A 115,343-nucleotide genomic window follows, 5' to 3' on the forward strand; every position below is an offset into this window, starting at 1 on the left:
CTGTATGCCGCTGAGCGTGGGTTCCTGACCGACGTTGAAATCGCCAAAGTCGGCAGCTTCGAACAAGCGCTGATTGCTTACTTCAACCGCGATCACGCCGATTTGATGGCCAAGATCAACGTGAAGGGTGACTTCAATGACGAAATCGATTCTGGCCTGAAAGCCGGTATCGAGAAGTTCAAGGCCACCCAAACCTGGTAAGCCGCAGCGGGAGCCGCGAGGCTCCCGCTTGCTAACCTGATAGGTGTTACATGGCAGGCGCAAAAGAGATTCGCAGCAAGATTGCGAGCATCAAAAGCACGCAAAAGATCACCAGCGCCATGGAAAAAGTGGCGGTCAGCAAAATGCGCAAGGCTCAAATGCGCATGGCTGCTAGCCGTCCTTACGCGGAGCGCATCCGCCAGGTGATTGGTCATCTTGCCAACGCTAACCCGGAATACCGCCACCCGTTCATGATCGACCGTGAAGTCAAGCGCGTCGGTTATATCGTGGTAAGCAGTGACCGTGGTCTGTGTGGTGGCTTGAATACCAACCTGTTCAAGGCTTTGGTCAAGGACATGGCGAAGAACCGTGAAAACGGCGTAGAGATCGATCTGTGCGTGGTCGGCAGCAAAGGTGCGGCGTTTTTCCGCAACTTCGGCGGTAACGTCGTCGCTGCGATCAGCCACTTGGGCGAAGAGCCGTCGATCAACGACTTGATCGGCAGCGTCAAGGTGATGCTGGATGCCTACCTGGAGGGCCGTATTGACCGCCTGTCCGTGGTATCCAACAAGTTCATCAACACCATGACTCAGCAACCAACGGTCGAGCAGTTGATTCCGTTGGTCGCCACCCAGGATCAAGAACTCAAGCACCACTGGGATTACCTGTACGAACCCGACGCCAAAGAGCTGCTGGACGGCTTGATGGTCCGTTACGTGGAGTCGCAGGTTTACCAGGCGGTGGTCGAGAACAACGCAGCTGAACAAGCCGCGCGGATGATCGCGATGAAGAACGCTACTGACAACGCCGGCGACCTGATCAGCGATTTGCAGCTGATCTACAACAAGGCGCGTCAGGCAGCGATCACCCAAGAGATCTCGGAAATCGTCGGCGGCGCTGCCGCGGTTTAACGGTTCAAATATTCAGAGGATCCAGCTAATGAGTAGCGGACGTATCGTTCAAATCATCGGCGCCGTGATCGACGTGGAATTTCCACGCGACAGCGTACCGAGCATCTACAACGCGCTGAAAGTACAAGGCGCGGAAACCACTCTGGAAGTTCAGCAGCAGCTGGGCGACGGCGTGGTTCGTACCATTGCGATGGGTTCTACCGAAGGCTTGAAGCGCGGTCTGGACGTTATCGACAGCGGCGCAGCCATCTCCGTACCGGTTGGTAAAGGTACCCTGGGCCGTATCATGGACGTCCTGGGTAACCCGATCGACGAAGCGGGCCCGATCGAAGCCGACGAGCGTTGGGGCATTCACCGTCCAGCGCCTTCGTTCGCTGATCAGGCAGGCGGCAACGACCTGTTGGAAACCGGCATCAAGGTTATCGACCTGGTTTGCCCGTTCGCCAAGGGCGGTAAAGTCGGTCTGTTCGGTGGTGCCGGTGTCGGCAAGACCGTAAACATGATGGAACTGATCCGTAACATCGCCATCGAGCACAGCGGTTATTCCGTGTTCGCTGGTGTGGGTGAGCGTACTCGTGAGGGTAACGACTTCTACCACGAGATGAAGGACTCCAACGTTCTGGACAAAGTAGCCCTGGTATACGGCCAGATGAACGAGCCGCCGGGAAACCGTCTGCGCGTTGCTCTGACCGGCCTGACCATGGCCGAGAAGTTCCGTGACGAAGGTAACGACGTTCTGCTGTTCGTCGACAACATCTACCGTTACACACTGGCCGGTACCGAAGTATCCGCACTGCTGGGCCGTATGCCTTCCGCAGTAGGTTACCAACCGACCCTGGCTGAAGAGATGGGCGTGCTGCAAGAGCGCATCACTTCGACCAAAGAGGGTTCGATCACCTCGATCCAGGCGGTATACGTACCAGCGGACGACTTGACCGACCCGTCGCCAGCGACCACCTTCGCCCACTTGGACGCCACCGTCGTTCTGTCCCGTGACATCGCTTCCCTGGGTATCTACCCTGCGGTTGACCCACTGGACTCGACTTCGCGCCAGCTGGACCCGAACGTTATCGGCCAGGACCACTACGACACCGCTCGCGGCGTCCAGTATGTTCTGCAGCGTTACAAAGAGCTGAAAGACATCATCGCGATCCTGGGTATGGACGAGCTGTCGGAAACCGACAAGCAGTTGGTATCCCGCGCTCGTAAGATTCAGCGCTTCCTGTCGCAGCCGTTCTTCGTGGCTGAAGTCTTCACCGGTGCTTCGGGTAAATACGTTTCCCTGAAAGACACCATTGCTGGCTTCAAAGGCATCCTCGCCGGTGAGTACGACCATCTGCCAGAACAAGCGTTCTACATGGTCGGCGGCATCGAAGAAGCGATCGAGAAAGCCAAGAAACTGTAACCCAGGCGCCCGGCAACGGGCGCTAATCAGGTTGAGGCAAGCAAATGGCTATGACAGTCCATTGCGATATCGTCAGCGCGGAAGGAGAGATTTTCTCCGGTCTGGTCGAGATGGTGATTGCACACGGTAACCTGGGTGATATCGGTATTGCTCCAGGTCACGCGCCGCTGATCACTGATCTGAAGCCGGGTCCTATCCGTCTGATCAAGCAGGGTGGAGAAGCCGAGGTGTTTTACATCTCCGGTGGTTTCCTTGAGGTTCAACCGAACATGGTCAAAGTGCTTGCCGATACCGTGCAACGCGCTGCCGACCTGGACGAAGCCTCTGCTCAGGAAGCCGTCAAGGCTGCCGAGAAAGCCCTGAATGAAAAAGGCGCAGATTTCGACTACGGATCTGCTGCTGCACGTCTGGCGGAAGCCGCAGCCCAGCTGCGTACCGTTCAGCAAATTCGCAAGAAGTTCGGCGGCTAAGGTCGGCGGCTCTCATGCGCGATTGAGTAAAAGGGTAGCCTCGGCTACCCTTTTTCTTTTTTTGGCTCTTTCTCCTGAACCACCTGCCCGGCCAAGGCTGAGGCTAGTCCGTCTGGAAACCCTTCATGTCTCTCGATATCGTCATTCTCGCCGCAGGTCAGGGCACCCGCATGCGTTCGGCGCTGCCCAAGGTGCTGCACCCGGTCGCCGGCAACTCCATGCTTGGCCATGTTATCCACAGCGCCCGCCAGCTTTCTCCGCAAAGGATTCAAGTCGTGATTGGCCATGGCGCGGATCTGGTACGGGAGCGTCTTGCCGCTGACGACCTGAGCTTTGTGCTGCAGGACAAGCAACTGGGCACCGGCCATGCCGTAGCGCAGGCCGTACCTGTCCTGAGTGCCGATACCGTGCTGATCCTCTACGGAGATGTGCCGTTGATCGAGGTCGAAACACTGCAACGCCTCTTGACGCTTGTGAATGACCAACAGCTCGGCCTGCTGACAGTCAATCTGAATGACCCGACCGGCTACGGCCGCATCGTCCGCGACGCAGATAACCGTGTCAGCGCCATCGTCGAGCACAAAGACGCCACCGATGCACAGAAGGTGATCAAGGAAGGGAACACCGGCATTCTGGCGGTGCCGGGCAAACGTCTCGCCGACTGGCTCGGTCGTCTGTCGAACAATAATGCTCAGGGCGAGTACTACCTCACCGACGTTATCGCCATGGCGGTGAACGATGGTCTGACCGTGGCCACGGCGCAGCCGCTGGACGCGATGGAAGTGCAAGGCGCCAACGACCGCAAACAGCTCGCGGAGCTGGAACGCCACTATCAGATGCGTGAAGGCCGCCGACTGATGGCCCTCGGCGTGACGCTGCGTGATCCTGCGCGATTCGACGTGCGCGGTGATGTGACCGTGGGCCGCGACGTGATGATCGACGTGAACGTGATCCTCGAAGGCCGTGTCGTGATTGAGGACGATGTGTCCATTGGGCCGAACTGCGTGATCAAGGACAGCACCCTGCGCAAAGGCGCCATCATCAAGGCCAACAGCCACCTTGAAGGCGCCATCGTGGGTGAAGCGGCCGACGCAGGCCCGTTCGCGCGTCTGCGTCCGGGCAGCGTGCTGGGTGCTCGCGCCCATGTGGGTAACTTTGTCGAGTTGAAGAATGCCGAGATGGGTGAAGGCGCCAAGGCGGGTCATCTGACTTATCTGGGTGACGCTATTATCGGCGCGCGCACCAATATTGGCGCCGGGACGATCACCTGCAACTACGACGGCGCCAACAAGCACAAGACGGTGCTGGGCGAAGACGTGTTCATTGGTTCCAACAACTCACTGGTCGCGCCTGTGGATATCTCATCCGGCGCCACGACGGCTGCCGGTTCCACCATCAATCAGAACGTGGCTGCCGAGCAATTGGCAGTGGCGCGTTCGCGTCAGCGCAATATCGATGGGTGGAAGCGTCCAGTAAAAACTAAAAAAAGCTGAGTTATCCACAATCGAAACCGGTCTGAGCATCATCGACGATGTTCAGGCCGGATTCAGTCCCCATGTGCCACCCTGCTTGCGATTCGTACGCACCAGCTGCGAATTGAGCCGCCCATTTCACAGCCACCTCTTGACGAGAATCTTTCGATAGGTTTCTATTGCGATCGTTATCTTTCGAAACGAAACTTAAGGTCAATGATGTCGAAGCGTAATACACCTCAACGCCGCCACAACATTCTTGCGCTGCTTAACGAGCAGGGTGAGGTCAGTGTCGATGCGTTGGCAAAGCGTTTCGAAACCTCTGAAGTTACGGTTCGGAAGGACCTGGCCGCGCTTGAAAGCAATGGGTTGCTGCTTCGTCGATATGGCGGGGCAGTGCCGATGCCACAGGAACTGATCGGTGAACCTGGCCAGCCAGTGTCGCGCTACAAGCAGGCCATCGCTCGTGCCGCCGTCGCGCGTATTCGTGAGCACGCGCGCATTATCATCGACAGCGGCAGCACCACTGCCGCGATGATTCCTGAACTCGGCCAGCAACCCGGCCTGGTGGTCATGACCAACTCCTTGCATGTTGCCAATGCTTTGGGTGAGTTGGAGCATGAGCCGGTGCTGTTGATGACCGGTGGCACCTGGGACCCTCACTCCGAGTCCTTTCAGGGGCAAGTCGCCGAGCAAGTGCTGCGTTCCTACGATTTCGATCAACTGTTTATCGGTGCCGATGGCATCGATCTGCAACGAGGCACCACGACATTCAACGAACTGCTGGGCTTGAGCCGCGTCATGGCGGAAGTCGCTCGGGAAGTGATCGTGATGGTCGAGGCCGACAAAGTCGGTCGCAAGATTCCCAATCTGGAGCTGCCATGGAGCAGCGTCCATACCCTCATTACCGATGATCGCCTGTCCCAAGAGACTCGCGACCAAATTCAGGCTCGCGGCGTGACATTGATCTGCGCCGCTGTTTCCTAGGAGAAGACCATGTGTGGAATCGTCGGCGCCGTCGCTGAACGTAATGTCACAGCCATCCTGCTGGAGGGCCTCAAGCGCCTTGAATACCGCGGCTACGACAGCGCCGGTGTCGCGCTGTTCAGCAACGCCGGCGTGCTGGAGCGCCGCCGCCGTGTGGGCAAGGTCAACGAGTTGGAGCAATCGCTGGCGGGCGAACCGCTGGTAGGCCGTCTGGGCATTGCCCACACCCGTTGGGCCACCCACGGCGCGCCACTCGAGCACAACGCGCACCCTCACTTCTCCAGTGGCGAGCTGGCTGTCGTCCACAACGGCATCATCGAAAACCACGAGCCGCTGCGCGAACGCCTGAAAGGCTTGGGCTATCTATTTACGTCCGACACTGACACCGAAGTCATCGTCCACCTGCTGCACCACAAGCTGCAGGACACGCCGGACCTGGCCGCAGCCTTGAAAGCCACCGTTAAAGAACTGCACGGTGCATACGGACTGGCCGTGATCAGCGCCAAGCAACCGGATCGTTTGATCGCTGCCCGCAGTGGTAGCCCGCTGGTGGTGGGCCTGGGCCTTGGGGAAAACTTCCTGGCATCGGACCAACTGGCGCTGCGCCAGGTCACCGACCGCTTCATGTACCTGGAAGAAGGCGACATCGCTGAAATCCGCCGTGACAGCGTCCAGATCTGGACCGCCGACGGCCAGCCGGTCGAGCGCGAAGTGGTGCAGTACCGTGAAGGCGCAGAAGCGGCGGACAAGGGCGAGTTCCGCCACTTCATGCTCAAGGAAATCCACGAGCAGCCAAAAGTCGTGCAGCGCACCCTGGAAAACCGCCTCGGCCACGGCCAGGTGCTGGTCCAGGCCTTCGGTCCACAAGCTGCCGAGCTGTTCGCCAAGGTACGCAACGTGCAAATCGTTGCCTGCGGCACGAGCTATCACGCGGGGATGGTCGCACGTTACTGGCTCGAAGGGCTGGCGGGCATTCCGTGTCAGGTCGAAGTGGCCAGCGAATTCCGCTACCGCAAAGTCGTGGTTCAACCGGACACGCTGTTCGTCTCGATCTCGCAATCAGGCGAGACCGCTGACACGCTTGCTGCACTGCGCAACGCCAAAGAGCTGGGCTTTCTCGCCAGCCTGGCCATCTGCAACGTCAGCATCAGCTCGCTGGTGCGCGAATCCGACCTGACCCTGCTGACCCAGGCGGGTCCGGAAATCGGCGTGGCGTCGACCAAGGCCTTCACCACGCAACTGGTGGCGCTGATGCTGTTGACCCTCTCGTTGGGTCAGATCAAAGGCACGCTGGAAGAGGGCGTTGAAGCCGAATTGGTCGAAGAACTGCGTCGCTTGCCCACCCGTTTGGGCGAAGCATTGGCCATGGACAGCACCGTTGAGAAAGTCGCCGAACTGTTCGCCGAGAAGAACCACACCCTGTTCCTGGGCCGTGGCGCACAATTCCCGGTGGCGATGGAAGGTGCGCTGAAACTCAAAGAGATTTCCTACATCCACGCCGAAGCCTATCCCGCAGGCGAGCTGAAACACGGCCCGCTGGCCCTGGTCGACAGCGACATGCCCGTTGTCACGGTCGCCCCGAACAACGAGCTGCTGGAAAAGCTGAAATCCAACCTCCAGGAAGTCCGCGCCCGTGGCGGCGAGCTGATCGTCTTCGCCGACGAACAAGCCGGTCTGAACAACGGCGAAGGTACCCATGTCATCTCGATGCCGCACATCGTCGATGCCCTGGCCCCGATCCTCTACACCATCCCGCTGCAACTGCTGTCGTACTACGTCGCGGTGTTGAAGGGCACGGATGTGGATCAACCGCGGAATTTGGCGAAGTCGGTGACTGTCGAGTAAGTCACGCGTCAGCTCAAAAAAAGAGGCCGCTATCACGCGGCCTCTTCTCTGAAAAAATTCAAACCTTCGCCAGCGGTTCATAAGCCTGTTCCGGTATTTCGGACAGTCTGGACGCATGCACCTGTCCGCTCAGGCCATAGAACTTCTGAAAGCTCATGATCAATGGCGTCCATTTGTCCGGATCGATCCGATTGGCGTGGCCGTCCATGAGCACATCCGGGTGGACGTGCACGCGGTTGATCCTGACTTCGATGAGGCTGATGAAGCCGCGCAGGGCCTCGCTGTCATCGCCTATTCCGTGAGCCGCCGCGACGACTGCCTCAAGCTGTATGGGGCATTCCAGCGCCCGAGCGGCCTCGACGGTGTCAGATGCCACTCGCGTCATACCAGCGCGTCCAAATTTGTCGGGCTCGTACACGTAGCCCATCGCTTCTCGAAACGCTGGAAGCGGGTACACGCCTGTCGTTTTGGCGATGCGGTCGACGGCGCTCACTTCGTTGACGGAAGGAAGGTTCAGCACGCATTCACCGGTGCGCAACAGGTTACGCGCGGTCTGCGAGCCGGACGCAATACCCAGCACGCCGCGCCACCCCAGCCAGAAAGCAGAGGAAATGGGGGCAAGGTTGTCCGTACCGTCTTCATTGACGGTACTTACCAGAACAACGGGTGTGCCGAGGTAAAGGATGTGGGGTTCGGCAACAACGTGGGGCGCATTCATCAGCTGGGTGCTCCATGGTCAGATGACTCATGGTGCGTCCCGGTGGTGATCAATACGCTCCGATTCTTGCGGCGCCAATGCCGCCTATCAGGGGGCGGATGTGCGTTTGATGAAATCAGTCAAGTAAGTGGATAACGTGTCGTAATCATCGTTGAAGTGGTGATTCCCTGGAATTCCGAGGGTCTTTCCGACGACGGTGGTATCCGTACACCCGCTCTTGCGCGCTTCATCCGTGCCGTACACACAGAACACCTTACTCGCAGGCAGTCGCGCCATTTCCGGGCCTGTCGGGTATTTGCCCGTGTCTTTCCCCATCATGCCTTCAATGCGAATTTCAAAGTTGGCTCCGCGAGCGAACGACAGCAGCACAATGCTCTGAACATCGTCCTGATCGGTAACAGGCAAGCGATTGTAGAGCGCGGGAAGTACATCAGCGCCAAACGAATAGCCGGTGAGAATGAAGTGTTTGATACCCCATTTCTGACGGTAGTGTTCCATCATTTGGGACAACTCTTGGGCGCTTTTTTCCGGGCTTTTGAAGTCCCAGTAATACTCCAGCGCATCGACGCCGACGACGGCGATATCAGCGTCGGACAGATGTTCCGAAACACGCTTGTCCAGTCCCCGCCAACCGCCATCACCTGAATAAAAGAGCGTCAGTGTGTCGCTGGGGCTGGCGGCAGGCAGTTCAATCAACGGCAGTTTGTTGAGCATGTTCAGTTCGGGGATGTTGAGAATCGTATGACGCAGATACGTTTCCAGTTCCTCGGAAATCAGCTTTTTCGGCGTCATCGGGGTGGTAACGTGAGTGGCGACGCCGTTTTCCCAAACAGTCAACTTGTTCGACGTCAGGTTGTGCCATGTCCCTTTTGACGGGAGCACGGTGGCGGGGTCTGCGCAGACTTCCTTGCTGGCCTCCCCAATGCCATCGGTCGTCAGCGAAACGGCGACCGCCCGTTCATTTGTTTGCAGGGAGAGCCAACGCTGCGCCAGCATGGCCTCTTCATCGAGCCCTACGACAATATCGGCAGTTGGCGCGAAGCGTCGCAAGGACTCGTCGAATTTGCGAAGGGCCTGCAGGCAATCGGAAGGTGAAAGTTCGATCTTCACAACGGTGGCGGAGGCATCGAAACTCAGTTTGCGCAGGCGCTTGGTCTCCAGATCGTTGTCCACAGGCACAGCGATGACGATGGTTTTTTTCGACACATTGGGCACGAACAGCGTCAGCGTCGACGAGCCGCCGAGGTCGTGAGTCTGCACGGTGGGCAAGACGCGCGGCAGCATGGCCCTTCGGGCCTTTCGTTCAACGACCGAGTGAGAGTGGACCGCCCATCCTGCGGCCAATGCGACGAGGACAGCGATGGCGACTAGCAGGTATTTTTTTTGTTTGAAGCGCCGACTGAGGGCTTTGATCGTTTGCATTCTGATTATTCTAAAAGCCTTTCTGCCTCAGGTATCGCGAGGAAGTCTCTGACGGTCACAGGGCGAAAACGTGGGTATGGGATTGGGCGCAAAAGGCACCCGAGCGCAGGCGCCGCATCATACGTGAAGACTTGAATGCCATTCACTGTATCCCGCTCCGCCTGTCTGGAGGCTGACGGACTATCGTTCACAGGAATGAATGGAGGAAAAAAACCACTCGTAAGTGGTTTAAAAAGAGGGTGTAAATAAGACGCCGGTCAAACCTCGCAGGCGTTTGAATTCACGCGACCTTGTGCACACTCGCTGCTTCACAAACATGCCCCTTTACCGTCTTGCCTGCCTGCTGCACCGCCCATTTCATGAACTCGACAATCGCCCATTCCTCACGCCGCTCTTTGGCGCAGTACACGAAGTAATCGAATTTAAGTTCCGACGTAGCGTTGGTCACTTGCACCAGGCGCTTGGAGCGCAGGGCTTCGGACGCAAACACGTTGTTCACTAAAGCAATCCCTTGACCCGCACAAGCGGCACTTATCAATAGGGATTCGTCGCCATAACTCGATCCCTGGATCATTTTGCGGTTGTTCACACCGAACGCATTCATCCACACCTTCCAGTAGTTGCGTTCGGTGTCTTGCAGCAGTGGATAAGTCAGGCAGTCTTGTGGACTGTCGATGGTCCGTTGCTTGGTGAGCAAGTTTGGACTGCACACGGGGATCAAATAAGACGACCAGAGGCGGGTGGCATGGTTGTCCGGGCTGCTGGTCATTTCTCGCTGAATAGAGATATCCACATGGCCATGCTTGAGGTCCGAGAGGCCATTACAAATCTGTATCGAGATTTCGATGGTCGGGCACCGCTCTTTGAAATCCCCCAGCGCGGGGATCAGCCAGGAGCTGGCGATGGTGGACGTGGTGCTGATGACCAGGCGGGTCTGGCGAGGCTGTTTGAGGGCCGCGCCAGACCAGGCTTTTTCGATCACGTCGAAGGTGTCGGACAGCTCATCGAACAGGCTGCGGCCACTGGTGGTGAGCTGAATGCCTTTGGCGTCGCGTTCGAACAGGCGTTTTCCAATCTGATCTTCCAGCCCTTTGATCTGCTGGCTGATGGCGGCGGGGGAGACGCACAGGTGATCGGCGGCGCGTTTCATACTGCCCACCTTGCACACCTCGACGAAGGTGCGAAGGGCAATCAAGGGAATCGCTCTGCTCATCGTACTGACTCCGCCCGAATGCCACAGCCCGAGAGCTGAAGGGTGAACGCGTGTGTGAGTGATGCCATGTCAGTCATTCCAGAACGTGTCGTTATCTCCGGTCCGGCAGCTCCATGAGTAAATGCCGGGCGAAGAAAGGCCGAGTCTGGCGGTCGCCACCAGACAGTCTCGTTACGGATTCAGCTGTGGATAAGTGCGTGAATCAGGTAGTGGCGGGGTTGTCCCGTGATTCGGGTAACGGTTTGGGCCTGCTCTTGCTGAGCACGAACCACACGGCCAGACAAATCAGCCCGCCACCGTAAAGATGACCCGCCGACAAGTGTTCATCCAGGAACATCACGCCCCAGAGCACCCCGAATGGCGGGATCAAAAAGGTGACGGTCAGTGAGCGGACCGGGCCGATGTCAGCAATCAGCCGGAAATACAGAATGTAGGCGCAGGCCGTACACACAAAACCCACCGCGAGAAGGGACAACCAGACCGTTGAATCTCCCCAACTGGCGGGCGGGTTGACGGTGGCCGAGATGCCGAAAAACGGCGCGAGAAACAGCGTAGCGCCGATTTGACTGCCAAACGCGACGAGTTTGGCGTCGAGACCGCCTTTGTCAGCAATCCACTGGCGGGTGAGAAACCCTGCCACACCGTAGCAAGTGGTTGCGACCAAACAGGCCAGAGCACCCATCACCACCGTGCTGGTGAAGGTCATCGGGCCGGTGGTGGTCAACAAGGTGATCCCCAACAAGCCCACCAATACACCCGCTGCTTTTTTCGGAGTCAGCGTGTCATTGAAAAACATGGACCCGATCAAGACGCCCATTAACGGCGTGGTGGCATTGAGAATGGCGGAGTAACCGGCGGGTAATAGCAACGCCGCCATGCTGTACATCAAAAACGGAATACCCGAGTTGATGATACCCAGCACCATGGTCGCTTTGAGTTTGCCCTGGAAATCGTGGCGGGTTTTGAACATCGCCAGGATTACGAATAAACCGATGGCGGCGATTGATACCCGGAAGAATGCGGTAGGCAGTGCGCCTAATACCGGGGCGGCCACGCGCATGAACAGAAAACTTGCTCCCCAGATCGCAGCGAGGAGAAGCAGTCGAACATAATCAGATGGACGCATGGCACTTCCTTCCCAAATCCAATGCTTGAAACGGACGGCGCGAAAGTAGTGGATTGACGCTTGTCGAGCCGGGGTGTGATGATTTGAGCAGTCTCTCCAGTCGTGCTCAAGCGAGCTTTTCTAACGCACATTAGATTTTCTTAACTGATTTTCTTAACTAAGGACCGGCATGAAATTCCCGCCCTTGTACGCGTTGCTTTGCTTTGAAGCGACGGGGCGTCACGCCAGCATGAAGAGCGCGGCGGGCGAGCTTTTCGTCACCCCGGCGGCGATCAGCCAACAGATCGCCAAGTTGGAAAAAGCCGTGGGCGTCACGCTGTTCATCCGCAACACCAAGCGTCTGGAGCTGACCCCCGAAGGTAAGATTTACTTACGTGCGATCCGCCCCGCATTGGGCCAGATCTCAGACGCGACTCAGCGGCTGATGAGCGACAACGGCCCTAATACCATCACGGTCAGTTGCACCAGCGGTTTTGCGATGCAATGGCTGTTGCCGCGCCTGCCGGATTTTCAGGCGATCTGCCCTGGCATCGAAGTGTTGATCAGCACGACCAATCGATTGGTTGACCTGTTGGGCGACGGGGTGGACTTCGCCGTGCGCCACGGGCTTGGACGCTATCCGGGTCTGGAGGTCGAGATGCTGATCAACGACCGTTTGCAGCCGGTATGCGCGCCGAGCCTGCTGCCGGAGTCGCGCTTTCTGTCATCGCCCATCGACCTCAAGAATTACAACCTGCTGCACGACGAACACCGCGAAGACTGGGCGCTGTGGCTACGGGCGGTGGGTATCGAGGACGCTGAAGCTGCGGTACACAGAGGCTCGGTATTTGTGGACTCCAACGGGGTGATCGAGGCCGCGTTGGCGGGCATGGGCATCGCACTGGTGCGCCGGTCGCTGGTCCGCGAGGAGCTGGCGTCAGGGCGGCTGGTGGTGCCGTTTCGCGCGACGATCGACACACCCATTGCGTATTACCTGGTCTACGACGAGACCGCCATCCTGCCTAAATCCAGCCGTCAGTTCCGGGATTGGCTGGTGTCCCAGGCGATAGCCAGCCAACGGGAATTCACGACGCGCTAAGGAGTGGGGTGCCTATTTACGGCGGCTATACCGTTCACATGCTACCTGCTAGAGAATCGCGGCCCCCCCTATGGGAGCAAATTCATTCGCGAAAAGTCAGTTCAGACGATGCATTATAGCGACTGATCCATTTTTCGCGGATACATTCGCTCCCACAGGTTTCATACATCCGCCCCTTTTTATCGCGAGAGTTAAGCCCTGCTTTAGCGTCAATTGAGCAAACATTTCGCGCCAAATAATCTGTTAACCACTTGATAAACATGATGATTAAGCAAAGTTGAGTTAAGTCAAACTTAACCACTGATTGCATATTTCTTGTTTGCTCCCATTCCCGAATTTCTTCAGCTTATCCCTCAACTCAACGGCGTCGTTAAGTCTTGGCTAGCGCCGGCAAAACAACGAGCAAGGATGCTCCGGGTTGAAGGAGACACTTCATGACAGACTTTCAAATTTTCCGTCCCATGGCGTGGGACAAACTGGTTCATGAATACGATCTGGACGGGTCCCGGCTGTTGCCGTGGGACGGTTATCCAACCCCGATTGGCGGCGGTTGGTGCGTTGTTCGTCCCGGCGCCAAGTCCCTGTCCCACACTCAGATCGATCAAGAGTTCTTCATCGGCATAAAAGGCACGGCCAAGCTGGTCGTTGGCGATCAGACCTACCCCTTCACCATGGGCGATATCGCCGCGATTCCGAAACACACCGACCATTACGTCCTTAACGACACCGACGAAGATTTTCACTTCTACGTGGTCTGGTGGGACCGCGATTCGGCCAACCGTTTCCTCGACGAGGACGCCCAACAGGCCGTCGCCCTGAACGAGTTCGCGCTGCAAAAAGCGACGATCCATGACGTGTCCGATCAGAGGGCTTCGTAATGGGCAAGCTCTTGGTCACCATTACACCGCCCACCCCGAACGGCGACCTGCACATCGGTCATATGGCCGGGCCGTTTCTGGCTGCGGATATCTACACCCGCGCACAACGCCAGCGCGGGCATGACTGCACGCTGGTTTCTTATTCCGATGACTATCAGTCCTACATGCTGCGCCGTGGCATCGAGCTGGACCGATCGCCCCAGGAGCTGGCGCTGGAAAATACCGACAAGATCAACGACACCCTGAAAAAAATGGGGATCGAGGTCGATTTCTGGATGCGCCCTTATCGCAATAACTATTTCAAGAAGGCGGTCGAAGAAACTTACGAATCGGCGATGAAGGCGGGGGCCATTTACAGAAAAGTCAGCCAGGAACCTTACTGCGAACAGTGCGAAAAATGGGGCTATGAGGCGTTTGGGCGGGGCAATTGCGATCATTGCGGTTCTGACTCCGACGCCAGTCAGTGCGAGGAATGTGCCCACACGCCCAATGCGTCGAAGATGACCGAGTTTCGCTGCAAATTGTGTTCGTCCCAGATGATCTGGCGACCGGTCGAGCGTGAGTTTCTGGCGCTGTCCAACTTCCGCAGCCATCTACAAAGCACTTTCGAACACGCTCCGCTGCGCCCCTTCATTCGGCGCTTCCTCAACGAAGAGTTCGAAATCGGGCCGATTGATTGGGGCATCACACGTCCTCACGACGGCGGCTTAGACCTCAAGCCCGACGGCAGCCGACGCATTCACACGTGGGTGATGGGCCTGTCGGGTTATCTCGGCGCCTTCCGCGAATACCTCAACGAACACAAGCACGCGCCTTGGGAATACGACGAGTACTGCCGCTCGGGCAAAGGCCGATTGGTGCATTTCCTGGGCTACGACTGCGCGTTCAGCCACATGATGGTTTACCCCGCGCTGCTGCAAACCATGCACAGCTACCGCATGCGTCAGACCTTCTATACCAATCAATTCCTGACGCTGAACGGCAAAAACCTCTCCACCAGCCGCAATTACGCGATCTGGGCCCGGGACCTGGTGGCCGACGCTTGCACCGATAGCGCGCGATTCTATCTGGCGTTGATTGCGCCGGAACAAGACACCGATGACTTCGACGTCGAAAAATTCGCCGCCTGGCGCGAGCAAACCTTCAACGAGGTGCTGGTGAAACTGGCCGCGCAGGCCGAGCGGGAGCGCGTGGAGGGCGACAGCCTGAAGGTCACGTCGGCTGATGCTGCGGCGATCAAGCTGCTGGTGGCCCGCTGGTTCGAAGTGACTTCGGTGGATCACTTCAGCATGAAAGGCCTGGCCGTCTTGCTTAGCGACGTGATCAACGCGGCCCGTGATCGCCAATTGCTGGGCAAACGCATCCTGCCTTACATGGCGTTGATCGGGGCGATTGGTGCGCCAGTGTTTCCGGATTTGGCCAAGCAGATTCTGCGCTACTGCCGTTTCACGGAGAACGAAGTATTTCATCAGCTGGTGTACGTCAGCGCCGTTGAGTACGAGATCTGATCAGGAGACGCTGATGAAAACGTCATTCGATGTGATCGTGATCGGCGCGGGTGTCATGGGCGCGTCGATTGCCGCAGCGCTCGTCGAAAGCGGCCTCGACGTTGCCCTTATGGAAAAGGGTATCGGCGGCGGCCAAGGGGCAACGCGTGATACCGGCGGCATCGTTCGAGCGCTGGAACTGGACCCCGCTTTGCGCCCGCTGACCCGTCGCGGCGCGCATCACGGCACGACGGGGATCGTTCATGCCGTGTTCGAACAGGCCCTGAAACGCACCGGCGTCGCGTACATTGCCAATTCTGAAATCTGCGGCCGTTATCTCGATGCCGTGGGCACGCAAAACGTCGAGCTGCATGCGTCGGTCAGCGCGCTGGACAACGGTCGCTTCAGCGCCTTCTGCAATGACGAATGCCTACTCATCGAACGTGACGGTGGCATGGTCGATGCCTTGTCGGCGGTCTCGAACCTGTGCCGTTACGTCAGTGAGAAGGCAACGTTTCTCGATCATCTCGCGGTGGATCATTGCGTCGAACACGAAGGCTCAGTTCAAGTGCACGCGGGCAAATTGCGTCTGGAAGCGACCTGGGTCGTCGACGCCTGCGGTGCTGATGGTCCGCTGCCGAGGCCGCCTGGCGCGGTGCACGCCCGCACCATTCCGTTTACTCGGGTGAGTTGCGACGAAGCCCCGAGCATGCCGGTCATCGCGCATCATCTGAACACCTATTTGCTGCCGCTTGGACGCACCTTGATGCAAGTGGGCGGGCAGCGTCGTCATCGCGCGGACCACGCAAGCCACTTGAACCTGTCTGTGATGGATAACGAACAGGACGTGATGGCGCGCATCGCCAAGCTGGGCTTTGACACGCAGCACAGCCTTCCGGTTGTCACCCAAGTTGCTTGGGATGCCTACACCGATGACGGTCGGCCGTTGATGGGTCGTTCCAGCGCCAACAGCCACATCTATCTGGCCACAGGCTTTTGTGGCATCGGCTTCAAGATGGCGCCTAGCGTCGCAGAGTTGCTGTCTTTCGAACTCCGCGGTTTGACGGCGGGCGTGTCGATGGATGCTGACCATCGCTCGATCATGAAGGCGTTCAACCCCAGCCGGTTCACCGAGGTCGCCTTGTCATGATGCGCCTGGGTATCTGCGCCGCGCTGGACGTCGGCACCACGCTGCATGCCCGCAGCTTTCTGCGTGGTGTTTACCTCTCAAGCCATTTATTCAGCCACGTCCGACGTGCGCAGCATCTCTACTTCGACGATCGTGCCACGGCTGCTGGCGGTCGTGCGGCGGCCGAGCGTTTTATCGACGCGCGGGTGGACGCGGTGATCGGTCACTTTGCGTCCGAGTCTGCTGCCGCCGTGGTGGAGAGTTATGCACAGGCGGGCATTCCGCTGATCCTCCCAGCCTCGACCGCTGCGGCCCTGACCGAACAGGGCTGCACCACGTTCAGGGTATGTGCCTCGGACAAGGTGTTGGCAAAACGGCTGCTGGCGTTTGCCGAAACTCAAGGCCTGCTCAATCTTGCGCTGTTCGCCGATCAAAGCCTGCACGGTCAGCGCCAGTTAAAAGAGCTTGAGAACGCTGCTAAGTTATCCACAGTGCAGATTGTTCAAGACACCGTTCAAGCCGACGCGCTGGTGTTTTGTGGACGATTGAAAGCCAGCCGCCAGTTCCTTGTGGAGAACCGCCTTTCCGGTTGTGGATTACCGCTGTTTTTCACCGACGATGCTGCATCACCTGCGTTGGTGAGCGGATTACCGCAGACCGGCACCGTGTACGTGGTCAGCTTTCCCATCGCCAGCGATCTGCCCGAGGCCCAATCAGTGGAGCGGGCGTACCAACGGATTTACGGCGAACCGGCGCCGGTCTACGCCATCGAGACGTTGGCCGCGTTCTCTCTGATAGACCTCGCCGTTCGCCAGCACCGCAGCCTGCTAACGGCGCTGCGTTCCGATGAGTTTTCCACACCCGCAGGCCCCATCCGTTTCAGCCATGGGGAGAACGATCACGCCCGGGTTTCGCTTTGGGTCTACGCCGACAAGCGCGTCCATGAAAGACGGCTGCTGTGTTGAATCGGGCCGCTCCCGGCTCGCCAAGTCTTTGAACCTTTCAGGAAGAACCACCATGAATCAGTTTGAAATCGAGGGTTTGCGTCAGGAGCTGGACGTCGTGTCGGTCGGCTTCGGTCCCGCCGGTATCGCACTGGCCTGTGCGCTGGAAGACGAAGCGGAAGATAACGGCAAGAAGCCGTTTCAGCGCGTCCGTTTTTTTGAGAAAGGGCGCGATTCGACTTGGCACGGCGCCTTCCTGCTGGCGGGCACTGACATCAATCATCACGTTTTTCGTGACCTGGTGACGCCGCGCAATCCCCGCAGCCGTTTCTCCTTCGCGATGTACCTCAAGGAGAAAGGGCGGCTGTACAAGTTCGGTCTGCTGGGACGTCCCGCAAGCCGCGTTGAATGGTCCGACTACATCGGGTGGGTCGCCGCGCAATTAAAAGACTACGTCTCCTACGATGAAGGCGTGCTGGATGTGTTGCCCGTTGCGGAAAAAGGCATCCTGCGCGCAGTGGATGTGGTCACCGCTCAAGGGACCTATCGTACCAAGCGGCTGGTGCTTTCCCACGGCAGTTTGCCCAACATTCCCGAAGCGTTCAGCCCTCACTTGGGCGGGCGGGTTTTCCACACCTCGCAGTATTTGAAGAACATCCACCTCGGCGGCGGGCCGATTGCCCAGCGCTGGCTGGTGCTGGGGTCGGGCCAAAGCGCAGGCGAGGCAGTGGCGCATCTGCTCGGTGCCGCGCCGACCACGCAAGTGCATTCTGTCCACAGGGGCGTGGGTTTCCGGGTCGGGCAACTGGGGCAGTTTCCGAACATGGCGTTCTTGCCAGAGCAGGTCGATTACTTCCACCAACTGGACCCATCCCGTCGCAGCAAGGTGTTCGACGAGATCCGTTCGACCAACTACGCAGGCATCGACGCTGATGAAAGTCAGGCGTTGTACTCCTTCATGTACGAAGGCGAGGTCAGCGGGCATCAGCGCTTGAACCTGCACACGTGGTCCAACGTCATCTCCGTCGAGAAGGTGGGCGACGCGTATTCCGTCGTCCTGCGCGACAGCAACACGGGGCTTGAAACCACGCTTTATGTCGATGGCATCGTCCTCGGCACTGGTTATGAGCAGCTCGCGGTGCCGCCGTTGCTCACCTTGCTGCAACCTTGGTTGCTGCGCGAAGAAGACGGCCATCTGGCCGTGGACCGGCACTACCGCGTGGGCCTTCAACACAGCGAGGGCGTGCAGATTCTGGCCAACGGCACGTCAGAAAAAACCCACGGCATCAGCGACGCGCAGTCGTTTTCCATGGTCGCACTGCGCGCCCAGCAACTGACCGACGCCTTGCTCGCCACGCAACCTCGGCAACTGGCGCCGGTGGTGGCACATCCCAAGCGCTCAATGGCCGCACGGGCTGAGGCACGGCCATGAACTTCATCTCGCATATCGTGGGCGATTCGAACTTCGTCCGGCTCAAGGGTTTGGGGTTCGAGAATCTGCACCTCAAGCTCGAATCCTGCAACCCGGCCGGTTCGATCAAGATGAAAACCGCCATCGGCCTGATCGACTCCTACGCCGAGCGCCGACTTATCCACAGAGACACGGTGTTGATCGAGTCATCTTCGGGCAATCTTGGCGTGGCACTGGCAATGATCTGCGCCGAACGCGGCTACAAGTTTTGCTGCGTGGTCGATCCCAACACCAACCTGCACAACATCAAGATGATGGAAGCCTTCGGCGCGCAGATCGTCATCGTCACCGAGCGCGACGATAACGACGGCTACCTCGGCACTCGCATTCGCTACATCCGCGACACCGTGGCGCGCGATCCGCGCTATCTGTGGCTCAACCAGTACAGCAACCCGGCCAACGCCCGCACCCATGAGCAAACCACGGCGCGCTCGATTCACATCGCATTTCCGGCGCTGGATTACCTGGTGGTTGGCGCAGGCACCACGGGCACGTTGATGGGCTGCGTGCAGTATTTTCGCAAGCATTCGCCACGCACCAGGATCATCGCCGTGGACAGCACAGGGTCGGTCACTTTCGGCCAGGCGCCGGGGAAGCGCTTCATTCCGGGATTGGGTTCGAGCCAGATGCCGCCGATTTTCCGCGCCAACCATCTGCACAAACAGCAAGTGGTGGATGAGCGCGCCACCGTCGCCATGTGTCGCTGGCTGGCCAAGTCCAACGGCGTCTTGGCGGGGGGATCGACCGGCACGGTGGTCGCGGGGCTGGCGGCGCCCTCGCTGGGGATTCCCAAAGATGCGGTGGTGGTGGCGATCTCCCCCGACGCTGGCGAGCGCTACCTCGAAACGATCTACAACGATGAATGGGTCATGCAGAAATTCGGGCGAGCCGAGCTGACCGCGCTGTCGTCGCAGCCCATTAGCCGCTACCTGAACACCTACGTCCACACCTTCGAGGGGGAAGCGTTGAATGTCTGAATTCCATGTCATCCCGGGCGCCGTGATCAAGGACATCCTCGACAGCCAGGCGCACACCATGGTCGCGCGCGTCGAACAGGTTTATCTGCAACATCACGACGGTCAGACCCTCAACCCGGACAGCTACTTCCTGCGTTTTCCACAGCAACCCGCCAACCGCATCATCGCGCTACCCGCATCGCTGGAGGGTGACGACGCCGTCGCGGGCATCAAATGGATCTCCAGCTTTCCCGGTAACGTCGCCCAGCAAAAACCTCGCGCCTCGGCGGTGGTGATCCTCAATGATCGCGAAACGGGCTACCCCTATGCCTGCCTTGAAGGCGCTCAGATCAGCGCGGTCAGAACAGCGGCGTCAGCGGTGTCAGGCGCTTACTGGCTCAATGGTCAGTCGCGTCAGGCGAAGTCTGTGGGATTCATCGGCGCAGGCGTTATCGCCCGCAACATTGCTCGGATGCTGGCGGTGGAAAGTTGGGAGATCGAACAAGCGGTGGTGCACGACTTTGACGACGCGTCGGCCTTGGCGTTGAAGGGATTCATTGAGCAGACCGACTTATGCACAGCCCGCACGGGCTTATTGGAAGACGCGCTGGCGGCAGATCTCGTGATCTTCGCCACCACGGCGGGTGAGCCGTATGTGAAGCCGCCGATGGCGTTCCGCGCCGGTCAGGTGGTGCTGAACATATCGCTGCGCGACGTTGCCCCTCAACTGCTGCTGACGGCTAACAATCTGTGCGATGACGTCGAGCATTGTATGAAGGCCAATACCTCGCCGCATTTGGCGGAGCAAGTGACCGGCAACCGTGAATTCATGAACGGTACTCTGGCCGGGTTGATTCGCGGCGAGGTGAGGCTTGATCCGGGCAAACCCTCGATCTTCTCGCCTTTCGGGCTGGGTGTGCTGGACCTCGCGTTGAGCAAATTCGTCGTAGACACGGCGCTAGCGGATGGCCGCGCCGTCGCCATCGACTCGTTCTTCGGAGAAACACTGAGATGGAATTGAGTGCCGATCTGCGCCTTGATAGGTCCTTCGTAGAAACGACCCCTGTGGATAAAGTCGGGCAAAAACCGGCAATCAAAATTGGCATTGTCGGCTGTGGGTCACGTGGGCTGACCGTGCTGGAGCGTCTTTGCGCGTTGGCGGGCGAGGGTGAGCGGCGGGTGGAGATCAATGTGTTCGATCCCCATCGGCCGGGGCCGGGCCTGCATTCGGTTGAGCAGCCAGAGTATTTGATGCTCAACACTGTGGCGTCGCAGATTTCCATGTTCCCTGATCAGGCTGCTCTGGGCGGGTTGACGGGCCGACAAGGGCCGAATTTCTACGAGTGGTGTCTGCGTTTCAAATCCGCCGAGCGTGTGGTGAAGCCCAATGAGTTTCTGCCCCGTTCCTGGCTAGGCGAATACCTCGCGTGGACTTATGACGAGGTGATTCGGACGCTGCCCGAGCAGGTTCAGGTGATTCATCATGCGCGTACTGTGGATAACGTCAACTACACCGATCAGGGCCGTTTTGAATTGTCCACAGGGGTTAAAAAACACCGCGTCGACTGGCTTTTGATCACGGTCGGCCATGCTGAAAATTGGAATTCAGCGCCGCCGATCACTCAGAGGACGACGCGTCTAAAGGCTTATCCACAACCGTATTCGCTGCAAACGATTTCATCCACAGATGCGGTGGGCGTTGAGGGGCTCGGCCTGGCTGCAATGGACGTTGTCGCCGGGTTGACCATTGGCAGAGGCGGGCGCTTTGTGCAAGAACCCGATGGACTGCGCTATCAGGCATCAGGTCAGGAACCGCAGGTATTCATGTACTCCCGCAGCGGTCTGCCTTACCGCACACGCCCCGACATCACGCCCCATCGTGTGGGAGCACCCGCGCTGATCTTCACGCTGTCTGCGGTGGCCAATCTTCGCGCCCGGCACCCGGACGGGCTGGACTTCGAAGCGCAGGTGCTGCCGCTGCTCAAGGCCGAGATGCTTGCGGAGTACTTCGGCATGGTCGCAGCGCAGCAAGGCGACTCGGCCCTTCGCATCAAAACGGAGGTCGCAACTGCGTTTTACCAGGGCGAGATCGAAGCCAAACATCGCGAGCTTGCCGAGCTTTTTGAGGTGCCGCTTCTGGTTGACAGCGTGTACAACCCTCGCAGCATGGCTGCCCTTGTGGATAAATATCAGGGGTGGGTCGAAGCGTTCATCCGCGATGATCTACAAGAAAGCATTCTTGATCTGGACCACAGCCCGATAAAGGCAGCCGTTGAGGTGTGGAGAAGTTGCCGCGAACAGCTCAGGCGAGTTGTGGATAACCGAGGCCTGACGCCGACGTCACACACGGTTTTTTTCAACAAATACGCTCCACTGGTCAACCGCATGGTCGCTGGACCGCAAAAAGAGCGGCATCAAGAGTTGCTGGCCCTGGCCGAAGCAGGCGTCATTCAGTGGGTTCATAGCACACATGTTATTTACAACCCTGAAAATGGCGCCGTTTCAGTCGCATTGGGAGACGGACGCACCTTGGTGCTGGACGCCAGCGTGCACGCCCATGGCAGTGACGCCCGAAAAGCCGATGGCCACCCCGCGATCATCCGCCAATTACGCGCCGCCGGAATTATCCACAGCGCGGCTGAAGATGTAGAGGGTGTGTATGTGGACAGCCACGGCAAGGCGCAGCACCACCTGTGGATAACCGGCCCCATCGTTGAGGGAGCGACGTACTACAACCACTACGTGCCGTCGTCCGGCAGCTATTCGCGAGCGTTCGTGGATGCGGATCGTATCGCGCGGGAGATGTTGGGGATGACTGTCACGATTTGAATCAAATCGACTGTGGGGCCGGTTTGCTAGCGAACGCGGTGCATCAGACGGCAAATCGTCAACTGATCCGACGCTTTCGCCAGCAAGCCGGCGCCTACAAGTCAGCGCTATTTCTGAGACCTGTCTAACACCTCGTTCCCGTGGCTGCGCACGCCACCGCAGTGTTCCCTGGCAGATAGCGCCGTCTGATGCCATCCAGCTCTCCAGTGCGGCGCAGGGTATCGATGGCGTGGTTGATTTGCCCGAGCCATTTCGCGTGTGCCGGTTGGAGTTTGATTACCAGCGGCGCTTCGCTGAGCTTGGCGCCCTGGCGGAACTGGGTAGGATCAAGGTGGGTGGTGTTGATCAAACCTTCGAAAATATCGTCCACCATGGCAATCGCATCGACGCGTCGGCTTTGCAGCAGCTTGATCAGGGCGTCGTCCTGAGAGGTCTCAAGCCGGCCGAGACGGTGAGTTTCAAGGGCCGGTTCCAACGCCGCGTAGGTGTAGCCGCGTACTGTGCCGATGGTGAGGTGATCCATCTGCTCGATGGGTTGTCCGAGCGCGGGATGGTCTGCGAGGAAATACAGGTGCTCGCTGACGATGGCGTAGGGTTTGGAGAACACATAATGCTGTCGTTCTTCAGGGGTGTTCCAGATCACCGCGTCGGCGTAGTTGAGGTCGATTTCGTTCTTTTGCAGCATCGATTGCAGACGGTTGACGGGGTACGTGACGAAGGTGACGTCCACGTTCGCGAGTTGCATCACTCGGCGGGTGATGTCCACGGCCAAGCCGCGCAGGCGACCGTTATCGTCCTCGAACGCATAGGGCTTCCACTGCGCAGTGCCTGCCACGAAGGCTTCCGCAGCAACGGGCAGCGCGATCAAACAGAGCAAGCACACAGCGAGCAGTCTGCAACGTAACCCCATACCTTCCCCCGATCATGGGCATCCATGAAGGAGCCCAAGCCTAGCAGCGGAAAATGTCGAGCACGTGTCGTAATGCCACTATTTGCAGGTCGTTTCACGAAAAACCACGAAAAAAGCCCGCGCAGACGAGGTCAGGCGGGCTTTTCAGGGTGGTTGAGTCAGGCGCCGGGGCTTAGCCGGATGATTTTTGGAAACTCGGTAAGACTGACAGACGCCGTGCAACGGTCGCCGGTGCAGCTCCAGCGTTGCTCGCTGTTTACCATCCCCTTGCTCGCCATTTGAGTATCGAGCACCCGCAACGGCGCGTTGTTCATCGCGTGGCTGACGACCTGGTCTTCCCGGGTGCGTCCCGTGGCCCAGGCCACGACGATCCGTTCGCGTCCATCGCTGAACACCAGTTTGTAGAGGCCGTCAGACTGCAAACTGGCGCTGGCGTCGTACTCGAAGTCTTTCAAGTAGGGGCTGATCGCTTTGAGCACCGAGTAGGCCGGTTTGGGGCTCAGGTCCACGTTCAGCAAGCCAAAGTTGTGTTCCTGATCGTCGCGCTTGTTGCCATCGTTGATCAGGTCGTACCACCAGATGCCCTTGATCGAAGGCACGGTGCGAGCGAGAAACCAGGCGCGGGCCAGGTAAGCGGCCTGACGCGTAGTGTCGATGCCGCAATTGCCCTCATGACTTGGCCAGCTCATTTCGGTCAAGTACAGAGGCACAGGCTCATGGGCCAGGCCCGTGAAGCGCCGGTCAAGATCGCGCATCCAGTTAATCCAGCTTTCCGGTGTGTTGTGGTCGCGTCCCTCGCAGTGCACGTAAGGATGGAGCGAAATGCCATCTGCGTAATTCATGATGCCCGCCGTCAGCAGGCGATCCACGAAACCACCCTTGATGCCCGCAGACGTCACCGCACCCGCCAGCACTTTGGCCTGTGGATTGTTTTTGCGAATGATCGGTGCCGCTTCCTTCACGATGGCGACGTAATCCCGGCTCAGGCGCGAGTCGGTTGGCCCCTCGATGTCCCACTCGTTCCAAACCTCGTAGTACTTCACCGGATTGCCCAACTGGCGGGTGAGGTAATCGACGTATTTCAGGTACGGAATCTTCACCTCGGGCGTGCGCGGCTTGGCGTTGCCATTGAAGGACGTGCCGTAACCGAGGATGACGATCGGTGCTTGGTTCAACGCGTTGGCCTTGGCGAGCCACGCCCGCCATGGAGGGATGATTTGCAGCTGATTGGGCGCCGGTTCAGCGGTGGACCAGAACCCGTCATCACGCACCGAGGTGACGCCCGCCAGGCTGGCCAGCTCCAGACTACGCAGCGGCTGGTTAACGTTGTTCATCGAGTGGGTGGCGACACCGACGATGAATGAATCGGCAGCCGTGACGTAAGTAGAGATCAGGCACGACAGCAGCAACAGGCCTCCACGGCCAATACGCGATAGGCTCATGCGCACGCATTCCTTTGTGGGATCAGCTCAGGCCGGGGAGACCGGCCCAGGGTGCCGCTTCAACCGGCTTTGGGGCGACGGCCTTCACGTGCGACCTCGCCGCCATTGCATGCCCGATGGCCATGCCGAGGAACAGGTTCGCCAGCGTTACTTCAAGTGTGTCAGTCGTCCAACTGACGATGCAGATGCAGAAGCTGGTGGCGAGCATCGCCCGGCCATAGCGGGTCGTGATGTCAGCCAGAGTGATGAACAGCGGGATGTGCAGCGCGTAGAGGAACAACCCCGCCACACCAAAGGCCGCCCAGAGGTAAACGACGGTGCTGTCGGACACCATGAACAGGTCGGCACCCACCACCGGGAAGGCCGCCACCGAACTGCCCACCAGTCCGAATCCGGCGCCGGTGTAGGCACGGTCTTCGCTGACCAGTTCGCGGATCACGTTAGGCCAGGTGTTGACCAGTCGGTCGTAGATCGATGACAGCGAGCTGCCAGTCGAAATCTTGTTGGGGTCGAAGTCGTACATCATCGCCACGAACGGCAACGCCATCCCGAGCAACACCGCCACCACGATGGCACCGCGGGTGGTCCATCGAAAGCGGGTGATCAACAGCAGGCCAACGGCGCCCGCGAAGGCCAGGACCGGCGCTTTACTGGTGGTCAGAATCACCCCCGCCAGCCCGGCGGCGCAGATGGCGATGGCCAGCATCCTCGAACGCACGGTGGTCATCAGGTACAGGCTGAAAATCGAGATGATGATCGCCAGCGCGCTGGAAATCCGGGCGAACCCGGCAGGCCGGTCGGCGTCTTCGGAGGCCCAGGTTGTGTTGGCGCTCAGCTCGGTGCCGCCAATGCTGTAGCTGTAGCCCTTCCACGGCAGGTCGGTGTACTTGTCCATCGCGATGCCCGCCAGCGAGGCCGCCAATGCAAAGGCGATGGCCCACATGAACAGCCGTTTGTGCTTGGTGATCTGATCGCCGCACGCCAGCCCGAACAGCAACGGGCTGATGCCGTACAAGGCAAAAGCGAAGTTTCCTGCCCCCGCGCCATTCAGCACGGCCCACGCAGAAGACAGCAGCAGGGCGATGAAGCTCAGCCATACGCCTGGCCCGGCCTTGAACCGGCCGAGTTCCAGCGCGAAGAACAGCAGGCAGGCGACTTTCGGGGCGTACAGCAACACCGAGATGCCAGCCTTGTCCAGGTAGAAGCGCAAGGCGCCAGAGAAGGTCTCGACCAGAATCAGGCTGATCGCGACCAGAACGATGGCCGTCGATTTGTCGAAGGACATGATCGACGGCTTTTCAACGTAAGCGGGGGTAGGCGACATCATGGGAACAGCCTCTCAGGAGCGCTGGATCGAAAATAGGGTGACAAATGAAAGAAGCGTCGTGGCCACGCTACCGCTCGCCGACGTCGGCAAACGCCGTCGATCAGATCGGTAAATCCTTGTGTGCTGGAGGGCCGTGACGGGAGGGAATTGCCGAATGGGTCCCTCTCAAAGCGGCGTGACAGGGGATATATCAGCCGCAGATCAATGGGCTGTCAATGAAATAGTCAAATTTTCGGACAGTTTGAATAACGATTAAAAATCAGGATGTGTAACTTATTGAAATTATTGAGAGTGTAAAAATTGACGCTAATAAACGGAGAAAAAAAGTGAGCCTTGTACTTCAATCCTATGGCTCATTTTCGTTACATATCCGCCTCGTTCGACCCATCTCCACCGCCTGAACAACCTTCGCGAATAAATTCGCTCCTACAGAAGTTCATCAGCGCCACGGAATGAAAGATTGACGCGGGCCCATCTGTGGGAGCGAATTTATTCGCGAATCCGGGTACAGACGACGCATCTCTATCGCCTGACCGAACTTCGCGAATGAATTCGCTCCCACAAAGGGTTCATCACCGGACCAGAGTCCGGACACCGAACTCAGGTGTATTTACGCTTATCAGCCGCAGGCGGGAAGTACTGATACAGCCAGGTCTCGCTCAGCGTACGGTCGCCAGTCTTGATGAACATGCGCATCTCCACCGGGTCCACCGAATCACTGGTCGGGTACCAGTCAAAGCTCACGCGGAAGCCTTTGATGTCCGGCAGCACCAGCACGTTGAAATCCTGCACTTTGCCGTTCGACACGGTGACCATAGGCTCGATGGCCGAGCCTTCCGGCAGCCGGTCGATGCCCCCACCATTGAAGTCCACCGCAAAGCGGCGTGCCCAGACATCCGGGTAATGCTCGCCGGGTGCCCAGCCTTCGATGAAGCCGCCCATGCCCGAACGTGTCGCGTGCACCTGCGCCAATGGCGTACTCACCGGCGGCAACGGGCTCCAGTACAGCTTGTAGCCGTAATTCATGGACATTCCGGCCTTGATCGGCACTTTCGGGTTCCAGAACGCAACGATGTTATCCAGCGTCTCGCCGGTGGTTGGCAGTTCCATCAGATCGATGGAGCCCTCGCCCCAGGCCGTCGTCGGCTCGACCCACAGGCTCGGTCGACGGTGATACCAGTCGACGGTGTCCTGATAGGTCTTGAACTCGTGATCGGTCTGTACCAGGCCAAAACCTTTCGGGTCTTTGTCGGCAAAGGCGTTGAACTGGAGCTTCGCGGGGTTGTTCAGCGGACGGCAGATCCACTCGCCGTTGCCGCGCCACATGGCCAGGCGGTCCGAGTCATGGATTTCCGGGTGAATGGTGTCGCACATCCGGCGTTCATGAGTGCCACAGCTGAACATGCTGGTCATGGTCGCAATGCCCATTTGTTCGATGTCGGCGCGGGCGTTGATGTGCGCGTCGATGTCCATAACCACGCGATCGGCCTGGCAATCGATATCGAATTTGTAAGCACCGGTCGCGCTCGGCGAATCCAGCAGCGCGTAGACCACGAAGCGGGTGGCGTCCTTGGTCGGTTTTTCGAACCAGAACTTGGTGAAGTCAGGAAACTCTTCGGGCTTGTGGGCGTAGGTGTCGATCGCCAGGCCCCGGGCCGACAGCCCGTACTGCTTGTTGCTGTCGATCGCGCGGAAATAGCTGGCGCCGAGGAACGACAGAATGTCGTTGATCGCGATTTCCGGGGCCTTGAACAGCTTGAAGCCTGCAAAACCCAGATCACCCTTGAGTTGGGTCTGATCGATGCGGCTGGCTTCATAGTTGAACAGCTCGGGGCGGAAATGCACCTCACGCGCCTCGTTCGTCGCGGGGTCCACGCTGTACATGCGCACCGGCGTCTTGAAGCCTGCGCCGACGTGGAAGAAATGCACGTCCAACTGGCCTTTGACATCATTCCAAAGGGAATGGCCTGCGTCGTATTTGATCGCGTTGAACTGCTGAGGCGTCATGTTTGCCAGCGTGGGCGGCAAGTTTTGCTTGGTGCTGACGTAGGCTTTGCCGGCCATCTGTTTGGCGAGGTCTTGCAACGTTTTGAAGTCGAAATGTTCGATGTCGCCATCTGCTGCTGCCGCCAGGGCGCGTGCTGCATAAAGACCCGTGGCTGGCAGCGCACTATAGGCTGCCAGCGCCATGGAAGCTTTCAGTAGATTCCTGCGATTCATAAGGTGAAGCCTCTGAAGAAATGCCGTGCCTTCCTGCACATAAAAGTGCGCTTTCCCAATCCTTGCCGAACGCAAATTACCAACAAACAGATAACAATCTCGGCATCTTGTTCGCAAAAAAGAGAAAAAATCGTTTCAGAGGGCTACTTGTGAGCATTCAGAGTATTGCGAGTTGTGTTTCAGGGCAGGTGTTCACGCCTGCTGGATAAAAGCCAGGCGCACGGCGAAACCGATCAGCATCGTGCCGAACACCCATTGTTGAATGCGTTGCGCGGTCGCGCTGCGGGCCAGCCATCGACCGATCCAGCCGCCTGCCATTGCGTACACGCTGTCGAACGACAGGCCGACCAGCACCAGAATCACCCCCAGTTCAGCGAACTGTCCGGCCACCGAACCCGCGTGTGGGTCGATGAATTGCGGCAGCAGCACCGAGCAAAACAGCAGGGCTTTGGGGTTGAGCAGGTTGGTCAAAAGCCCGCGCCCGACGGCTGCGCGCCAAGAGAGCGCCGTCCCACCCTCGCCGCCTTGGGCCGTCATGCTCATCGCGCCCGGTTTGAACATCTTGAGCCCCAGCCACAGCAGGTATGCGGCGCCGATGATGCGCACGGCTTCGAATGTCCAGGGCGAGACTTTGAACAACGTTGCCAGCCCCAGCGCAGCCAACGCCACATGACCGCCACGAGCGATGGCCAATCCGAGCGCCGTCGCCAGTGCTTTGCCACGACCGTGACGGGCGCCGGTCTGGAGCAGCAGGATCATGTCTGGGCCCGGCACCAGCAGGATCATCGACAGGGCAGCGATAAACAGCGCGATGTGTTCCATGGTTCGGTTCTCGGATGAAGGGGTGATGGAGGAAAATTCTAAGGCGAGAGGGTGGGGCAGGTGCTTGCGTGTTTGACCCTTGAATGGCTTAGTATTGGCATCTTCTGCTCATAGCCCTGCTGAAACGGAGTCTTCCGTGCCAAATCCGTCAAATGTGAAGCTCGACGCCTACGACCGCCGCATTCTCAATGCTTTGCAACGGGACGGTCGATTGACCAACGTTCAACTGGCAGATGAGATCGGGTTGTCAGCTTCGCCATGCCTGCGACGGGTCAGGCAACTGGAAGAGGCGGGGGTGATCAGTGGCTACCAGGCAACGCTGGATGCCGATGCAGTGGGTCTGGGATTGACGGTGTTCATCGGGGTGAAAGTCGACCGCCATCACGAAGACGAGGCGCAGAAGTTTCAGCAGATGGTCTCAGTGTTGCCCGAGGTGATATCGGCGCACATCGTTTCCGGCGAATCGGATTTTCTGCTGCACGTGGTGGTGCCCGACTTACGCAGCTACGACCGGTTTCTCACAGACACGCTGCTGAAAATGCCCAGCGTTCGGGACATTCGCAGCAACTTCGCGATACGCACCCTCAAGCAGCAAGGGCCGTTGCCTTTGGGGCATTTGCCGGTGTGACAGAGCCATCCCGAATTTCTGTGGGAGCGAATTCATTCGCGAAAAATGGGCAGACGATAGAGATGTATCGGCTGCACCGGCCAATCGCGAATAAATTCGCTCCCACAGGATCATCAGCAGGCCGCGGTTCAATCGTCGACCTTGGGCTCATGCCTGCGTCGTATGCCCACCCACAGCCATCGCCGCCTGGCGCAAGGCCTCGGAGCGGGTAGGGTGCGGATGGCAGGTCAGCGCGATGTCTTCCGCCGACGCTGCAAACTCCATCGCCACGCAGTACTCGGCAATCATCTCGCTGACGCTTGGCCCAACCAGATGCACACCCAGAATCTCGTCGGTTTTTTCATCAGCCAGCACTTTGGCGAAGCCGTCTGCTTCGTGATTGACCTTGGCCCGGCTGTTGGCGCTGAACGGGAATTTTCCCACCTTGTAGGCGCGGCCTTCCTCCTTCAATTGCTCCTCGGTTTTACCGACGCTGGCCAGCTCCGGCCAGGTGTAAATCACGTTGGGGATCAGGTTGTAATTCAGCTCGCCCTTCTTGCCGACGATCCGCTCGACGCACACTGCCGCTTCGTCTTCGGCCTTGTGCGCAAGCATCGGGCCGGAGGTCACGTCGCCAATCACCCAGATGCCGTCCACTGACGTGCGATGGCCTTTGTTGGCCAGGACGCCGCGCTTGTCGACTTCAAGCCCCACTGTTTCCAGCCCCAGACCTTTCGTGACCGGACGTCGGCCGATGGACACCAGCACGTAGTCCGCTTCAATCACTTCGGCTTCGCCACCGGCGGCGGGCTCGACTGTCAGACTCACGCCTGTGTCACTGGCGACGGCCGACGTCACTTTGGAGCTGAGTTTGAAATTCATGCCCTGACGCGACAGCGAGCGATGCAGCGTCTTGCCAGTCTCCAGATCCGAGCCGTGGGCCACGTGATCGAGGAATTCCACGACCGTGACTTTGGCCCCCAGACGACGCCAAACGGACCCCAGCTCAAGGCCGATCACGCCTGCACCAATCACTACCAAGTGCTTGGGTACTTCGCTCAGGGACAGCGCGCCGGTCGAATCGAGAATGCGCTGGTTATCGATGGTCACCCCCGGCAGAGGGGTCGGTTCGGAGCCGGTGGCGATGATGATGTCCTTGGCCGTCAGCTCGGTTTCGGCGCCGCTGGCATCGGTGACGATGACCTTGCCCGGCCCGGCCAGACGACCCCAGCCCTTGATCCACTCGGCTTTGTACTTGCGAAACAGAAACTCGATGCCCTTGGTCAGGCCGGTCACACTCTCAACCTTCTGCGCCATCATCTGCGCCAGATTCAGGGTCGGCGTGACCTCAATGCCGAGCTTTTTGAATTCATCGCCTGTCGCCGCTTCGTACAGCTCAGAGGCGTGCAGCAGGGATTTGGACGGGATGCATCCCACATTCAGGCAGGTGCCGCCCAAGGTCTCGCGGCCCTCAATGCACGCAACCTTCAAACCTTTCTGACCGGCGTGAATGGCTGCGTTGTAGCCGCCTGGGCCGCCGCCAATGATGACAACGTCGTAGTGACTCATGAGCGTACTCCTGAATGAAGAAATGACAGTGGAGGAAGCGTAGTCCGCTCTCCGCGAATGTCTTGATGGACCCTATCAGAGAAAAATTATGTCCGTAATATCGACTCAGGAGTGAGGTGAGGTCAAGGCCAGGGTTTTACAAGGCTGAAACGGTTTAGGCCTGGATGATTGCTTTCGCTGCCGTCGAGAGCTCCGGCGTTTCCTAAAAGAATAGGTGCACGGAATGAGCCCTGTGGATAACGTGTTGGCAGTCTGTGTGTAAAGCTATTGAAACACTTTCTTCAATCTTGTGCATAAACCTTGGCGATAGGGGTGGTGGCAGGCTTTGTCACTTCAGCCACTGCGCCCCGAATGCGTCTGACGATGGTCACCAGCAGCAGAATGGCCATCACTGCCATGATGATGTTGATCGGCGCTGTGAGGACGCGCTCCGAGGCGATGCCTACGCCAAACAGACCAAAACACAGCATGCGCACGTGGCTTTTCAGGGGGCCATCCCGCCGACGAGACGCCTTGATCAACGGCCCGAGCAAACCGGCGAATTCACTGAAAATCGCCAGCAGTGTGACCGTCAGCACCAGCAACAGGCTGACCTTGGGAATCACTGCAAACGGCAGAAATAGAGCGGTTTCGGCGACAACTCGGCTTAATTCGTGGGCGCAGGTGCCGAATCTGGAGTGTTGTCCGAACTCTGTCACCAGCAACGTCTCCACCGCGTTGAACAGCATCCGAATCAGCATCCAGATCGGAATCAACAGGAAGATCGGCGGGTACGCGGCAAACGCGGCCACCAGCATCCCGACGGCCGCGGAAATGAGCCCCGCGCATGACGTCACGTGAATAGCGCGCACGCCGTCATCGAACAGAACCTTGGCCACCGGATGCAGGATTTTGAGCAGCCAGGTCTTGAGTGTGGTCAGCATGATCGCGGGCCGCTCCCCTGTGGATAACTTTCTGGGAGCATAGTGCAAGTTTGAGGTTGTGTTGGATGCCTGAGCCGAAACCTGTAGGAGCGAATTCACTCGCGAAACGATTCGTCAGGCGACGCTTCTTCATCGGATGTATCGCCGTTTCGCGAATGAATTCGCTCCCACACTACAACGAACAGTGCGGCACTGTGGGGGTATGACCTGCACTCATACCCCCATGAGTTTTTATGGTTACTGGCCCCGAAATCCCCGGTGATACAAATCGCATCACAGCTCACCCACAACAACAAAGAGCGCTTGCGATATGACTTCTCTGCACGCCCTGATTCCGTCCAGCCCCATGCGGCGCTCTCCGACTTCCTCCATTCGTCACGTGATGCCCGGCATCCGCGTGCGGTTCTGATCACCCGCATTTTTCCGTTCCGGAGAACACCCCATGAAAAAACTCGACCTGTACATCGGTGAAGGCTTCGAAGGCCCAGGCGTCAACGCCGCCCACATCAACATCATGATCGGCCCCCGCAACGGCCCTGCGGGTCAAGCCTTCGCCAACAGCCTTGCCTCGCCAAGCCAGGGTCACTGCCCGTTCATGGTCATCGCCCAGCCGAACATCCCGGTCAAACCGATGACGCTTTATGTGAACAAAGCCGCCATCGGCAGCGACCTGCACGGCAACGCCACGTGGGGCGCTTCTCAGGCTGGTATCGCCAAGGCCGTCACCGAAGCGCTGCTCGACGGCACCTTGCCTGCCGAAGCCGAAGACGAGTGGGCCATCGTCACTGCCAACTGGGTCAACCCGGCCTGCGACGATCTGGATGCCGTCTACCTGAACAACTATAACGCCTGCCGCAACGCGATTCGTGCCGCTGTGACCGGCAAGCCGGAACGCTCGCAACTGGCCGATGTGGTCAACCGCATCAGCAACCCGTTCTACACGCCTAAAGCCTGAGGTCCGCGCCATGCAATACATTCGTTTGGGAAATTCGGGCCTCGAGGTTTCGCGGCTGTGCCTGGGCACCATGAACATGGGCACGCCTGACTGGAAACCGTGGATCTTCGACGAGAAGAAAAGCGAGCCGATCGTGCGTCACGCGCTGGAAAACGGCGTCAACTTCATCGACCTGGCGGACTTTTATTCCGCAGGCGTCGGCGAAGAAGTAGTGGGCCGCATCGTCAAGCGCCTGGCCCGTCGCGAAGACCTGGTGATCACCACTAAGGTCGGCTACGGCACCCGCTCCGGCAAAAACGCCAGTGGTCATTCGCGCAAACACATCATGGACAGCATCGACGCCTCCCTGAGCCGTTTGGGCATGGATTACGTCGACGTCTTCATGCTGCATTACTTCGACGTGAACACCCCCGTCGAAGAAACCATGAGCGCGATGAACGACATCGTTCGCTCCGGCAAGGCACGCTACATCGGCGTTTCGACCATGCTCACCGGCCAGTTGGCGAAGATCCTCATGGCCTGCGAACGCAACGGCTGGGTCAAGCCGATCAACATGCAGCTGCAACTGAACTGCGCCTACCGCGAAGAAGAGCGCGAGATGATTCCGTTCTGCCGCGATCAGGGCCTGGGCGTTTCCGTGTTCAGCCCGCTGGCGCGCGGTTTGTTGACCGGCGACGTGCAATCGACCCGCAACCAGACCGACTTCTTCACGCAACAGATGTACAGCGACGAAGCCTCGTTCCAGATTGCGCACTCAGTGCAGCGCGTGGCCCAGCGTCGTGGCGTGTCCAACGCGCAGATCGCACAGGCGTGGGTTGCCAACCATCCGGGTGTCGATTGCATGCTGGTGGGCGCCGACACCACGCAACAGTTCGACAGCGCCCTTGCCGCGCTGGAAACCAGGCTCGACGCCGATGAGCTGTACGAGTTGGAGCGCAACTACACGCCGTGCGACGTGATCAACGATTACACCGCTGGCAAACGCATCCTGCGCAGTGCACGCCCTGCGACTGAAGTGTTCAGCCTGACCGAGGCCGTGGCATGAGCGCGCTTATCCGCAACGGGCATTACATCGACGGTCAATGGACGACGGGCGGCCCGACGTACCCCGTCTCCAACCCCGCCACCGGCGAGCTGATCGCCCAAGTGCAGAAGGGTGGGGCTGAAGAAACCAATCAGGCGATCGACGCGGCTGAACGTGCGTTGCCAGCCTGGCGCAAGCTCACTGCGAAGGAACGCAGCGTGAAGCTCAAGCGCTGGAGCGAGCTGATGCTGAGCAATCAACGTGAGCTGGCGACGCTGCTCAGCCGCGAGCAAGGCAAGCCGTTTGCTGAAGCGATGGGTGAGGTCGTCTACGCCGCAAGCTTTCTGGAGTGGTTTGGCGAGGAAGCCAAGCGCGCCTACGGCGACGTGATTCCGAGCCACAAGGCCGATGCGCGCATCGTCGTCACCAAGGAAGCCATCGGCGTGGTCGCGGCGATCACTCCGTGGAACTTCCCGCTGGCGATGGTCACCCGCAAAGTCGGCCCGGCGCTGGCGGCGGGCTGCACGATGATTCTCAAGCCGTCCGAGGAAACCCCGCTGTGTGCATTCGCGCTGGCCGTGCTGGCCGAACAGGCAGGCATTCCAGCGGGCGTGTTCAACGTCGTGTCGGGCGATGCGGTGGCCATTGGCGGCGCGCTGCAAGCCTCGTCTGTAGTGCGCAAATTGTCGTTCACCGGCTCGACCCGCGTCGGCAAATTGCTGATGCGTCAGGCCGCCGACACGCTGAAAAAAGTCTCGCTGGAACTGGGCGGCAACGCGCCGTTCATTGTGTTCGACGACGCCGACCTGGACGCCGCCGTCAAAGGCGCCATGGCCTCGAAATTCCGCAACACCGGGCAGACCTGCGTCTGCGTGAACCGCTTCTTCATTCAAGACGCCGTGTACGACGCCTTCACCCGCAAGCTGGCGGACGCTGTGGCGACGATGCGCGTCGGCAACGCCCTGGAAGGCGAAACCGAGCAAGGTCCGCTGATCAACAACGCCGCACTGGGCAAGGTCGAGCAACACGTCGGCGATGCGCTGGAGAAGGGCGGCAAGCTGTTGTGTGGCGGTCAGCGTCACGCGCTGGGCGGCACGTTCTTCGAGCCGACCGTGATTACTGAAGTGAACGATCAGATGCTGATCGCTCAGGAAGAGACCTTCGGCCCGGTCGCCGCGTGTTTTCGCTTCAAGGACGAAGCCGAAGTGCTGCGCCGCGCCAACGACACGCCGTTTGGCCTGTCGGCGTACTTCTACAGCCGCGACATTGGCCGTGTGTGGCGAGTGGCCGAAGGGCTGGAAGCAGGGATGGTAGGCATCAACGAAGGGATCATCTCCACGGAAGTCGCGCCGTTCGGCGGCATCAAGGAGTCGGGCCTGGGGCGCGAAGGATCGCGTTACGGTCTGGAAGACTATCTGGAAATCAAATACCTGCTGATGGGTGGGCTCTAAACGGCTGATCGTTCCCACGTCTCGCGTGGGAACGCACCCTGCGACGCTCCGCTTCGCGTCGGTGACAGGGCGCGGAGCGCCCGATTTGGCATTCCCACGCGGAGCGTGGGAACGATCACAACGATCAACTTCATATGGAAATTCTGGTTTCGCTTCTCCGTCAATAACAATAACTGGAGGCAAACATGTCTGTTCAACCGGTACAAATCGATGATCTGCCCATCGGTAAATTTCACATCAAGATTGCAGGCCTGACGTTCGGTGCGCACTTCACCGATGGCTACATTCTTGGCCTGATCGGCATCGCGTTTACCCTGCTCAGCCCGCAGCTGCACCTGGATGCGTTCTGGCAGGGTCTGATCGGGGCGTCGGCGCTGATCGGCCTGTTTCTCGGCAGTCTGTTCTTCGGCTGGATTTCCGATCGGCTGGGCCGCCAGAAAATCTTCCTCGTCAGCTTCGTGCTGATCACGGCGGCGTCGGTGTTGCAGTTTTACGCCGAAACCGCGATGCAGCTGTTCCTGTGTCGGGTGCTGATCGGCATCGGTCTGGGCGGCGACTTCAGCGTTGGCCACGCCATGCTCGCCGAGTTCTCGCCGAAGAAACATCGCGGCGTGCTGCTGGGTTCATTCAGCGTGATCTGGACCTTCGGCTACGTGGCGGCAACCTTCGTGGGCACGGCCATGCTTTCGCTGGGTGACGATGCCTGGCGCTGGATGCTGTCGTCCTCGGCCATTCCGGCGGCGTTGATCCTGATCGCGCGCATCGGCACCCCCGAATCGCCTCGCTGGCTGATCAATCAGGGCCGCGTCGCCGAAGCGCGTGCCATCGTCAAAAAGCACTTGGGCGACCACGTAGTCATGGACGAAGAGCGCTCCAGCGACCGTCGTTCGGGTTACGCGATTCTGTTCAGCCCCGAGTACCGCACGCGCACGCTGTTCAACTGCCTGTTCTTCGTGTGCATCGTGATGCCGTATTTCACGATCTACACCTTCCTGCCGTCGATTCTGCAGAAGATGGGTCTGGCCGAGGGCTTCGGCACCGAACTGATGCTCAACATGCTGCTGATCATCGGCGCTCTGATCGGCATCTGGTGCACCGTGAAATTCACCCGCCGAGGATTCCTGATCAACTCGTTCATCATTCTGGCGATCGCGTTGTTTGTGTTGGCGGTGCTGCCAAGCGCCTCGACGCTGCTGATGGTGCTGGCGTTTGCGTTGTTCACGGTGGTGCTGTCGGCGGTGAGCAACCTGGTGGGCGTGTTCCCGGCAGAAAGCTTCCCGACCGAAGTGCGCGCCAGCGGGATTGGTTTGGCCACGGCGGTCAGTCGGCTGGGGTCGGCGATCAGTACGTTCCTGTTGCCGGTGAGCGTGGCGGGTATTGGCTTGAGCCCGACCATGGGCATTCTCGCGGCGATTCTGGCGCTGGGCGCAATCATCTCCTGGGCGTGGGCGCCGGAAACCAAGGCGTTGACGTTGAATCAGGCGTGTACGGTGAAGGAGGGTCCGAGTGTCGCCTCTGCCGAGGTTCCCCTGACGTCTCAGGCGTAACGCAATCGTTGTAGGAGCCGGCTTGCTGGCGAAAGCGGCGTGTCAGGTAACACTTCTCTGTCAGGTGTACCGCCTTCGCCACCAAGGCGGCTCCTACAGGACAGCGTTCGGCGCAGCGTTTTGGGTTGTCTGGATTTTTGTGGGAGATGCAGAGATCTGCTGGAATCACGGATTACTCACCAGACTCAACCACTCGGTAAACAGCTGCACCTTGGACAGCCCGAACTTGTCGTTCGGGATGTCGAGCCAATAGCCGTACGGGCCGATGACCTCCACCGGGGTGATCGGCAGCAGGCTGCCATTGGCCAGTTCACGCTCGATCATCTGTCGGTCGATCACCGCCAGTCCGCCCCCAGACAACGCGGTGTTGATCACCTGATCCAGCGTGCTGAATTCCAGCCCTTGCGTCGCATCGACATCGATTCTTCCCACCGCGCCCAGCCAGTTCTCCCACACCTTCAGGCGCTTGCCTTCGTGGAGAATGTGCAGCAGCGGAAAACGCCGCAGGTCCGGCGCTTCGCCGTTGTCGAATAACTCAGGACTTGCCACCGCGATGTGCCGCTCCATCACCAACAGTTGGCTATGACAGTGGGTGTCCGCCTCTAGTCCGAAGCGGATGTGACAGTCCACTTCCGCATATCCGTCGTGATTCGCCTGGTTGGTGATGCTCAGGCTGATGTCCGGATAACGCTGCACGAAGGTGCGCAGTTGCACCGACAGCCAACGCGTGGCCCACGTCGGCGGAGCGAGAATGCGCAGGCGTTGGCGCAGGTTCGGTACGCGCACGGCTTGCAGCGAACGTTCGATGTGATCGAACGCTTGGGCCAGATTCGGCGACAGCGCGGCACCCGACTCGGTGAGCAACAGGCCTCGCGGCGTGCGAATAAACAGCGTGATGCCCAGATAATCTTCGAGCTGCTTGATCTGCCGGCTGATGGCGCCTTGGGTCACGTTCAGCGATTCCGCCGCCTTGTTAAAACTTCGGTGCCGAGCGACCTCTTCGAAGATGCGCAAGGTATTCAGCGAAGGCAATTGACGCATCGAACGGGCTCCAGCGCTGACCTTTCAAGCGGCCACTCGTCTCGTGTCGAGCGGATCGAAGAAGGCGGGTCAACGGTGTGTATTTTTAGAGGATTTTTGTAGGACGTATCTGACGCTGTGGCGCACGCCGATGCAAGGCCCGCGCGCAGAAAATGACGTCGTGAGGGCGCCCTTTGCGGGCTAACCTGTCTGCTGGCTGTCTGAGTGAATAATTCGTCATCTTCCGACGAGTTGATCAGACGAAAATTTCACGACTTCTGTTATATCGTAACGCCCCGTTAAACTGTGTTTCGGGATGCGTATCCCACGACGTGGACAGGCAGGGTAATGACTACAGCGTTCAGCAAGGTGTGGAGTGTCGATGCGGGTTGATCTGGATGTTGAAGGTGCAACGCCTGCAAGTCTGCCGAGGTTTCAGCGCGCGAGCTTTCATGCTCGGCGCCTGTCGCGATTGACCTACGTGCTGGGCGCCATGGGCGTGATCGGCCTGGTGCTTTCGCTGTTTGTTGACCTGTTTTCCCCCAATTCCCTATGGACCGCCGTGCTGACCAACAGCGCCGCGAGCCTGCTGGTGCTGGCGTCGGCGATGCAATCGACGCAGGTGGTGGCCTTGTGGCGCGCCCGTGTCATCGCGCCTGACGACGTGGCGGTGGTGCCGGACGAAGACGTCGTTGCCAACGAGCAGGGCTGGTACGACCGCATGCTCGGTCGCATCGGCGGGGCCGGAACCTCGATGGTCGGTCAGATCGGGGCGTCGGTGTTCTGGCTCGCGGGCTGGTCACTGCTGGCGCTGATCAGCATTTCGTTGGTCTGGAACCTCACACTCATCGGTACCAACGTCGGCCTGACCGGCAGTGTGGTCGGTGGTCTGTTGCTGCTAATCGGCTTTGGCCTGTTGGTGCTGGAACGCCAGTTCAGCAACGAATCCGAAGCGTCGTGGCTTGAAGCCGAACAACTGGCGCAGATCACGCGCATGGCCATTGGCACGCTGTTGATCGCGGCGCTTTGTCTGTTCTTTTCGTCGGTTGAGCGGGTCTGGCCTGCGCGTCTGGCGGTGTTGATCGGCCTGCTGCCGGGACTGGTGGCGGTCGAATTGCTGATCCGCGCACTGCTTTCAGTCTTCAGCCCGCGCAACGACCGGCTTGAGCCGCGTCTGGTCGCCAGCAGTTTCGCTGCTGGTCTCCTGCGCTGGCCGCCGCGTCCGCTGACTGCGCTGCAGAACGAATTGCACAACCGCTTCGGCATCGACCTGCGGCAGATCTGGGCGTTTACCTACATGCGTCGCGCCTTCTTGCCCGTCATGGCCGTGATCGTCGCGTTGGGTTGGGCCCTGAGCGGCGTGCACGAAATTCCGATGCAGGGGCGCGGCATTTACGAGCGTTTCGGCAAGCCCGTCGAAGTCATGGGACCGGGCCTGCACGCCGGGCTGCCATGGCCATTCGGGACGGTGTTGCCGGTGGAAAATGGCGTCGTGCACGAGCTGGCGACCAGCGTTTCCGAGGGCGCCAACGCCAAAAACAACGACGCGGAACAGGTCCGTGATCCGGCAGAAGGGCCGCCGCCTGCCGTGGCCAATCGGCTGTGGGACGCGACCCATATCAACGACAAATCCCAAGTGATCGCCAGCGGCTCGGGCGACAAGCAGAGCTTCCAGATCGTCAACATGGACGTGCGCTTCGTCTACCGTATCGGTCTAGACGATCAGGCCGCTATGGCCGCGACCTACAACAGCGCCGACATTCCGAGCCTGATTCGCAGCACCGCCAGCCGCGTGCTGGTCCACGATTTCGCCTCGCGGACCCTCGATGAATTACTCGGCGAACAGCGCACTGATCTGGCCGCCGACATTGGCACTGCCGTGGCGCGGGACCTGAAAAAACTCGACAGCGGCGTGGAAATCCTCGCGACGGTCGTCGAATCGATTCACCCGCCGGCCGGTGCCGCCAACGCGTATCACGCCGTTCAAGCGGCGCAGATCAGCGCTCAAGCGCTCATTTCCCGCGAACGAGGCGCCGCTGCCGATCAAGCCAACCTGGCGCAGTTGCACGCCAGCGTGGCGCACGATCAAGCCGCCGCCACATCCCGCGAAGTCATGGCCACGGCGCAAAGCGCGGACCTGCGTTTCAGCGCCGAACAACAAGGCTACGCCAAGGCCGGTCAGGCGTTTCTGCTGGAGCAGTATCTGAGTCAACTGACCCTGGGCATGACCCACGCCAAATTGCTCGTTCTGGATCATCGACTGGGCGGCACCAGCGCGCCCACCATCGATCTGCGTTCTTTCACCCTCCCGGTCGACCCTGCGGCGTCGCCAAAGTCGGCTGAACAGCCAATGGCTGAATAAGGAGTCGTCCCTTGAGTCTGTTTCATTCCCACGACCATCACCACCATTCGGGTCACGACCACGGCGGTCACGGCCATCACCATGGTCATCACCACCACGGCGAAGCGTCGAGGCCAGTGGGTTTTCCGTGGCGTCGCGCCGGGCTGGCAGCGGTGTTGATCGCATTTGCCGTGGCAGCCGCGAGCCTGGTGCAGGTGCGTTCTGGCGAAGCCACCGTCATCACCCGGTTCGGTAACCCGTCCCGCGTGCTGCTCGACCCCGGTTTGAGCTGGCGCTGGCCCGCGCCGTTCGAGGCAGCGATTCCAGTGGACCTGCGGCTGCGCACCACCTCCAGCGGCTTGCAGGACGTCGGCACCCGCGACGGCCTGCGGATCATCGTGCAGGCCTACGTCGCCTGGCAGGTGCAGGGCGACCCCGACAACGTGAAGCGCTTCATGCGTGCGGTGCAGAACGAACCGGACGAAGCGGCGCGGCAGATCCGCACCTTCGTCGGTTCGGCGCTGGAAACCACGGCGGCGAGCTTCGACCTGTCGAGCCTGATCAACACCGACGCCAATCAAGTGCGGATCGGCGACTTCGAAAACCAACTGCGCCAACAGATCGACAAGCAATTGCTGACGACCTATGGCGTGCGCGTCCTGCAAGTGGGCGTCGAGCGTCTGACACTGCCGTCGGTGACCCTCAACGCGACGGTCGACCGCATGCGCGCCGAACGTGAAACCATCGCCACCGAACGCACAGCCATCGGCAAGCGTGAAGCCGCGCAGATTCGCTCCGCAGCGGAACGCGATGCGCGGATCGTCGAAGCAGACGCTACCGTCAAAGCCGCTGACATCGAAGCGCAATCCCGTGTCGAAGCCGCGCTGATCTATGGCCGCGCCTACGCCAGCTCGCCGCAGCTGTACAACCTGCTGCGTTCGCTGGACACCCTTGGCACGGTCGTTGGCCCTACCACCAAGCTAATTCTGCGCACAGACGCCGCGCCGTTCCGCGTATTGGTGGACGGTCCGCCGAGCCTTGATGGCAAGCCGGATGGCAAAGCTGGAACGCAGCCATGAGTGAGCAGAACTCGACCCCGATCGAGCGCCCGGCAGTGAACAGCCCGTGGCTGCAAGCGAGTCGGTTGGCGTTTATGGGCTTGTACGTCGTGACGTTGCTGGCAGCACTGGGCTGGGCGGTGTCCAACGTGCGCCAGATCGATCCGCAAAACCGCGCCGTGGTCTTCCGCTTTGGCGAGCTGGATCGCGTGCAGAACGCCGGTCTGTTGCTGGCCTGGCCGCAGCCTTTCGAGCAAGTGGTGCTGCTGCCGTCAGCGGACCGCGTGATCGAACGCCACGTGGAAACGCTGCTGCGCTCGCCCACGGCCCAGGCCGCTGACAAGGTCACCAGCTTCGCGACGCCAATGAGTGACGCGCTGGCTGGTTCGGGCTACCTGCTGACGGGTGACGCTGGTGTCGTACAGCTGGATGTGACGGCGTACTACAAGGTCACCGACCCCCGCGAGTTCGTGTTGCAGGGCGAACACGTGTTGCCTGCGCTGGATCGTCTGGTCAATCGCAGCGCGGTCAGCCTGACGGCGGCGCGGGATCTGGACACGATTCTGGTGGCGCGCCCCGAGTTGATCGGCTCAGATAGCCAGGCCGCCGAGCGTCGTGAGCGTCTGCGGGGCGACCTGGTGCAAGGGATAAACACCCGCCTCGAAGACCTGACCGCCACCGGCATTGGCCTGGGGGTGGAAGTGGTGCGGGTGGACGTGCAGTCCAGCTTGCCGCCCGCTGCCGTCAACGCCTTCAACGCTGTGCTGACCGCCAGCCAGCAAGCTGATCAGGCCGTCGCCAATGCGCGCACGGACGCTGAGAAGCAAAACCAGACCGCCAATCAGCAGGCCGACCGCACCTTGCAGGTCGCCCATGCCCAGGCGTCCGAGCGACTGGCCAAGGCGCAGACCGACACCGCCGCCGTCACTGGTCTGGCGCAATCGATCCAGAACAAGAGCGACCCCGGTCTGCTGCTGCGGATCTACCGCGAGCGCGTGCCGGGCATTCTCAAGCAGGCCGGTTCCGTGACGACGGTCGATCCCCATGACGATTCACGCCTGATCATTCAGGGAGCCGACAAATGAGTGCCGACGCCGCACACACCCACGACCACGACCACGATCATGGCCACGCCGACGCTCCCGCGCCCGGCAGCATGCTGACCAGCAACGAACAGCGCAGCGCTGCGCGGCAACTGACCTTGGCCATGCTCGCCCTGGGCTTGCTGGCGCTGGGGCTGGTCTGGCGATTCTTCGCACCCGAGCAGGTCGGCGTCAGCCAGTTGCTGCTGGGCGTCGCCTCGCTGCTGGTGGCGATCCCCGTGGTCAGCGCCGGTTGGTACAGCCTGCGTTACCCGAGCCTGCACGGCATCACCGATCAGCTCATCGCGCTGGCCATGCTCGGTGCTTGGGCCACGGGCGACCTGATGACTGCCGCGCTGCTGCCGATCATCATGATCTTCGGCCACGTGCTGGAAGAGCGCAGCGTCATCGGCTCGCAAGAGGCGATTCATGCCCTCGGCAAACTCACCCGCAGCCATGCGCGTTTGATCGGGGCAGATGGCACGATTCGGGAAGTGGACAACGGCTCTCTCGTCGCGGGTGATCGCGTCGAAGTGCGCGCCGGTGATCGGGTGCCCGCTGACGGGTTGGTGATGTCGGGTCAGGCCAGTCTCGACACCGCGCCGATCACGGGAGAATCGGTGCCTCTCGAAGCGCGTGCGGGCATGGAGGTGTTCGGCGGTGCGATCAACCTCGACGGTCTGCTGCGCATCGAAGTGACGCGCATCGGCAACGAATCGACGCTCGGCAAAGTCATCGCGCTGATGCAGAACGCCGAACGGTCGAAGCCGCCGATCACGCGACTGCTGGAACGCTACGCGGGCAGCTACATGGTGCTGGTGTTGCTGATTGCGGCCGTCACCTGGTTCATCACTAACAACGCACAGGCGATGCTCGCCGTGCTGGTGGCGGCGTGTCCTTGTGCGCTGGTGTTGTCTGCACCTGCCACGGCCATCGCGGGGATCGCAGTCGCGGCCCGCCACGGCATTCTGATTCGCAGTTCGGCGTTTCTCGAAGAACTCGCGGACCTGACCTCCCTGGTGGTGGATAAGACCGGCACCCTGACCTACGGCAGCCTGCGGCTGCAATCGGTGCAGGCCGAGGAGGGCGCGGGCGATGACGTGATTAAGCTCGCGGCCAGTCTCGGGTCGGCCAGCAGCCACCCGGTCAGTCGCGCGCTGGCAGGGCTGGTGGAAAAGGATCATTTGCTGGCGCTGGAGGACATTCGCGAACGTCAGGGGCTGGGCGTCATCGCGCAAACAGGTCGTGGCGAAGCGGCGATGGGCCGTCCCGAGCTGTTCGCGCAACTGGGAATCGAGACCTCGCCCGTGCCCAACCATGACGGCCCGATTGCGGGGCTGGCGGTCGATGGGGTTTTCCTGGCCTGGCTGCTGCTGGCCGACAGCCTCAAACCTGAGGCGCGTCAGGCGTTGAGCGAACTGCGCGAGCTGGGTATGGGGCGTCAGTTGCTGCTGACCGGCGACCGTCAGAGCGTCGCGGACAGCCTCGGCGCGGAGGTTGGCATCAGCGACATCCACGCGCAGGCATTGCCGGAAGACAAACTCAACCGTGTCATGGGCGAGATCAAGAGCGGCTTCCGGCCCATGGTCGTGGGCGACGGCATCAACGACTCCCTCGCACTGAAGGCCGGCGTCGTCGGCGTGGCGATGGGGGCGGGCGGTGCGGACATTGCGCTGGCCTCTGCCGACATCGTGCTGATCGGCAGTGACTTGCGTCGTCTGGGCACATGCGTGCGTCTGAGCCGCCAATGTCGCTCCACGCTGCAGGTGAACGTGATTATCGGGCTGGGATGGACGCTGGCGATTGTCGCGCTGGCAGCCTTTGGCGTCCTCGGTGCGGCGGGGGCGATGATCGCCGCTGTGCTGCACAACCTCAGCACGCTGCTGGTTTTGGGCAATGCGGGGCGCCTGTTGCGCTTTCACGAACCCATCGCGAAATTTCACATGCAGTCGTAAGTCTTTGATTCGGCGCCCTCTCTGAGAGCGCCGGATTAGACGCCTGCACTAAGTATAAAAATTCGCTTGAGCTTTGAAGAACTCTGTTACAAATTACCTATCAGTCATGCAGAGGGTGCTCCATTGCAGGCTTCAAATTGGCTCGAAACCTGGGGGCATGGAAGTACCCGGCAGTAGGTTCCACGTTGTCATTCATAAAAGCCGATAGCCTGACGGTTCCTGCTCTGGAACCGGTTTTGGACTACCCTTTTCCGTGTTTCTGGATCAGGGGGTTTTCTCAATGCTCGCGCAACTTCCACCGGCGTTACAGAAGCTTCACTTACCACTGCGACTCAAGCTCTGGGATGGCAATGAAGTCGAGTTGGGGGCAGACCCCAGCGTCACGATTGTCGTCAAGGACCCTTCGCTGGTGTCCGATTTCACTCACCCAAGTCTCGACCTGCTGGGCAGCGCCTTCGTTGAAGGGCGGCTGGAACTGGAAGGCTCGATCAGCGAAGTCATGCGCGTCTGCGATGAGTTGACGGCCGCGCTGGTCGACGAGGATGACGACGTCGTCCCGGTGCGCACCGAGCATGACAAGGAAACCGACGCCAAGTCGATCTCCTACCACTACGACCTTTCCAATGACTTCTACCGGCTGTGGCTGGACAAGGAGATGGTCTATTCCTGCGCCTACTTCAAAACCGGCACCGAAACGCTGGAGCAAGCGCAGCAGGACAAATTCTATCATCTGTGTCGGAAACTGCGCCTGAAGCCTGGGGAATACTTGCTCGACGTGGGCTGTGGCTGGGGCGGATTGGCCCGCTTCGCTGCGCGTGAGTACGGTGTGAAAGTGTTCGGCATCACCCTTAGCCGCGAGCAACTGGCGCTGGCGCGGGAGCGCGTGAAAGCCGAAGGGCTGGAAGACCGGGTTGAGCTGCAACTGCTGGATTATCGCGACCTGCCGCAAGATGGCCGTTTCGACAAGATCGTCAGCGTAGGTATGTTCGAACATGTGGGCCACGCCAACCTTGAGCTGTACGCCAAGTGCCTGTTCGGCGCAGTGAAGGAGGGCGGTTTGGTAATGAACCACGGCATCACCGCCAAGCACACCGATGGCCGTCCTGTCGGGCGCGGCGCCGGAGATTTCATTGACCGTTATGTGTTCCCGAACGGCGAGCTGCCGCACCTGGCGATGATTAGCGGGTTCATCAGCGAAGCAGGGCTGGAAGTGGTGGACGTGGAAAGCCTGCGTTTGCATTACGCCAAAACCCTCGACCACTGGAGCGCCCGTCTGGAAGAGAAGCTCGAGGTGGCGGCGGCGATGGTGCCGGAACAGGCCTTGCGGATTTTCAGGCTGTATCTGGCGGGTTGCGCGTATGCGTTCTCGAAGGGGTGGATCAACCTGCATCAGATTCTGGCAGTGAAGCCCCGAGCTGATGGCAGCCATGACCTGCCGCTGACGCGGGATGATCTTTACGCTTAACAGCGCAGCGATCCCTGGTAGAAGCGAATTCATTCGCGAAGCGGTTTTACAGTCGATGGATAGGCGTCGGATGTAAGGGCCAATCGCGAATGAATTCGCTCCCACAGGGGGCGTGAACCTCCGCGAATAAATCACAAAATCGGCGAGATCAACCGCGCCACGCGCATCCCCAGCTGCTGTAAGTGGTGGGTCTCTTTGCTTTCCTCAATGGAAATCTCATGGGCCTGGGCGAAGTCGTCGCTGAGCATGGCTTCCACCTCCCGCGCAAACTCCTCGTCCACGGTCAGCAGCATCAGCTCGAAATTCAGGCGGAACGAGCGGTTGTCGAGGTTCGCGCTGCCAATGGCCGAGATCTCGTTGTCCACCAGCACAACCTTCTGGTGCAGGAAGCCCGGCTTGTAGCGGAACATCCGCACGCCCGCGCGCACCGCTTCGAACGCGAACAGGCTGGACGCGGCGTAGACCGTGTAATGGTCAGGTCGCGACGGCAGCAGCAAACGCACATCCACCCCGCGTAGTACCGCCAGCCGCAAGGCCGCCGATACCGCTTCGTCCGGGATGAAATACGGCGTGGTGATCCACACGCGCTCGGTTGCGGCATGAATGGCTTCCACGAAGAACAGCGAGCAGGTCTCTTGCGAGTCAGCCGGGCCGGTGGCGAGGAACTGGCACAGCACGCCGTCTTCGGGGTAGCTCTCCGGCAGGATCAGCGGCGGCAGTTCGCGGGTTGCCCAGAACCAGTCCTCGGCAAACGATTCCTGCAAACACGCCACCACCGGGCCGACGATGGACACGTGCGTGTCTCGCCACGGCGCCAGCGGTGGCTTGAGGCCCATGTATTCGTCGCCGACGTTATGGCCGCCGACAAACCCCTTCACGCCATCCACCACGACGATCTTGCGGTGGTTGCGGAAGTTGACTTGAAAGCGATTGAGCCATCCGCCGCGTGTGGCAAAGGCTTTGATTTGTACGCCGCCTGCCCGAAGTTTTTCGACGTAGCTGGCGGGCAGCGAGTGGCTGCCAATACGGTCGTACAACACGAAAATCTCGACGCCCTCGGCGGCCTTCTCTAACAGCAGCGACTGCAATCGGCGCCCGAGCCCGTCGTCATGAATGATGAAAAACTGCACGAACACCACGCGCTTCGCCGCCCGTATCGCATCGAAAATGGCCGTGAACGTGGCGTCCCCGTTGATCAGCAGTTTCACTTCGTTGTTGGCGAGGCACGGCATCCGTCCGAGCTTGGGCATGGCGCGTAGCGACTCATAGGCATCCGAGCGCCGTGCCGCGACGGCTTCTTCGATCCAGGGTTTCCAGTTGAAATCGACGATGGCATTGCGCATCTCGTTGTTGGCCTGACGACGCGCCTTGATGTAGGCGTCGAAGGTGCTGCGGCCAAAGACCAGATAAGGAATGAGTGTGATGTAGGGGATGAAAATCAGCGGCATCGCCCAGGCAATCGAGCCTTGTGCGGTGCGCACGGTCAGCAGAGCGTGAATCGCTGCTACGATGCCGAGCAGGTGAGTAAAACCAAGCAGATAGCCAAAGAAATACGGGCTGTGGTAATCCATGCGCAACCTTGTGTTCGAGGCGTATAGGTGTCTAACAGACCACAGCGGGCGGGGATTGTCGCTATTTTATTCCGGCTGCAACTGGTTATCGGATTCGCCGTCTAAGCGTCATCGTCTAGCGACCTCGCTCGGTCTCGCTGGCATGCCGCAATCACACTGTTTCAGGCAAAAAAGGAAAACAGATTCATGAAAAAGCGCGTATTGGCGTTGATGGTTTGTCTGGCTGCGCCCTTCGCTCAAGCGCAAGTGCTTCAGCCCGGCTTGTGGGAGCTGACGTCGAGCAACATGCAGGTCGATGGCCAGCAGATGCCGGACATGCAAATCATGCTCGCCCAACTGCAAATGATGGCCCCTGAACAGCGTGCGGCTATGGAACAAATGCTGGCAAAACAAGGGATTACCTTGGGCGGTCAAGGCGTTCGGGTGTGTCTGACGCCTGAACAGGTGAAGAACGAGCAGATTCCGCTGACCGATCCCAAGACCGGCTGCACTCAGCAAATCACTGACCGCAACGGGCCGACCTGGAAATTCAAGTTCAGTTGCCCACGTGCCCAAGGCACCGGCACTGCGCAGTTCTTGAGTGATCGCCAGTTCACCACCCACGTCATTGGCTCGTTCAATGCCACCGGCCAGCAGCAGAATGGCAGCATGGACACTAAAGCCGTGTGGTTGGGCCAGAACTGCGGAACGGTCAAACCGCGCACTTAACTCGCTGCAGTACGACCGTTCGTCCGAACGCCCCGTTTACCGGGGCGTTTTTATTTTCAGCGCCAGATTCGTGTCCATGTTCCACGTGGAACATCTTGTTGTTTCACATGAGTTTTTGCCTGTTACCCCTTGTTTTAAAGCGGAAAACTCAGCGCATTTCTGTAAAAAGCTTCATCTTCACCAAATGACCTGCATGTTATATTGTTACGAAGAATGTCGTTTCTATCCGGGCTGGGATGCTCATCTTTTTTCGGAACGTGTCATGCATCGACGTCAAATGCTGCTCAATATGCTTTTGGCCAGCGCCGCCTTCGCGCTCCCTTTCTCTGTCAATGCTGCCAATGCCGCGCAAATTCGCAACGCCCGTCTCTGGCGTTCCGATAACAAGCTGCGACTGGTCTTCGACCTCAGTGGTCCGGTGCAGTACAAAACCTTCACCCTCAGCGCCCCTGAACGCATCATCATTGATGTGAGCGGCGCGCGTCTGGAAGGCAACTTCCCTGAGCTGGCGCTGGAAAACACGCCGATCAAAGCGATTCGTTCGGGCCATTTCGGACAGGGCGACACGCGCATCGTGCTAGACCTCGCATCGCCCGTGCAGCTCAACAGCTTCCTGCTCGGTCCAGAAGGTGCGCAAGGCAACCGGTTGGTGGTCGATCTCGGTAACGATTTGAAGCCACATGTGCCGGTGCAACTGGCAGCTGCGCCCGCCGCGCTGGCCAAGGAACCGCCTCCACCGGTGCTGGACAAAGCGCATCCGAAGCGCGACATCATGGTCGTGGTCGATGCCGGTCATGGCGGTAAAGACCCTGGCGCCGTCGGCTCGAAAGGTGAGCGCGAGAAAGACGTGGTGCTCTCCATCGCGCAATTGCTCGCCAAGCGTTTGAAGCGTGAGAAAGGCTTCGACGTGCGTCTGGTGCGCAACGACGACTTCTTCGTGCCCCTGCGCAAACGCGTAGACATCGCTCGCAAATATAACGCTGACATGTTCATCTCGGTGCATGCTGACGCGGCGCCAAGGCTTACAGCTTCGGGTGCGTCGGTGTTCGCGTTGTCTGAAAACGGCGCGACCTCGGCAACGGCGCGTTTCATGGCCCAGCGCGAGAATGGCGCGGACTTGATCGGCGCGACCAGCCTCTTGAACCTGAAAGACAAGGACCCGATGCTCGCGGGCGTGATTCTCGACATGTCGATGAACGCGACCATCGCGGCGAGCCTGCAACTGGGCCATACCGTACTCGGCAGTCTGGAAGGCGTCACCACGCTGCATCAGAAACGCGTCGAGCAGGCCGGGTTTGCGGTGCTGAAATCGCCGGACGTGCCGTCGATTCTGGTCGAGACCGGCTTTATCTCCAACAGCCGCGACAGCCAGCGTCTGGTGACGGCGCGCCATCAACAGGCTGTGGCCGACGGGCTGTTCACCGGGATGAAGCAATACTTCGAGGCCAACCCACCTGCAGGCTCGTTCATCGCCTGGCGGCAGGAACAGAAGGCGGCGGAACAGGCGGTCGTTTAACGACAGCCCATCACGCGATCACAGGTGATCTTGCTCCGGCTGCCGCTGGAGCTAGACACCCGGCTGATCGTCGTCCAGCCGACTTTCTGGATGTACCCCACCCAGGCCTCGCCATCCGAGGCCAACCCCGTGAAAAACGTCATCGAGCCATAACGGCTGTTGGTTTGCGCCCACGTGCGATTGCCCACGCTTTCGTACCCGCGCAAATACATCGTCGTCGCGCCCGACATCGCCACGCTGTACTGGTTGTTATAGGCGTCGATGCACGCCAGCAACGTTGCGCTGCGCGTACATAACGCCCGATCCAGCCTCGGCGACGGAGGTGCAGCCCACACCTGTGTGCCTAGCAGCAGAGCGACAAACCCGGCGAAAACGTTGGAAACCCTGACCATCGAGCGGACCTTGTAAAAAGTGTTAGCAGGTTTGTATTGTTATACTATAACGTAAAAAGCACCTGAACCTGCTACCTGATGAGACCTCCATGAACCGCCTCCCCGTAACCGTCCTGTCCGGCTTTCTCGGTGCCGGTAAAAGCACGCTGCTCAATCATGTCCTGCGTAACCGCGAGAACCTGCGGGTCGCCGTGATCGTCAACGACATGAGCGAAATCAACATCGACGGTAGCGAAGTCCAGCGCGACGTCAGCCTCAATCGCGCCGAAGAAAAACTCGTCGAGATGAGCAACGGCTGCATCTGCTGCACCCTGCGCGAAGACCTGCTGGAAGAAGTCAGCCGACTCGCCAAGGATGGGCGCTTCGATTACCTGTTGATCGAGTCGACGGGCATCTCCGAGCCGCTGCCGGTGGCCGAGACGTTCACCTTTCGCGACGAGTCAGGACAGAGTCTCGCCGATATTGCGCGGCTCGACACCATGGTAACGGTGGTTGATGGCCTTAATTTCTTGCAGGACTATCAGGCCGCCGAAAGTCTGGATACACGCGGCGAAACGATGGGTGAAGACGACGAGCGCTCGATCACCGATTTGCTGATCGAACAGGTCGAGTTCGCCGACGTGATTCTGATCAGCAAGATCGATCTCATCAGCACCAGCGACCGCCTTGAGCTAATGGCCATCCTCAAAAGCCTCAACAGCCAGGCCGAGATTTTGCCGATGGTGATGGGCGCGGTGCCCTTGGGCAAGATTCTCGATACGGGCCGTTTCGACTTTGAGCGGGCAGCTCAGGCGCCGGGCTGGCTGAAGGAATTGCGTGGCGAGCACACGCCGGAAACCGATGAGTACGGTATTGCTTCAACCGCCTACCGTGCGCGTCGCCCGTTTCATCCGCAGCGCTTCTTCGACTTCATCAACCAGCCGTGGACCAACGGCAAGCTGCTGCGCTCTAAAGGCTTCTTCTGGCTGGCGAACAAGCACCAGGAGGCGGGGAGCTGGTCCCAGGCGGGAGGGCTGATGCGCCATGGGTTCGCCGGTCGCTGGTGGCGTTTCGTGCCCAAGGACCACTGGCCGCAGGATGCGGAAAGCACAGAGGTCATCATGCGCAGCTGGTTGGCGCAGACCGGGGATTGCCGTCAGGAGTTGGTGTTCATTGGCCAAAACCTCGACTTCGCGCAGCTTACCGCTGATCTGGATGCCTGCCTGCTGACCGACATTGAAATGGCCGCGGGGGTTGAAGCCTGGGCTCAGTTGGATGATCCGTTTGGTGATTGGCATGGTGAGGCCGCATAACGCCCCCGAACACCTGAAACATCTGTAGGAGCGAATTCATTCGCGATTGGCCAGTACATCCGATGCATATCTATCGAATGTACAACCGCCTCGCGAATGAATTCGCTCCCACAGGGTGATCCGCTATCCGTCAGCTCACTGCGCCTTCCACACCCCTTTGCTCTGCTCCTCGCAGAACGGTTTGAGGAACGCGGCGTCGCTGGCCACGCCGTAATAGTGAATGTTCTGCCGATAAGGCATATTGGCGACTTGCGCGTTGCTGCACTGGCCGAATGACCCGCTCGGGCACTGTTCGGCGTAGGTCACTTCGATCTTCTGATCCTTCAACTGCGGCTTGCAGAAGCCGTTATGGAACAGATCGGGCGGAATGGTGAGATTTTCCTGACAGACTTTCACGTCAAGCCGCTCGGCCTGGCTGTGGACCACACAGGATTCGGCCCACGCCTGACCCGACGTGATCGCCAACAGCACCAACGCCAGCCGCGTGGGCAGCCAGATTGCTCGCATTCATTACCTCCGTCTGCGCTCGTTCTCGGGAGCGACGTTCAAGAATGGCCGGACATGCTGCAGAACATCCCCACCCATGTCATTGCTGGCCCTTTGGGCGCAGGCAAGACCAGCCTGATCAAGCACCTGCTGTCGCAGAAACCGCCGAATGAACGCTGGGCGATTCTGATCAACGAGTTCGGCCAGATCGGTCTGGACGCGGCACTGCTCAGCACGGCGCAAGATGGTATCGCACTTGGTGAAGTCGCTGGCGGTTGCCTGTGCTGCGTCAACGGTGCGCCGTTTCAGATCGGACTGGGTCGATTGCTGCGCAAGGCTCGGCCGGACCGACTGTTCATCGAGCCGTCCGGTCTTGGGCATCCCGTCCAGCTGTTGAAGCAATTGCGAGAGGCGCCCTGGAGTGGCGTGCTGGCCGTTCAGCCCAGCGTCATCGTTCTGGACGCTCAGGCCCTGGCTACCGGGAAACCCCTGCCAATGACCCAACAAGAGGCTGTGGGAACCGCCGGTCTTTTGGTGCTTAACAAATCGGAGGGGCTGAACGCTGCGGCCCGAAACACCCTCGTCACAATGCTGCCCGAACGCGCTGTGTGCTGGACTGAGTCTGGCGCGCTGTCGCTGCAGCGCTTGCCCGGCATCGACGCACAGGCCAACGAGGGTGTGGATAACTTCGTTGCGCCTCGATCCTTGGCCCAGATGCTAGCGGTCTGGGTCGACCCGATGACGCCGATTTGTCTGAGTCAGGCCCAAGCCGAAGGTTGGAGCATTGGCTGGCGTTGGCACCCTGAGCGTATCTTCGATGCGACCAAAGTCCGGGCGTGGCTGCGAAGCCTTGAATGGCACCGTGCCAAGCTGGTTATCCACATCGGATCGGGGTGGGTTTCGGGCAATGCGCTGGAGAGCGGCGAGTTTGAATGGGCGCCGAGTGAATGGCGCAAGGATTCGAGGCTTGAATTGATTTTCAACGAACCTCAAGCCGAGGCTCAACTGACCGCACAGCTCGCGAACTGTCTGGCCTAGCGCTGCTTAATCACAGTGGCTCACTGCTTCCACTTATTGTGCTCTTGCCGCCATTCGGCGAGCTGGATGATTTCGGCCGTCGGCTTCGGGTCTTTGATTTCGAACGGGTAGGGCGCCAGTTCGATCTGCGCAGTGTGTGCGCCAAACATCGTTATCGTGCCGGGGTGGCGTTGCTCGCCCGTCACCGTGAATTCGAAGTTGTACACCCGGGCCAGACGCTTGCGGCCTTCGTTGTCGCGCTTGAACGCGATACGGCGCAGTGCCACGTTGCCGTCGAGCAATTCGATGTCGAGCTTGGCGCAGTGCTGTTTGACACGCTCCAGCGCCCGTTCACGTAGACCATGGGAGTGCCACAGCCAAGCGCCAGCAGTCGCCAGCAGCATCAGGACGAAAATATTGCCCAGGGTCAGCATGAAAAGAGAGCTCCAACAGAAGGTGTCCAGCTTAACTGCGTCAGGTCACTGACAGCCATAGTACGTCCGTTTAATTTCGCTTCACTTCGTCCGGCTTCGCTACTACTGTGCTTTCCCGGCTTCAGGAACCTGTCATGAAACGTTCGCCCCATTTGCTCGCCATTCAGTCCCACGTCGTCTTCGGGCACGCCGGCAACAGCGCTGCCGTGTTCCCTATGCAGCGTATCGGCATCAATGTCTGGCCGCTGAATACCGTTCAGTTCTCGAATCACACTCAGTACGGCCACTGGACCGGCGAAGTGCTGCCGCCGCAGCAGATTCCGGCACTGGTCGAGGGCATTGCGGCGATCGGTGAACTGGGCCATTGCGACGCGGTGTTGTCCGGCTATCTGGGCAGCGCGGCGCAAGGGCGGGCGATTTTGCAGGCGGTCGCGCAGATCAAACGGGCCAACCCGCGTGCGTTGTATCTGTGTGACCCGGTGATGGGGCATCCGGAAAAAGGCTGCATCGTGCCGCAAGAAGTCAGCGACTTTCTGTTGGAAGACGCCGCTGCCGTGGCCGATTTTCTCTGCCCGAATCAGCTGGAGCTGGACAGTTTTTCAGGGCGCAAGCCGACATCGTTGCTCGACTGCCTGGCAACAGCCCGTGCGCTGCTGGCCAGAGGACCGAAGGCGATTGTCGTCAAACACCTGAGCTACCCCGGCAAACCCGCCGAGAGCTTTGAAATGCTGTTGGTTACCGAGCACGAAAGCTGGCACCTGCGCCGTCCGTTGCTCGCGTTTCCGCGTCAGCCGGTGGGCGTGGGTGATCTGACGTCCGGACTGTTTCTGGCGAAGGTCTTGCTCGGGGAGGATCTGCGCAGCGCCTTCGAATACGCGGCTTCGGCAGTGCATGAGGTGCTGTTGGAGACCCAGGCGTGTGGGAGTTACGAGCTTGAGCTGGTCCGGGCGCAGGACCGCATTGCGCACCCAAGGGTGAAATTTGAAGCGGTCCCGCTGGCGCTTTGACGGGATAATGTGCCCTGTAGCGTCACGTATTGCCGGCGGTGACGATTTTGACACCGCTGCCGCCAGCAAGTCGGACTGCTACAGGCGGTGAGCCATCAGACTCAAACGCCGTCTTCGCGAATTTCGCGATACCGTTTTTCCAGCTCCTGACGCAGCTGACGACGCTGCTGGGCCTGTACGTAGCGGCGCTTGTCTTCGCTGGTCTGCGGATCCAACGGCGGAACGCTGGCCGGTTTGCGTTGGTCGTCCACCGCCACCATGGTGAAAAAGCAGCTGTTGGTGTGACGCACCGAGCGCTCGCGGATGTTTTCCGTCACCACCTTGATCCCGACTTCCATGGACGTGTTACCGGTGTAGTTCACCGAAGCCAAGAAGGTCACCAATTCACCGACGTGAATCGGCTCGCGGAAAATCACCTGATCCACCGACAGCGTCACGACATAACGACCGGCGTAACGGCTCGCGCACGCGTAGGCGACTTCATCGAGGTATTTGAGAAGGGTGCCGCCGTGCACGTTGCCAGAAAAGTTGGCCATGTCCGGGGTCATCAATACAGTCATCGACAGCTGGGCGTTTCCGGGTTCCATAGCGTGCTCACGGTCTGGTTGAGTCAATTGGCACCTCGGATGGGTGCTCGAAATAAGATCGGCTATCAAAACCAACACTATCGGGACGCTGGCAGCCGGGCTGCCGTCACGCCTGAGGTCGATCTGTTTCCATATATTGCACCGGCTTCATCGGCTTTTGTGCGGTGTTAACCTGCGAAAACCCTTGGATGGGGTATTTCCTGCGTTCCGTTCAGAAATTTCTGACTCTGCTGGCGATCTTTCGCACCGCAGCCGTCTCCTTTTCGGCATGAACGCGCATCTTTAGTCGTCACAAGGAGCCGCGCCATGCATGCCATCAGTTTCATTCAGGACCTGGCAGTCATCATGCTGGTGGCTGGCGTAGTGACCGTACTCTTTCACCGACTCAAACAACCGGTCGTTCTCGGCTATATCGTCGCGGGCTTCATCATCGGGCCGCACACTCCGCCGTTCGGCCTGATCCACGACGAAGACACTATCAAGACCCTTGCTGAACTGGGCGTGATCTTCCTCATGTTCTGCCTGGGGCTGGAATTCAGTCTGCGCAAACTGTTCAAGGTCGGCGCTACGGCGTTCGTCGCCGCCTTCCTCGAAATCATGCTGATGATCTGGATCGGCTATGAAATCGGACAGTATTTTGGCTGGAGCACCATGGATTCGCTGTTCTTGGGAGCGATTTTGGCCATCTCCTCCACAACGATCATCGTCAAGGCGCTCAACGACCTGAAGATGAAGAATCAGCGCTTTGCCCAACTGATCTTTGGCGTGCTGATCGTGGAAGACATCCTTGGCATCGGCATTATCGCGCTGTTGTCGGGCATTGCAGTCAGCGGCTCGGTGAGTTCCGGTGAAGTGTTCTCCACCGTCGGCAAGCTTTCGTTGTTCATGATCGTCGCGCTGGTGATCGGGATTCTGCTGGTGCCGCGTTTGCTGGCCTACGTCGCGAAATTCGAAAGCAACGAGATGTTGTTGGTTACGGTCCTGGGCCTGTGTTTCGGTTTCTGTCTTCTGGTGGTCAAACTCGAGTACAGCATGGTGCTGGGGGCATTCCTGATTGGCGCGATCATGGCCGAATCGAAGCAACTGGCGAAGATCGAGCACCTGATCGAGCCCATTCGCGACATGTTCAGCGCGATCTTCTTTGTCGCCATCGGCTTGCTTATCGACCCGCAGATCCTGCTTGCCTACGCATGGCCCATCGCGGTGATCACCGTCGCGGTGGTGCTGGGCAAGATGCTGTCCTGCGGCTTGGGCGCGTTTATCGCGGGGAATGACGGCAAGACTTCGCTTCGCGTCGGGATGGGGCTGTCACAGATTGGCGAGTTTTCCTTCATCATCGCGGCGCTCGGGATGACCTTGCAGGTCACCAGCGATTTTCTCTATCCCGTTGCTGTGGCGGTGTCGGCGATCACTACATTGCTCACGCCGTATCTGATTCGGGCTGCCGATCCACTGTCCCACACGTTGGCGAGGATCATGCCTACGCGAGTGGCCCGGGTTTTCGGTCTGTACGGAGAGTGGCTGCGCAGCATTCAGCCACAGGGGCAGGGGGCGTTACTGGCTTCGATGATTCGCAAGATCCTGCTGCAAGTGGGGGTGAACCTGGCGCTGGTGGTGGCGATCTTCTTCTGCGGTGCTTATTTCGCCGAGCGCATTGGAGATTACTTCAGCGAATGGGTCAGCGAAGTCGGTCAGCAGAAGGCCTGGATATGGGGCGCTTCTTTACTGTTGTCGCTACCGTTTCTGATCGCGGCCTATCGCAAGCTGAAAGCGCTGTCGATGCTGTTGGCCGAGATGAGTGTGAAGCCAGAGATGGCGGGCAGGCATACCGCACGCGTACGCCGAGTGATTGCGGAAGTGATCCCGTTGCTGTCGCTGGTGGTGATTTTCCTGCTGATCGCCCTGCTATCGGCGAGCATGTTGCCGACTCACGAATGGTTGCTGCTGATCGTGATCGTGGCAGCGGTGGTGGCGGCGGTGCTGTGGCGCTGGTTCATCCGCGTGCACACCCGCATGCAGATCGCCCTGCTGGAAACACTGGGGAATCATCAGGAGCCTTCAGAGCATTGAGCCGCTGAAGGCTTCCCTGCGTGCGTGGGAAATGTCTCAGCTTTCCAGCCAGACGTCCCGCGCCCAGTGCCAGACCGATTCCCAGCTTTCTTCGGTGACGAGCTCTTCATCGCCAGACCACAGCACCACAGTGCCGTCTTCTTCAACGCAGTAATAATCTTCGCCGTCCTGGCAGATCGGGATGAGCTCGCGCGGAACACCGATGTCCCAGGCATTTGCCGCCACGTCAGGCAGGTAGGTATGAGATTGCGGATCGGTGACAGTCACCGGCTCCAGGCTGCCGTACACCACGTCGCTGACGGTCAGCAAAAATTCCTTGAAGACGAAAGGAATGTTGATGAACAGCTGCTCTTCGATTTCGACAAGCTGATCTTCGTCCGGCAGCTCAAGCGGGACAGGAACCGGCTCATTGGCTTCACGGAGTTGTTCGATGACTTCTTCCACGACGTGGATCCTCTAACGGTTTTCGCGGTTTATACAGTAGCTCAAAGACATCACCAAATTAACTGCGGCCCACAGAAAACAAAACCCCGAACGCAGTCGGGGTTTTGGATTAGCGAAGCGGCAAAGAGTTTCAGCCGTTCTGGCGAATACCTGCCACCAGCCAAGGCTGGTTCTCGCCTGGGGCGCGCTCCATGTTCCAGCTTTCGCTGAACACTTCGCCCTGGTCAAAACGCGAGGTTTTCGACAAGCCGCTGAAGGTCAAGGTAGCCATGGTCTTGTCGGCGCGGTCGTCGACACCTTCGAGTTGCACGTTCAGGTTGTCGATGTAGGTGGACTGGAAGCCATCACCCAGGTCTGCGCGTTCTTTCTTCAGGAACTGCAGCATTTGCGGGGTCACGAACTCGGAAATCTTGTCCATCTCGTTCGCGTCCCAGTGCTGTTGCAGCGACTGGAAGTGGTTGCGTGCGGCCTCGATAAAGCGCTCTTCGTTGAACCATGCCGGTGCGTTGATCACCGGGCGAGCCGACGCGGCAGGCGAACCGCCAAACATCGAATTGGCGTTTTGCGCAGGCTGCTGTTCGAAGGTTTCACGCTGGAACGGCGCGCCAGCCGGAGCCATGTTTGGCTGCTGCTTGCGTCGACGGGCGGCGATGAAACGGAAGATCACGAAAGCGATGACCGCCATGATCAGGATGTCGAAGAACTGCATGCCCTGGAAGCCGCCGCCCATGAACATGGAAGCGAGCAGGCCACCGGCAGCGATACCGGCCAGAGGGCCCAGCCATTTGGAAGCACCGCCCGCAGCAGGCGCAGGACGACCGGCAGCGTTAGGTGCAGCGGCAGGAGCAGAAGGAGCTGTCTGACGCGCTTGGTGACTTGGCGCCGAGCCCATGCTCTTGCCGCCACCGAAACGCGCGGCGTTGGCATCCAGACTCATGGTGAGTCCGATGACCAGCGCCAAAGCGATGCTTAGAAAACGTTGCATATTGGGAATTCCCGTTTGTGGATTGCACGCGCGCCATATTGAACAGGACAAATGTGTCTGACCAGCGACCATATGTTTCTGGCTTTTGCGTGGATCTCAATCACCCGCGTACTACTTGGGCTGCAGGGCGATTGAGAAAGTTCTGTAGGAAAGATGGGGGGCCAGATGTAGGAATGCAATACCGGAGGTCAACCATCACGCAAATCCTTTGTGGGAGCGCGACATCATCGAACGCATGTTTGGCTGGTTGAAGGAAAACTGCCGTGTCGTCGCGCGGTTCGACCACCGGGTGATGAGCTACGCGGCCATGGTTACTTCAACCCGCATGCACGCTGGTTTCGAACTGTTGACGCAGGGTCTGCGTGTCGCCGTTGAGCGGCGCTCCTTGCGCCCAGTTGAAGCTGGGCTAGACCTAATTACATCGCTGTGGCTGCGGGATTGGCCGCAGCGCTTCATCTGACATGGATGCCCATATGGATGCTTTTCTGCATGCGCGTACCGCCAGCATCACTGCGCGCGACTCTCGGCAATTGGTTGTTTTGACGATTCGTGGTGCCCGCCGCGAGCGCGACGTATTTGATAACGCCGCGCGAGTGATCGAGCGTTTCGACGCCCGTCGTCTTTTTAGCCGTCGATCTCTCTACGCACTCTCTGGAACGGAGCTGTCGGCCGAATGTGCCGACGCTGGCTGGCAGCTTTCGCTGCTTGGTGAGGCCGGACAGACAGTCGAGCAGCGCGACGGCCGGGGGCTTGTCCGGCGTGTCGAACATGACGCGCTTTTGCGGCCCATTGCAGTGCTTGAAAGCGGTATCCGTGTTGAGTGTTATGCCTATGGCGCCGCCGATGAGGCTGCTGGCAACCGTTGCGGGCGCCTGACCGAGCAGCGGGATCAGGCAGGTAGGCTGGTAAATGAACACTATGCGCTGGGGGGGCAGGTGTTGGTTCAAGGGCGAGAGGTTGTTGCAACTGAAATCGCTCCCACAGCGATGCTGCGCACGCATTGGGCGTATGGTCCACTTGGGGATGTTCAGCAGCAGACTGATGCCGGCGGCCATGTACGCCGATTCACGGCATCCGTGAGCGGCGAGGCGGATACTGCGCAGGCCATGGGTCGGTTGATGATCAGCAGCACGTGTTATGACGCCGAAGGCCGCCTTCAGGCGCAAACCTTAGGCAATGGTGTAGGCACCGAGCGTGAGTATGATCCTCCCGATGGTCGCTTGGCCCGACTGCGCAGCCGTTGCGCAGACGGCACGGTGCTGCAGGACCTGACCTACCGCTACGACCCCGTAGGCAACCCACTGCGCATCGAAGACGCTGCGCAGCCCGTTCGGCACTTCAACAACCAGCGCGTCGAGCCGGTGCGCACCTTCGCCTACGATATCCACTACCAACTGATCGAAGCCACCGGCTATGAAGCGGCGGACAATCAAGGCATCGCTATCTACAGTGAAACCTACGACTACGACCTGGGCGGAAACATGCTGCAGTTGGTGCATGTTGGCGCAAAGAATTTCACACGCACCTGGCAGGTGTGTGGCAGTAGCAACCGCGCCCATCTCAAGGACAACCCACCGGACTTCGATGCGAACGGCAACCTGCAGCAACTGCAGCCTGGCCAGTCGTTGCAGTGGGACAGCCACAACCGGCTAAGCGGAGTGAGTCCGGTGCAGCGTGATGACGGCAATGACGACTACGAGCGTTATCTTTATGGCGCTGATAACCTGCGTGCATGCAAGACGCGTCATGCCAAGGCGGGAAGCCATTCGCTGGTTGAAGACGTGCTGTACCTGCCTGACCTCCAGATTCGCAATAACAGCGCCACGGGCGAGACATGGCATGTGCTCGACGTCTGCGGCGTGCGCGTGCTGCATTGGGTGCAAGGCAGGCCTGCCGAACTGACAAACAATCAGCCGCGCTATTTACTGACCGACCACTTGGGCTCGACCACGCTGGAACTCGATTCCGAGACGAGACTGATCAGCCAAGAGATCTATTACCCCTACGGCAGCACCGCTTGGAGTGCTGCCAGAAGCGCCATTGAGGTGAAGTACCGTTTCGTGCGCTATTCAGGCAGGGAGCGCGATGCCACTGGCTTGTATGACTACGGGCTTCGGTATTATGCACCGTGGCTATGCCGCTGGATTAATCCAGACCCGGCGGGGGAGATGGATGGGTTGAATCGGTATCGGTTCGCGAGCAATTCGCCGGTGCGCTATGGCGACGTGCTCGGCGCTGCGCCTTACGACGTTTTGCATGAAGGCGAAATGCATGGGGCCAATGGGGTGCCTTTCAAGTTTGTTGCCCGAGGGAGAGGTGAGTTCAGTGCGGCTCAGAACGTGGCGTTCGAGGAGGCGCTGGTCCTGGCGACAACGTTGCTAGACGATGCAATCGCTGGATTATCTTCTTCGTCGCTGGACAAAGGCACGGAAGCCTCGCTTGAAGCAGCATTTGGCACATTATCAAACCAGCAAAGAAAATCAGTCATCAAGAAACTGCGCGGTAATTACAAACAACAACGTGATTACCTGCAAAGTCTTAATGGTGAGAATGGCTGGAAGGTGAGCTTATATAGCGGTGCTTCAGCAGCGGGCGTTACATTCGGCGTCAGGCCATATGCACCACAGAAAACGATGGCACTGCGTGAAGATCACGTCATGGATGCTCATCCTCTTGAAGTCGCTGACACGCTGATACATGAAGCAAGTCATGCTTCTCATAACACCAGGGATGTTTTTTATAATAAAAATATACCGTTTTCCGGGCGTAACGTGAGCGATGAGGAGCTGTCTGAAAACGCCAGGCTCGTGGCCGGTAATCTAGTCAAGATTGCCGCCAGCGGCCCCATCTTGGTAAACGCCCACAGCTTGAATCGAGAAGCCTTCGACGACCTTGCCAAACGATCGAAGATAGTTTCGGTATTTTCCAAAAGAACGCCGCTTGAACGCTTCATCGGGGACGAAAAAATCAGGAGTAAAGTGCTGCTCTCAAACGCCGACACTTACGGTCGCTTTGTCAGGTCGAACCCCGCGGCATACGCTACTTTCAAGTCTCTCAGGGCGAATCGCGCTATTTAGTGTGATGTTTTCCAGTAATAAGCCATGTAGAAATTAGGCTCTATATGAAAAGTATTGAGACGAAGGTCCGGCACGGCAAAAACGGCCGAGAAAGCGGACCGGGGCGCGATCGGCTCCCGGGCCCGCTTTGAGTGTCCGTGTTGTACATGAACGTTCCGACCTGGCTCTCGATCAAGGCGGTTTTCAACGCAGCGTCACCTGGTATCAACGGATGCCAGACAGGGCCTGATCAAACCGGCTCCAGCTTGGCATACCCCAGCATCAGCCACTTGCTGCCTTCGGAGAAGTTCACCTGCACCCGAGCCTGGGCGCCGGAGCCTTCGAAGTTCAAGATCACGCCTTCGCCGAACACCGCGTGCTGCACGCGTTGGCCGAGCGAGAACTGGCTTTGTGGAATGCCTTCGCCGTCGAACAGCCGGCTCGGCGCCATGGTCTTGGAGCCCCCGAAAGGGCGCGTGACGCTGTTGGACAGGCGCACTTCCTGAATCAGATTCGGTGGCACCTCACGTACGAAGCGCGACACCTTGTTGTAGGTCTCGCTACCGTACAGACGTCGGGTTTCAGCGTACGTCAGCACCAGATGTTGCATTGCGCGGGTAATACCGACGTAAGCCAGGCGACGTTCCTCCTCCAGACGGCCCGGTTCTTCCAGGCTCATCTTGTGTGGGAACAGGCCCTCTTCCATGCCAACGAGGAACACGTAAGGAAATTCCAGACCCTTCGCGCTGTGCAGCGTCATCAGCTGAATGCTGTCTTCGTGCTCATCGGCCTGAGTGTCGCCTGCCTCCAGTGAAGCATGGCCGAGGAACGCGGCCAGTGGCGTCAAGTCTTCCTCGTCTTCGCTGTTTTCGAAGGCGCGGGCGGCACTGACCAGCTCCTCAAGGTTTTCTACCCGAGCCTGGCCTTTCTCGCCTTTTTCTTCCTGGTGATAGGTGATCAGCCCGGACTGCTCGATGACGGTCTGGGTCATCAGGTGCAGCGGCATCTCCATGACCTTGGCCGAGAGGTTCTCGATCAGTTCGATAAACCCGCCCAAGGCGCTGGCCGCACGACCGGTCACGCCTTTATTAGCCACCAGCAGGCGCATGGATTCCCACATCGACACATCGGCGTGGCGCGCATGCTCGCGAATGGCTTCGACGGTTTTCTCGCCAATGCCACGGGGCGGCACGTTGATCACACGTTCGAGGGCCGAGTCGTTGCCACGGCCTTCCAGAACGCGCAGATAGGCCATGGCGTTCTTGATTTCGGCCCGTTCGAAGAAGCGCTGACCGCCATAAATGCGGTACGGGATGCGCTCGCGCAACAGGGCCTCTTCCAGCACCCGGGATTGGGCGTTGGAGCGGTAAAGAATCGCGATGTCGCTGCGGGACATGCCGGTCTTGATCGCGCTCTCGATGGTCTCGACCACGTAGCGCGCTTCATCGTGTTCGTTGAAGGCGGCGTACAGGCTGATCAGTTCGCCGTCGCCGACATCGGTCCACAACTCTTTGCCCAGACGGCCACTGTTGTTGACGATCAGGCCGTTGGCAGCCTTCAGGATGCTCGCGGTGGAGCGGTAGTTCTGCTCCAGTCGGATCGTCTCGGTGTCCGGGAAGTCATCGGAATACTGATGAATGTTTTCGATTTTCGCGCCGCGCCAGCCGTAAATCGACTGATCGTCGTCGCCGACCACCATCAGACTGTCGCCACCCTTGGCCAGCAACCGCAGCCAGGCGTATTGCACGGCGTTGGTGTCCTGGAATTCGTCTACGAGGACGTGGCGGAAGCGGCGCTGGTAATGCTCCAGCAGGCCAGGGTTGTCGCGCCAGAGGTCCAGTGCGCGCAGCAGCAATTCGGAGAAGTCGATGACGCTGGCCCGTTGGCACGCCGCTTCGTAATTCTCGTAGATGCCTTTCATGGTGCTAAGGAACAGATCGCCGGACGCCTGAATGTGCTTGGGACGCAGCCCTTCATCCTTCTGGCAGTTGATGAACCATTGCGCCTGACGCGCAGGCCATTTCTGCTCGTCCAGACCCATCTCGCGGATGACGCGCTTGACCAGACGCTGCTGGTCGTCGCTGTCGAGAATCTGGAAATTCTGGTTCAGCCCGGCTTCCTGCCAGTGCGCGCGCAATAGACGGTGCGCCAGCCCGTGGAAGGTGCCGACCCACATGCCTGCCGGGTTGATTCCCATCAGCTGCTCGATGCGATGACGCATCTCGGCGGCTGCCTTGTTGGTGAACGTCACCGACAGGATCGAGTGGGGCGACGCGTTCTCGACCTGGATCAACCAGGCGATACGGTGCACCAGCACGCGGGTTTTGCCGGAGCCTGCGCCAGCGAGAACCAACTGACGACCCACGGAGGCGGCGACCGCCTGGCGTTGGGCATCGTTGAGGGAGTTGAGCAGAAGGGAGAGGTCATCAGTATGCATCGGCGCATTCTAGGGTGCCGACGGATGCCGGGCAAACTCTAACGCTGGTCGGTCGTGAAAAGCTGTTCCCCCCTGCCTGTAGGAGCGGAAAACCGTCACGTATGCCGACCATTCATGCAATTTATTTCCCTGACTGTTTGGTCTGTTCGGTGGCTTGTGTATGCTCCGTGCACGTTCAAGGCTCACTAATTATAAGAATCGCCATGACCACCAGCTCCAAAGCCCCGGCCGATGCTGTGGCGACACGACGTGTCATCCGCAGACAGTTCGCCACCCAGCTTGCCGTCGAGCGCACACGCCTTCTTTATCAGGGGTCGCTGCTGCCGACCCTGTTCATGTTCATCAATGGTTTGCTCTGCGCCTGGCTGCTCTGGAGTCCAGAACGGTACGTGCTCGTCAGTATCTGGGTAGGGTGGCTGTCAGCGCTGGTGTGCCTGCGAGTGCTGCAGGTGGCGGCGTTTCGCGCGGCGCCACCGGAGCGCCAGGCGCAGCCGGTCTGGACGCGGATGTTTCTGGCGGGCGCCTGTGTCAGCGGGTTCACGCTCTCCAGCGCGGCGCTGGTGCTGGTTCCCGTGGAAAGCTTCGTGCAACAGGCGTGGGTCTTCGGCCTGATCGGCGCGGCCACGCTCTCGGCCAGCGTGGCCTACGCCGCAAGCATCCCGGCCTTTCTGACGTTCACCGTGCCGTGTCTGCTGCCGCCCATCCTCTATCTGTTCTGGGGTGGCGACGTGCCGTTGCGCGGCTGGGGCTGGCTGGGGTTGATCCTGCTGCTGGCGCTGATCGTCGTGGCGGCGCAGGTCAACCGGTTGATTGAGCGAGGTCTGACCCGGCGCTTTCAGAATCAGGCCTTGATTGAGCACCTGCAGCAGGCTCAAGCCCAAAGCGAAGCGCTGAATCGAGAGCTGACGCGGCATTATGAAGAGCGTGCCCGATTCCTCTCGCACTATGACGAGCTGACAGGTCTGGCCAACCGCGCGCTGTTCAACGAGCGGCTGCGCGAAGCCAATCAGCGCGTACGCCACGGCAGGCAAACCCTGGCGCTGCTGCACATCAATCTGGACCGTTTCAAGCTGCTCAACGACAGCCTCGGGCATGAGGTTGCCGATCAATTGCTGCGTCAGATAGGCCGTCGCATCAGCGCCGAGCTGGCAGACGCCGATACTGTGGCGCGCTTGTCCGCCGATGAATTCGCGGTGCTGTTCGACACCTTCGGCAACCTGACGACGCTGACGCGAATGACCACCCGGTTGCTGAACAAACTGCGTTCACCGGTTCTGGTGGCTGGGCACGAACTGGTGGTCAGCGCGTCCATCGGCATCGCCTTGCTGCCGGATTCGGCCAGAGACATTTCTGCGTTAGTCACCCAAGCCAACATGGCGATGCAGCACGCCAAACACTTGGGCGGTAACAGTTTTCAGTTCTACACCGACAGCCTGCAAGCCCGGACCCTTGAGCGTTTGCAGCTGGAGATTCAACTGCGCCGAGCGATTGAAGACGGTCAGTTGGAGGTCTTCTATCAGCCCAAGCTCGAACTGGCGACCGGTCAGCTCAGTTCTGCCGAGGCCCTTGTGCGTTGGCGGCATCCGGTGCTCGGCATGGTACCGCCCAGCGAATTCATCGGCCTGGCCGAAGAGTCCGGGCTGATCGCCGACATCGGCGAGTTCGTGCTGCGCCGCGCCTGCCGACAGGCCTGCGAATGGCAAGCCAGCGGGCTGCGGCCCATTCGGGTGTCAGTCAATCTGTCTGTGCATCAATTACGGCAGGGCAAGCTCGTCAGTCTGGTGCGCCAAGTGCTCGATGAAAGCGGGCTGCTGCCTGAATACCTGGAGCTTGAACTGACCGAAAGTCAGTTGCTGGACAGCGTCGAGCACATCATCAGCACCTTCCAGCAGTTGCGTGAGTTGGGCGTGAAGTTGGCTATCGATGATTTCGGCACAGGCTATTCATCACTGAGTTACTTGAAGCGCTTCCCCGTGGACTACGTGAAAATCGACCAAGCGTTCATCCGGGGGCTCAACGAAGGGACAGAAGACGCTGCCATCACGCGGGCGATCATCGCCATGGCTCACAGCCTTGAATTGAAGGTGGTCGCCGAAGGGGTAGAGAACGAACAACAGCTGGAATTTCTCCGAGCCCATGCATGTGACGAGGTGCAAGGCTACCTGGTCAGTCGGCCTGTGGAGGCCAACGCGATGGGCACTGTCCTACGTGATTGTGAAGCGGTTGCCTGGAGTCCCGTGTGAAAAGTCCTACACTGCATGGCGACCCGTCGCTCCGGGCTTTTCGTTTGGAATCATCAAACTCGTTTAGCTGTGCGGTTTGCAGGTCATGTAGTATAACTACAAGAAAGCTACAGCCCGACCCATCCTCCTATTGAGTCCTGTCCTTTGAATCTGTTGCAGCACATCGCCCAGTCTCGCCATCTCTTGCGTAAGTCGGAGCTCAAGGTAGCCGACCATGTGCTGCTTGATCCTGCGGCCGTGATGCACAGTTCCATGGCCGATCTGGCCCACAGCGTCGGGATCAGTGAGCCGACCATCGTGCGATTCTGTCGTGCGATTGGCTGCACCGGTTTCCAGGACCTCAAACTCAAACTCGCACAAAGCCTTGCGGCGGGCGCGAGCTTTGGGCAGTTCGCGATTCATGAAGACGACTCGGTTGCGGACTACAGCCTTAAAATCTTCGACACCACGCTCCATACGCTGATGGAAGTTCGGGAAAAGCTCGACCCTCACGCGTTGCAGGCGGCGGTGACCGTTATGGCTGCGGCCCATCGTGTGGAGTTCTACGGGTTTGGCGCGTCGGGCGCGGTCGCGGCTGACGCCCAGCACAAGTTCTTCCGACTGCTGCTCACGGCGGCGTCCTACTCCGACCCGCACATGCAGGCCATGTCGGCGGTAACGCTCAAGCCTACAGACGTTGCGGTGTGCATCTCACAGTCAGGCCGGTCGAAGGACCTGCTGATCACGGCCAACCTCGTACGCGAGAGCGGCGCAAATCTGATCACTCTGTGCCCAAGTCAGACCCCATTGGCCGAACTTTCGACCGTCAACCTGGCGATCGACGTGCACGAAGACACCGAAATCTACACGCCGCTGACCTCGCGTATCGCCCATTTGGTCGTGATCGATGTGCTGGCAATGGGCGTGGCAATGGCCCGTGGCCCTAGCCTGGTCAATCACCTCAAGAGCGTGAAGCGCAGCTTGCGCAGCCTGCGTCTGTCGCCGAAGTCGATCAAGTCGTCTGAGGATTGATATCAGGCCCGCCTACGCTCTTCTGTAGGAGCGAATTCATTCGCGAGAGGGCCTTACATCCGGCACATCTCCATCGGCCAAACCGCCGCCTCGCGAATGAATTCGCTCCTACAGGGGTGACCACAGCGTCTGGGCTTGCGACTCAACCTTCACCAACTTGTAACGCTTCCGACGCCTGATCGTCACCGCGTACCGCCACTCTGTACTCCCGCACACGCAATGGGAGACAGGATATGCCTCGGCACTACGATGACTCGCAGCAGCAAAACAACAGCGCCAAAACCCGCCGTCAGCAGGAAGACCAGCGCCGCATGGCGTTTCGGCGTGCGATTGAAACGCGGTCCGAAGACCGTCGCCTGACCCTCGAATTCGATGACTACCTGGACGCTGACTCCGCCAGCTTTTGGCAGAGCGCTAGCGTTTCGGAAGGTGCCCGTCAAAGCGCGCGACCAGCTCGCTGATCTGCGCACGCTCGGTGCGAATGAACGCCAGGAAGGCATGCGCCACTGGTGACAGACGTTTCTCCCGAGCCTGTACGACGCACCAACTGCGATAAAGCGGCAGTTCGGCCACTGGCAGCTCCTTGAGCGTGCCAGTGGCCAGTTCCAGACTCAGCGCATGCCGCGTCAGCAGCGCCACCCCCAGCCCTGCCACGACACACTCCCGTTGAGCTTCCGCCGAAGACACCTCCAGCGAGTGCTCGAAGTGAATGCGCTTCTCCTTGAAATATTCCTCGCACGCCTTGCGCGTTCCCGACCCCTGCTCGCGTACCACCAGCGTGTAGGCTTCCAGATTTTTCAGCGACAGATTTGGCTGTTGTGAAAGCGGATGGTCCGGTCGCGCCACTGCCACGATGGGATTGTTGAGGAAGGGTAGAAACTCCAGCCCCATGTCCTGCGGGACCATCGACATCACCACCAGATCATCGCGGTTGTCGGAGAGGCGTCTAATCACCTGTGCCCGATTAACCACGGTGAGGTTGAGCATGACTTCGGGGTATTGGCGCTTAAAAGCCGCAAACAGGTGTGGAACGAAGTATTTTGCGCTTGATTCAATGGCGAGCTTCAACTGCCCTTGAAGCGAGCCCTGCATGTCCGACAGCTGCATGTCGAGGTTTTCAAGGCGCCCGAAGATGTCGCGACTGGCCAATTGAAGCGCTTCGGCGGCTTCGGTCAGGTAGAGTTTTTTGCCCACGTACTCGAAAAGCGGCTGGCCGATGAGCTCTTCGAGCTGACGAATCTGCAAGCTGACAGCGGGTTGCGTGAGGGACATTTCTTCAGCCGCACGGCTGTAGGACCGAAGATCACAGACTTCATTGAAGATTCGCAATTGACGCAATGTCATACGCATCAATGACTTACGCATCTGTCAATTCCTCTGCTCATGGCTGAAAGCGCAACTATAAGGTTTTACTTATGTTTAACCCAATTTTTACTCATTTTTGTTAATTGCTGATTCGTCATAGGGTGAGCCATCGCTGCGACGCAACATGTTGTAACGCTATGTCGCTCCGTACTGACCGGGTTTCCGGTCCGTCTGCTCATCGGTCGAGGAAATGCCAGTGATAACAAAAATCCTGATCGCCAACCGTGGGGAAATTGCTGTCCGGATCGTGCGCGCTTGCGCAGAAATGGGCATCCGTTCCGTGGCGATCTACTCCGACGCGGACCGCCATGCGCTCCACGTGAAGCGTGCGGATGAGGCCTATGGCATTGGTTCCGAACCGCTGGAGGGTTACCTGAACCCGCGCAAGTTGGTGAACCTGGCTGTGGAAACCGGTTGCGACGCGTTGCACCCCGGTTATGGCTTCCTCTCGGAAAACGCCGACTTGGCTGAGATTTGCGCCGAACGCGGAATCAAATTCATCGGCCCTTCCGCCGAAGTGATTCGCCGCATGGGCGACAAAACCGAAGCTCGCCGCAGCATGATCAAGGCCGGCGTGCCGGTCACCCCTGGCACCGAAAGCAACGTTGCCGACATCGCCGAAGCGTTGACCGAAGGCGATCGCATCGGCTACCCGGTGATGCTCAAGGCCACCTCTGGTGGTGGCGGTCGCGGCATTCGTCGCTGCAACAGCCGTGAAGAACTGGAGCAGGCATTCCCTCGGGTGATTTCCGAGGCGACCAAGGCGTTCGGCAAAGCTGAAGTCTTTCTGGAAAAGTGCATCGTCAATCCCAAGCACATCGAGGCGCAAATCCTCGGTGACAGCTTCGGCAATGTCGTGCACCTGTTCGAGCGTGATTGCTCGATTCAGCGTCGTAACCAGAAGCTCATTGAAATTGCCCCAAGCCCTCAATTGACCCCTGAACAGCGCGCCTACATTGGCGACCTGTCGGTGCGCGCCGCCAAGGCCGTGGGTTACGAGAACGCGGGCACCGTGGAGTTCCTGCTCGCCGAGGGCGAGGTGTACTTCATGGAAATGAACACTCGGGTGCAGGTGGAACACACCATCACCGAGGAAATCACCGGCATCGACATCGTGCGCGAGCAGATTCGCATCGCGTCCGGCCTGCCGCTCTCCGTGAAGCAGGAAGACATCATTCACCGGGGGTTCGCGTTGCAGTTCCGCATCAACGCCGAAGACCCGAAAAACAACTTTCTCCCAAGCTTCGGCAAGATCACCCGTTACTACGCGCCGGGTGGCCCTGGCGTGCGGACCGACACGGCGATCTACACCGGCTACACCATTCCGCCGTACTACGACTCGATGTGCCTGAAGCTGATCGTCTGGGCGCTGACCTGGGAAGAGGCGATGGACCGGGGCCTGCGCGCGCTGGACGACATGCGCCTGCAAGGCGTGAAAACCACTGCAGCGTATTACCAGGAAATCCTGCGCAACCCGGAATTCCGTAGCGGCCAGTTCAACACCAGCTTCGTCGAGAGCCACCCTGAACTGACCAACTACTCGATCAAGCGCAAACCCGAAGAGTTGGCCCTGGCCATCGCCGCCGCCATCGCCGCCCACGCAGGCATTTAAAAGCAGCGTCGAGCTGCGAGCGTCAAGCCTCAAGTAAAAGCCGTACGCGGTGACTTGTAGCTTGTGGCTCGGAGCTTGAAGCTTGTGAGGAGATAAGAATGACGAAGAAGATCTTTGTAACCGACACCATCCTGCGTGACGCTCATCAGTCGCTGCTGGCAACCCGCATGCGCACCGAAGACATGCTGCCGATCTGCGAGAAGCTCGACAAAGTCGGCTACTGGTCGCTGGAAGTCTGGGGCGGCGCGACGTTTGACGCGTGCGTGCGTTTCCTCAAAGAAGACCCATGGGAGCGCCTGCGCCAATTGCGCGCCGCGCTGCCGAACACCCGCCTGCAAATGCTGCTGCGCGGCCAGAATCTGCTGGGCTATCGCCATTACAGCGACGACGTGGTCAAAGCCTTCGTCGCCAAGGCTGCCGTAAACGGGATCGACGTGTTCCGCATCTTCGACGCCATGAACGACGTGCGTAACCTGCGCGTGGCCATCGAAGCGGTGAAGGCTGCGGGCAAACATGCGCAAGGCACCATTGCGTACACCGTCAGCCCGGTACACACCGTCGAGGCCTTTGTTGCTCAGGCCAAGCAGATGGAAGCGATGGGCTGCGACTCCGTGGCGATCAAGGACATGGCCGGTCTGCTGACACCGTTCGCGGCGGGCGAACTGGTCAGGGCACTGAAAGCCGAGCAGTCGCTGCCGGTGTTCATCCACTCCCACGACACTGCGGGTCTGGCCGCGATGTGCCAATTGAAGGCGGTCGAAAACGGCGCCGATCACATCGACACCGCGATCTCCAGCTTCGCGTGGGGCACCAGCCATCCGGGCACCGAGTCGATGGTTGCCGCGCTCAAGGGCAGCGAATTCGACACCGGTCTGGACCTGGAGCTGCTGCAGGAAATCGGCCTGTATTTCTACGCCGTGCGTAAGAAGTATCACCAGTTCGAGAGCGAATTCACCGCCGTTGACACCCGCGTGCAGGTCAACCAAGTGCCCGGCGGCATGATTTCCAACCTCGCCAACCAGCTGAAAGAGCAGGGCGCGCTGAACCGCATGGGCGAAGTGCTGGCCGAGATTCCACGTGTTCGCAAGGACCTGGGCTATCCGCCGCTGGTGACCCCGACCTCGCAGATCGTCGGCACTCAGGCGTTCTTCAACGTCCTGGCCGGCGAGCGCTACAAGACCATCACCAACGAAGTGAAGCTCTACCTCACGGGCGGCTACGGCAAGGCGCCGGGTCAGGTCGACGAGAAGCTGCGTCGTCAGGCCATTGGCAACGAAGAGGTTATCGACGGGCGTCCGGCGGACCTGCTGAAACCGGAAATGACCAAGCTGCGTGGCGAAATCGGCGCGTTGGCTAAATCGGAAGAAGACGTGCTGACGTACGCGATGTTCCCGGACATTGGCCGCAAGTTCCTCGAAGAACGCGCTGCGGGCACCCTGGCGCCAGAGCCACTGCTGCCGATTCCGGAGCCGGGCGCTGTGGCGCGGGCGGGCGGTGAAGGCGTGCCGACCGAGTTCGTTATCGACGTTCACGGCGAAAGCTACCGCGTCGACATCACGGGTGTAGGCGTCAAGGCCGAGGGCAAGCGCCACTTCTACCTGTCCATCGACGGCATGCCGGAAGAAGTCGTGTTCGAGCCGCTGAATGAGTTCGTCGGCGGTGGCATTGGCAAGCGCGCCCAAGCTAGCAAACCGGGTCACGTCAGCACCACCATGCCGGGCAACATCGTCGATGTGCTGGTCAAGGAAGGCGACACGGTCAAGGCCGGTCAGGCAGTGCTGATCACCGAAGCGATGAAGATGGAGACCGAGGTTCAGGCAGCCGTCGCGGGCAAGGTCGTGGCGATCCACGTGGCCAAAGGCGACCGCGTGAATCCGGGTGAGATTCTGGTCGAGATCGAATGATCGCGATTCATCAAAGCTGAAACAGCCTGACGCGCACCGACGCGGCAGGCTGGACGATTACCTCTGGGGGAGCTCTCGTGGCTCCTCTTTTTTTGTCCTGCAGAAGCTGTTTCTGCAGCAGTTCTGTTGCTGATGTCGTGCAGCGTGGCTGAATGAACCCAATCCCTGTAGGAGCGAATTTACTCGCGAAAAAAAAGGCTCAGGCGATAGAGATGTGTCGGCTGCACCGGCCAATCGCGAATGAATTCGCTCCCACAGGGGTGGGTCTGCGCCGCGTAGATTGGGCATGGCGCGGGTTCAACTGTGGGAGCGAATTTATTCGCGAAAAAAAGGGTCAGGCGATGGAGATGTGTCGGCTGCACTGGCCAATCGCGAATGAATTCGCTACGACAGGTTTTGCGCTCTCCAGCCGAATTAACGAGTGAATTCGCTCATGCGTTGCGCAAATCCGCCAACGTCTTGATTTGCTCGCCCTCCTTGAAGTTATCCACAGCCAGCCACGCTACGAAGGCTTTCTCCAACTCGGGCCATTCGCTGTCGATGATCGAGAACCACGCGGTGTTGCGGTTCTGGCCTTTGACGATCATGTGCTGGCGGAACGTGCCTTCGAAGCTAAAGCCAAAGCGCTCTGCCGCGCGCTTGGAGCGGGCGTTGTCGCCGTTGCATTTCCACTCCAGACGACGGTTGCCCAGTGCGAACGATTCTTTCGCCAGCAGGTAAACGGCTTCAGTGCTTTTCGGCGTGCGCTGCATCGACGCGCCGAACGTCACGTGGCCGATTTCGATCCGACCCGCACTCGGCACGATCGACATCAAGCTGAGAAACCCGTCGATGGCGCCCGTTTGCTGATCGATCACGGTGTAAAACCAGGGATCGGTCGAGTTTTGCAGCCCGGCCAGGTAGTCATTGAAAACAGCGCGTTCGGTAAACGGACCGACGGCCAGGTAATCCCATAGTTTCGGGTCCGCACCGGGGCCTTCCAGTGCTGTCCACAGGCCACCCGCGTGACGTGCGGCATCGAGTTTTTCCAGACGGATAAAGCGACCATTCAGGGTGCGCGTGTCCGGCAGTTTGGCCGGTTGCCAGTGTTCGAGGTTCGACATGTTCAGAATTCCAGAGCTCAAAGCGGTTTGCGGAATTGAATGAAGCCAGGGCGTTCGGCGATGCGGTCGTACAGCTGGATCGCGGTCGTGTTGGTCTCGTGGGTCAGCCAGTGAACCTTGTCAGCGCCGTCCTTCTTCGCGGTCGCGTAGACGTGCTCGATCAGCTTGCGCCCGACGCCGGTGCCGCGTTGGTCCGGGGTGACGAGCAAGTCTTGCAGGTAGCACGACCAATTGATGCTCCAGTTGGAGCGATGGTAGATGAAGTGCACCATGCCCACCGCTTTACCGTCCTGCCAGGCGAGGGCGGCATTGGTCGGCTCATTGCTGTCGAGAAAGCGTTTCCAAGTGCTTTCAGTGACCGCGTCCGGCAATTCCGTCTTGTAGAAGGTCAGGTAGGCTTTCCACAGCGGCAGCCAGGCAGCGTGATCGTCGGCGGTTACGGCGCGGATCTGTACGTCAGACACGGGGTTCTCCTTGGCTCATCAAACGAGCGATTTCCTGATCGGTTTGATCCTGGCTGGCGGCCAGGCCTTGGCTGACGCCGGCAATGTCTTCGGCGCTGCGGTTTTGGTTGAGCTTGCGTTTGCCTTCCAGGCGCTCAATGGGGATGGCGAACCCGACGATGGCGTTGAGCATTTTCTCGACGTAATCGGCAGGTGCATCGCTGACCGCCCAAGGCTCGACGCGTTTGCCTTCGTGCTTGTCGGTCAGGTCGCTGACGAGCTGCAACAGGCGCGCGGGGTCGGTGAAGATCTCGGCGCGACCGTAAGCGTGCACGGCGAGGTAATTCCAGGTCGGTACAACTTTGCCGTGTTCGGCCTTGGCGGCATAGAAAGACGGGCTGATGTAGGCGTCCGGACCTTGGAAAATCACCAGCGCTTCGCCAGATGTCAACGCCTTCCACTGCGGGTTGGCCTTGGCCAGATGGCCGAACAGCGTGCCATGCGGCCCTTGGTTCGGGTCGAGCAATAACGGCACATGGCTCGCGTGCAGGCCTGTTTCGTCGACGCTGATCAGGGTCGCCAGGCGCGTACCTTCGATCTGTCGATGCAGGCTGGCGAGGTCCTCATCTTTGAAATAGCTGGGTGTGTACATGAGATTTTCCTTGGCGATTGGCCCCATCCTAGGCAGCCTATTGGTCTGTTGTAAGAACCATTAATGGTCAATTTTGTAGAGCCAATCCATGCCAATCACGCCATCGCTGACTTTCGATTTCGCCGGGATAGAGCTGGACCGCCAACAGGGCCTCAGTCGCCAGCTGTATCAGGCGTTGCGCCAGCGAATCCTTGACGGGCGTTTGGGCAGCGGCACGCGCTTGCCCGCCAGCCGTGATTTGGCCCTGGCGCTTTCTATTTCCCGCAACAGCGTGATGCGCGCCTACGACCAGTTGTACGCCGAAGGTTTCATCGAAGGGCGAATTGGTGACGGTACTTACGTCGCTCAACTGCCGGACAAACCCATGTCCGCCAAAAAACTATCCACAAAAATGTCCACAGGGTTATCGACAGGCTTATCAACAGGGTTATCCACATTTTCGCCAAATGAGCTTGGTAATTTATCCAGTAAAGTTGTCCACAGTGCGTCTATGGAGCGTTTGGAACAGCATCATTTGAAGCCCCATTTGAAGGGTTTGCCGAGGGCGTTTCGTGTTGGCATTCCTGCATTCGATCTGTTCCCGTTCGACGTGTGGGGCAAGCTGCACGCGGCTTTCTGGCGCAAACCTGGGTTGCATCAGCTGGGCTACGGCGATCCGGCAGGGGAGTGGCGGCTGCGGGAGCTGATCGCGGTGTATTTAAGAACATCTCGTGACTTGCAGTGCGATCCTGAGCAAATTGTGATCACCAGTGGCGCACAGCAGGCGATTGCCCTTTGTGCACAGTTGCTGTTGAACGATGGCGACGGCGTGGCGATTGAAAACCCCGGCTACCGCGCCGCTGGGCATGCGTTCGCCGTGGCGGGCGCGACTTTGCGCGGCATGCCGGTGGACGAGGAGGGGATGCGCAGTCCGGATTTGAAGGACAGGAATTGCAAACTGGCCTACGTGACGCCGTCTCACCAATACCCGTTGGGCGTGACCATGAGCCTGGCGCGGCGCCTGGATTTGCTCGCCTGGGCCGAGCGCACCCAGGGGTGGATCGTCGAGGACGATTACGATGGCGAGTACCGCTACAGCGGCGCACCGCTCGCGCCCTTGGCTGCCCTGGACCGGCATGGGCGGGTGCTTTACGTCGGCACCTTCGGCAAGGTCGCGTTCCCGGCGCTGCGCCTCGGCTATCTGGTGTTGCCGCGCGATCTGGTCAAGCCGTTCAGCCAGCGGCGTGCGGTGGACATGCGGCATTCGGAGGTTGGCACGCAGGCGGTCATGGCCGAATTCATCGCGGCGGGGCATTTCCAGCGGCACATTCGGCGCATGCGCCGAGCGGCGTTGAGTCGGCGGGATGCGTTGCTGGCGGGATGGCCCGAAGATGTACGGGGCTGCAGTCCCATGCCCAAGCCGGTGGCGGGGTTGCACGTGTCGGTGGCGGTCGAGAGCCTGGCGCGAGAAAGAGAACTGGTGGCCAAGGCCGACAGCGTGGGGGTTGAGATCGGGGCGTTGAGTGATTATTGGCTGCCGAATTCCGATACGCCTGTGGATAACCGGGCGGGGTTGGTGTTGGGGTTTGCGGCGGTGCCCGAGGCAGACATTGCGTCGGCACTTGAGCGGTTGCGGGGTGTTTGGAGAGAGTAGTTTCCCAACAGACGGATTTTGCTACGAAGCAGCAGTAAAACCAGACGACCTAGTCGTGTCAGGGCAGTCACGGTGGCAGGGTTTACTGCCGCTTCGCGCCAGATCGCAGGCAAGCCAGCTCCTACGGCCTGCGGCCAGAATCAAAAGCCTTGACCACGCCACCCCGGCAGTCCTACGGCGCTGCGGCCAGAATCAAAAACAACTGGGCGGGGTTATACTCGCGCCCATCGCAAACATACCCTGAGACACATCCATGAGCCTCCCTCTTTCCGCCGCCCCTGAGCGCAAGCTCGGTGCGCCGCTGATCGCTTTCATCCTGTTGGTTATCGGCGCGCTGTTTCTTCAGTCCGCCGTCGGCGGTAAGCAGGTCTTGTTGCTGATCGTCGGCGCCGCGTTGGGCCTGACTCTTTATCACGCAGCCTTCGGTTTCACCTCGGCCTGGCGCGTGTTCATCAACGAGCGACGCGGTGCGGGTCTGCGGGCGCAGATGGTCATGCTGGCGATTGCGGTCGTGCTGTTCTTTCCGGCCTTGGGCGCGGGCACGCTGTTCGGTACGCCGGTCACCGGACTGGTCGCGCCGGCGGGCGTTTCCGTCGTGTTCGGAGCGTTCATTTTCGGTATTGGCATGCAGATGGGCGGTGGTTGCGCGTCAGGCACGCTGTTCACCGTCGGGGGCGGCAATGCGCGGATGCTGGTCACGCTGCTGTTCTTCATCATCGGTTCGGTGATTGCCACCCATCACGCCGACTGGTGGTTCTCCCTGCCGTCGTTCCCGGCGATCTCGATCGTCAAAACCTTCGGCGTGATGCCCGCGCTAATCATGAGTCTTGCGCTGTTCGCTGTGATCGCCATAATCACAGTCAAACTGGAAAAACGCCGTCATGGCGAACTCGAAGCCGCTGTCGCGAGTGAGCACGTGGGCCTGCGTCGTTTCCTGCGCGGGCCGTGGCCGCTAGTGTGGGGTGCGATTGCCCTGGCGTTGCTCAACTACGCGACGTTGGCGTTGGCGGGTCGTCCCTGGGGCATCACCTCGGCGTTCGCCTTGTGGGGCGCGAAAGTCGCCAGCGCGCTGGGTGTAGATGTCGGCAGCTGGGTGTTCTGGCAGATGCCAGCCAATGCCAAGGCTTTGGCGGCGCCGGTGTGGGAAGACATCACCACCGTCATGGACATCGGCATTATGTTGGGAGCGGCGGTGGCGGCGGGGCTTGCAGGACGTTTCTCGCCAAGCCTGAAGATCCCGACCCGTTCGCTCATTGCGGCCGTGTTGGGCGGTTTGTTGTTGGGGTACGGCTCGCGTTTGGCCTATGGCTGCAACATCGGCGCGTATTTCAGCGGCATCGCTTCGGGCAGCCTGCACGGCTGGCTGTGGCTGATCGCAGCGTTTGCGGGGAATGCGGTGGGCGTAAGGATTCGGCCGTTCTTCTTTGAAGGCGAGCGGCGTCCGGTGGTGTTGAGCGGGTGTTGATTACTGCCTGACAGCACTGCCGCAGTTTTGCGGCACTCATAAAACCCCCTGTGGGAGCGAATTCATTCGCGATGCGGTAGTACATCCGAAAAATTTTCGTCGGATGTACCGGCCTCTCGCGAATGAATTCGCTCCCACAGGTGATCATCGTGTGCCAAGCCGATGTCTTGTCAGATAACGAAAGTCAGCTTCATTTCCCCAGTTGGGATTTGGCAACCTTAGCGATGTTCTCAGCCGTAAACCCGAACTTCGCCTGCAGCTTGTCAATCGGCGCCGAGGCCCCGAACGTGTTCATCACGATCTTCGCGCCGGTCTGGCCGACGTACCGATCCCAACCCACAGGCCCGGCCTGCTCCACCACGACGCGAGCTTTCACGTTTGGCGGCAGCACTTCGTCGCGATACGCCTTATCTTGATCCTCGAACAACTCCCAGCTCGGCATCGACACTACGCGGGCCGCGATACCTGCTGCCTTGAGTGTTTCGAACGCCTCGACGGTCATGCCGACTTCGCTGCCGGTGGCGATCAGAATCACCTCGACTTTGCCCTCGACTGCGTCGGCCAACACGTACGCACCACGAGCGACGTGCTCGGCACTCGCATATTTAGCGCGATCCAGTGTCGGCATCGGCTGGCGTGAAAGCACCAGACACGTGGGTCGGTGGGTTTGGGCCAAGGCGACTTTCCAGGCCTCGGCCGTTTCATTGGCATCGCCCGGACGCAGGGTCAGCAGACCGGGGGTGGCGCGCAACTGGGTCAGGTGCTCAATGGGTTGGTGAGTCGGGCCGTCTTCGCCCACACCGATGGAGTCGTGGGTGAAGACGAAAATCACCGGCAGCTCCATGATCGACGCCAGGCGAATCGGCGGCTTCATGTAGTCGCTGAACACCAGGAATGTCGAGGTGTAGGGACGGATATAGGACAGCGCCAGTCCGTTGGCAATCGAGCCCATTGCGTGTTCGCGAATCCCGAAATGCAGGTTGCGACCGCTGTAGCTGCCGGCTTCGAAGCTGCCGGCGCCTTCAAAGGTGAGGTTGGTTTTGGTCGAAGGCGAAAGGTCCGCCGACCCGCCGATCAGCCAGGGAATCTGTTGAGCGAAACCGTTGAGCACCTTGCCACCCGCCGCACGGGTCGCGATGCCCTTGGCGTCGGCGTCGAAACTGACCGCCGTGTTGCGCCAGCCTTCGGGCATCTCGCCTTGACGCATGCGTTGGAGCTCGTCGGCCAGTGCAGGCTGCTCTTTCTCGAAGCGCGCGAAGGTTTCCTTCCACGCGTCATAGCCGCCGCCGTTGCGTTTCAGCAGGGCGTCGCGCAGGTAATGGCGCGCTTCTTCAGGCACCAGGAAGCTGCTGTTTTCGTCCCAGCCGTAAGCTTTTTTGGTCAGCTTGATTTCATCTTCGCCCAGCGGTTCGCCGTGGGCGGCAGCGGTGTTGTGTTTGTTCGGCGAGCCGTAGCCGATCACGCTGTCGACCACGATCAGCGTCGGAGCGTCATCGGTCTGCTGGAAGGTCTGGATTGCCTGAGCCAGCGCGGCCGCATCGTTGGCGTCCTTCACGTGCAGGGTCTTCCAGCCGTAGCCCTCGAAGCGTTTCAGCGGATCGTCGCTGTAGGCCAGTTCGGTATGGCCTTCGATGCTGATGGTGTTGTTGTCGTAGATCCAGCACAGGTTCGACAGCTTCAAATGACCGGCCAGCGACGCAGCTTCTGCGGTCACGCCTTCCATCATGTCGCCGTCGCCGCACAGCACGTAGATGTTGTAATCGAACAGCGTCGCGCCGGGTTTGTTGAAATGCTCACCCAGCCAGCGAGAACCCATCGCCATGCCCACGCTGTTGGCGCAGCCCTGACCCAGCGGGCCGGTAGTGGTCTCAACGCCAGTGGTCATGCGGTATTCAGGGTGGCCAGGGGTTTTCGAATCCATTTGGCGAAACTGCTTGATGTCTTCCAGGCTGATCGCCGGTTTGCCGGACGGTTTGCCGTGTTCGTCGATCTCAACCACGCCCGCCAGGTGCAGCAGCGAATAGAGCAGCATCGAGGCGTGACCGACTGACAGGACGAAACGGTCGCGGTTGGGCCAGTCAGGATGTTCCGGGTGATAGCGCAGGAAATCTTTCCACACCGTGTAGCCGACCGGAGCCAGTGCCATCGGCGTGCCGGGGTGGCCAGAGTTGGCCTTTTGCACGGCGTCCATGGCCAGAGTGCGGATGGTGTTGATGGTCAGTTGGTCGCGATCGGTGTGGGGTGCAGGTCGTTCGGTGGAGGTGGCAGACGCGCTCATTAACATTCTCCTCGTGACGTGTGGCTGAAGCTTCCAGATAGGTGTTGAGCGCGGGGGAGGCGGGTTCGTTCCATGAATAATCCGTCACCTGACTGGCTGTTGGCGCACGAAGGCGGGCTGCGCTTTTAAGGCATTTGGTTACATTTCCACTGGTGAGCAGCCCGAACGATCTGTAACAACTGTATTCGAACCCCTTTGCGACTCCAGCTTGTTGCGGGGTCCACGGTTGCAAACAGGGGGTGACCATTGCAGGAAACGATCATCAAGAAATACCGCGCCATGATCAGGACGTTTACCTACATCGGTTGGTCGCTGTTCTGGCTGCTTATTTGGGACATCGTTGTCACGGTCGACTTCATGCTGTACTTGGAACGCAAGATCACACTGCCGTCGATGCCTCTCACGTTGCTGGGCTCGGCGCTGGTGGTGCTGACCAGCTTTCGTAACTCCAGCGCTTACAACCGGTGGTGGGAAGCCCGCACGTTATGGGGCGCGCTGGTCAACAATTCCCGCAGCTTCGCGCGGCAAGTGCTGACCCTGATCGACGACGGCACCGAGCTGAATCCGGTCAAAGCCGTACTGCTGCGTCGGCACGTGGCCTACGTGGAATGCCTCTCGGCGCACCTCAAGGGCGAGCAATGCGGTGAGGACGTCACGGCCATGATTTCCCGAGAGGAATACGACCGGCGCACGCGCACCAACAACTTTCCCAATGACATCCTCAACGAGTCCGCCGCGATCATCGCGGGCGAATACCAAGCCGGTCGGCTGGACAGCATTCGTCTGGCGCGGCTCGAATCAACGATGGTGGAGATTTCCAACTGCCAGGGCGGCATGGAGCGCATCGCCAACACGCCGCTGCCTTATCCCTACGTGACCTTCCCGCGACTGTTCATCACGCTGTTCTGCATCATCGTGCCGATAGGGTTGGTGGAAACGTTGGGCTGGTTCACGCCACTTGCATCGACGGTGGTAGGTTTCATGCTGCTGGCGATCGAACGCATTGGCACCGACCTGCAAAGCCCGTTCAAGGCGTCCGAGCATGAGATTCAAATGAAGGCGCTGTGCGCGAATATCTCGGGGAACTTGAACTCGATGCTTCGTGATGCCACAGAGAAGCAGCGATGAGAGACGAGCTGCAAGCTTCAAGCGGGTGTAGGCCCCTTGGAGCTTGCGGCTCGAAGCTTGCCGCTGTTTCTAGGTGCCGGACTTGATCTTGGTCCATACCCGCGTCCGCGCGCGTTCGGCTTCGCGTGGCAACGGCGTCAGCGTGTAGAGGGTTTTCATCGCTTCGGCGGTCGGGTAGAGGTTCGGGTTGTTACGAATCGCTGGATCGACCTTGTCCGTGGCGTCTTTGTTCGGATTTGGATAGCCGACAAAATCGCTGATCGGCGCGATCACTTCAGGCTGCAGGAGGTAGTTGATGAAGGTATGCGCATCCTCCACGTCCTTGGCGCCTTTCGGGATGGCCAGCATGTCGAACCAGATCGGTGCGCCTTCTTTCGGTAGGCGCATGTCCACGACCACGCCATTTTTCGCTTCCTTCGCCCGATTGGCCGCTTGCGAGAAGCTGCCCGAATAACCCACGGCCACGCAGATGTCGCCGTTGGCGATGTCAGCCATGTACTTGGACGAGTGAAAATAGGTGATGTATGGGCGGATCTTCATCAGCAAGGCTTCCGCCTTGTCGTAGTCCTTTGGATTCTTGCTGTTCGGATCAAGCCCCAGGTGTTGCAGGGCGAGTGGCAGAATCTCTGAAGGCGAATCGAGCAGCGTCACACCGCACTGTTTAAGTTTGCTGATGTTCTCTTCTTTGAAGATCAAATCCCAGCTGTCTACCGGGGCCTTGTCGCCCAGCACGGCCTTGACCTTGTCCGGGTTGAAGCCGATCAGGATCGTGCCGTACATGTAAGGCACAGCGAATTTGTTGCCCGGGTCGTTGGCTTCCAGCAGCTTCATCAGGCTCGGGTCGAGGTGCGAATAGTTCGTTAGCTTGCTCTTGTCCAAGGGCTGAAACACGCCGGCCTGAATCTGCTTGGCCAGAAACACGTTGGAGGGCACCACCACGTCATAACCGGAGTTGCCGGTCAGCAGCTTGGCTTCGAGGGCTTCGTTGGTGTCGAAGATGTCGTAGATCAGCGGGACCTTGGTGTCCTTCTTGAAGTTCTCCAGGGTCTGCGGGGTGATGTAGTCGAACCAGTTGTAAACGCGCAGGGTTTTCTGTTCATCGGCGTGGGCCATGCCGCCGAGCATGGCGGCGCACAGGGCGGGGGCGATCAAGCGCTTGAGTCTGTTCATCGTTGTCTCTCTTCTTTTAAGTCGGAGGGGTCAGACGCTTTCGAAACCTTCCAGCACGTTCACGGCGTTGATGCCGATTTCTTCGACGGCGTAGCCGCCTTCCATCACGAACAGCGTGGGTTTGCCCAGGCGTGCAATGCGTTCGCCCATGCGCAGGTAATCCGGGCTGTCGAGCTTGAATTGAGAGATCGGATCGTCCTTGAAGGTGTCTACGCCCAGCGACACCACGACGATGTCTGCGCCGAAGCGGTCGATCTCGTCACAGGCTTTTTCCAGCGCGGCGCTCCAGGCCGCCCAATCGCTGCCTGCGGCCAGTGGGTAGTTGAAATTGAAACCTTCCCCCGCGCCTTCGCCCAACTCGTCTTCATAGCCGAGGAAGAACGGGAACTCCGCCTCCGGATGGCCGTGAATCGAGGTGAAAAGCACGTCGCTGCGTTCGTAGAAAATCGACTGCGTGCCGTTGCCGTGGTGGTAATCGACGTCGAGGATGGCGACCTTTTTGTGGCCTTGGTCGATAAAGGCCTGCGCAGCGATGGCAGCGTTGTTCAGGTAGCAGTACCCGCCCATCACGTCGCTGGCGGCGTGGTGTCCCGGCGGGCGGCACAGGGCGAAGGCGCTACGCGCTCCGTTTTGAATCGCGGCCTGCGCAGTGAGAGCGACTTGCGCAGCGCTGTATGCGGCTTGCCAGGTGCCCGCGGTGATCGGCGCTCCGGCATCGAAAGTGTAATAGCCCAGTTGGCCGTGCAGGCTGGTGGGAATGACCGAACGCAATGTGCGTGCTGGCCAGGTGAACGGCAGCAGGTCGCCTTGGGGGTTGGTCGCGGCCCAGCGAGCCCATGCGCCTTTGAAGAATTCCAGAAACGCTTCGGTGTGAATGCGCTTGATCGGCTCGATGCCGAAATCCCGCGGGCCTTCGACGGCGCCGATTTCGCGGTCCTTGACCCTTTGCAGCACGTGGTCGGCACGGGAGGGCATTTCGAAGCAGGGCATCAATTGCCCGTCGATCAACTCGCAACGGCCATGGTGCAGATGGTGATCGTCTGAATAGATCGTCAGCATTTTTTGTTCTCCTGTGGGCATCGGTGTCCGACATTCTTGAGGCGGACGGCTTTTCGGAGAACGACGGAAACGGCCAAAAGGGGACGTATTCGGCCATAAAAGCTGTCCGAAAATCGCCCCTGAATAGGGCGCCGCGCCCTGTTTGGAGGCGTTGCAAATTGACGGTGCCCATCCCTGTAGGAGCGAATTCATTCGCGAGGGGCTGGTGCACGCGACCTATCTCTATCGACTGTGCGGATGTCTCGTCGGAATGCCGCCCAGAATGAATACGCTCCTACAGAGGGCTAGCGTTGGCCTCTACAAACGATTCACACTCGAAACTGACTCGGCGCCACGCCACTCCAACGAATGAACGCGTGCCGAAAACTCGCCGTTTCACTGAATCCCAACACCTCGGCGATGTGATGAATCGGCAACTGGTCGTCCTGCAACAGTTGCTTAGCTCGCTCGAAGCGTAGCTCGTCGAGCAGCTGTTGGTAGCTGCTGCCGGTGGCCTGCAAATGACGGCGTAGCGTGCGCTCGGAACAGTTCATCTTCTGCGCCAGCTGCCGCAGGCTTGGGGAGTTGTCGAGTTGATCCGCGAGCAAATGACGAATGCGCCCCAGCCATGCCTGCCGCCCGGTGAACTCGATGTTCTGCCGACGGCAACGCTCGCGCATGTCGCGATGGGTGACGGGATCGGCGAGGGTCAGCGGCTGATCGAGCCAACGTCTGTCGAAGGCAAAGGCGTTGTCTTCTGCGTTGAAATGCACGTCGCAGGCGAAGCTTTCGCGGTAGCTCCCCTGATAATCCGGTGCGCCGTGAGCGAACCGTGCGGCCATAAGAGGGAGCGGTTTGCCAAGCAAGTCATCGCAGATCACCTTGAGCGACGCCATGCACAGCTCGGCGTTGAAGACCCGCAAGCCCTCGTCGTCCCGATAATCGCTGGCGCTGAACCAGACGCGGTCGCCTTCTTCGATCAACTGCAATTCGAACAGCGTCCCGAGCAGCGCCGGGTACTCCAGCGCCAGGCGCAGGGCGTCACCGAAAGTGGCACTGGTGAGCAGGGCGTAACCGAGAATCCCGTAAGACGACACATGCATGCGCCGGCCCAGCGGCAACCCGATCTCCCGCCGCAACGCCACCGCGTTGGAACAGACCTGCATTTCCTGAAAGGTGGTAATGCGAATGTCCGGTCGGCTCAGGTCCGCCTCGGTGATCCCACTCCCGGCCAGCAACGCCTCGCTGCCCCACCCCTCGGCCGAAAACGTCTCCAGCACCAGCGAGACGGCGTTGAGGGTAGTGAGGTGCGAATGGAGCATGAGGGCATTCCGATTGTTTTTTTGATCGGAAAGGGGGAGCAAGAGATGTGCCGTGTACAACCCGAAGAACGAGTCGTTTGAATGTGTGACCGCTGCGCGGTCAATCGCGAGCAAGCAACGCTCCCACGGCCTTCGGCCAGAATCAAAAGCCTTCACCGCGCCACGATCTGCTTCTGCCGCAGGCGTGGGAGCGTAGCTTGCTCGCGATCGGCTGCGAAGCAGTCGCAGACAGAAGCGATGCAATCGCCTTTAACGCAACTCCCCACACACATCCAGCTCCACCAACCGCCGAACTTCCTCCACCGCCAAGTTCGCGCCGAGCAGGGCGTGGAGTTTGCCGAAGGCGGCTTCGCGGGTCATGCCGCCGCCGGACAGGACGCCAACGCTGCGCAGGCGGCTGCCGGCTTCGTATACATCCAGCTCGACGCCGCCTTCGTGACATTGGGTGATGGCGATCACGCAGATGTCGCGTTGGTGGGCGCGTTGCAGGCTGTCGAGGAAGGCCGGGTTGTCGCTGGGGCCGGTGCCGCTGCCGAAGCACTCCAGGATCAGACCTTGAATGCCGCTGTCGATCAGGCCGTCGAGTTGTGCCGCGCCAATGCCGGGGAACAGCGGCAGCACGGCGACGTTGGCGAGTTTCTTGGGCTGGTGGTAGGCCAGTGCCGGGGGCAAGGTGCCAACGGTCTGTCCGCCGCGAGAACGGTTCAGCGCGGCAAAAGGGTTGCGACCGAAGCTGCGGATTTTCGCGCAGCGGGTCGGTTGCATCAGTTCACCATGGAAGTAGAGGTGCACGCCGGACGGCAATCCTTTGCCCAGCGCCTGCAATGCGCCGTTGACGTTTTCCCAGGCATCGCTGTCCGGCACGCCTGCGGGCAGCATGGAGCCGGTGAACACGACAGGCGCGTCCAGCCCCAACAGTTGAAAGCTCATGGCCGCTGCGCTGTAGGCCAAGGTGTCGGTACCGTGCAGGATCAGCACGGCATCGCAGCCTTGAGCCTCAACCGCCTCGACGACCGCCTCACGCAGACGCTGCCAATAGGCGGGCGTCATGTTGGCGCTGTCGATCAAGGGAGACATTTCGCGAAACTGCCACTGCGGCACCACCAGCGCGGGCTGGCTCGCCAGTTGTTCGGCCATGCGCGCCTCGAAACCGGACGCTGGCGCGAGACCGTTTTCGCTGGCCTGCATGCCGATGGTGCCGCCGGTGTACAGCACCATGATGTTGCTGGCCGGTGCGTGGTTGTCGCGATTCATGCGTGTCTCCCTGGACAGACTTTCAGAGGGTCAAGGTGTGTCGATGGCCGGTTTGCCGGTGGCCGTCGCAGGCTTAGCGGCAGGCTGCCCATCGACCGGCTTTGGCCAGGCCTTCAGGTCCAGGTCCAGATCGGGGAACTGGCTGGAGTCGAACACCGGCGTCTTGATGCCTGCCTTACGCTGGGCATCGTAGTCGTTCAGGATACGCAAACCGATCTTGAACAGCATGGCCAATGCAATCAGGTTCACGAACGCCAGCAAGGTCATGGTGATGTCGGCAAAAGCGAACACGGTGCCGAGGTCTTCCACAGCGCCCCACAGGATCAACGCCAGCACGAGTGCGCGGTAGCCCATCAGCGCTTTGCGGCTCTCGCCGAGCAGGTAGCGCAGGCTGTTCTCGCCCAGGTAGTAGTTGTAGAGAATCGAGGTGAAGACGAACAGCGACAGTGCCACGCTGATGAACAGCTTGCCCCAGTCGCCCACGACCGCCGCCAGCGAGTTCTGCGTCAGCGCGATGCCGTCGCCTTCGAAGCCAGGGGTGTAGAAGCCCGAGAGCAGAATCAACAAAGCGGTACAGGTGCAGATGACGAAGGTGTCGAGGAACACACTGAACGCCTGAACCACACCTTGCGCCACGGGGTGTGGAACCTCGGCCACCGCCGCAACGTTCGGCGCACTGCCCAGACCCGCTTCGTTGGCGAACACGCCGCGTTTCACACCCATGACGATGGCACTGCCGACGAGGCCGCCAAACACTTCGTCCACGCCGAATGCGCTTTTGACGATGGTCGCCAGCATATGTGGGACGTGTTCGAACTGCACGCCGATCACGTACAAGGTGACCGCGATGTAGACCAGCGTCTTGACCGGCACCAACAGGTCAGCGACCGCTGCGATACGTTTGATACCGCCGATGAACACCAGACCCAGCAGCACGGCCAGACCGATACCGGCATAGCCTGGCGAGACGCCGAACGCGTCATTGAGCGAGTGGGTGACGGCGTGGGATTGCAGGCCGTTGAACGCGAAACCGAACGTCACCAGCAACAGCACCGCCATGACCATGCCCAGCCAGCGCTTGCCCAAGCCGTGCTGAATATAGAAGGAAGGACCGCCACGGTATTGGCCATCGGAATCGCAACGCTTGTAGAGCTGGCCGAGGGAGCATTCGAAGAAGCTGCTGGCCATGCCGACCAGTGCCGTGACCCACATCCAGAACACCGCACCCGGTCCGCCAAGCGTTACCGCGATACCGACACCGGCGATGTTACCGGCGCCAACGCGGCCGGCGAGGCTCAGCATCAGGGCCTGGAACGAACTCAGTTGCCCGGAGCTGCTGCGCAGGCTTTCGCGGAACACCGCGAACATGTGGAAAAAATGACGCATTTGGACGAAGCGCGAGCGAATCGTGAAATATCCACCGAGCCCGACAATGAGCACGATCAGCAGTTTTCCCGAGAGGAAGTCGTTGATGACTTCAAGCATTGATGTTTCCTCGCTTTTTTAGAGGGGGCGCACTATACCGGTGCGCGTTATTGGAGTCTGTAAACCGTTTCTGCTTTTTAATCCCGTTTCGTCGGTTTCCGATGGGCGTCCCAGGAGAACCGCTCTGTAGCAGTGGTGTTCTTTGGGTAGTCAGTTCCTTGAGCACTAGGGTCTGAGATCAGCCCGTTCCGCAAAGATTCCGGGCAAAAAAAAGGGCCGGGAAGCGTCTACTTCCGGCCCTCAAAAGGGTGAGGGGTGTCTAGGCCCTCAGCCTGGTGAGCGTGTTGCAGATAACGCGAGAGCGGTTTGATCAGGCCTTCAATGGCACCAAACGTGGAGCGATCATGTTCTCGGGGCGCAAAATGTCGGCGAGCATCGTGTCGTCGAGCAGGCCTTCTTCGCGCACCAGTTCCAGTACGCCTCGGCCTGTTTCCAGCGCAACGCGGGCGATACGGGTGGCATTTTCGTAACCGATGTACGGGTTCAGCGCGGTGACCAGGCCAATCGAGTGCTCGACCAGCTCGCGGCAGCGCTGTTCGTTGGCGGTGATGCCGACGATGCAATGCTCGCGCAGCATGTCCATGGCGCGCTGCAGCAGGCGGATCGAGTCGAAGATCTTGTAGGCGATCAGCGGCTCCATCACGTTCAGTTGCAGTTGGCCGCCTTCGGCCGCGACGGTCAGCGCCAGGTCGTTGCCCATGATTTCGAAGGCGCACATGTTCACGGCCTCCGGAATCACCGGGTTGACCTTGCCAGGCATGATCGAGCTGCCGGGCTGACGCGCTGGCAGGTTGATTTCGTTGATCCCGGTGCGCGGTCCGCTGGACAGCAGGCGCAGGTCGTTGCAGATTTTCGACAGTTTGACGGCGGTGCGCTTGAGCATGCCGGAGAACAGCACGAAGGCGCCCATGTCGGAGGTGGCTTCGATCAGGTCAGCGGCTGGCACCAATGGCTGGCCGCTGATGATCGCCAGACGCTCGACCGCCAGATGCTGGTAGCCAGGGTCGGCGTTGATGCCGGTGCCGATGGCGGTGCCGCCCAGGTTCACTTCGGTCAGCAACTCAGGCGCCAGGCTGCGCAGACGGTGGAGGTCTTCGGTCAGCGTGGTGGCGAAGGCGCGGAATTCCTGGCCAAGGGTCATCGGAACGGCGTCTTGCAGCTGGGTCCGGCCCATTTTCAGCACGTGGCTGAATTCCTGACCCTTGGCCGCGAAGGCTTGAATCAGGCTGTCGAGGCTGGCGAGCAGGGCGTCGTGGCCCAACAGCAGACCCAGGCGAATCGCCGTCGGGTAAGCGTCGTTGGTCGACTGCGCCATGTTCACGTCGTTGTTCGGGTGCAGGTGTTTGTATTCGCCTTTGGCATGGCCCATCGCTTCAAGGGCGATGTTGGCGATGACTTCGTTGGCGTTCATGTTGGTGGACGTACCGGCGCCACCCTGAATCATGTCGACCACGAACTGTTCGTGGAAATCGCCACGGATCAAGCGGGCACAGGCCTCGCTGATCGCTGCGTGCTTCTCGCTGCTCAAGTGGCCCAACTGATGGTTCGCATCGGCAGCCGCTTGCTTGACCATGGCCAGACCGACCACCAGTTTCGGGTAGTGCGAAAGGGGAACGCCGGAGAGGTGAAAGTTGTTCACTGCGCGCAGGGTCTGGATGCCGTAATACGCTTCAGCGGGTACTTCGAGAACGCCAAGCAGGTCTTTTTCGATGCGAAATGATGCAGCGGAGGACATGATAGAGAAAGTCTCAAGAGAGGCACGGACTAAGCCGGAACGCCTTTAATACTAGGCTTGCGGGTGATTGCGAACCAATGCTGTTAAGCGCTAGCCTATGCACAAACGGCATAATGTCGATGTGACGTTCGGATTGTGATGAGCGTGTGAACCGTGTAGGCGCCGACTGCTACAGGAGGTGGCGCGCAACCCATCTAACTGGGGGGACTCGATGAATCTGGAAAGCAAATGGCTGGAAGACTTCAGCGCGCTGGCGGCCACCCGGAGTTTTTCCCAAGCGGCGGAGCGTCGGTTCGTGACGCAGCCGGCGTTCAGTCGGCGGATTCGCAGTCTGGAAGCTGCCTTGGGACTGACACTGGTCAATCGCTCACGCACGCCCATCGAACTGACAGCGGCGGGGCAATTATTTCTGGTGACCGCGCGAACCGTAGTCGATCAATTGGGCGAAGTGCTGCGTCATCTTCACCATCTGGAAAGCGGGCAGGGCGAAGTCATGCAAATCGCCGCCGCTCACTCGCTGGCGCTGAGCTTCTTCCCGCGCTGGATCGCGCAGTTGCGTAATGAAGGCCTGAACATTGCGACCCGCCTGGTCGCCACCAACGTCGGCGACGCGGTGCATGCCCTGCGTGAAGGCGGTTGCGACTTGATGCTCGCGTTTTACGACCCCGACGCTGCGTTGCAGATGGACGCCGAGATCTTTCCGTCCCTGCACTTGGGCGTGACGGAAATGCTGCCCGTCTGCTCGGCGGACGCGGACGGTAAACCGCTGTTCGATCTGGAAGGCGAACAGAGCGTGCCGTTGCTGGCCTACAGCGCGGGGGCCTTTCTGGGACGCTCGGTGAACCTGTTGCTGCGCCAGCGCACCGTGCGCTTTACCACGGTGTACGAGACGGCGATGGCCGACAGCCTCAAAGGCATGGCGTTGCAGGGATTGGGGATCGCCTGGGTGCCTCGTCTTTCTATCGCGCCGGAACTGGAGCGCGGCGAACTGGTGATTTGTGGCGGCCCGCAATGGCATGTCCCACTGGAGATTCGGCTCTACCGTTGCGCCTTGGTGCGCAAGGCCAATGTGCGGCTCTTGTGGCGCAAGCTGGAGGGCGGCGTGGCACAGCCATCGGCTTGACCGTGAAGTCAGTAAATACAAGGTTTCGCAGCCCGTTTCGACGGGTTGACCGAAGGTCGTCGGCGTTCTGTTAAACGCCACTCTTTGCGGTATACTGCGCGGCCTTTGGCCGGTTGCACTGGTCATAATTCGTACGACAAGCCACGCCGGTCTTCCCGCGTGGCTTGTTGTTTTTAGACGCGCCTGCGGGCGCCCGATGAAGAGGCACGACGATGAGCGCACTGGTTGGCGTGATCATGGGCTCCAAGTCCGATTGGTCCACCCTTAGCCACACCGCCGACATGCTGGAAAAGCTCGGCATTCCGTACGAAGTCAAAGTGGTGTCGGCCCACCGCACCCCGGATTTGCTGTTCCAGTACGCTGAAGAGGCCGAAGGCCGTGGCATCGAGGTGATCATCGCCGGTGCCGGTGGTGCTGCTCACTTGCCGGGCATGTGCGCCGCCAAGACCCACCTTCCTGTGTTGGGCGTGCCGGTGCAATCGTCGATGCTGTCGGGTGTCGATTCGCTGCTCTCCATCGTGCAGATGCCTGCGGGCATTCCGGTCGCGACGCTGGCCATTGGCAAGGCGGGCGCGATCAACGCCGCGCTGTTGTCCGCCAGCATCCTGGGCGCCAAACACCCGCAATTCCACGCAGTGCTGAAAAAATTCCGCACTGAGCAGACAGACAGCGTTCTGGACAATCCAGACCCACGCGAGGCCTGAGGTTTTCATGAAGATCGGCGTAATCGGTGGCGGCCAGCTGGGTCGCATGTTGGCACTGGCGGGCACCCCGCTGGGTATGAACTTCGCCTTTCTGGACCCTGCGCCAGACGCATGCGCTGCTGCACTGGGCGAGCACCTGCGTGCCGATTACGGCGATCAGGACCACCTGCGTCAGTTGGCTGACGAAGTGGACCTGGTGACCTTCGAATTCGAAAGCGTACCTGCTGAAACCGTGGCGTTCCTGTCGCAGTTCGTGCCGGTGTACCCGAGCGCCGAAGCCTTGCGTATCGCCCGCGATCGCTGGTTCGAAAAAAGCATGTTCAAGGACCTGGGCATCCCGACGCCTGCGTTCGCCGACATCCAGTCCCAGGCAGATCTCGACGCGGCTGTCGCCAGCATCGGCCTGCCAGCGGTTCTGAAAACCCGCACGTTGGGGTACGACGGCAAGGGCCAGAAAGTCCTGCGCAAACCCGAGGATGTGGTCGGGACGTTTGCCGACCTGGGCAGCGTACCGTGCCTGTTGGAAGGCTTCGTGCCGTTCACGGGTGAAGTGTCGCTGATTGCCGTGCGCGCCCGCGATGGCGAAACCCGCTTCTACCCGCTGGTGCACAACACCCACGATAGCGGCATTTTGCGCCTGTCCATCGCCAGCACCGATCACCCGTTGCAGGCGCTGGCCGAGGATTATGCCGGTCGCGTTCTCAAGCAGCTCGACTACGTTGGCGTGCTGGCGTTCGAGTTCTTCGAAGTCGATGGCGGTCTGAAGGCCAACGAAATTGCGCCACGCGTTCACAACTCCGGCCACTGGACCACCGAAGGCGCCGAGTGCAGCCAGTTCGAAAACCACCTACGTGCCGTCGCTGGCCTGCCGCTGGGTTCGACCGCCAAAGTGGGGGAGAGCGCGATGCTCAACTTCATTGGTGAAGTGCCTCCCGTGGACAAGGTCATCGCCATCGGCGACTGCCATTTGCACCACTATGGCAAGGCGTTCAAGACCGGCCGTAAGGTCGGGCATGCGACTGTTCGCAGCCATGACCGCGCAACGCTGGATCGCCAAGTAAAGCTGGTCGAAGCGCTGATCAAAAACTGAGCGCCACAGGTTGCGTGATGTAAACGGTGACCTCTGTAGGAGCGAATTCATTCGCGATTGGCCGGTACATTCAATACAGCTCTATTGGGTGTACCGCCGCCTCGCGAATAAACTCGCTCATAGAGGTGTTTTGCCCACCGTGTGATTTGCGGTGGGGAAGCAAAGTTTGACGTCCATATCTTCCAGTTGAACCATTCATCCCCCACACCCCTCTCATAGCGTGTTGCCAATTGCCGACTAGGCTTTGGCATATTCATTCAAACAGAGGGAAATGGCATGGGAATCATCGGAACCATCTTCATCGGCCTGATCGTGGGTCTGTTGGCTCGCTTTCTGAAGCCAGGCGACGACAGCATGGGCTGGATCATGACCATTATTCTGGGTATCGCCGGCTCGCTGGTGGCGACCTACGGTGGTCAGGCGCTGGGCATCTATCAAGCAGGCCAAGGCGCAGGTTTCCTCGGTGCACTGGTAGGCGCGATTGTCCTGCTGGTGATCTACGGCTTGATCAAAAAGAAATGAATGTGACTCTGGCCCTCTGCGCTACTGCCGCGCAGAGGGCTAGAATGCGCGGCATACAATTCTTCCTGCCGAGCCCTTCAATGCGTCGTCTTCTCCTCGTTTCCCTGCTGCTGGTCTGCGGACTGGCACGCGCCGCCGACATTCCTGAAACCGACTGGCTTGAGCTCATGCCCAAGTCGGACCAGAAAGCCCTCGAAGCCATGCCCGAAATCGATCACAACTCCCCGGAAGCCCAGGGGACGTTCGACAGCAAGGGTGGTTTGAAGCAGAGCAAGGGCTTGCCCGCCGTGATGTATTCAACCAAGACCGTCGCGGCCATGGACGGCAAGCACATTCGTCTGGGCGGCTATCCGGTCCCACTGGAAACAGACGCCAAGGGTCACGCCACGCTGTTTTTCCTGGTGCCGTACCCAGGCGCGTGCATTCACGTGCCGCCACCGCCGCCTAATCAATTGGTGCTCGTGCGTTATCCCAAAGGCCTGAAGATCGATGACATCTACACACCGCTGTGGGTCATTGGCACGTTGAAGGTCGAGAAGGTCAGCAATGACTTGGCCGACGCGGCTTATGCGCTGGATGCGGGAAAAGTTCGGGTGGTGACTGAAGCGGATTTGTAAGCTGATCCGCCCGCTGCATCGATCACGCTGCGAATATTGCGTAATGCCTGAAATCACCTGTGGGAGCGAATTCATTCGCGATAGGCCGGCACATTCACAAGAATGTGTCGACTGTAAGATCCCATCGCGAATGAATTCGCTCCCACAGGGCAAGATCAGTGTTTGGTTATTCTTCGCCCAAAGGCTCAGCCCAGATGCTGACGCCCATGACATGCATCTCACTCGGCGCGAGCGTCACGATGTCGGTCATGACGTTCGCGGTCTCGACACACACCATGCTCTTCCAGCCGTCGGCCTGCATATCACTGAACGTCTTGGTCTTCTCGATCCACGGGTTCCAGACCACGGAGGATTTTGAGCCCTGCGTCTGGATTTGAATCCGACGCTTCCAGCCAGGGTCGACGATGGAAACCAAGTCCGGTGTGTCCTGATAGATACGGTCCGTCTCGCCGCTGAACGTAATGTCACCCGCTTGCACATTCAGCGTTTCCCAACTTTCCAGCGTGTTCAGGTACTTCACGCCGTCCAGACCTTCAATGCTCACTTGGTGCACGTCGCTCACCGCGAAATAGCTGTGCAGCGCCTGGCTCAACGTGACGGTTTCAGGGCCTGCGTTGAAGCTGGCAAGGCTGACGTTTAGCGCAGCGTCCATGCGGATCTGCAGCTTCACGCCTACCGTGTGCGGCCAGCCCGGTAAATGCCCTTCGGCCTTGGGTTGAATGAACTCGACGATCAGCGCGTCGCCGTCTTCGCCCATCCCCATCAACTCCCAGTCGATGGCCCGGACTTCGCCGTGGGCGTTCGCCGGTTCGCTGCTCTGGCGCATGTCCTGCACGCTTTGCGGGTTGCGCTGGAAATTGCCGAACCATGGCCAGCACACAGGCATGCCGCCGCGAATCGCTTTTCCGTGTTTAAAGACCGCGCCGGGGTTGGACCAGATCAGAGGCTCATCGCCGTCGATCTGATAGCTGACGACATGCGCGCCCTGCTGGGCGACCACCAGTTCGGCTTGACCGTGGCGAATGCGCCAGCAGTTCAGCTCACCGAGCTGGATGGATTCGACTTCTGGCGTAGGCATAAGGGTACTCACTCAAAGGACAGTGACTGAATCAGACTGTGCCAAGCTTGATGAGTTTACTGCGCGCTGCCAAGTGCGATGAGGCGCTGACCCGATGTTCAGCGCCTGGCTGGAACCGACCGGGTGCGCCCGCTGCCGTCGATGGCAACGAACACAAAGACAGCCTCAGTCACCTTGCGCCATTCGCTGGACAGCGGATCGTCGCTCCAGACTTCGACCATCATCTGAATCGAGCTGCGGCCGATTTCCAGCGTCTGGGTATAAAAGGACAGCTGCGCGCCTACGGCCACAGGGACCAAAAACGCCATACGGTCGATCGCGACGGTGGCGACGCGTCCGCCTGCGACTTTGCTGGCCATTGCTGTGCCGGCCAAGTCCATTTGTGCGACCAGCCACCCGCCATAGATATCGCCGAAACCGTTGGTTTCGCGCGGCAAGGCAGTGATTTGCAAGGCGAGATCGCCCTGCGGGATTGGATCTTCTTGCTCTAACTCATTCATCAAGGGGTCCCTCTGACCCATCACGCTCAGTCTTCACTACGTTTAAAGGGGGAAGTTCTGCGAAAACGACTTGGGTAAATGGTTTCGCACAAATTCCCCGAAAGACCGGTTGAGTCGCGGCCGGCCAGTATATCGGTCAAGGCCCGGCGAGACGACCGCCGGGTTTCCATTTTGCCCGGCGCTCGTTGCAATCCATGTGCAGCGACGCGCAATTTGCTATCGTGCCGAACCGATTTGGCCCACTCCGCCAAAATTGGCACGCAATTTTGATGCCCGATTAACGTGTCGAGTCGATAAATCGCGTGCACAGCCGCTACCCCTGGCTGCCTTGCTACCGATCACTCGTCCCAAAAGAGTCTCAAAAGAGAAGCCATTGTCATGTCCTCTGTGTCTTCAAGTGCCGCGCAATCTTCGCGTCCGCTGACCCGCAACGATTACAAAACCCTGTCGCTTTCTGCCTTGGGCGGCGCGCTGGAATTTTACGATTTCATCATCTTCGTGTTCTTCGCCGCTGTGGTGGGCAAGCTGTTTTTCCCCGTAGACATGCCGGAATGGCTGCGTTTGATGCAAACGTTTGGCATTTTTGCCGCGGGCTATCTGGCTCGTCCGCTGGGCGGAATCGTGATGGCGCATTTCGGCGACCTGCTCGGCCGCAAAAAAATGTTCACCCTGAGTATTTTCCTGATGGCAGTGCCGACCCTGATCATGGGCCTGCTGCCGACCTATGCGCAGATTGGCATCTGGGCGCCGCTTTTGTTGCTGCTGATGCGGGTCATTCAAGGCGCCGCCATTGGTGGCGAAGTGCCGGGTGCGTGGGTATTCGTTTCCGAGCACGTTCCCGCACGTAACGTCGGTTACGCCTGTGGCACGCTCACATCCGGTCTGACCGCAGGCATTTTGCTCGGCTCGCTGGTCGCCACCTGGATCAACAGCATTTACTCACCTGCTGAGGTTTCGGACTATGCCTGGCGTATTCCTTTCCTGCTCGGCGGGGTATTCGGTCTGATGTCGGTGTACCTGCGCCGTTGGCTGCACGAGACACCGGTGTTCGCCGAGCTGCAACTGCGCAAGCAACTCGCCGAGGAAGTGCCGCTCAAGGCCGTTCTGCGTGATCATCGCAGTGCCGTCGTGTTGTCGATGGCCCTGACTTGGCTGCTGTCAGCAGGTGTCGTGGTGGTCATCCTCATGACCCCGACCCTGTTGCAGACCAGTTATGGCTTTGCACCCGCGGTCACACTCAAGGCCAACAGCCTGGCGATTGTGATGTTGAGTCTGGGCTGCATTGGCGCAGGCGCGCTGGCCGACCGCTTTGGTGCAGGCTTAGTCTTCCTGCTCGGCTCATTGGGTTTGCTGGTCAGCTCGTGGACCTTCTATCACACCGTCGGCGCTTACCCGGATTGGCTCTATCCGCTGTACGCCATCACCGGTCTGTTCGTCGGCACCATCGGCGCTGTGCCGTTCGTGATGGTAAAAGCCTTCCCGCCTGTCGTCCGATTCTCCGGGCTGTCGTTCTCCTACAACCTGGCCTACGCGATCTTCGGCGGCCTGACCCCGATGGTCGTCACTCTGATGCTCAAGGCCAACCCGATGGGTCCTGCCTGGTATGTCGCGATTCTGTGCGCGCTGGGAATGGTGATTGGGGTGTATTTGCTGAAGAGTAAGCGCGCCTGATCTGTAAGAAATAACCTGTAGCAATTAATTGGCTCGACCCAAGGCCGCCACCTGAAAAGGTTGGCGGCCTTTCATTTAATTGTCACAACTTGGTCATACAGTAGTCACATGGCCATCATTCACCCGGCCAGACTTTTGACCTCGCCAGGAGCCAGGCATGACATTCAAGCGTTTGATGACTGCACTCACCTTTGTCGCAGCCAGCGTTGCCACCGCAAGCGCTGTTGCTGCGGTTGATCCGGCGATCAAACCTTACGTCAAAACCTCCGGCGTCTCGGGCAATCTGTCGAGCGTTGGCTCGGACACCTTGGCCAACCTGATGACCATGTGGGCCGAGGCTTACAAAAAAGAATACCCGACGGTGAACATCCAGATTCAGGCGGCGGGCTCGTCCACGGCACCTCCGGCACTGACCGAAGGCACTGCGACGATTGGCCCGATGAGCCGCAAGATGAAGGACGGCGAGATGTCGGCCTTCGAGCAGAAATACGGCTACAAGCCGACCGCGATTCCGGTGGCGGTGGATGCGTTGGCGGTGTTCGTGCACAAGGACAACCCGATCAAGGGCCTGACCTTGCAGCAAGTGGACGCTATCTTCTCGGCAACTCGCCTTTGCGGCGCCAAGACAGACGCAAAAACCTGGGGGGACGTGGGCGTGACCGGGGATCTGGCGGGGAAGTCGATCCAGCTGTTTGGCCGCAATTCGGTTTCGGGCACTTACGGCTACTTCAAGGAAGTCTCGCTGTGCAAAGGCGACTTCAAGCCCAACGTCAACGAGCAGCCCGGCTCCGCCTCGGTGGTCAGCTCCATCAGCAGCTCGCTTAACGGCATCGGCTATTCGGGCATTGGTTATAAAACGTCCAGCGTGCGCACCGTGCCGCTGGCCAGGAAAGAGGGCGATGCTTTCATCGAAGACAACGAAGCCAACGCGCTGAATGGCACGTATCCGCTGGCGCGCTTCCTTTACGTCTACGTGAACAAGGCGCCCAACAAGCCGCTCAACCCGCTGGAAGCCGAGTTCGTCAAACTGATCCTGTCAAAACAAGGTCAGGAAGTTGTCACGAAAGACGGGTACATTCCTCTACCAGCCAAGGTTGTCAGCAAAGCATTGGCTGATCTGGGGCTATAAGAACGCGGCAGTGCGAAGCGCTGCCAGACAACCCTGCGCGGGGTGACAGGTTCGTCCCGCCGCTGAACCCAAGGGCCTTATGGAACGAGGCTTGCGAAACATGAACAGTCCGTTGCCACGGTTCCGAGGCGACGGGCTTTTTTGCGTCACTATGCTGTCATGTATCTGTCATACATTGCCGCTAGGGTGTGCGCATGAATGATTTGGCCAATTCATCAATGACCGAGAAGTCCCCGCCTGAGCGCATAGATTTCAATGCGCCGGAGCTGCAACGCCAGCGTCGTATTCGTGCGCTCAAGGACCGACTGACGCGCTGGTACGTGTTGGTGGGTGGCCTCGCCGTTCTCGCGGCAATCACGCTGATCTTCTTTTACCTGGCCTACGTCGTCGCCCCTCTGTTTCAGGGCGCGAAGCTGACCGCCCAGACCGTACAGACTCCCACCTGGATGCAGGACGCTGGCAAACCGCTGGTGCTCGTCCTCGAAGAGCAGAATCAGGTCGGCCTGCGCGTCTCGGACAAGGGCGAAGCGCTGTTCTTCAATATGGCGGACGGAAGCGAGCTGACCCGTGTGGCGCTGCCGGTCCCTGCTGGCGCCCACGTGACTTCAGTGGCGCAGGATCAGCCTGGCAAGCCGCTGATGGCGGTAGGTTTGTCCAATGGCCAGGTGCTGGTGTTCAAGCACGCCTACCCGATCAGCTACCCCGGCAACAAAAAGACCATCACCCCGGCTATCACGTGGCCCTACGGCGAAACCCCCTTGGTGCTGGATGACGCAGGGCGCGCACTTGAGCATGTCAGCCTCAACGCCAATGACACCACGCTGATTCTCGCGGGCGCGACGGGTGCGGAACTGCACGTGCTGTCGCTGACCCAGTCCGAAAACCTGATGACCGGCGAAACCACCCGCGAACAGAACCGCATTGCGCTGCCACAGCTGTCGGCCATGGTGAAAGCGATTTACGTCGATCCGCGCCAGCAGTGGCTGTACGTCATCAATGGTCGCGCCCAGGCCGACGTGTTCAGTCTGCAAGACCGTACGCTCAACGGTCGCTACAAACTGCTGGAAGACGCCAACGCTGAAACCACCGCCAGCACGCAGCTGGTGGGCGGCATTTCGTTGATGATCGGCAGCTCTCGCGGCAACATCGCCCAGTGGTTCATGGCCCGCGACGTCGACGGCGAGATGCGTTTGCAGCATATCCGCGACTTCAAAATGAGCGGCGCGCCCATCTCGCAGATCACCGCCGAGCAACGTCGCAAAGGCTTCATTGCGATGGACACCTCCGGCAAGCTGGGGGTGTTCCACAGCACGGCCCATCGCACGTTGCTGGTCGATCCGGTCGCCAGCGGTCCGTCGGTCATCGCCCTGTCGCCGCGCGCTGATCGCATCGTCGTCGAAGACAACGGCAAGCTGCTGCCTTTGACCCTGAACAACCCGCACCCGGAAGTTTCATGGAGCGCGTTGTGGGACAAGGTCTGGTACGAGAACTACGACGAACCCAAATACATCTGGCAATCCACGGCCTCCAACAGCGACTTCGAACCCAAGCTGAGCCTGGCCCCGCTCACCTACGGCACGCTCAAGGCCGCGTTTTACGCGATGCTGCTGGCCGCGCCGCTGGCCATTGCCGCTGCGATTTATACGGCCTACTTCATGGCGCCTGGCATGCGCCGCAAGGTCAAGCCGGTCATCGAGCTGATGGAAGCCATGCCGACCGTCATCCTCGGCTTCTTCGCCGGGCTGTTTCTGGCGCCGTACCTGGAAGGGCATTTGCCGGGGATTTTCAGCCTGCTGCTTCTTACCCCCGTCGGCATCCTGCTGGCGGGTTATCTGTGGACGCGCTTGCCTGATTCGATTCGCCTGCGCGTGCCCGACGGCTGGGAAAGCGCGATCCTGATTCCGGTCATTCTGCTGGTGGGCTGGTTCTCGTTGGGCATGAGTTCGCACATGGAGAACTGGTTCTTCGAGGGCGACATGCGTTCGTGGATCACCAACGATCTGGGCATCACCTATGATCAGCGCAACGCGTTGGTCGTCGGTATCGCGATGGGTTTTGCCGTGATCCCCAACATTTATTCGATAGCCGAAGACGCCGTGTTCAGCGTGCCTCGCGGCCTGACCCTCGGCTCGCTGGCGCTGGGGGCCACGCCTTGGCAGACCTTGATGCGTGTGGTGTTGCTCACAGCCAGCCCCGGAATATTCTCGGCGCTGATGATCGGCATGGGCCGCGCGGTGGGCGAAACCATGATCGTGCTGATGGCCACGGGCAACACGCCAATCATGGACATGAACCTGTTCGAAGGCATGCGCACGCTCGCGGCCAACGTTGCGGTAGAGATGCCGGAATCCGAGGTGGGCGGCAGCCACTATCGCGTGTTGTTCCTCGCGGCGCTGGTGCTTCTGGTCTTCACCTTCATCATGAACACCTTGGCAGAGCTGATTCGTCAGCGCCTGCGCAAGCAGTATTCATCTCTCTAGGGCAGGTATGCAGATGAAAAAGACCTCCCTCAAGAGCTGGTTCAACAGCGGCGCCCCCGGCGTGTGGATCAGCGCGGGTGCCGTGTCGATTGCCGTGATCATGACCATCGGCTTGTTGGCGGTGATTGCCGTGCGCGGGCTGGGGCATTTCTGGCCAGCGGACGTGATTTCCGCCCAATACGACGTTCCCGGTCAGGAAAAACACGTGCTGGTCGGCGAGCTGGTGCAGTCCGAGCAAGTCCCACGTGCCCGCCTCAAGGCGACCGGATTGCCGGTGCCGGATCAAGGGCCGGAGTTCATGACCCGCGACCTGTTCAAGGTCGGAAACCGCGACCTCAGCCCCAGCGATTTCAGCTGGGTCATCGGTGAGTGGCTGAAGGACCAGAACAGGCCCGCCGAGTTGATGACGATCGAGCGCCGGGAGTGGGGCAATTTTTACGGCTATCTGGTCAACGTCAAAGAAAACGGCAAGGTCGTTGCCGAGGGCGAGGCCGCGTGGCCACAGTTGCGCGAACGCATCGAGCGGGCGCAGACAATCTCCGATGAATTGGACAGTCTGGAAAAGACCGACATCGGCGCGATCAACCACGGCATCGAACGCCTGCGCCTTCAGGCTCGCAAGCTGGAGCTTAACGGCCAACTGGACGCCGAGGCCCAGGCCGACATGGCGACCGAGCGCGCCGAGTACGACGCGCGTTACAAGGACATCGAGTCGCGCCTCTCTGCCTTGCATGCTGATTTTGCGCGCGACAGCCTGACCGCCCGAGACGCCAACGGCAAAGAAGTGGAAATCAGCCTCGGCAAAGTCGTTCACGCGTATCAGCCGAATGCCATGGGCGTCGCGACCAAGTTGGGTTTCTACTTCCAGAAGCTGTGGGAATTCCTCAGCGATGACCCGCGCGAAGCCAATACCGAGGGCGGGATCTTCCCGGCGATCTTCGGCACCGTAATGATGACGCTGATCATGGCGGTGATCGTGACCCCGTTCGGCGTGCTGGCGGCGGTCTATCTGCGTGAATACGCCCGTCAGGGGCTGGTGACGCGGCTGATCCGCATCGCCGTGAACAACCTGGCCGGGGTTCCGGCCATTGTGTATGGGGTGTTCGGTCTGGGGTTCTTCGTCTATGTGCTGGGCGGCTCGCTGGATCGGCTGTTCTTCCCCGAAGCGCTGCCTACGCCGACCTTTGGCACGCCGGGGCTGCTTTGGGCGTCGTTGACCCTCGCGCTGCTCGCGGTGCCGGTGGTGATCGTGGCGACCGAGGAAGGTCTGGCGCGCATCCCGCTGAGCCTGCGCGAAGGCTCGCTGGCACTCGGCGCGACCAAAGCTGAAACGCTGTGGAAGATCGTGCTGCCGATGGCCAGCCCGGCCATGATGACCGGCCTGATTCTGGCTGTGGCTCGTGCAGCGGGTGAAGTCGCGCCGCTGATGCTGGTGGGCGTGGTCAAGCTCGCACCGTCGCTACCGGTGGACGGCAACTACCCGTATTTGCACCTTGATCAGAAGATCATGCACCTGGGCTTTCATATTTATGACGTGGGCTTCCAGAGCCCCAACGTCGAAGCTGCACGGCCGCTGGTGTACGCCACGGCGCTGTTGCTGGTGCTGGTGATTGCGCTGTTGAACCTGTCGGCAGTGACTATTCGCAACCGGCTGCGCGAGAAGTACCGCGCCCTCGATGGATGACCGCAGCGACGAGCTTCAAGCGGCAAGCTACAAGCCGCTCCCCGTTTGCTCCACTTGTAGCTCACGGCTTAAAGCCTGCCGCTAAAGACGATGTGAGAGAGAGATGCAGAAAGACCCACATACACACGGCGTGAACATGTCGGCTCTGGGGCGCAAGCGCCAGGGACTGGACCTCGCCAGTGAAGAGGTTGCGCTGGAAGTGCCGGGCCTGAACCTGTTCTACGGGGACAAACAGGCGTTGTTCGACATTCAGATGAACATCCCCAAGCAACGGGTGACGTCGTTCATTGGTCCGTCGGGCTGTGGCAAATCGACCTTGTTGCGCACGTTCAACCGCATGAACGATCTGGTGGACGGCTGCCGGGTGCAAGGCGAGATCAAGCTGTACGGCCATGATATTTACACCAAGGGTGAGGATGTCGCCGAACTGCGTCGTCGCGTGGGCATGGTGTTCCAGAAGCCGAACCCGTTCCCCAAGACCGTGTATGAAAACGTGGTCTATGGCTTGCGGATTCAGGGCATCAACAAAAAGCGCACGCTCGACGAGGCGGTTGAGTGGGCACTGCGTGGCGCGGCGCTGTGGGACGAGGTCAAAGACCGCCTGCATGAGTCTGCGCTCGGGCTTTCCGGTGGTCAGCAGCAACGTCTGGTGATCGCCCGCACTATCGCCGTCGAACCTGAAGTGCTGCTGCTGGATGAGCCGTGCTCCGCGCTCGACCCGATTTCGACGTTAAAAGTCGAAGAGCTGATCTACGAACTGAAATCCAAATACACCATTGTGATCGTTACCCACAACATGCAGCAGGCGGCGCGTGTATCGGATTACACCGCTTTTATGCACATGGGCAAGGTGGTCGAGTTTGGGGACACCGATACGTTGTTCACCAATCCGACCAAAAAGCAGACTGAAGACTACATAACCGGTCGTTACGGCTAGCACGTGTTTCGTCAGCCCTGAACCACCGCGCAATCAATCGGACGGACACTCAGCATGATCAAAGACAGCCACACACATCACATCTCCCAGCAGTTCAACGCTGAACTGGAAGAGGTTCGCAGCCACCTGCTGGAAATGGGTGGCCTGGTCGAGGAACAGGTCCGTTTAGCGGTCCGATCGTTAGTCGAAGCGGATTCGGGTCTCGCCCAGCAAGTCCGGGCCGCCGATGACGATATCAACCAGCGTGAGCGGATCATCGACGAAGAGTGCCTGCGCATTCTGGCCCGTCGCCAGCCAGCCGCCTCCGACCTGCGTCTGATCATCAGCATCTCCAAATCGGTGATCGATCTGGAGCGCATCGGTGATGAGTCCACCAAGATTGCCCGACGCGCCATTCAGTTGTGCGAAGAAGGCGAGTCGCCGCGGGGCTACGTGGAAGTGCGCCACATCAGCGATCAGGTCAGCAAAATGGTCCGCGATGCGCTGGACTCCTTTGCACGCTTCGACGCCGATCTGGCGTTGTCGGTCGCGCAATACGACAAGATCATCGACCGCGAATACAAGACCGCGCTGCGTGAGCTGGTCACCTACATGATGGAAGACCCGCGTTCGATTTCCCGCGTGCTCAACGTCATCTGGGCCTTGCGCTCGCTGGAACGCATCGGCGATCACGCGCGCAATATTGCGGAACTGGTGATCTACCTGGTACGCGGGACTGACGTGCGTCACCTGGGCCTCAAGCGCATGCAGGAAGAAGTCAAAGGTCTGTCTGCCGAAATACCTAATGTTCCGGCCTCGCCTGACGATAAGTAAGATTGCCTGAGAAAAAACGCCTGGCGAACGCCGGGCGTTTTTTTTGGGGATTCAGTCCTTTCAGGCCGCCTATTTTTCTGTCACCCGCGAATAAATGTCCCGGTGTCGTCAAACAATTTTGGCAGTTGGCCACCAGCCAGCGATATGCTCGCCATTTGCGGTGAACACGCCATCAGGAGCGTCGATGAGTAAAGTCAGTGTATTGGTGGTGGATGACGCGCCGTTCATCCGCGACCTGGTTAAGAAAGGGCTGCGTAACGCCTTTCCCGGCGTCACGCTGGAAGACGCAGTCAATGGCCGAAAAGCTCAGGTCCTGCTGACCAAAGAGGTCTTCGACCTGGTGTTGTGCGATTGGGAAATGCCCGAAATGTCCGGGCTTGAATTGCTGACCTGGTGCCGTCAGCAAGAAAGCCTGAAAGGCATGCCGTTCATCATGGTGACCAGCCGTGGTGACAAGGAAAACGTCATTCAGGCGATTCAGGCCGGCGTTTCCGATTTCATCGGCAAGCCGTTCACCAATGAACAGTTGCTGACCAAAGTGAAAAAGGCGCTGCACAAGGTCGGCAAGCTGGAGGCCTTGATGTCGTCCGGCCCGGCTCGTGCTGCCGCCGCATTCGCCAACGACTCGCTGAGCGCGCTGACGGGCAATCGTCCGGAAGTCGTGTCCGCCACGCCAGCGGTGTCTGCTCCGACGCAACCGTTGATCAGGCCCGCCGCTCCGGCCGCAGCGCCGACCGAACCCACCGGCCGTGGTCAGGGCCAGTTACGTCTGTCCAGCGGCACTCAGCAATGCGTGATCAAGGCCCTGACGCTGAAAGAGGCCTCGCTGGTCGTACGCCGCAGCGAAATCCTGCCACAGATTCTGGACAGCGCTGTGCTCGATCTGGAGCAAGGCGAGAACGCCGAGGTTGCCCGTTTGAACGGTTATCTGCACGCCATCGCCGCGTTCGAACAGAAACCGGACAGTGACTGGCTGCAACTGACTTTCCGTTTCGTCGACCAAGACACCCAGAAGCTCGACTACCTGTCGCGCCTGATTGCTCGCGGCACAGCGCTCAAGCACTTCGTGCCTGGGGCGTAAGTAAATCCAATTGACCGCGGTTACAGAGCGGTCACAAAACCTGTGGGAGCGAATTTATTCGCGAAAGGCCGGAACGGTCGTAACAGATGTGTCGGCTGTACGATTGCATCGCGAATGAATTCGCTCCCACAGAGTCGTTGCAGCCCCGACAGGCCGACCAAACGCACCCTCACACAGCATAGAAATTGCAAAATCCTTCGCGCCTGACCCTGACGCGATTTCCTTGACGCTTCGTCTATTGCCGATTGATACGGATAAGTCCCGTTCTATCGACTTCGCTGCTAGGCTGGGCGCCAATCGTCCCTTACGCCAGGCCTATCCCGATGTTAGAGCGCTTGCTGGTCGTGTGTGCATTGCTCTTGGCTGCGCAGTCGGCCTCGGCCATTACCATTTACCGATTCACCGATGCCAACGGCGTGGTCTCGTTCACCGACCAACCCGTCAAAGGCGCCCAGGTGATGAAGCTGCGCGAGCGCATGGTCGAGCGCATCGACAGCCAAGTGCGCCTGAACGTCAAAAAAGCCAAAGGTACCGACAGTCTTTACGTGCGCAACGACCTGTATGCGCCGGTGGAGATCGAGCTGAAGCTGTCAGGCGTGAGGAACGTCGTTGGCGTCGCCGATCAGGTCATTCGCCGCACGATTCCCGCCCGCAGCAACGAACGGCTGATCGCCCTCAGCCCGCAAATCCCGAGCAAGGCGATGGCCTACAAGCCGAGCTTGCGCTCGATTGTCGGCGACCCGCAGCGGGGCCTTGTGAGCAACGTGGGCGGGTATCGCTATCCGCTGCCTTGGGTCGGCGGGCCATTCCGCATCAGCCAAGGCCCCAACGGCGCCTACAGTCATGTGGGTGCGAGAAGCCGCTACGCCATCGACATTGCCATGCCGGAAGGCACACAGATCATTGCCGCGCGCAGCGGGACCGTGATCAAGACCGAGAACAGCCAGACAGGCCGAGGCGCGAACCCCTCAGGCAACTTCGTGCGCATCTTGCACGACGACGGAACGATGGGCGTTTACCTGCATTTGAAGCAAGGGTCGGTCAGCGTGAAGGAAGGGCAGCGCATTGTGGTGGGCACGCCACTGGGGCTTTCCGGCAACACCGGCAACAGCACTGGGCCGCATTTGCACTTCGTGGTGCAGCGCAACGTCGGGCTGGCGCTGGAGTCGATCCCCTACGAATTCGCACAGCCAGTGCAGAGCCTGCCGAATTTTGCGATTGGCGGGAATTGATATCGGTGCGGCGGAGTGTGTCTCTGTAGGAGCGAATTCATTCGCGAGAGGCCGGTGAATCCAACACATCTCCGTCGGATGTGCCGCCGCTTCGCGAATGAATTCGCTCCCACAGGTTTTCCATATCGTTCGGGCTTACATCAATCCAGCTTCAACACCTTCGCCAGCACAATCTTCGGGCCTTTCATCTTTTTGATGATGATGCGCAGCCCTTCGACTTCCATGACTTCCTCTTCCTCAGGCACGCGCTTTAGGCTGTCGTAAATCAGGCCGGCAAGGGTTTCGGCCTCGACGTGGTCCAGATCGATGCTCAGCAGCCGCTCGACCTTGAACAGCGGCGTGTCGCCCCGCACCAGCAGTTTGCCCGGTTGGTACGCGAGGATGCCGCGCTCGGCCTTGCGGTGTTCGTCCTGAATGTCGCCGACCAGCACTTCCAGCACGTCTTCCATGGTCAGGTAGCCGATCACCTTGCCATCGGCTTCCTCGACCAGAGCGAAGTGCGCGCCGCCCTGACGGAACTGCTCCAGCAGGCGCGACAGCGGCATGTGTTTGGACACGCGCTCAAGCGGACGGGTCAGCTCAGCGAGGTCGAACGCTTCCGGGAGATGATCCAGCGCCGCCAGTTCTAGCAACAGGTCCTTGATGTGCAGCAGGCCGACGAATTCGCCACGCTCGGCGTCGTACACCGGGTAGCGGCTGAACTTGTGGCGGCGGAACAGCGCGAGGATTTCCTTGAGCGGTGCGTTGAAATCCAGCGTGACGAGGTCTTCGCGGGAGTTTGCCCAGTCCACCACTTCCAGCTCACCCATTTCCACGGCTGACGCCAGCACACGCATGCCTTGATCGCTCGGGTCCTGGCCCCGGCTGGAGTGCAGGATCAGCTTGAGCTCTTCGCGGCTGTAATGGTGCTCGTGATGCGGGCCGGGCTCGCCTTGGCCTGCAATGCGCAGAATGCCGTTGGCGCTGGCGTTGAGCAGGTAAATCGCCGGGTACATGGCCCAGTAGAACAGGTACAGCGGCACCGCCGTCCACAGCGAAAGCAGCTCTGGTTTGCGAATGGCCCAGGATTTGGGTGCCAGCTCGCCGACCACGATGTGCAGGTAAGAAATGAGGAAGAAGGCCGTGAAGAACGACACGCCTTTGACGACTTCCGGCGAGTTCACACCGAGCATTTCCAGCAGCGGCGCCAGCAAATGCGCGAACGCAGGTTCACCGACCCAACCCAGGCCAAGTGAGGCGAGGGTGATGCCCAGCTGACAGGCCGAGAGGTAGGCGTCGAGTTGACTGTGAACCGTGCGCAGGATGCGGCCGCGCCAGCCGTTTTTCTCGGCAATGGCTTCCACGCGTGTAGAGCGCAGTTTGACCATGGCGAACTCTGCCGCAACGAAGAAGCCGTTGAGCAGGACCAGAATCATTGCGAAGAGAATCATGCCGAAGTCGGCGAAAATCGAAGCGAGGCTAATACCAGGGGAAGGGTCCATGATGGAGTTTTGCAGGTTCCGTTTTGATAAGGGACGTCATAAACCCCCACGAATCGGGGGCATAAGCGCAGCAATTTAGCGGCTATCCACGTGCTTTGCTAGGGCTTGGTCATTTGCGCGGGAGCGAAGTTGCAGATAAATACGCTGCCTTTGCCCAACACACTGTTGATCTCCATTGCGCCCCGATGGCGCAACAGCACGTGCTTGACGATGGCCAACCCCAATCCGGTGCCGCCCGTATTTGACGCACGGCTGGAGTCGACGCGGTAGAAGCGCTCGGTCAGGCGTGGGATGTGCTTGGGATCGATGCCGATGCCCGAGTCCTGCACGCTCAAATGCGCGCCACGCCCGTCAGCCCACCAGCGAACGCGGATCCTGCCGTCGGCGGGGGTGTATTTCACGGCGTTGAAGATCAAGTTGGAGAACGCGCTTCGCAACTCCGCTTCGCTGCCTTTGAGGTTCACGTGGTCTTCGATGTCCAGCGTGATCTGCTGATTCTTGCTGCCGGACAACGCCTGCGCGTCACTGGTAATGGATTGCAGGAGGGCGGGGACCGACACGGGCTGGTTGTCCGACGGGTAATCGGTGGCTTCGAGCTTCGCCAGCAACAGCAGGTCGTTGAGCAGGGTCTGCATGCGGCCACCTTGCTGGCTCATCTGCTGCAAAGCACGCAGCCAGCGAGGGTTCACGTCTTCGGCGTTATCGAGCAGGGTTTCCAGATAACCACAGATGACCGTCAGTGGCGTGCGCAGCTCATGGGAAACGTTGGCGACGAAGTCCTTGCGCATCTGTTCCAGCTGGTGAAGACGAGTGACATCGCGCACCAGCATCAGGTGCTCGTTGTTGCCGTAGCGGGTGATCAGCATCTGGATGCGCAGACGGTCGTTGACCGGCGACGGGATCTCCAGCGGCTCGGCGTAGTTGGCCTGCGCGAAATATTCTTTGAAGCGCGGGTGGCGCACCAGGTTGGTGACCGGCTGGCCGCTGTCCTGAGGCGTTTTGAGGCCCAGCAGCGTTTCGGAGGCGCGGTTCCACCACTCAAGGTTGCCGTCGCTGTCGAGCATGATCACCGCGTCTTTCAGTGCCGCCGTGGACTCCTGCACGCGATCAATGACTGCTTGCAAACGCCCCCGCACGCGCTGGTCGCGGCGTTGCAGGTGATAAATGCTGTCGAAGACGTCGCCCCACAGGCCGTAGCCGTCAGGCGGTGGCTCGTCGGGTTTGTGATGGCGCAACCAATCGTGCAGACGCAGCAATTGTTTGAGGGTCCAGGCCAGGTACAGACCCAGAGCGACAGCCAGGCACGCGCCGTAATGCCCACTGATCAGCCCGGCCAGCAGCGCGGCCGTGACCAATAGCAGCAGATGGCGGATCAGGGTGCCATGCCAGTTGTGATTCAATTAACGCGTCCTTGTCTTCAGCGAATGGCGAATCCGCTCCCAAAAGCGTGCTCAGCTTTTGGTGGAGAAACGGTAGCCAGTACCGCGGACGGTTTGTACCAGATTTTCATAGGCATCGCCGAGGGCCTTGCGTAGACGACGGATGTGAACGTCCACAGTGCGCTCTTCGACATACACATTGCCGCCCCAGACCTGATCAAGCAACTGACCACGGGTGTAGGCGCGTTCCTGGTGCGTCATGAAGAACTGCAGCAGGCGGTATTCGGTCGGGCCCATCTCGGCAGGCTTGCCGTCGATGGTGACACGGTGGCTGATTGGATCGAGCAACAGGCCGCCGACTTCGATAGGCGACTCGCCGTCGTTCGGACCCGCACGACGCAGCACGGCCTTGAGGCGCGCGACCAGTTCGCGGGGGGAGAAAGGCTTGGTGATGTAATCATCGGCGCCGACTTCAAGACCCTGGATCTTGTTGTCCTCTTCGCCTTTGGCGGTGAGCATGATGATCGGGATGTCGCCGGTCAGCTCGTCGCGCTTCAAACGGCGGGCCAGCTCGATGCCGGAAGTGCCGGGCAGCATCCAGTCGAGCAGAATCAAATCGGGTTTGCGGTCGACGATGACGGCGTGAGCCTGTTGAGAGTTCTCTGCCTCCATGCAGTCATAGCCGGCCATTTCCAGTGCGACGGCGATCATCTCGCGAATCGGCGCTTCGTCGTCGACGATCAGAATGCTCCTGCCAACCATGCCTCGAACCTCATGTCATTTAACTGTCTTGGGGCGCATTAGATAACGGAATTATTGCAGTCGTGTGACAGGTTAGTTCGAATGAGGCGCGAAGTCTGGCCTCGCGCTAGACTGTCGGTCCTGTCCTACAACAAATGTCTAAATAACGACGAACAAAAAGAGGATGTACCGATGGCTAAAATATCTTCCGCCTTCATGAGCCTTCTGGCCGCTGCCGCCCTGGCCTCGTCCGGCCTGGCGTTCGCTGCCGCGCCGGCAATGACCACTGGGGGCGTCCTGACAGACCACAAAGGCATGACCCTCTACACCTTCGACAAAGACACCTCAGCCGGTAAGTCGGTGTGCAACGATCAATGTGCAACCAACTGGCCACCGTTGACCGCCAGCGCCAGTGATAAAGCCGAGGGCGACTGGACGATCATCAAGCGTGACGACGGCGCTTCGCAGTGGGTCTATAAAGGCAAACCGCTCTACACCTTCAAAGCCGACAAAGCCGAGGGTGACAAAACCGGCGACGGCAAAGGTGACGTCTGGCACGTGGCCAAGCCTTGATCTGACGCCTCAATCTGCGCTGTCCCGCAATGGGTCAGCGCAGCGCGTAGTCCACGACAATTCCGACGAAGATCGCCAATCCCGCCCAGTGGTTATGCAGAAAGGCTTTGAAACAGGCCTGCGGATCTTTGTCCCGCGTCGACCAGAACTCCCACGCGAAACACCCGGCGGCTACGAGCAGGCCGAGGAAAAAGTACAGCCCCAGCCCGAAGCGTGAGCCGGCCAGCATCAGGCAGAACAGCGCCAAGCCCTGCAGCGTCAGGATGATCACTCGGTCCGCATCGCCGAACAGCACCGCCGTGGACTTCACGCCAATCTTCAAGTCGTCTTCGCGGTCGGTCATCGCGTAATAGGTGTCGTAGCCCACCGTCCACAAGAGGTTGGCGATGTACAGCAGCCATGCCGCGGCGGGCAGATCGCCAGTCTGCGCGGTGAACGCCATCGGCATGCCCCACGAAAACGCCGCGCCCAGCACCACTTGCGGGTAATAGGTGTAGCGCTTCATGAATGGGTACGTCGCCGCCAGCGCCAGGCCGCCAAACGACAGCCAGATCGTGGTGGCGTTGGTCAGCAAGACAAGACCGAAGCTCAGCGCCACCAGAATCGCGAACAGCGCCAGCGCTTCCTTCGACGTGACTTTGCCACTCACCAGCGGGCGTTGCTCGGTGCGTTTGACGTGACCATCGACCTTGCGGTCCGCGAAGTCATTGATCACGCAGCCTGCGGCACGCATCAGAAACACGCCGATCACGAAAATCAGCACATTGCCCAAAGACGGCGAGCCTTTGCCCGCGATCCACAACGCCCACAGCGTCGGCCATAGCAGCAGGTAAATGCCGATCGGCTTCTCGATGCGCATCAGTTGAATGAAGCCCCACGCGCGAGGGTGCAGGCGGGAGAGGGCTCTGAGCAGCGACAGGTACATCAGCGGCGCTCCTGATGGGAATCGGCAATGTGATCGATGGCGTGCCAGACCGTCGGCAAAAACACTTCAGCCACCAGAATGCTCAACGGGCCGCGGCTGAAGCAGGAGCGTCGACCCCAGAGACCGGGCGCGACATCGGCGTCAGGCAGCCACGGCGCGGGGTATTGGCAGATTTGCAATGGGCCGCGTGCGAACGCGCGGTCGCTGAACAACAACTCGCCCAGCGAACGTGTGCCCAGTTCATCCATGTGCAGGCCGTCCTGTTCAAGCGCGGCGCGCCCGGCGACGCTCCGAGCGAACACCCATTTTTCGCCATGCCCCAGCAGGTACACCTCGCGAACCCAGCCTTCACTGCCATCGGGCAAGCCCAACGCCAAGCACTCGTCGGCGCGCATGCGTTGCCAACCCTCGAACAACGGCATGACGCTAAAGCCATCGTGAGAGAGCCGGGTCAGGCGGCGAGTCAGGGAGTCTTCGTGGAACAGCCATTCGAGGACGACGGTGTCAGGCGCTTCGATCAGTTGATCGCGCGACAGCCAGTGAGGGGAAGGGCATGCAGGATTTTGCTGGATCACAGTGAGCAGATATTGGCAGCAATCGAGGCGGCGAGCTTAGCATGATTGACGATTCTGGCCGACGACCGGAGCGGGTCATAAGCGTCGATGAAACTTGCGTCATCGCCCTGCGATCAGTAAAACGCCCTGACCCATTCGAAAAAGTGCGACGACCGCCAAACGTCTGGGCCCGTCCAGCCTGAGAACCGAGAGAACCGACTGATGAAAAAGTGGCAATGCATTGTCTGTGGCCTGATTTACAACGAAGCCGACGGTTGGCCCGATGACGGCATTGCACCCGGTACCCGCTGGGAAGACGTGCCGGAAGACTGGCTGTGCCCTGATTGTGGCGTCGGCAAGATGGATTTCGAGATGATCGAAATCGCCTGATTTTTGTTTTCTGACTGACTGTGGAGAAGTGAATGAACGCGCCTGTGGTGATCATCGGAACTGGCCTGGCGGGCTCTAACCTCGCCCGCGAATTTCGCAAGCTCGATGGCGAAACCCCGCTGTTGCTGATCACCGCCGATGACGGTCGTTCCTATTCCAAGCCCATGCTTTCCACCGGCTTTGGCAAAAACAAGGAAGCCGACGGCCTGAGCATGGCCGAACCCGGCGCGATGGCCGAGCAATTGAAAGCCGAAGTGCGTACCCACACCCGTGTCAGCGGCATCGACCCTGGCCACAAACGCCTGTGGATCGGCGAAGAGTCGGTTCACTACCGCGACCTGATCCTGGCGTGGGGCGCGGAAATCGTGCGCGTGCCAGTCGAAGGTGACGCGAGCGATGCGATCTTCCCGATCAACGATCTGGAAGACTACGCGCGTTTTCGTGCAGCCGCGTCGGGCAAGCGTCGCGTGCTGATTCTGGGCGTTGGCCTGATTGGCTGCGAGTTCGCCAACGACCTGATTCTTGGCGGTTACGAGGTCGACTTGGTCGCGCCGTGCGAGCAAGTCATGCCGACCTTGCTGCATCCAGCGGCTGCGGCTGCCGTGCAGGCAGGATTGGAAAGTCTCGGTGCGCGTTTCCATTTGGGGCCTGTACTGAGTCGCCTGGCCCGGACTGAAGACGGCCTCGAAGCGCACCTGTCCGATGGCGAAGTGTTGCAGTGCGATCTGGTGGTCTCGGCCATTGGGTTGCGCCCGCGTGTCGATCTCGCGGCGGCAGCGGGTCTTGAGATCGGCCGCGGCGTGGTGGTCGATCGTCACCTTAAAACTTCTCACGCCAATATCTATGCGTTGGGCGATTGCGCCGAAGTCGATGGCCTCAACTTGCTGTACGTGATGCCGCTGATGAGTTGCGCCCGTGCGTTGGCACAAACCCTCGCCGGGACGCCGACTGCCGTGAAGTACGGCCCGATGCCCGTGACCGTTAAAACCCCTGTATGCCCGTTGGTGGTTTCACCGGTTCCTAAAGGCCTGGAAGGTGTCTGGAGCGTCGAAGGGCAAGGCGCTGACATCAAGGCGCTGTGCCACGATGCGAGCGGCAACCTGCTGGGCTACGCGCTCACCGGGGCGGCGGTGTTGGACAAACTGGCGCTCAACAAGGCACTCCCGCCACTCTTGGCGTAAATACTTGTCGTTCTGTCGGATAAGGCACGTTTTTGTTGCTACAAACGTCGCTCCTGCACTGGCGCGGGATTCTGCAGCATGCCATCCTCATTCCGGTCTGCCGCTACGTAGAGCCGTCGCGGCACCTGCTCGCTGCCCGCCAGGGCCGCACGGGACATAAAAACAAAAAACCGTAAAAGAGGCTTCATATGCGTAAACCAGAACTCGCAGCCGCTATTGCTGAAAAAGCAGATCTCACCAAAGAACAAGCCAATCGCGTCCTCAATGCCGTCCTGGACGAAATCACCAACGCCTTGCACAAAAAGGACAGCGTGACCCTCGTGGGCTTCGGCACTTTCCTGCAACGCCATCGTGGCGCACGCACGGGTAAAAACCCGCAGACGGGCGAGCCGGTGAAAATCAAAGCCAGCAACACCGTAGCGTTCAAGCCAGGCAAGCTTCTGAAAGACACTGTTAACCCGTAATAAATCGCTGGACGCCTTGCGGAAGGCGAACGGCAGCCAATGGGCATACCTGCAAAAGCGGGATGCCCATTTTTATTGCCCGCGATTTACGGAGCGCTGTCTATCCCGCCATTTTGCGACCAGCAGGTTCTGCTCGTTCACCTCGTCTTCAAGCTCGCTACACTGGCGCTCAACGCTGTATTCGCACGTGTCGGTAGAGGCCTTGAACATGAAGTTTCGCTTTCTTCTCTGGATGCTGGGCCTGTTGATGGCGCGCGCCAGTCGCACTAACCCGGCTTTTCAGCAACAACTGGCGGGCAAAGACCTGACGTTTCAGTTGCAGACGCAGGATGGCAAGGTCGCACGGCATTTTGTGGTGCGCGATCAGCGCGTCAGCAGCCAGAGTGGCGCGGTGGCCGCGCCCGCCTTTGCGATTTCGTTCAAGGATGCCGCCTACGGTTTCGCCACGATGCAGGCGAAGAACAAGCAGTTGGCGTTCATGCAGGGGATTCAGGACAAGAACATTCAGGTTACCGGCAACACCGGACTGGTGATGTGGTTTCAGGGCCTGACGAAGTATTTGAAGCCGAGGAAGAAGAAATAACACGCCGGTGATGTTCGCCGGGCGCTGAATCTGTGGGAGCCAGCAAGCCGGCTCCCACACGCCTCATGTCAGTGAAACTGCGACGCCAACTCGCGCAGCAGCACTTCGGCTTCCAGCACTTTCTGCACCACGTCTTCGGCTTTTTCACGCGGCAATTGCAGACGCTCGAACAGCTCATCCGGAATGCTTTCCATCGGGCCAGAGCCGATGCCTTCCTTGCGCAGCAAGCGCACCGCCAGGCATACCAGGTTGGCGTACTTATGGTGTTCGCCGTCGTAGTGCGGGTCGTGCTGAAAGCGCAGGGCTGTGGCCAGCTCGTCGGGCATGTCCCAATTGCGCATCAGCCACGCGCCGATCTGTTCGCGTGTAATGCCCAGCAGGTGCTGTTCCACGAAGCTGTGGTGCAGGTGCGGGTTGACCTCGATCTGACGGCAGATCAACGAGAAGTGCGGCGGAAACACATGGGCCAGCAGCAGATAGCCGAAGTTGTGCAGCAAGCCCGCCAGGTAGGTCAGGCCGCTCTCAGGGCGCTCTGCGCGCGGCATGGCGCGGGTCAGGCCCTCGATGACCGCTGCTGTGTAGATCGACTGCTGCCAGTACGGCGTCGCGTGCTGCGGGTGATCCTTCGGCAATTCCAGGGTTTTGCCCAGTGCCAGGCCCAAGGCCAGGTTGATCACCAGATCGAAACCCAGCACGCGAACGATGGCATCTTCAACCGAGCGAATCTTGCCTGCCGAGCCGTAATAGGGCGACGCGGCCCAGCTCACCACCTGGGCGGCCAAGGCAGGGTCAGTTTCGACGACACCCGTGATGTCATCGATCGTGGCATCCGGGTCGACCCGTAGCTTGATGATCTTCTGCGCGGTGTCGGCCAGCGGCGGGATTTCCACGGTCGCTTCCAAGCGCTGCTGGATGCGGCGCGCAGTGAAGTTCTGCACAGCCTTAGTGATTTCCTCGCGATCGTCGTCCGGGCGCTTGAGGTTCGGCGTGACGGTCGAGACCAGGTGGCCGAACGTCGCGGCGCTGGCCTTGCTCAGGAGCGTCTTGAAGTCATCGCTGCTGATTTCCAGCAACAAGCCCGGCTCGCCAGACTCGATCAGTACGGTCGGCTCCAACAGGAGGCGTTCGTCGTACAGGCACGGTGAGCTGGTCAAGGCGGGAAGGGCAGGCAGGCTGCGCAAGTTGTTCTTGCTGAGCATCTGGTCCAGATGATCCTGCGAAACCGCTGTCAGCTTGCGGCCGGTCAGCTCGGTAATGCGATTCAGGTCCAGCAGTTGGTTTTGCGGAAACAGGACCAGCAGCGCGCCG

The 115,343-nt window shown here is 59.7% G+C and carries 97 protein-coding genes and 2 pseudogenes (1 of these 99 running past the window's edge); 60 read left to right on the top strand and 39 right to left on the bottom strand.

Translation table 11 applies throughout. From position 1 onward, the window contains the following. The 7 genes and pseudogenes from ACIQAL_RS11510 to glmS all read left to right on the top strand — a co-directional run. Positions 1 to 201 (top strand): annotated as a pseudogene (locus ACIQAL_RS11510) (F0F1 ATP synthase subunit alpha); the annotation flags it as partial. A gap of 50 nt (positions 202 to 251) precedes the next feature. Continuing rightward, positions 252 to 1,112: a F0F1 ATP synthase subunit gamma gene (atpG, locus tag ACIQAL_RS11515; protein WP_110951681.1), complete on the top strand. Its 861-nt coding sequence runs from the start codon at positions 252 to 254 to the stop codon at positions 1,110 to 1,112. Positions 1,113 to 1,140: 28 nt separating this feature from the next. Then, complete coding sequence (gene atpD / locus ACIQAL_RS11520; protein WP_166593945.1) at positions 1,141 to 2,517, top strand: F0F1 ATP synthase subunit beta; 1,377 nt, start codon at positions 1,141 to 1,143, stop codon at positions 2,515 to 2,517. 44 nt (positions 2,518 to 2,561) lie between these two features. Further along, positions 2,562 to 2,987, top strand: coding sequence for a F0F1 ATP synthase subunit epsilon (locus ACIQAL_RS11525; protein WP_043192055.1), 426 nt, complete (start codon positions 2,562 to 2,564; stop codon positions 2,985 to 2,987). A gap of 125 nt (positions 2,988 to 3,112) precedes the next feature. Continuing rightward, entirely contained in the window at positions 3,113 to 4,480 is a 1,368-nt protein-coding gene (glmU, locus tag ACIQAL_RS11530; protein ID WP_401145340.1) for a bifunctional UDP-N-acetylglucosamine diphosphorylase/glucosamine-1-phosphate N-acetyltransferase GlmU, read from the top strand. Positions 4,481 to 4,675: 195 nt separating this feature from the next. Continuing rightward, on the top strand, positions 4,676 to 5,446 hold the full coding sequence (locus ACIQAL_RS11535) for a DeoR/GlpR family DNA-binding transcription regulator (RefSeq protein WP_401145342.1): 771 nt from the start codon (positions 4,676 to 4,678) through the stop codon (positions 5,444 to 5,446). 9 nt (positions 5,447 to 5,455) lie between these two features. After that, positions 5,456 to 7,291, top strand: a complete 1,836-nt coding sequence (gene glmS, locus ACIQAL_RS11540) for a glutamine--fructose-6-phosphate transaminase (isomerizing) (protein ID WP_401145344.1) — start codon at positions 5,456 to 5,458, stop codon at positions 7,289 to 7,291. Between the two features lie 58 nt (positions 7,292 to 7,349). Here the strand turns inward: glmS and ACIQAL_RS11545 are convergent, their stop codons facing one another. The 4 genes from ACIQAL_RS11545 to ACIQAL_RS11560 form a co-directional block, all read right to left on the bottom strand. Beyond that, on the bottom strand, positions 7,350 to 8,009 hold the full coding sequence (locus tag ACIQAL_RS11545; RefSeq protein ID WP_401145345.1) for a flavin reductase family protein: 660 nt from the start codon (positions 8,007 to 8,009) through the stop codon (positions 7,350 to 7,352). Positions 8,010 to 8,096: 87 nt separating this feature from the next. Next, positions 8,097 to 9,182 carry a virulence factor family protein gene (locus tag ACIQAL_RS11550; RefSeq protein ID WP_401145347.1) on the bottom strand — a complete coding sequence of 362 codons (1,086 nt, stop codon included), beginning with the start codon at positions 9,180 to 9,182 and terminating at the stop codon, positions 8,097 to 8,099. A gap of 529 nt (positions 9,183 to 9,711) precedes the next feature. Next, positions 9,712 to 10,644, bottom strand: a complete 933-nt coding sequence (locus ACIQAL_RS11555) for a LysR substrate-binding domain-containing protein (protein WP_401145349.1) — start codon at positions 10,642 to 10,644, stop codon at positions 9,712 to 9,714. 202 nt (positions 10,645 to 10,846) lie between these two features. Further along, on the bottom strand, positions 10,847 to 11,770 hold the full coding sequence (locus ACIQAL_RS11560; protein ID WP_401145351.1) for a DMT family transporter: 924 nt from the start codon (positions 11,768 to 11,770) through the stop codon (positions 10,847 to 10,849). Positions 11,771 to 11,939: 169 nt separating this feature from the next. Between ACIQAL_RS11560 and gcvA the strand changes: the two genes are divergently transcribed. The 9 genes from gcvA (at position 11,940) to ACIQAL_RS11605 (ending at position 22,542) form a co-directional block, all read left to right on the top strand. After that, positions 11,940 to 12,848 (top strand): transcriptional regulator GcvA, encoded by a 909-nt coding sequence (gene gcvA / locus ACIQAL_RS11565; protein ID WP_341961020.1) that lies wholly within the window; start codon positions 11,940 to 11,942, stop codon positions 12,846 to 12,848. Positions 12,849 to 13,282: 434 nt separating this feature from the next. Continuing rightward, positions 13,283 to 13,726 carry a cupin domain-containing protein gene (locus ACIQAL_RS11570; protein WP_401145353.1) on the top strand — a complete coding sequence of 148 codons (444 nt, stop codon included), beginning with the start codon at positions 13,283 to 13,285 and terminating at the stop codon, positions 13,724 to 13,726. Continuing rightward, the gene (locus ACIQAL_RS11575) at positions 13,726 to 15,234 is read left to right on the top strand and encodes a methionine--tRNA ligase (protein ID WP_341961016.1); all 1,509 of its coding nucleotides are present in this window, start codon (positions 13,726 to 13,728) and stop codon (positions 15,232 to 15,234) included. Before ACIQAL_RS11570 ends, ACIQAL_RS11575 begins: the two co-directional genes overlap by 1 nt. A gap of 13 nt (positions 15,235 to 15,247) precedes the next feature. After that, a complete protein-coding gene (locus ACIQAL_RS11580) occupies positions 15,248 to 16,363 on the top strand; it encodes an NAD(P)/FAD-dependent oxidoreductase (RefSeq protein WP_401145355.1) in 1,116 nt (371 codons plus the stop codon). Then, on the top strand, positions 16,360 to 17,307 hold the full coding sequence (locus tag ACIQAL_RS11585) for an ABC transporter substrate-binding protein (RefSeq protein ID WP_401145357.1): 948 nt from the start codon (positions 16,360 to 16,362) through the stop codon (positions 17,305 to 17,307). Before ACIQAL_RS11580 ends, ACIQAL_RS11585 begins: the two co-directional genes overlap by 4 nt. 52 nt (positions 17,308 to 17,359) lie before the next feature. Then, positions 17,360 to 18,718: a SidA/IucD/PvdA family monooxygenase gene (locus tag ACIQAL_RS11590; RefSeq protein ID WP_401145359.1), complete on the top strand. Its 1,359-nt coding sequence runs from the start codon at positions 17,360 to 17,362 to the stop codon at positions 18,716 to 18,718. Continuing rightward, positions 18,715 to 19,734 carry a 2,3-diaminopropionate biosynthesis protein SbnA gene (gene sbnA, locus ACIQAL_RS11595; protein ID WP_401145361.1) on the top strand — a complete coding sequence of 340 codons (1,020 nt, stop codon included), beginning with the start codon at positions 18,715 to 18,717 and terminating at the stop codon, positions 19,732 to 19,734. The genes ACIQAL_RS11590 and sbnA overlap by 4 nt, the downstream gene beginning before the upstream one ends. Continuing rightward, on the top strand, positions 19,727 to 20,734 hold the full coding sequence (gene sbnB, locus ACIQAL_RS11600; protein ID WP_401145363.1) for a 2,3-diaminopropionate biosynthesis protein SbnB: 1,008 nt from the start codon (positions 19,727 to 19,729) through the stop codon (positions 20,732 to 20,734). The genes sbnA and sbnB overlap by 8 nt, the downstream gene beginning before the upstream one ends. After that, positions 20,725 to 22,542, top strand: a complete 1,818-nt coding sequence (locus ACIQAL_RS11605) for an FAD/NAD(P)-binding protein (RefSeq protein WP_401145365.1) — start codon at positions 20,725 to 20,727, stop codon at positions 22,540 to 22,542. The genes sbnB and ACIQAL_RS11605 overlap by 10 nt, the downstream gene beginning before the upstream one ends. A gap of 124 nt (positions 22,543 to 22,666) precedes the next feature. Here ACIQAL_RS11605 and ACIQAL_RS11610 read toward each other — a convergent pair whose 3' ends face one another. The 5 genes from ACIQAL_RS11610 to ACIQAL_RS11630 form a co-directional block, all read right to left on the bottom strand. Next, on the bottom strand, positions 22,667 to 23,377 hold the full coding sequence (locus tag ACIQAL_RS11610) for a substrate-binding periplasmic protein (RefSeq protein WP_401145367.1): 711 nt from the start codon (positions 23,375 to 23,377) through the stop codon (positions 22,667 to 22,669). A gap of 233 nt (positions 23,378 to 23,610) precedes the next feature. Further along, complete coding sequence (locus ACIQAL_RS11615; protein WP_401145369.1) at positions 23,611 to 24,894, bottom strand: hypothetical protein; 1,284 nt, start codon at positions 24,892 to 24,894, stop codon at positions 23,611 to 23,613. A 22-nt stretch (positions 24,895 to 24,916) separates the two neighbouring features. Next, a complete protein-coding gene (locus ACIQAL_RS11620; RefSeq protein WP_401145371.1) occupies positions 24,917 to 26,221 on the bottom strand; it encodes a hypothetical protein in 1,305 nt (434 codons plus the stop codon). A 600-nt stretch (positions 26,222 to 26,821) separates the two neighbouring features. Next, positions 26,822 to 28,441: a glucan biosynthesis protein D gene (locus ACIQAL_RS11625; protein WP_166593963.1), complete on the bottom strand. Its 1,620-nt coding sequence runs from the start codon at positions 28,439 to 28,441 to the stop codon at positions 26,822 to 26,824. A 192-nt stretch (positions 28,442 to 28,633) separates the two neighbouring features. Further along, positions 28,634 to 29,263, bottom strand: coding sequence for a LysE family translocator (locus ACIQAL_RS11630; protein WP_401145373.1), 630 nt, complete (start codon positions 29,261 to 29,263; stop codon positions 28,634 to 28,636). A gap of 154 nt (positions 29,264 to 29,417) precedes the next feature. Between ACIQAL_RS11630 and ACIQAL_RS11635 the strand changes: the two genes are divergently transcribed. After that, the gene (locus ACIQAL_RS11635) at positions 29,418 to 29,891 is read left to right on the top strand and encodes an Lrp/AsnC family transcriptional regulator (RefSeq protein ID WP_341964660.1); all 474 of its coding nucleotides are present in this window, start codon (positions 29,418 to 29,420) and stop codon (positions 29,889 to 29,891) included. 147 nt (positions 29,892 to 30,038) lie between these two features. Here the strand turns inward: ACIQAL_RS11635 and lpdA are convergent, their stop codons facing one another. Both lpdA and ACIQAL_RS11645 read right to left on the bottom strand, forming a co-directional pair. Next, positions 30,039 to 31,439 carry a dihydrolipoyl dehydrogenase gene (gene lpdA, locus ACIQAL_RS11640; protein ID WP_401145375.1) on the bottom strand — a complete coding sequence of 467 codons (1,401 nt, stop codon included), beginning with the start codon at positions 31,437 to 31,439 and terminating at the stop codon, positions 30,039 to 30,041. Between the two features lie 281 nt (positions 31,440 to 31,720). Beyond that, positions 31,721 to 32,362 carry a CDP-alcohol phosphatidyltransferase family protein gene (locus ACIQAL_RS11645; RefSeq protein WP_401145376.1) on the bottom strand — a complete coding sequence of 214 codons (642 nt, stop codon included), beginning with the start codon at positions 32,360 to 32,362 and terminating at the stop codon, positions 31,721 to 31,723. A 442-nt stretch (positions 32,363 to 32,804) separates the two neighbouring features. On the opposite strand from ACIQAL_RS11645, the gene fae reads away from it, so the two are divergent. From fae to ACIQAL_RS11665, 4 genes are all read left to right on the top strand, one after another. Continuing rightward, complete coding sequence (gene fae / locus ACIQAL_RS11650; protein ID WP_401145378.1) at positions 32,805 to 33,317, top strand: formaldehyde-activating enzyme; 513 nt, start codon at positions 32,805 to 32,807, stop codon at positions 33,315 to 33,317. Between the two features lie 10 nt (positions 33,318 to 33,327). Next, positions 33,328 to 34,362, top strand: a complete 1,035-nt coding sequence (locus ACIQAL_RS11655) for an aldo/keto reductase (protein ID WP_401145380.1) — start codon at positions 33,328 to 33,330, stop codon at positions 34,360 to 34,362. Beyond that, a complete protein-coding gene (locus ACIQAL_RS11660; RefSeq protein ID WP_401145382.1) occupies positions 34,359 to 35,792 on the top strand; it encodes an NAD-dependent succinate-semialdehyde dehydrogenase in 1,434 nt (477 codons plus the stop codon). Before ACIQAL_RS11655 ends, ACIQAL_RS11660 begins: the two co-directional genes overlap by 4 nt. A gap of 185 nt (positions 35,793 to 35,977) precedes the next feature. Next, the gene (locus ACIQAL_RS11665; RefSeq protein WP_401145384.1) at positions 35,978 to 37,339 is read left to right on the top strand and encodes an MFS transporter; all 1,362 of its coding nucleotides are present in this window, start codon (positions 35,978 to 35,980) and stop codon (positions 37,337 to 37,339) included. Positions 37,340 to 37,504: 165 nt separating this feature from the next. Here ACIQAL_RS11665 and ACIQAL_RS11670 read toward each other — a convergent pair whose 3' ends face one another. Continuing rightward, positions 37,505 to 38,380, bottom strand: a complete 876-nt coding sequence (locus tag ACIQAL_RS11670; protein WP_401145386.1) for a LysR substrate-binding domain-containing protein — start codon at positions 38,378 to 38,380, stop codon at positions 37,505 to 37,507. Between the two features lie 361 nt (positions 38,381 to 38,741). Between ACIQAL_RS11670 and hflK (ACIQAL_RS11675) the strand changes: the two genes are divergently transcribed. The 5 genes from hflK (ACIQAL_RS11675) to cfaB all read left to right on the top strand — a co-directional run bounded on the left by hflK (ACIQAL_RS11675) (position 38,742) and on the right by cfaB (position 46,260). Beyond that, positions 38,742 to 40,721, top strand: a complete 1,980-nt coding sequence (gene hflK / locus ACIQAL_RS11675; protein WP_401145388.1) for a protease modulator HflK — start codon at positions 38,742 to 38,744, stop codon at positions 40,719 to 40,721. A gap of 11 nt (positions 40,722 to 40,732) precedes the next feature. Continuing rightward, positions 40,733 to 41,779, top strand: a complete 1,047-nt coding sequence (gene hflC / locus ACIQAL_RS11680) for a protease modulator HflC (protein WP_401145390.1) — start codon at positions 40,733 to 40,735, stop codon at positions 41,777 to 41,779. After that, the gene (hflK, locus tag ACIQAL_RS11685; RefSeq protein ID WP_401145392.1) at positions 41,776 to 42,843 is read left to right on the top strand and encodes a protease modulator HflK; all 1,068 of its coding nucleotides are present in this window, start codon (positions 41,776 to 41,778) and stop codon (positions 42,841 to 42,843) included. Before hflC ends, hflK (ACIQAL_RS11685) begins: the two co-directional genes overlap by 4 nt. Beyond that, positions 42,840 to 44,795: a cation-translocating P-type ATPase gene (locus tag ACIQAL_RS11690; protein ID WP_401145394.1), complete on the top strand. Its 1,956-nt coding sequence runs from the start codon at positions 42,840 to 42,842 to the stop codon at positions 44,793 to 44,795. The genes hflK (ACIQAL_RS11685) and ACIQAL_RS11690 overlap by 4 nt, the downstream gene beginning before the upstream one ends. Before the next feature lie 280 nt (positions 44,796 to 45,075). Then, a complete protein-coding gene (cfaB, locus tag ACIQAL_RS11695; protein ID WP_401145396.1) occupies positions 45,076 to 46,260 on the top strand; it encodes a C17 cyclopropane fatty acid synthase CfaB in 1,185 nt (394 codons plus the stop codon). 131 nt (positions 46,261 to 46,391) lie between these two features. Here cfaB and cls read toward each other — a convergent pair whose 3' ends face one another. Then, the gene (gene cls / locus ACIQAL_RS11700; RefSeq protein WP_166593977.1) at positions 46,392 to 47,831 is read right to left on the bottom strand and encodes a cardiolipin synthase; all 1,440 of its coding nucleotides are present in this window, start codon (positions 47,829 to 47,831) and stop codon (positions 46,392 to 46,394) included. 186 nt (positions 47,832 to 48,017) lie between these two features. Here cls and ACIQAL_RS11705 point away from each other — a divergent pair, with 186 nt between their 5' ends. Next, the gene (locus ACIQAL_RS11705) at positions 48,018 to 48,539 is read left to right on the top strand and encodes a DUF3617 domain-containing protein (protein ID WP_166593978.1); all 522 of its coding nucleotides are present in this window, start codon (positions 48,018 to 48,020) and stop codon (positions 48,537 to 48,539) included. Between the two features lie 262 nt (positions 48,540 to 48,801). Continuing rightward, positions 48,802 to 50,055 (top strand): N-acetylmuramoyl-L-alanine amidase, encoded by a 1,254-nt coding sequence (locus tag ACIQAL_RS11710; RefSeq protein ID WP_401145399.1) that lies wholly within the window; start codon positions 48,802 to 48,804, stop codon positions 50,053 to 50,055. On the opposite strand, the gene ACIQAL_RS11715 is transcribed toward ACIQAL_RS11710, so the two are convergent. Further along, positions 50,052 to 50,447 (bottom strand): glutamine synthetase, encoded by a 396-nt coding sequence (locus ACIQAL_RS11715; protein WP_401145401.1) that lies wholly within the window; start codon positions 50,445 to 50,447, stop codon positions 50,052 to 50,054. The two genes, ACIQAL_RS11710 and ACIQAL_RS11715, sit on opposite strands and share 4 nt — an antisense overlap. 89 nt (positions 50,448 to 50,536) lie before the next feature. Here ACIQAL_RS11715 and zigA point away from each other — a divergent pair, with 89 nt between their 5' ends. Next, a complete protein-coding gene (gene zigA / locus ACIQAL_RS11720) occupies positions 50,537 to 51,739 on the top strand; it encodes a zinc metallochaperone GTPase ZigA (protein WP_401145403.1) in 1,203 nt (400 codons plus the stop codon). 135 nt (positions 51,740 to 51,874) lie between these two features. On the opposite strand, the gene ACIQAL_RS11725 is transcribed toward zigA, so the two are convergent. Then, positions 51,875 to 52,246 (bottom strand): NADH:ubiquinone oxidoreductase, encoded by a 372-nt coding sequence (locus tag ACIQAL_RS11725; RefSeq protein WP_401145405.1) that lies wholly within the window; start codon positions 52,244 to 52,246, stop codon positions 51,875 to 51,877. Positions 52,247 to 52,300: 54 nt separating this feature from the next. Between ACIQAL_RS11725 and ACIQAL_RS11730 the strand changes: the two genes are divergently transcribed. After that, positions 52,301 to 53,263, top strand: coding sequence for a CobW family GTP-binding protein (locus tag ACIQAL_RS11730; protein ID WP_401145407.1), 963 nt, complete (start codon positions 52,301 to 52,303; stop codon positions 53,261 to 53,263). 20 nt (positions 53,264 to 53,283) lie between these two features. Here ACIQAL_RS11730 and ACIQAL_RS11735 read toward each other — a convergent pair whose 3' ends face one another. Next, on the bottom strand, positions 53,284 to 53,676 hold the full coding sequence (locus tag ACIQAL_RS11735) for a DUF3301 domain-containing protein (RefSeq protein WP_166593983.1): 393 nt from the start codon (positions 53,674 to 53,676) through the stop codon (positions 53,284 to 53,286). A gap of 134 nt (positions 53,677 to 53,810) precedes the next feature. Here ACIQAL_RS11735 and pdxY point away from each other — a divergent pair, with 134 nt between their 5' ends. Then, on the top strand, positions 53,811 to 54,683 hold the full coding sequence (gene pdxY / locus ACIQAL_RS11740; RefSeq protein WP_401145409.1) for a pyridoxal kinase PdxY: 873 nt from the start codon (positions 53,811 to 53,813) through the stop codon (positions 54,681 to 54,683). Positions 54,684 to 54,784: 101 nt separating this feature from the next. Here pdxY and ACIQAL_RS11745 read toward each other — a convergent pair whose 3' ends face one another. Further along, positions 54,785 to 55,270, bottom strand: coding sequence for an acyl-CoA thioesterase (locus tag ACIQAL_RS11745; RefSeq protein ID WP_341960969.1), 486 nt, complete (start codon positions 55,268 to 55,270; stop codon positions 54,785 to 54,787). A 306-nt stretch (positions 55,271 to 55,576) separates the two neighbouring features. Between ACIQAL_RS11745 and ACIQAL_RS11750 the strand changes: the two genes are divergently transcribed. Next, positions 55,577 to 57,340: a cation:proton antiporter gene (locus ACIQAL_RS11750; RefSeq protein ID WP_401145411.1), complete on the top strand. Its 1,764-nt coding sequence runs from the start codon at positions 55,577 to 55,579 to the stop codon at positions 57,338 to 57,340. A 36-nt stretch (positions 57,341 to 57,376) separates the two neighbouring features. Here the strand turns inward: ACIQAL_RS11750 and ACIQAL_RS11755 are convergent, their stop codons facing one another. Beyond that, positions 57,377 to 57,784 carry an SMI1/KNR4 family protein gene (locus tag ACIQAL_RS11755; protein ID WP_401145413.1) on the bottom strand — a complete coding sequence of 136 codons (408 nt, stop codon included), beginning with the start codon at positions 57,782 to 57,784 and terminating at the stop codon, positions 57,377 to 57,379. A 130-nt stretch (positions 57,785 to 57,914) separates the two neighbouring features. Then, a complete protein-coding gene (locus ACIQAL_RS11760; protein WP_401145415.1) occupies positions 57,915 to 58,769 on the bottom strand; it encodes a Tim44 domain-containing protein in 855 nt (284 codons plus the stop codon). 214 nt (positions 58,770 to 58,983) lie between these two features. Between ACIQAL_RS11760 and ACIQAL_RS11765 the strand changes: the two are divergent. Further along, positions 58,984 to 59,085, top strand: a pseudogene (locus ACIQAL_RS11765) (IS5/IS1182 family transposase); the annotation flags it as partial. Between the two features lie 157 nt (positions 59,086 to 59,242). Further along, entirely contained in the window at positions 59,243 to 61,846 is a 2,604-nt protein-coding gene (locus tag ACIQAL_RS11770; RefSeq protein WP_401145417.1) for an RHS repeat domain-containing protein, read from the top strand. A gap of 229 nt (positions 61,847 to 62,075) precedes the next feature. Here the strand turns inward: ACIQAL_RS11770 and uvrD are convergent, their stop codons facing one another. Continuing rightward, positions 62,076 to 64,262, bottom strand: coding sequence for a DNA helicase II (gene uvrD, locus ACIQAL_RS11775; RefSeq protein WP_401145418.1), 2,187 nt, complete (start codon positions 64,260 to 64,262; stop codon positions 62,076 to 62,078). Between the two features lie 203 nt (positions 64,263 to 64,465). Between uvrD and ACIQAL_RS11780 the strand changes: the two genes are divergently transcribed. The 3 genes from ACIQAL_RS11780 (at position 64,466) to ACIQAL_RS11790 (ending at position 67,977) form a co-directional block, all read left to right on the top strand. Continuing rightward, a complete protein-coding gene (locus ACIQAL_RS11780) occupies positions 64,466 to 66,505 on the top strand; it encodes a putative bifunctional diguanylate cyclase/phosphodiesterase (RefSeq protein WP_401145420.1) in 2,040 nt (679 codons plus the stop codon). A 144-nt stretch (positions 66,506 to 66,649) separates the two neighbouring features. Continuing rightward, a complete protein-coding gene (gene hexR / locus ACIQAL_RS11785; RefSeq protein ID WP_166593990.1) occupies positions 66,650 to 67,516 on the top strand; it encodes a transcriptional regulator HexR in 867 nt (288 codons plus the stop codon). 233 nt (positions 67,517 to 67,749) lie between these two features. Further along, positions 67,750 to 67,977 (top strand): PA3496 family putative envelope integrity protein, encoded by a 228-nt coding sequence (locus ACIQAL_RS11790; protein WP_401145422.1) that lies wholly within the window; start codon positions 67,750 to 67,752, stop codon positions 67,975 to 67,977. Here the strand turns inward: ACIQAL_RS11790 and ACIQAL_RS11795 are convergent. Next, a complete protein-coding gene (locus tag ACIQAL_RS11795) occupies positions 67,931 to 68,881 on the bottom strand; it encodes a LysR family transcriptional regulator (protein ID WP_401145424.1) in 951 nt (316 codons plus the stop codon). The genes ACIQAL_RS11790 and ACIQAL_RS11795 overlap by 47 nt on opposite strands. A 196-nt stretch (positions 68,882 to 69,077) precedes the next feature. On the opposite strand from ACIQAL_RS11795, the gene ACIQAL_RS11800 reads away from it, so the two are divergent. Both ACIQAL_RS11800 and oadA read left to right on the top strand, forming a co-directional pair. Continuing rightward, on the top strand, positions 69,078 to 70,493 hold the full coding sequence (locus tag ACIQAL_RS11800) for an acetyl-CoA carboxylase biotin carboxylase subunit (protein ID WP_401145426.1): 1,416 nt from the start codon (positions 69,078 to 69,080) through the stop codon (positions 70,491 to 70,493). A gap of 98 nt (positions 70,494 to 70,591) precedes the next feature. Continuing rightward, positions 70,592 to 72,397 (top strand): sodium-extruding oxaloacetate decarboxylase subunit alpha, encoded by a 1,806-nt coding sequence (gene oadA / locus ACIQAL_RS11805; protein WP_401145428.1) that lies wholly within the window; start codon positions 70,592 to 70,594, stop codon positions 72,395 to 72,397. 431 nt (positions 72,398 to 72,828) lie between these two features. Here the strand turns inward: oadA and ACIQAL_RS11810 are convergent, their stop codons facing one another. Genes ACIQAL_RS11810 through ACIQAL_RS11820 form a run of 3 tightly spaced genes read right to left on the bottom strand, consistent with a single transcriptional unit; the run spans position 72,829 to position 74,595 of the window. Further along, positions 72,829 to 73,500: a GNAT family N-acetyltransferase gene (locus ACIQAL_RS11810; RefSeq protein WP_401145430.1), complete on the bottom strand. Its 672-nt coding sequence runs from the start codon at positions 73,498 to 73,500 to the stop codon at positions 72,829 to 72,831. 17 nt (positions 73,501 to 73,517) lie between these two features. Next, a complete protein-coding gene (locus tag ACIQAL_RS11815; protein WP_401145432.1) occupies positions 73,518 to 73,964 on the bottom strand; it encodes a GNAT family N-acetyltransferase in 447 nt (148 codons plus the stop codon). Next, complete coding sequence (locus ACIQAL_RS11820) at positions 73,957 to 74,595, bottom strand: FMN-binding negative transcriptional regulator (RefSeq protein ID WP_401145433.1); 639 nt, start codon at positions 74,593 to 74,595, stop codon at positions 73,957 to 73,959. Before ACIQAL_RS11820 ends, ACIQAL_RS11815 begins: the two co-directional genes overlap by 8 nt. Positions 74,596 to 74,683: 88 nt before the next feature. Here ACIQAL_RS11820 and ACIQAL_RS11825 point away from each other — a divergent pair, with 88 nt between their 5' ends. Beyond that, positions 74,684 to 76,228, top strand: a complete 1,545-nt coding sequence (locus tag ACIQAL_RS11825) for a PLP-dependent aminotransferase family protein (protein ID WP_401145435.1) — start codon at positions 74,684 to 74,686, stop codon at positions 76,226 to 76,228. Positions 76,229 to 76,481: 253 nt separating this feature from the next. Beyond that, positions 76,482 to 77,693 (top strand): YeeE/YedE family protein, encoded by a 1,212-nt coding sequence (locus tag ACIQAL_RS11830; RefSeq protein ID WP_401145437.1) that lies wholly within the window; start codon positions 76,482 to 76,484, stop codon positions 77,691 to 77,693. Positions 77,694 to 77,883: 190 nt separating this feature from the next. Here the strand turns inward: ACIQAL_RS11830 and tkt are convergent, their stop codons facing one another. Continuing rightward, positions 77,884 to 79,971: a transketolase gene (gene tkt, locus ACIQAL_RS11835; protein ID WP_401145439.1), complete on the bottom strand. Its 2,088-nt coding sequence runs from the start codon at positions 79,969 to 79,971 to the stop codon at positions 77,884 to 77,886. Between the two features lie 246 nt (positions 79,972 to 80,217). Between tkt and ACIQAL_RS11840 the strand changes: the two genes are divergently transcribed. Further along, positions 80,218 to 81,099 carry a bestrophin family protein gene (locus ACIQAL_RS11840; RefSeq protein ID WP_178115698.1) on the top strand — a complete coding sequence of 294 codons (882 nt, stop codon included), beginning with the start codon at positions 80,218 to 80,220 and terminating at the stop codon, positions 81,097 to 81,099. Between the two features lie 69 nt (positions 81,100 to 81,168). Here ACIQAL_RS11840 and ACIQAL_RS11845 read toward each other — a convergent pair whose 3' ends face one another. From ACIQAL_RS11845 to ACIQAL_RS11870, 6 genes are all read right to left on the bottom strand, one after another. Then, positions 81,169 to 82,269 (bottom strand): polyamine ABC transporter substrate-binding protein, encoded by a 1,101-nt coding sequence (locus ACIQAL_RS11845; protein WP_401145441.1) that lies wholly within the window; start codon positions 82,267 to 82,269, stop codon positions 81,169 to 81,171. A 30-nt stretch (positions 82,270 to 82,299) separates the two neighbouring features. After that, a complete protein-coding gene (locus tag ACIQAL_RS11850; protein WP_401145443.1) occupies positions 82,300 to 83,328 on the bottom strand; it encodes a histone deacetylase family protein in 1,029 nt (342 codons plus the stop codon). 308 nt (positions 83,329 to 83,636) lie between these two features. Next, entirely contained in the window at positions 83,637 to 84,629 is a 993-nt protein-coding gene (locus ACIQAL_RS11855) for an AraC family transcriptional regulator (protein ID WP_401145445.1), read from the bottom strand. 249 nt (positions 84,630 to 84,878) lie between these two features. Then, positions 84,879 to 85,883, bottom strand: a complete 1,005-nt coding sequence (locus ACIQAL_RS11860; RefSeq protein WP_401145447.1) for an asparaginase — start codon at positions 85,881 to 85,883, stop codon at positions 84,879 to 84,881. Positions 85,884 to 85,913: 30 nt separating this feature from the next. Next, on the bottom strand, positions 85,914 to 87,368 hold the full coding sequence (locus ACIQAL_RS11865) for an alanine/glycine:cation symporter family protein (RefSeq protein ID WP_401145449.1): 1,455 nt from the start codon (positions 87,366 to 87,368) through the stop codon (positions 85,914 to 85,916). 310 nt (positions 87,369 to 87,678) lie between these two features. After that, positions 87,679 to 89,103: an aspartate ammonia-lyase gene (locus ACIQAL_RS11870; RefSeq protein ID WP_401145451.1), complete on the bottom strand. Its 1,425-nt coding sequence runs from the start codon at positions 89,101 to 89,103 to the stop codon at positions 87,679 to 87,681. A gap of 211 nt (positions 89,104 to 89,314) precedes the next feature. Between ACIQAL_RS11870 and ACIQAL_RS11875 the strand changes: the two genes are divergently transcribed. From ACIQAL_RS11875 to ACIQAL_RS11895, 5 genes are all read left to right on the top strand, one after another. Next, positions 89,315 to 90,226, top strand: coding sequence for a LysR substrate-binding domain-containing protein (locus ACIQAL_RS11875; RefSeq protein WP_401145452.1), 912 nt, complete (start codon positions 89,315 to 89,317; stop codon positions 90,224 to 90,226). 212 nt (positions 90,227 to 90,438) lie between these two features. Next, positions 90,439 to 90,930 (top strand): 5-(carboxyamino)imidazole ribonucleotide mutase, encoded by a 492-nt coding sequence (gene purE / locus ACIQAL_RS11880; RefSeq protein ID WP_074754780.1) that lies wholly within the window; start codon positions 90,439 to 90,441, stop codon positions 90,928 to 90,930. A gap of 7 nt (positions 90,931 to 90,937) precedes the next feature. Further along, positions 90,938 to 92,020, top strand: coding sequence for a 5-(carboxyamino)imidazole ribonucleotide synthase (locus ACIQAL_RS11885; protein WP_401145455.1), 1,083 nt, complete (start codon positions 90,938 to 90,940; stop codon positions 92,018 to 92,020). A gap of 276 nt (positions 92,021 to 92,296) precedes the next feature. Then, entirely contained in the window at positions 92,297 to 92,542 is a 246-nt protein-coding gene (locus tag ACIQAL_RS11890; RefSeq protein WP_166594011.1) for a GlsB/YeaQ/YmgE family stress response membrane protein, read from the top strand. Between the two features lie 80 nt (positions 92,543 to 92,622). Further along, entirely contained in the window at positions 92,623 to 93,159 is a 537-nt protein-coding gene (locus tag ACIQAL_RS11895; RefSeq protein ID WP_401145457.1) for a DUF3299 domain-containing protein, read from the top strand. 166 nt (positions 93,160 to 93,325) lie between these two features. Here the strand turns inward: ACIQAL_RS11895 and ACIQAL_RS11900 are convergent, their stop codons facing one another. Then, positions 93,326 to 94,237, bottom strand: coding sequence for a D-hexose-6-phosphate mutarotase (locus tag ACIQAL_RS11900; protein WP_401145459.1), 912 nt, complete (start codon positions 94,235 to 94,237; stop codon positions 93,326 to 93,328). Positions 94,238 to 94,335: 98 nt separating this feature from the next. Next, positions 94,336 to 94,737, bottom strand: a complete 402-nt coding sequence (locus ACIQAL_RS11905) for an acyl-CoA thioesterase (protein WP_108236231.1) — start codon at positions 94,735 to 94,737, stop codon at positions 94,336 to 94,338. A 378-nt stretch (positions 94,738 to 95,115) separates the two neighbouring features. On the opposite strand from ACIQAL_RS11905, the gene ACIQAL_RS11910 reads away from it, so the two are divergent. The 8 genes from ACIQAL_RS11910 to ACIQAL_RS11945 all read left to right on the top strand — a co-directional run bounded on the left by ACIQAL_RS11910 (position 95,116) and on the right by ACIQAL_RS11945 (position 105,764). Next, positions 95,116 to 96,408: an MFS transporter gene (locus ACIQAL_RS11910; protein WP_401145461.1), complete on the top strand. Its 1,293-nt coding sequence runs from the start codon at positions 95,116 to 95,118 to the stop codon at positions 96,406 to 96,408. 157 nt (positions 96,409 to 96,565) lie between these two features. Beyond that, positions 96,566 to 97,537: a phosphate ABC transporter substrate-binding protein PstS family protein gene (locus tag ACIQAL_RS11915; RefSeq protein ID WP_401145462.1), complete on the top strand. Its 972-nt coding sequence runs from the start codon at positions 96,566 to 96,568 to the stop codon at positions 97,535 to 97,537. A 194-nt stretch (positions 97,538 to 97,731) separates the two neighbouring features. Then, positions 97,732 to 100,017: an ABC transporter permease subunit gene (locus ACIQAL_RS11920; RefSeq protein ID WP_401145464.1), complete on the top strand. Its 2,286-nt coding sequence runs from the start codon at positions 97,732 to 97,734 to the stop codon at positions 100,015 to 100,017. 13 nt (positions 100,018 to 100,030) lie between these two features. Continuing rightward, the gene (gene pstA / locus ACIQAL_RS11925; RefSeq protein ID WP_401145466.1) at positions 100,031 to 101,701 is read left to right on the top strand and encodes a phosphate ABC transporter permease PstA; all 1,671 of its coding nucleotides are present in this window, start codon (positions 100,031 to 100,033) and stop codon (positions 101,699 to 101,701) included. A gap of 103 nt (positions 101,702 to 101,804) precedes the next feature. Beyond that, positions 101,805 to 102,638 (top strand): phosphate ABC transporter ATP-binding protein PstB, encoded by an 834-nt coding sequence (gene pstB, locus ACIQAL_RS11930; protein ID WP_401145468.1) that lies wholly within the window; start codon positions 101,805 to 101,807, stop codon positions 102,636 to 102,638. Positions 102,639 to 102,692: 54 nt separating this feature from the next. Beyond that, on the top strand, positions 102,693 to 103,451 hold the full coding sequence (phoU, locus tag ACIQAL_RS11935; protein ID WP_401145470.1) for a phosphate signaling complex protein PhoU: 759 nt from the start codon (positions 102,693 to 102,695) through the stop codon (positions 103,449 to 103,451). Between the two features lie 184 nt (positions 103,452 to 103,635). Further along, positions 103,636 to 104,532: a response regulator gene (locus tag ACIQAL_RS11940; RefSeq protein WP_401145472.1), complete on the top strand. Its 897-nt coding sequence runs from the start codon at positions 103,636 to 103,638 to the stop codon at positions 104,530 to 104,532. A gap of 323 nt (positions 104,533 to 104,855) precedes the next feature. Beyond that, complete coding sequence (locus ACIQAL_RS11945; protein WP_401145474.1) at positions 104,856 to 105,764, top strand: peptidoglycan DD-metalloendopeptidase family protein; 909 nt, start codon at positions 104,856 to 104,858, stop codon at positions 105,762 to 105,764. Between the two features lie 140 nt (positions 105,765 to 105,904). On the opposite strand, the gene ACIQAL_RS11950 is transcribed toward ACIQAL_RS11945, so the two are convergent. The 3 genes from ACIQAL_RS11950 to phoB form a co-directional block, all read right to left on the bottom strand. After that, entirely contained in the window at positions 105,905 to 107,245 is a 1,341-nt protein-coding gene (locus tag ACIQAL_RS11950; protein ID WP_341960921.1) for a hemolysin family protein, read from the bottom strand. Positions 107,246 to 107,343: 98 nt separating this feature from the next. Beyond that, positions 107,344 to 108,645 carry a phosphate regulon sensor histidine kinase PhoR gene (gene phoR / locus ACIQAL_RS11955; protein ID WP_401145477.1) on the bottom strand — a complete coding sequence of 434 codons (1,302 nt, stop codon included), beginning with the start codon at positions 108,643 to 108,645 and terminating at the stop codon, positions 107,344 to 107,346. 51 nt (positions 108,646 to 108,696) lie between these two features. Next, the gene (gene phoB / locus ACIQAL_RS11960; protein ID WP_062379821.1) at positions 108,697 to 109,386 is read right to left on the bottom strand and encodes a phosphate regulon transcriptional regulator PhoB; all 690 of its coding nucleotides are present in this window, start codon (positions 109,384 to 109,386) and stop codon (positions 108,697 to 108,699) included. 171 nt (positions 109,387 to 109,557) lie between these two features. Between phoB and ACIQAL_RS11965 the strand changes: the two genes are divergently transcribed. Continuing rightward, the gene (locus tag ACIQAL_RS11965; RefSeq protein WP_401145479.1) at positions 109,558 to 109,938 is read left to right on the top strand and encodes a hypothetical protein; all 381 of its coding nucleotides are present in this window, start codon (positions 109,558 to 109,560) and stop codon (positions 109,936 to 109,938) included. 34 nt (positions 109,939 to 109,972) lie between these two features. Here the strand turns inward: ACIQAL_RS11965 and ubiA are convergent, their stop codons facing one another. Next, complete coding sequence (gene ubiA / locus ACIQAL_RS11970) at positions 109,973 to 110,863, bottom strand: 4-hydroxybenzoate octaprenyltransferase (protein WP_401145481.1); 891 nt, start codon at positions 110,861 to 110,863, stop codon at positions 109,973 to 109,975. After that, positions 110,863 to 111,438 (bottom strand): chorismate--pyruvate lyase family protein, encoded by a 576-nt coding sequence (locus ACIQAL_RS11975; protein WP_401145483.1) that lies wholly within the window; start codon positions 111,436 to 111,438, stop codon positions 110,863 to 110,865. The genes ubiA and ACIQAL_RS11975 overlap by 1 nt, the downstream gene beginning before the upstream one ends. A 201-nt stretch (positions 111,439 to 111,639) precedes the next feature. Between ACIQAL_RS11975 and ACIQAL_RS11980 the strand changes: the two genes are divergently transcribed. From ACIQAL_RS11980 to ACIQAL_RS11995, 4 genes are all read left to right on the top strand, one after another. Continuing rightward, entirely contained in the window at positions 111,640 to 111,807 is a 168-nt protein-coding gene (locus ACIQAL_RS11980) for a rubredoxin (RefSeq protein WP_108236219.1), read from the top strand. A gap of 32 nt (positions 111,808 to 111,839) precedes the next feature. Continuing rightward, positions 111,840 to 112,988 carry an NAD(P)/FAD-dependent oxidoreductase gene (locus tag ACIQAL_RS11985; protein ID WP_401145485.1) on the top strand — a complete coding sequence of 383 codons (1,149 nt, stop codon included), beginning with the start codon at positions 111,840 to 111,842 and terminating at the stop codon, positions 112,986 to 112,988. Positions 112,989 to 113,176: 188 nt separating this feature from the next. Continuing rightward, positions 113,177 to 113,452 (top strand): HU family DNA-binding protein, encoded by a 276-nt coding sequence (locus ACIQAL_RS11990; RefSeq protein WP_166594027.1) that lies wholly within the window; start codon positions 113,177 to 113,179, stop codon positions 113,450 to 113,452. 208 nt (positions 113,453 to 113,660) lie between these two features. Beyond that, the gene (locus tag ACIQAL_RS11995) at positions 113,661 to 114,035 is read left to right on the top strand and encodes an SCP2 sterol-binding domain-containing protein (RefSeq protein ID WP_401145487.1); all 375 of its coding nucleotides are present in this window, start codon (positions 113,661 to 113,663) and stop codon (positions 114,033 to 114,035) included. 68 nt (positions 114,036 to 114,103) lie between these two features. Here the strand turns inward: ACIQAL_RS11995 and ACIQAL_RS12000 are convergent, their stop codons facing one another. Further along, positions 114,104 to 115,343 carry the 3' portion of an aminoacyl-tRNA deacylase and HDOD domain-containing protein gene (locus ACIQAL_RS12000; protein WP_166594029.1) on the bottom strand. It continues 155 nt past the right edge of the window, so only the last 1,240 of its 1,395 coding nucleotides appear in the window; its start codon lies off the right edge, out of view; it ends in the stop codon at positions 114,104 to 114,106.

Origin of the sequence: Pseudomonas sp. NPDC088368 (assembly GCF_044753445.1) — a bacterium.
In the GTDB taxonomy this organism is placed as follows: domain Bacteria; phylum Pseudomonadota; class Gammaproteobacteria; order Pseudomonadales; family Pseudomonadaceae; genus Aquipseudomonas; species Aquipseudomonas bambusae.

Coding starts and splice junctions, on each gene's coding strand:
- atpG (WP_110951681.1), top strand. CDS start 252: ATGGCAGGCGCAAAAGAGATTCGCAGCAAGATTGCGAGCATCAAAAGC.
- atpD (WP_166593945.1), top strand. CDS start 1,141: ATGAGTAGCGGACGTATCGTTCAAATCATCGGCGCCGTGATCGACGTG.
- ACIQAL_RS11525 (WP_043192055.1), top strand. CDS start 2,562: ATGGCTATGACAGTCCATTGCGATATCGTCAGCGCGGAAGGAGAGATT.
- glmU (WP_401145340.1), top strand. CDS start 3,113: ATGTCTCTCGATATCGTCATTCTCGCCGCAGGTCAGGGCACCCGCATG.
- ACIQAL_RS11535 (WP_401145342.1), top strand. CDS start 4,676: ATGATGTCGAAGCGTAATACACCTCAACGCCGCCACAACATTCTTGCG.
- glmS (WP_401145344.1), top strand. CDS start 5,456: ATGTGTGGAATCGTCGGCGCCGTCGCTGAACGTAATGTCACAGCCATC.
- ACIQAL_RS11545 (WP_401145345.1), bottom strand. CDS start 8,009: ATGAATGCGCCCCACGTTGTTGCCGAACCCCACATCCTTTACCTCGGC.
- ACIQAL_RS11555 (WP_401145349.1), bottom strand. CDS start 10,644: ATGAGCAGAGCGATTCCCTTGATTGCCCTTCGCACCTTCGTCGAGGTG.
- ACIQAL_RS11560 (WP_401145351.1), bottom strand. CDS start 11,770: ATGCGTCCATCTGATTATGTTCGACTGCTTCTCCTCGCTGCGATCTGG.
- gcvA (WP_341961020.1), top strand. CDS start 11,940: ATGAAATTCCCGCCCTTGTACGCGTTGCTTTGCTTTGAAGCGACGGGG.
- ACIQAL_RS11570 (WP_401145353.1), top strand. CDS start 13,283: ATGACAGACTTTCAAATTTTCCGTCCCATGGCGTGGGACAAACTGGTT.
- ACIQAL_RS11575 (WP_341961016.1), top strand. CDS start 13,726: ATGGGCAAGCTCTTGGTCACCATTACACCGCCCACCCCGAACGGCGAC.
- ACIQAL_RS11580 (WP_401145355.1), top strand. CDS start 15,248: ATGAAAACGTCATTCGATGTGATCGTGATCGGCGCGGGTGTCATGGGC.
- ACIQAL_RS11585 (WP_401145357.1), top strand. CDS start 16,360: ATGATGCGCCTGGGTATCTGCGCCGCGCTGGACGTCGGCACCACGCTG.
- ACIQAL_RS11590 (WP_401145359.1), top strand. CDS start 17,360: ATGAATCAGTTTGAAATCGAGGGTTTGCGTCAGGAGCTGGACGTCGTG.
- sbnA (WP_401145361.1), top strand. CDS start 18,715: ATGAACTTCATCTCGCATATCGTGGGCGATTCGAACTTCGTCCGGCTC.
- sbnB (WP_401145363.1), top strand. CDS start 19,727: ATGTCTGAATTCCATGTCATCCCGGGCGCCGTGATCAAGGACATCCTC.
- ACIQAL_RS11605 (WP_401145365.1), top strand. CDS start 20,725: ATGGAATTGAGTGCCGATCTGCGCCTTGATAGGTCCTTCGTAGAAACG.
- ACIQAL_RS11615 (WP_401145369.1), bottom strand. CDS start 24,894: ATGAGCCTATCGCGTATTGGCCGTGGAGGCCTGTTGCTGCTGTCGTGC.
- ACIQAL_RS11620 (WP_401145371.1), bottom strand. CDS start 26,221: ATGATGTCGCCTACCCCCGCTTACGTTGAAAAGCCGTCGATCATGTCC.
- ACIQAL_RS11625 (WP_166593963.1), bottom strand. CDS start 28,441: ATGAATCGCAGGAATCTACTGAAAGCTTCCATGGCGCTGGCAGCCTAT.
- ACIQAL_RS11630 (WP_401145373.1), bottom strand. CDS start 29,263: ATGGAACACATCGCGCTGTTTATCGCTGCCCTGTCGATGATCCTGCTG.
- lpdA (WP_401145375.1), bottom strand. CDS start 31,439: ATGAGTCACTACGACGTTGTCATCATTGGCGGCGGCCCAGGCGGCTAC.
- ACIQAL_RS11645 (WP_401145376.1), bottom strand. CDS start 32,362: ATGCTGACCACACTCAAGACCTGGCTGCTCAAAATCCTGCATCCGGTG.
- fae (WP_401145378.1), top strand. CDS start 32,805: ATGAAAAAACTCGACCTGTACATCGGTGAAGGCTTCGAAGGCCCAGGC.
- ACIQAL_RS11655 (WP_401145380.1), top strand. CDS start 33,328: ATGCAATACATTCGTTTGGGAAATTCGGGCCTCGAGGTTTCGCGGCTG.
- ACIQAL_RS11660 (WP_401145382.1), top strand. CDS start 34,359: ATGAGCGCGCTTATCCGCAACGGGCATTACATCGACGGTCAATGGACG.
- ACIQAL_RS11665 (WP_401145384.1), top strand. CDS start 35,978: ATGTCTGTTCAACCGGTACAAATCGATGATCTGCCCATCGGTAAATTT.
- ACIQAL_RS11670 (WP_401145386.1), bottom strand. CDS start 38,380: ATGCGTCAATTGCCTTCGCTGAATACCTTGCGCATCTTCGAAGAGGTC.
- hflK (WP_401145388.1), top strand. CDS start 38,742: ATGCGGGTTGATCTGGATGTTGAAGGTGCAACGCCTGCAAGTCTGCCG.
- hflK (WP_401145392.1), top strand. CDS start 41,776: ATGAGTGAGCAGAACTCGACCCCGATCGAGCGCCCGGCAGTGAACAGC.
- ACIQAL_RS11690 (WP_401145394.1), top strand. CDS start 42,840: ATGAGTGCCGACGCCGCACACACCCACGACCACGACCACGATCATGGC.
- cfaB (WP_401145396.1), top strand. CDS start 45,076: ATGCTCGCGCAACTTCCACCGGCGTTACAGAAGCTTCACTTACCACTG.
- cls (WP_166593977.1), bottom strand. CDS start 47,831: ATGGATTACCACAGCCCGTATTTCTTTGGCTATCTGCTTGGTTTTACT.
- ACIQAL_RS11705 (WP_166593978.1), top strand. CDS start 48,018: ATGAAAAAGCGCGTATTGGCGTTGATGGTTTGTCTGGCTGCGCCCTTC.
- ACIQAL_RS11710 (WP_401145399.1), top strand. CDS start 48,802: ATGCATCGACGTCAAATGCTGCTCAATATGCTTTTGGCCAGCGCCGCC.
- ACIQAL_RS11715 (WP_401145401.1), bottom strand. CDS start 50,447: ATGGTCAGGGTTTCCAACGTTTTCGCCGGGTTTGTCGCTCTGCTGCTA.
- zigA (WP_401145403.1), top strand. CDS start 50,537: ATGAACCGCCTCCCCGTAACCGTCCTGTCCGGCTTTCTCGGTGCCGGT.
- ACIQAL_RS11725 (WP_401145405.1), bottom strand. CDS start 52,246: ATGCGAGCAATCTGGCTGCCCACGCGGCTGGCGTTGGTGCTGTTGGCG.
- ACIQAL_RS11730 (WP_401145407.1), top strand. CDS start 52,301: ATGCTGCAGAACATCCCCACCCATGTCATTGCTGGCCCTTTGGGCGCA.
- ACIQAL_RS11735 (WP_166593983.1), bottom strand. CDS start 53,676: ATGCTGACCCTGGGCAATATTTTCGTCCTGATGCTGCTGGCGACTGCT.
- pdxY (WP_401145409.1), top strand. CDS start 53,811: ATGAAACGTTCGCCCCATTTGCTCGCCATTCAGTCCCACGTCGTCTTC.
- ACIQAL_RS11745 (WP_341960969.1), bottom strand. CDS start 55,270: ATGGAACCCGGAAACGCCCAGCTGTCGATGACTGTATTGATGACCCCG.
- ACIQAL_RS11750 (WP_401145411.1), top strand. CDS start 55,577: ATGCATGCCATCAGTTTCATTCAGGACCTGGCAGTCATCATGCTGGTG.
- ACIQAL_RS11760 (WP_401145415.1), bottom strand. CDS start 58,769: ATGCAACGTTTTCTAAGCATCGCTTTGGCGCTGGTCATCGGACTCACC.
- ACIQAL_RS11770 (WP_401145417.1), top strand. CDS start 59,243: ATGGATGCTTTTCTGCATGCGCGTACCGCCAGCATCACTGCGCGCGAC.
- uvrD (WP_401145418.1), bottom strand. CDS start 64,262: ATGCATACTGATGACCTCTCCCTTCTGCTCAACTCCCTCAACGATGCC.
- ACIQAL_RS11780 (WP_401145420.1), top strand. CDS start 64,466: ATGACCACCAGCTCCAAAGCCCCGGCCGATGCTGTGGCGACACGACGT.
- ACIQAL_RS11790 (WP_401145422.1), top strand. CDS start 67,750: ATGCCTCGGCACTACGATGACTCGCAGCAGCAAAACAACAGCGCCAAA.
- ACIQAL_RS11795 (WP_401145424.1), bottom strand. CDS start 68,881: ATGCGTAAGTCATTGATGCGTATGACATTGCGTCAATTGCGAATCTTC.
- oadA (WP_401145428.1), top strand. CDS start 70,592: ATGACGAAGAAGATCTTTGTAACCGACACCATCCTGCGTGACGCTCAT.
- ACIQAL_RS11810 (WP_401145430.1), bottom strand. CDS start 73,500: ATGTCGAACCTCGAACACTGGCAACCGGCCAAACTGCCGGACACGCGC.
- ACIQAL_RS11820 (WP_401145433.1), bottom strand. CDS start 74,595: ATGTACACACCCAGCTATTTCAAAGATGAGGACCTCGCCAGCCTGCAT.
- ACIQAL_RS11825 (WP_401145435.1), top strand. CDS start 74,684: ATGCCAATCACGCCATCGCTGACTTTCGATTTCGCCGGGATAGAGCTG.
- ACIQAL_RS11830 (WP_401145437.1), top strand. CDS start 76,482: ATGAGCCTCCCTCTTTCCGCCGCCCCTGAGCGCAAGCTCGGTGCGCCG.
- tkt (WP_401145439.1), bottom strand. CDS start 79,971: ATGAGCGCGTCTGCCACCTCCACCGAACGACCTGCACCCCACACCGAT.
- ACIQAL_RS11845 (WP_401145441.1), bottom strand. CDS start 82,269: ATGAACAGACTCAAGCGCTTGATCGCCCCCGCCCTGTGCGCCGCCATG.
- ACIQAL_RS11850 (WP_401145443.1), bottom strand. CDS start 83,328: ATGCTGACGATCTATTCAGACGATCACCATCTGCACCATGGCCGTTGC.
- ACIQAL_RS11855 (WP_401145445.1), bottom strand. CDS start 84,629: ATGCTCCATTCGCACCTCACTACCCTCAACGCCGTCTCGCTGGTGCTG.
- ACIQAL_RS11860 (WP_401145447.1), bottom strand. CDS start 85,883: ATGAATCGCGACAACCACGCACCGGCCAGCAACATCATGGTGCTGTAC.
- ACIQAL_RS11865 (WP_401145449.1), bottom strand. CDS start 87,368: ATGCTTGAAGTCATCAACGACTTCCTCTCGGGAAAACTGCTGATCGTG.
- ACIQAL_RS11870 (WP_401145451.1), bottom strand. CDS start 89,103: ATGTCCTCCGCTGCATCATTTCGCATCGAAAAAGACCTGCTTGGCGTT.
- ACIQAL_RS11875 (WP_401145452.1), top strand. CDS start 89,315: ATGAATCTGGAAAGCAAATGGCTGGAAGACTTCAGCGCGCTGGCGGCC.
- purE (WP_074754780.1), top strand. CDS start 90,439: ATGAGCGCACTGGTTGGCGTGATCATGGGCTCCAAGTCCGATTGGTCC.
- ACIQAL_RS11885 (WP_401145455.1), top strand. CDS start 90,938: ATGAAGATCGGCGTAATCGGTGGCGGCCAGCTGGGTCGCATGTTGGCA.
- ACIQAL_RS11890 (WP_166594011.1), top strand. CDS start 92,297: ATGGGAATCATCGGAACCATCTTCATCGGCCTGATCGTGGGTCTGTTG.
- ACIQAL_RS11895 (WP_401145457.1), top strand. CDS start 92,623: ATGCGTCGTCTTCTCCTCGTTTCCCTGCTGCTGGTCTGCGGACTGGCA.
- ACIQAL_RS11900 (WP_401145459.1), bottom strand. CDS start 94,237: ATGCCTACGCCAGAAGTCGAATCCATCCAGCTCGGTGAGCTGAACTGC.
- ACIQAL_RS11905 (WP_108236231.1), bottom strand. CDS start 94,737: ATGAATGAGTTAGAGCAAGAAGATCCAATCCCGCAGGGCGATCTCGCC.
- ACIQAL_RS11910 (WP_401145461.1), top strand. CDS start 95,116: ATGTCCTCTGTGTCTTCAAGTGCCGCGCAATCTTCGCGTCCGCTGACC.
- ACIQAL_RS11915 (WP_401145462.1), top strand. CDS start 96,566: ATGACATTCAAGCGTTTGATGACTGCACTCACCTTTGTCGCAGCCAGC.
- ACIQAL_RS11920 (WP_401145464.1), top strand. CDS start 97,732: ATGAATGATTTGGCCAATTCATCAATGACCGAGAAGTCCCCGCCTGAG.
- pstA (WP_401145466.1), top strand. CDS start 100,031: ATGAAAAAGACCTCCCTCAAGAGCTGGTTCAACAGCGGCGCCCCCGGC.
- pstB (WP_401145468.1), top strand. CDS start 101,805: ATGCAGAAAGACCCACATACACACGGCGTGAACATGTCGGCTCTGGGG.
- phoU (WP_401145470.1), top strand. CDS start 102,693: ATGATCAAAGACAGCCACACACATCACATCTCCCAGCAGTTCAACGCT.
- ACIQAL_RS11940 (WP_401145472.1), top strand. CDS start 103,636: ATGAGTAAAGTCAGTGTATTGGTGGTGGATGACGCGCCGTTCATCCGC.
- ACIQAL_RS11945 (WP_401145474.1), top strand. CDS start 104,856: ATGTTAGAGCGCTTGCTGGTCGTGTGTGCATTGCTCTTGGCTGCGCAG.
- ACIQAL_RS11950 (WP_341960921.1), bottom strand. CDS start 107,245: ATGGACCCTTCCCCTGGTATTAGCCTCGCTTCGATTTTCGCCGACTTC.
- phoB (WP_062379821.1), bottom strand. CDS start 109,386: ATGGTTGGCAGGAGCATTCTGATCGTCGACGACGAAGCGCCGATTCGC.
- ACIQAL_RS11965 (WP_401145479.1), top strand. CDS start 109,558: ATGGCTAAAATATCTTCCGCCTTCATGAGCCTTCTGGCCGCTGCCGCC.
- ubiA (WP_401145481.1), bottom strand. CDS start 110,863: ATGTACCTGTCGCTGCTCAGAGCCCTCTCCCGCCTGCACCCTCGCGCG.
- ACIQAL_RS11980 (WP_108236219.1), top strand. CDS start 111,640: ATGAAAAAGTGGCAATGCATTGTCTGTGGCCTGATTTACAACGAAGCC.
- ACIQAL_RS11985 (WP_401145485.1), top strand. CDS start 111,840: ATGAACGCGCCTGTGGTGATCATCGGAACTGGCCTGGCGGGCTCTAAC.
- ACIQAL_RS11990 (WP_166594027.1), top strand. CDS start 113,177: ATGCGTAAACCAGAACTCGCAGCCGCTATTGCTGAAAAAGCAGATCTC.
- ACIQAL_RS11995 (WP_401145487.1), top strand. CDS start 113,661: ATGAAGTTTCGCTTTCTTCTCTGGATGCTGGGCCTGTTGATGGCGCGC.